Raw genomic sequence first — 81,738 nt, 5'->3', positions numbered from 1 at the left:
CAGGGCCCCGCCGGGAGCGGCGGGGACGCGAGCAGGAGCGGCGGCCGGCGCCGGAGCGGGCGCGGGCGCCGGGGCGAGCGCCGCCACCGGCGCCGCCAGCAGGGCCGTCAGGACGAGGGTCAGGGTCTTCATGCCCCCACCGTCCCGCGCCGGGGACACGCTCCGTCGGGGCCTGTGGACGGCCCGTCCGGTGTGGACATCGCCGTCACCCGGCACACCGCCGGGTCCCGTACACTTCTGGTGGCGATCCGGGTCACCGGGTCGACTTCGCACGCCCCAGCACCGGCCTCTCAGGCCGCGTGGCAGCGCCTCTCGGTCCCCTCTGCGGGGGCAGGGCGCGGTGGGGCGTCAGGAACCAAACCGAGAAAACAAGGAGATGGCCATGGCCGTCGTCACGATGCGGGAGCTGCTGGAAAGCGGCGTCCACTTCGGTCACCAGACCCGTCGTTGGAACCCGAAGATGAAGCGCTTCATCTTCACGGAGCGCAACGGCATCTACATCATCGACCTGCTGCAGTCGCTGTCGTACATCGACCGCGCCTACGAGTTCGTGAAGGAGACCGTCGCCCACGGCGGTTCCATCATGTTCGTCGGTACCAAGAAGCAGGCCCAGGAGGCCATCGCCGAGCAGGCGACGCGCGTTGGTATGCCGTACGTCAACCAGCGGTGGCTGGGTGGCATGCTCACCAACTTCTCCACCGTCTACAAGCGCCTCCAGCGTCTGAAGGAGCTTGAGGCGATCGACTTCGAGGACGTCGCGGCCTCGGGTCTCACCAAGAAGGAGCTCCTCGTGCTCTCGCGCGAGAAGGCCAAGCTGGAGAAGACCCTCGGCGGCATCCGCGAGATGTCGAAGGTTCCCAGCGCCGTCTGGATCGTCGACACCAAGAAGGAGCACATCGCCGTCGGTGAGGCGCGCAAGCTCCACATCCCGGTCGTCGCGATCCTCGACACCAACTGCGACCCCGACGAGGTCGACTACAAGATCCCGGGCAACGACGACGCGATCCGCTCCGTCACCCTGCTCACCCGCGTGATCGCCGACGCCGTCGCCGAGGGCCTCATCGCCCGTTCCGGTGCCGCCACCGGTGACTCGAAGCCGGGCGAGAAGGCCGCCGCCGAGCCGCTCGCCGAGTGGGAGCGCGACCTCCTCGAGGGCGACAAGAAGGCTGACGACGCTGCTGAGGCTCCGGCCGAGGCCGCAGTCGAGGCCGCTGTCGAGGCTCCGGCCGCCGAGGTCGTCGCCGAGCCCGTCGTCGAGGCCCCGGCCGCCGACGCCGAGCAGGCCTGACCCACTGAGAGCGCCCGGCGTTCACCCGCCGGGCACTCGCAGCACGGACGATGACGGCGGGGGAGCCGCGCCACGAGCGCGTCTCCCCCGCCATCTCCTCTACGACTTCGAGAGAGAATCACAGACTCATGGCGAACTACACCGCCGCTGACGTCAAGAAGCTCCGCGAGCTCACCGGCGTCGGCATGATGGACTGCAAGAACGCGCTGGTCGAGTCCGACGGCGACGTCGACAAGGCCATCGAGGCGCTCCGCATCAAGGGTCAGAAGGGCGTCGCCAAGCGCGAGGGCCGTTCTGCCGAGAACGGTGCCGTCGCCTCGCTCATCGCCGACGACAACACCTCCGGTGTCATCGTCGAGCTGAAGTGCGAGACGGACTTCGTCGCCAAGGGCGACAAGTTCCAGGCCGTCACCGACCAGCTGGCCGCCCACATCGCCAAGACCTCCCCGGCCGACCTCGAGGCGCTGCTCGCGTCCGAGATCGAGGCCGGCAAGACGGTCCAGGCGTTCGTGGACGAGGCCAACGCCAACCTCGGCGAGAAGATCGTCCTGGACCGCTTCGCGCAGTTCACCGGCGGTTACGTCTCGGCGTACATGCACCGCACCATGCCCGACCTGCCGTTCCAGATCGGTGTCCTGGTCGAGCTCGACAAGGCCGACGCCGAGGTCGCCCGCGGCGTCGCGCAGCACATCGCCGCGTTCGCGCCGAAGTGGCTCGCCGAGGACGAGATCCCGGCCGAGATCCTCGAGTCCGAGCGTCGCGTGGCCGAAGAGGTCACCCGCGCCGAGGGCAAGCCCGAGGCCGCTCTGCCGAAGATCGTCGAGGGTCGCGTCAAGGGCTTCGTCCGCGACAACACCCTGCTGGGGCAGTCCTACGCCCTGGACGCCAAGAAGTCCGTCCAGAAGGTTCTGGACGAGGCCGGTGTCACCCTGGTGCGCTTCGCGCGCATCAAGGTCGGCATCTGAGTCCGTCCGTACGCGACGGACACCGGACCCCGGTAGGGTCTGAAGCAGTCGTCCGCCTTCGCGCCGGACGACCGCAGATCTGACGAGGAGGCCATTGCCGTAGAGGGAACCGCGAGGACCCACCGGCAATGGCCTCCTTCGTATGTGCACGAGGAGATCTCCATGAATCAGGGCGTGGACCCCCACACCGCTTCCGACGACAAGAGCGACCAGGACAAGAAGGGTCGCCGCTTCATGCTGAAGCTGTCCGGCGAAGCCTTCTCCGGCGGCGGCGGCCTGGGCGTCGACCCCGACGTCGTGCACGCCATCGCCCGCGAGATCGCGGCCGTCGTCCGCGACGGCGCGGAGATCGCGGTCGTCATCGGCGGCGGCAACTTCTTCCGCGGCGCCGAGCTCCAGCAGCGCGGCATGGACCGGGCCCGGTCCGACTACATGGGCATGCTGGGCACGGTCATGAACTGCCTCGCCCTCCAGGACTTCCTGGAGAAGGAGGGCATCGACTCCCGCGTCCAGACCGCCATCACCATGGGTCAGGTCGCTGAGCCCTACATCCCGCTGCGCGCCGTGCGCCACCTGGAGAAGGGGCGCGTCGTCATCTTCGGCGCGGGCATGGGCATGCCCTACTTCTCCACCGACACCACGGCCGCCCAGCGCGCCCTGGAGATCGACGCCGAGGCCCTGCTGATGGGCAAGAACGGCGTGGACGGGGTCTACGACTCCGACCCGAAGAAGAACCCGGACGCGGTGAAGTTCGACGCCCTGGAGTACAGCGAGGTGCTGTCCCGCGACCTCAAGGTCGCCGACGCCACGGCCATCACGCTGTGCCGCGACAACAAGCTGCCGATCCTGGTCTTCGAACTGCTCGCCGAGGGCAATATCGCCCGCGCGGTCAAGGGTGAGAAGATCGGCACGCTCGTCAGCGATCAGGGCACCCGGGCCTGACACGGGCACCCGGCGCCCGGCCGGCCCCGCCAGCCTGAACCATCCATTCAAGACATGCAGGAGCACGTGGTGATCGAAGAAACCCTCCTCGAGGCCGAGGAGAAGATGGAGAAGGCCGTCGTCGTCGCCAAGGAAGACTTCGCGGCGATCCGGACCGGCCGTGCGCACCCGGCGATGTTCAACAAGATCGTGGCCGAGTACTACGGCGCGGTCACGCCGATCAACCAGCTCGCGTCCTTCGCGGTTCCCGAGCCGCGCATGGCCATCGTGACGCCGTTCGACGCGTCGGCCCTGCGCAACATCGAGCAGGCGATCCGCGACTCCGACCTCGGCGTCAACCCGAGCAACGACGGCCGGATCATCCGCGTCACCTTCCCCGAGCTGACGGGGGAGCGCCGCAAGGAGTACATCAAGGTCGCCAAGACCAAGGCCGAGGACTCCAAGATCTCCATCCGTTCCATCCGCCGCAAGGCGAAGGACACCCTCGACAAGATGGTGAAGGACAAGGAGGCCGGCGAGGACGAGGTGCGCCGCGCGGAGAAGGAGCTCGACGACGCCACCGCGAAGTACGTCGCGCAGGTCGACGAGCTGCTGAAGCACAAGGAAGCCGAGCTGCTCGAAGTCTGATGAACGACTCTCCCTGGCGGGCGGAGCCGGTTCCGGCGGGTCCCGCATACGATGCGCAGGTGGGCCCGCACACTCGGCCCATGCCCATCGTTCCCGATGCCGCCGGCCGTGACTTCGACGACCGGGAAGCACGCGATCCGGGGGCCGCCGATGCGGGCGGCCCCCAGTTCCGCGCCGAGACGCCGCCGCAGGAGCCCATGTCCACCCCACCTTCGCAGGCCCCGCAGGACGCCTCGCAGCCCCCGCAGAAGAAGCGGGCCGGGCGTGACCTGCGCGCCGCCATAGGGGTCGGCATCGGCCTCGGCGCGGTGATCTTCGCCTCGCTGTTCATCGTCAAGGCGGTGTTCGTCGGCGTCGTCGTCGTCGCGGTCGTCGTGGGGCTGTGGGAGCTGACCTCCCGCCTCCAGGAGCAGAAGGGCATCAAGGCCCCGCTGGTACCGCTCGCGGTCGGTGGCGCGGCCATGGTCATCGCCGGATACGTCCGGGGGGCCGAGGGCGCCTGGGTCGCGATGGCGCTCACCGCGCTCGCGGTGCTCGTGTGGCGGATGACCGAACCCCCCGAGGACTACCTCAAGGACGTCACGGCGGGGGTGTTCGCCGCCTTCTACGTGCCCTTCCTGGCCACGTTCGTCGCGATGCTCCTCACCGCGGACGACGGGCCGCAGCGGGTGGTCACCTTCCTGCTGCTGACGGTGGTCAGCGACACCGGGGCGTACGCGGTCGGCTGGCGCTTCGGCAAGCACAAGCTGGCCCCGCGCATCAGCCCCGGCAAGACCCGCGAGGGGCTCTTCGGAGCGGTGGCCTTCGCGATGGTCGCCGGCGCGCTGTGCATGGAGTTCCTGATCGACGGCGGCGCCTGGTGGCAGGGTCTGCTGCTGGGCCTGACGGTCGCGGTCAGCGCCACGCTGGGCGATCTCGGCGAGTCGATGATCAAGCGGGACCTCGGCATCAAGGACATGGGAACGCTGCTGCCGGGGCACGGCGGGATCATGGACCGGCTGGACTCGCTGCTGCCGACCGCGCCCGTGGTGTGGCTGCTGCTGGCGGCCTTCGTCGGCACGGGCTGACCCCCCGCGGGGACCGGGAGGAGTCCGTCCGAGAGGGGCGGAACCCCCCGGGCGGTTACCCTTGAAAGGCGCGCTGCTTCTTGCGGTGCGCCTTTCGTCTTTACCGAGGAGTACCTGCCATGGCCCGCCCTGTTCCGGGAGAGCTCACTTTCGTCGCCCCTCGCGGAGCCAAGAAGCCCCCGCGGCACCTGGCCGACCTCACCCCCGAGGAGCGGCGCGAGGCCGTGGCCGCGATCGGTGAGAAGCCGTTCCGGGCCAAGCAGCTGTCGCAGCACTACTTCGCCCGGTACAACCACGACCCGGCGCAGTGGACGGACATTCCGGCGGCCTCCCGCGAGAAGCTCCGCGAGGAGCTGCTCCCCGACCTGATGTCGGTCATCCGGCACATCTCGTGCGACGACGACACCACCCGCAAGACGCTGTGGAAGCTGCACGACGGCACGCTGGTCGAGTCCGTCCTGATGCGCTACCCCGAGCGGGTCACCATGTGCATCTCCTCGCAGGCGGGCTGCGGCATGAACTGCCCGTTCTGCGCCACCGGCCAGGCGGGGCTGGACCGCAACCTCTCCACCGCGGAGATCGTGCACCAGATCGTCGACGGCATGCGCGCCCTGCGCGACGGCGAGGTGCCCGGCGGCCCGGCGCGCCTGTCGAACATCGTCTTCATGGGCATGGGCGAGCCGCTGGCCAACTACAACCGCGTGGTCGGCGCGATCCGTCGGCTGACCGACCCGGAGCCCGACGGCCTCGGCCTGTCGCAGCGCGGCATCACGGTCTCCACGGTCGGCCTGGTTCCGGCCATGCTGCGCTTCGCCGACGAGGGCTTCAAGTGCCGTCTGGCCGTCTCGCTGCACGCGCCCGACGACGAGCTGCGCGACACCCTGGTGCCGGTGAACACCCGCTGGAACGTGCGCGAGGTGCTGGACGCGGCCTGGGAGTACGCCGACAAGTCCGGCCGCCGGATCTCCATCGAGTACGCGTTGATCCGTGACATCAACGACCAGGCCTGGCGCGGCGACCGGCTGGGCCGGCTGCTCAAGGGCAAGCGCGTGCACGTCAACCTGATCCCGCTGAACCCGACCCCGGGCTCCAAGTGGACCGCCTCGCGCCCCGAGGACGAGCGGGCCTTCGTCCAGGCCATCGCGAACCACGGCGTACCGGTGACCGTCCGGGACACGCGCGGCCAGGAGATCGACGGCGCCTGCGGCCAGCTCGCCGCTTCGGAGCGCTAGCGCCGGATTCCGGATTTCCTCCCGGAGCGGGGCCGCGGGGTACCCTGTGGCCGAAACCAACTGCATATTCCGACAGGGGAGCGCCACAGCGCTGAGAGTGCGGTAACCGTCACCGCAGACCCTCTGAACCTCGCCCGGGTCATTCCGGGTAGGAAGTTCGGTCACCACTCAAGCTGTTGCGCCCTGCCCGGCGACCGCTCTCGCGTCCACGTGGCGCGAGGCGCTGGGCAGGGCCGCGTCTTCTCCTGGACATCCCAGGAGGAAGCATTCAATGAGCACCACCAAGAAGATCGCGGGCAGCGCGCTCGTCGTCGCGCTGGGCGTGAGCACCCTCGCCGCCTGCGGCGGCGAGTCCAAGCCGGCGGCGGAGACGAAGACGATCACCCTCGTCAGCCACGACTCCTTCAACGTGACCCCGGCGGTCCTGAAGGAGTTCGAGCAGCAGAGCGGCTACACCGTCAAGGTGCTCAAGAGCGGCGACGCGGGCGCCGCCCTCAACCAGGAGATCCTGACGAAGGGCTCGCCGCGCGGCGACGTCTTCTTCGGCATCGACAACACCCTGCTCTCGCGCGGGCTCGACAGCGGCATCTTCACCCCGTACGAGGCCAAGGGCCTGGCCGGGGTCGGCGCCCAGTACCAGCTCGACAAGGAGCACCGGGTCACCCCGGTCGACTCCGGCGACATCTGCGTCAACTACGACAAGGCGTACTTCGCCGACAAGAAGCTCGCCCCGCCGCAGACGCTGGACGACCTGGTCAAGCCGGAGTACAAGAACCTGCTGGTCACCGAGAACGCGGCGACCTCCTCGCCCGGCCTCGGTTTCCTCCTGGCCTCCGTCGGCAAGTACGGCGACGACGGCTGGAAGGCCTACTGGACCAAGCTCAAGGCGAACGGCGTCGAGGTCGTCGACTCGTGGGAGGCGGCGTACAACGAGCGGTTCTCCGGCTCCGCCGGCGGCAAGAAGGCCAAGGGCGACCGCCCGCTGGTGGTCTCCTACGCGTCCAGCCCGCCGGTCGAGGTGCTGTACGCCGAGCCGCAGCCGGCCGAGGCTCCCACCGGGGTCGCCACCGGCACCTGCTTCCGGCAGGTCGAGTTCGCGGGCCTGCTCAAGGGCGCGAAGAACGAGGCGGGCGGCAAGGCCCTGATCGACTTCCTGGTGAGCAAGAAGTTCCAGGAGGACATGCCGCTCCAGATGTTCGTGAACCCGGTGGTCAAGGACGCGAAGCTGCCGGACCTCTTCACCAAGCACGGCGTGGTCGTCGAGAAGCCGGAGACGGTCGCGCCCGACGCCATCGCGAAGAACCGTGAGCAGTGGGTCAAGGCATGGTCCTCGCTCGTCGTGAAGTAAGCGGCGCGAAGGAGTCGGGCGGTCGTGGTGCGGCTCGCCCTGATGGCCCTGCCCCTCGCCTTCTTCGGCCTGTTCTTCGCCTACCCGGTCGCCGCGATCGTGGGCCGCGGTCTGCGGGGCGACGACGGCTGGCGGTTCGGCCGGATCGGCGAGGTCCTCGCCCGGCCCGACATCGCCGACGTGCTGTGGTTCACCACCTGGCAGGCGCTGGCCTCGACCGCGCTGACGCTGCTGGTCGCACTGCCCGGGGCCTACGTCTTCGCCCGCTTCGAGTTCCCCGGCAAACAGCTGCTGCGGGCGGTCGTCACCGTTCCCTTCGTGCTGCCCACCGTGGTCGTCGGCACCGCCTTCCTGGCCCTGGTCGGACGCGGCGGGATGCTGGACGAGCTGTGGGGCGTACGGCTGGACACCACCGTCTGGGCGATCCTGCTCGCCCACGTCTTCTTCAACTACGCCGTGGTCGTCCGCACGGTCGGCGGCCTGTGGGCGCAGCTCGACCCGCGCCAGGAGGAGGCGGCCCGGGTGCTCGGGGCGGGGCGGTTCGCCGCCTGGCGCCGGGTGACCCTGCCCGCGCTCGGCCCGGCCGTCGCCGCGGCCGCCCTGATGGTGTTCCTGTTCACCTTCACCTCCTTCGGCGTCGTGCAGATCCTCGGCGGACCGGCGTACTCCACCCTGGAGGTGGAGGTCTACCGGCAGACCGCGCAGCTCCTCGACCTGCCGACCGCCGCCGTCCTGACGATGGTGCAGTTCGTGGCCGTCGGCGCGATCCTCGGCGTGCACGCCTGGACCGTGCGCAAGCGGGAGACCGCGCTGCGTCTGGTCGATCCCGCCGGGACGGCGCGGCGGCCGAGCGGCGCCGGGCAGCGGCTGCTGCTCGGCGCGGTCCTGCTGACGGTCGCGCTGCTGATCGTGCTGCCGCTCGGGGTCCTGGTCGAACGGTCCTTCGACACGCCCGGGGGCTACGGCTTCCGCTACTACCGGGCCCTGCAAGAGGCGGGCGCCGGTGGCGGGACCTTCCTGGTGCCGCCGCTGGAGGCGATCTGGAACTCCCTCCAGTACGCCCTGGCCGCCACCGCCATCGCCCTGGTCGTCGGGGGGCTCGCGGCCGCGGCGCTCACCCGGCGCGGGGGCCGCTTCGTGCGCGGGTTCGACGCGCTGTTGATGGTTCCGCTGGGGGTGTCGGCCGTGACGGTCGGCTTCGGCTTCCTGATCACCCTGGACGAGCCGCCGCTGGACCTGCGCACCTCGTGGATCCTGGTGCCGCTCGCCCAGGCGCTGGTCGGCGTCCCCTTCGTCGTACGGACCATGCTGCCCGTACTGCGCGCCGTGGACGGCCGGCTGCGCGAGGCCGCGGCGGTGCTGGGGGCCTCGCCGCTGCGGGCCTGGCGGGAGGTGGACCTGCCGCTGGTGCGGCGGGCGCTGCTGATCGCCGCCGGATTCGCCTTCGCGGTCTCGCTCGGCGAGTTCGGGGCGACCGTCTTCATCGCCCGGCCCGACCACCCGACGCTGCCCGTGGCCGTGGCCCGGCTGCTGGGACGCGCGGGCGAGATGAACTACGGGCAGGCGATGGCCCTGAGCACGATCCTGATGCTGGTGTGCGCGGCGTCCCTGCTGGCGCTGGAACGGCTGCGCCCCGACAAGACCTCCGGAGAGTTCTGATGACCCTGCTGGAACTGAGCGAGGTCTCGGTGCGCTTCGGCGAGCGTGCGGTCGTGGACGCGGTGGACCTGGCGGTCGCCGAGCACGAGACCGTGTGCGTGCTCGGGCCGAGCGGCAGCGGGAAGTCCACGCTGCTGCGGGTGGTCGCCGGACTCCAGGCGACCGCGGCCGGGCTGGTGCGCCTCGGCGGGGCCGACCAGCGCGGGGTGCCGGTGCACCGGCGCGGGGTGGGCCTGATGTTCCAGGACCACCAGCTCTTCCCGCACCGCGACGTCGGCGGGAACGTGGCCTTCGGCCTGCGGATGCGGGGTGCGGCGCGGTCGTCGTACGAGGCCCGGGTGGCGGAGCTGCTGGAGCTGGTCGGTCTGCCGGGGGCGCAGCGCCGGGCCGTGGCCTCCCTGTCCGGCGGCGAACAGCAGCGGGTGGCGCTGGCCCGGGCGCTGGCGCCGTCGCCGCGGCTGCTGATGCTCGACGAGCCGTTGGGGCAGCTGGACCGGGGGCTGCGGGAGCGACTCGTCGTCGAGCTGCGGGAGCTGTTCTCCCGGCTCGGGACGACCGTGCTCGCCGTGACGCACGACCAGGGCGAGGCCTTCGCGCTCGCCGACCGGGTGGTGGTCATGCGGGAGGGACGGATCGCCCAGGTCGGGACCCCGCTGGAGGTCTGGCAGCGGCCCGCGTCCGAGTTCGTGGCGCGGTTCCTCGGCTTCGAGAACGTGGTTCCGGCGGAGGTCTCGGGGGGCGTGGCGCAGACCGTGTGGGGCCGGATCCCGGTGCCGGTGGGGTCCCCGGAGGGGGCGTGCCGGGTGCTGGTGCGGTCGGCGGGGGTCGTGCCGGGGCCCTCCGGGCTGGGGTGCGTGGTGGAGGCGCGGACGTTTCGGGGGACGCACGTGGCGCTGCGGCTGCGGGCGGAGGCGGGGCCGGTGCTGGAGGCCGAGTGCGGGTGGGCCGGGGCGCCGGGTCCGGGGGACCGGGTCGCGGTCACCTTCACCCCGTCCGAGGTGGTCGTCCTTCCCCCGGAGTAGCCGCCGTCCCCGGCGCGGCGATTCGCCTCAATCGCCGGCGGGGCCGGTGGCCCGGCGGCGATTGAGGCGCCGCCTGAGGTGCAAGCGGGCCGCGTGCGGACGGTCGGGTCAGTGGACCGGGACCGGGGGGTCCGATTTGGTGTTCGCCTCGGTTTCGGGGTCGGCGCCTTCGTGGTTGCCGAACCAGGCCACCGCCACCGCACCCGCCACGGCCAGGACGAAGCCGAGTACGGCCAACCACGCCAGCCCCGGCCGGGACGCGTCCCCGAGCCACAGGACGCCGATGGCCCCCGGCAGCACCGTCTCGCCCACGACCAGCGCCGCCGTCGCACCGTTCACCGAGCCGATCTGCAGGGCGACGGTGTGCAGGTACATGCCGCCGGTCCCGGCGAGGAAGATCGCGTACAGGGCCGGGTCCGCCAGCAGCGCACCGAGCGAGAACGGCTCGATGCCGTCCAGGATGCGCACGCCCACGCCCAGCGCACCGAACGCCAGGCCGGACAGCAGACCCGCCAGGATCGCCGCCCGCCCGCCGAGGAACCGCACGGCCACCGTGCCGCCGCCGATGATCAGCACGGTCACCGCCAGCAGCCACCAGTGCGTCGCGGCCGCGGCGTGGTGTCCGCCCTCGTGGCCCGCGGCCGTCGCCAGCAGCACCAGCGCGCCGCAGACGACACCGATCGAGGTCCACTCCTTGCGGGTCAGCCGGATGCCGAGCATCTTCACGCTCAGCACGGCGGTGATCACCAGGTTGGCGCTGATGACCGTCTGGGAAAGGAACAACGGCAGCAGCCGGGCGGCCAGCGCACCGAGCCCGAACCCCAGGAAGTCCAGGATGGTGCCGACGATGAACTCCCAGGTCATCGCCGCTTTGGCGGTGGAGGCGAGGTTCGGTCCCCCGTGCTGGGTGACCCCCGCCCCGGCCTCGGAACTCCGGGCCGCCTTGCGGGACCCCACGGCTTGTAGGACGGATCCCGTGCCGTAGCAGATGGAAGCCGCGACAGCGGTCAGCAGGCCTATGAGCACAGAGGGCTCCGTTCACGTCTGGCAGGTTTTTACGTATCTATTACCTATGCCAGACGGCCTATCGGCCCCGGAAGTTGCCTCGTACCCCTAAACGAATGACGCGAGTGTCGCCGGAACCTCGTCGACGGAGTCCACCAGTGCGATGCGGGACTCCATCGGCCGGCCCGCCGCCAGGGCCTGGAGCAGCGGCCACGCCGGGAGCCGCTCGGTCCAGTGCTCCCGGTCGACCAGGATCATCGGGGCTGGCTCGCCGCGCGATCCGTAGTAGTTCGGGGTGGCGTTGTCGAAGATCTCCTGCACGGTCCCCGCGGCGCCCGGCAGGAAGACCACGCCCGCGTTGGACCGCGCGAGGAGCCCGTCCTCGCGGACGGCGTTCGCGAAGTACTTCGCGATGTGCCCCGCGAAGGCGTTCGGCGGCTCGTGGCCGTAGAACCAGGTCGGGATGCCCACCGAGTCACCGCCGTCGGGCCAGCGCTCCCGCACGGCGAAGGCGGCCCGCGCCCACCGGGAGACCGACGGGGCGAAGGACGGCGCCTCGGCCAGCATCTTCAGGGCCTCCGTGAGCGCGTCGTCCGCGGCCGGGGCCAGGTACGCGCCGAGGTTCGCCGCCTCCATCGCGCCGGGTCCGCCACCGGTGGCCACGGTCAGCCCGGTCCGGGCCAGGCTCCGGCCCAGTCGGGCCGCGCCCGCGTAGGCCGGGCCGCCGCGGGCCATGGCGTGCCCGCCCATGACGCCCACCACCCGGGCGCCCGCGAGGTGCTCGTCCAGGGCGTCCGAGATGGCGTCGTCGTGGATGGACCGCAGCATGGAGGAGAAGACGTCGCCGTCGGCCTTCGTCTCCTGGAACCAGGCGTACGCCTCGGCGTCCGGGGTGGCCTCGTACCCGGCGGACAGCGAGGCGAAGAGCTCCTGCGGGGTGTAGAGCAGCCCCCGGTAGGGGTCGAACGGCAGGTCGGGCACCGGCGGGAAGACCAGCGCCCCGTCCGCGCGCACCTTCGCGGCCGCGTCGGGCTCCATGGGGCAGCCCAGGAAGACGGCCGCGGTGGTGTCGCTCGACAGCAGGGCGAGGGTGCGCTCCAGCAGGTTGACCGACTGGATGCGGTAGCCGCTCAGGTCCCCGCGGGCGACGACCTGGTCGAATTCGGCGAGGGTCTCGATCTCGATGTCCGGGTAAGCCATTTCGCCCACCCTAAGGGCTGTCCTCGTCAGTGGGTCAAGGCGGTCACCGTCAGCTGCGCCACACCCCAGCTGAGCGGAACGCAGACCGCGAGCAGGGCGACGGCCCGCAGCGCCACCGCGCCGCGCAGCACCCCGGCCGCGCCGCCCAGGTCGCGCAGCGCTTCGCGGGCCGGCGACCGGCCCTGGCGGATCTCGACGGCGGTGGTCAGCAGGGTCGCGGCGGCGCAGGCGCCGACCAGCGCGGCCGCCGGTCCGGTCAGCGGTCCCAGCGGTACGTGCAGTCCGCCCTGCTCGCGCAGGGCCAGGGCGGTCAGCGCCCCGGCCGCCACCGCGCACAGCACGCCGAGCGGGCGGCCGACCCGGGGCGCCTCCTCCTGGAGGATCCGGCCAGCGAGCAGCCGCGTCGCGCCGGGGCGCACCGCCTGGACGAGGGTGCCGCAGGCGTAGGCCAGGCCGGGCCCGGCCAGGGACAGCCCGACGGCGGTGAGCGCCCAGCCCGTGAGCATCCCTGGGCCGCCGCGGCCCGCGTAGGCCTCGACCGCCAGCCCGCAGGCGGTGAGTGAGATCCCCCACGGCAGTTCGGCCTGCGGGGTACGGCGCGCCCGCGCCCCGGGCCGCAGGGTGAGGGCCACGGTGGCCGAGGCGATGAGCGGCACCAGCGCGAGCAGGGTGAGGGCGGCGGCCACCGGCAGCGGCCGGTCGGCGTGCAGGAGCCGGGCCCCCGCTCCGTCGAAGGGCAGCCCGGAGACCTCCCCGCGCAGGTGCAGGAAGGCGGCGAGGGCGAGCGCGCTGCCCAGGGTGCAGGCGACGGCGGTGGAGATCGCCGCGACGAGCACCAGGCGTACGGGCCCCAGCCCGGCCGCGTCCATCCCCTCGCGGGGTCGGGTGGCCGGGTCGGTACGGGCCACCGCGACGGCGAAGTGCACGGTCACGGCGAGCGGGACGAGCGCCCACAGCAGCCGGGGGAACGATCCGGCGGGTCCGGCGAGCGCCCCCGCCAGCACGTACAGCAGCAGGAAACCGGTTCCGGCCGAGGCGGCCGCGACCAGCAGCCGACGCAGCTGGACGAGCGGCCGGGAGCCCCGGGTCAGGCGGAGAGCGAGCACGCGCCCTGACCCTCCGCTTCCGTCGCCGGTCCGGGAGCGGCCGCAGCGGTGTCCGCGACCCCGCCCGGGTCCGCGTCCCCGCTCGGCTCCGCGCCCGTGGTCGGCACCGGGCGGCCGTCGAGGAGGGCCAGGCGGCGGTCGGCGACCTCGGCGGTCCGCTCGTCGTGCGTGGCCAGGAGCACGGTGATCCCGTGCGAGCGGGCGGCGGTGGTCAGCGTCCGGAGCAGGGTGGCCTGCTCGGCGCGGTGCAAAGGGGCCGTCGGTTCGTCCGCGAAGATCACCGAGGGGTCGCCGACCAGGGCCCGGGCCAGGGCGACCCGCTGCGATTCGGCGCGGGTCAGGGCGCCGGGGCGCTTGCGGGCGAAGCCGCCGATGTCGAGCCGGTCCAGCCACTCGCAGGCGGCGTGTTTGGCGACGCGGTGCGGGGCGCCCGCGAGGAGCAGCGGCAGCGCGGCGTTCTCCCAGACCTTCAGCTCCGGCAGCAGCCCGGGCTCGGGGCCGATCCAGCCGAACCGGTCGCGGCGCAGCCGCTCCCGGGCCAGCGTTCCCATGGTGTGCACGGGGACGTCGTCGAACCAGACCTCGCCCTGCTCGGGCACGAGCTGCCCGGACAGGCAGTGCAGCAGCGTGGTCTTGCCGCTGCCGCGGGGGCCCGTGACGGCGAGGACCTCACCCCGGCGCACGCCGATCGAGACACCGATGAGGCCGGGCGATCCGCTGTGGGAGTAGTGCAGAGAGCGTGCCCAGAGCACGTCGTTGTCCGGTGGAGCAACCATGGCGTACACCTCCGTCCGGGGGAACGAAGCGGAGCCCGCTTGGTCACTGGCGCCGCAATGAGATGTAAAGAGATGAACGTCTTGGCTGGCTACAGCACACGGCCCGGACCCTCTCGTTCTCACTCGAACGGAGGATCCGGGCCGTGGGGACCGGCGGTGCCGGGGGCCGATCTAGAGCTTGGTCCACGCCTCGGTGAGCACCGAGCGCAGGATTCCCTCGATCTCGTCGAAGGTGCCCTGGTCGGCGATCAGCGGCGGGGCCAGCTGGATCACCGGGTCGCCACGGTCGTCGGCGCGGCAGTAGAGGCCGTTCTCGAAGAGCGCCTTGGAGAGGAAGCCGTAGAGCACGCGCTCCGTCTCCTCGTCCGTGAAGGACTCCTTGGTGTTCTTGTCCTTGACGAGTTCGATGCCGTAGAAGAAGCCGTTGCCGCGGACGTCACCGACGATCGGCAGGTCGTGCAGCTTCTTCAGCGTCGAGAAGAAGGCGTCCTCGTTGTCCAGCACGTGCTGGTTGAGGCCTTCCTTGTCGAAGATGTCGAGGTTGGCGAGGGCCACGGCGGAGGAGACCGGGTGGCCACCGAAGGTGTAGCCGTGCAGGAAGGTGTTGTCGCCCTTGTAGAACGGCTCGGCGAGCTTGTCCGAGATGATGCAGGCACCGATCGGGGAGTAGCCCGAGGTCATGCCCTTGGCGCAGGTGATCATGTCCGGCACGTAGCCGAACTTGTCACAGGCGAACATCGTGCCCAGGCGGCCGAAGGCGCAGATCGTCTCGTCGGAGACGAGCAGTACGTCGTACTGGTCGCAGATCTCGCGGACGCGCTGGAAGTAGCCGGGCGGCGGCGGGAAGCAGCCACCGGCGTTCTGCACCGGCTCCAGGAAGACGGCGGCGACGGTGTCCGCGCCCTCGAAGAGGATCTCCTGCTCGATCTGGTCGGCGCACCAGCGGCCGAAGGCCTCCGGGTCGTCGCCGTAGATCGGGGCGCGGTAGATGTTGGTGTTCGGCACCTTGTGCGCGCCGGGTACCAGCGGCTCGAAGGGGGCCTTGAGCGCCGGCAGGCCGGTGATGGACAGGGCGCCCTGCGGGGTGCCGTGGTAGGCCACCGCACGCGAGATGACCTTGTACTTGGTGTGCTTGCCCTGCAGCTTGAAGTACTGCTTGGCGAGCTTCCACGCGGTCTCGACGGCCTCGCCGCCACCCGTGGTGAAGAAGACCTTGTTCAGGTCGCCGGGCGCGTAGTGGGCGAGGCGCTCGGCCAGCTCGACGGCCTTGGGGTGCGCGTACGACCAGATGGGGAAGAACGCGAGTTCCTGCGCCTGCTTGTAGGCGACCTCGGCCAGTTCCTTGCGGCCGTGACCGGCGTTGACCACGAACAGTCCGGCGAGACCGTCCAGGTAGCGCTTGCCCTTGTCGTCCCAGATGTAGGTGCCCTCGCCCCGGACGATGGTGGGGACGGGCGCGTTCTCGTAGGACGACATGCGGGTGAAGTGCATCCACAGGTGGTCGTACGCGGTCTTGGAGAGGTCCTGGCTCACGGTTATCGGGTTCCCCACATGTAGGTCTGCTTCTTCAGCTTCAGGTAAACGAAGCTTTCGGTTGATCGCACGCCGGGGAGCGCGCGGATCTTCTTGTTGATCGTGTCGAGCAGGTGGTCGTCGTCCTCGCAGACGATCTCCACCATCAGGTCGAAGGAGCCCGCGGTCATCACCACGTACTCGCACTCGGCCATCGCGGTCAGCGCGTCGGCCACCGGGTCGAGGTCTCCCTCGACGTTGATGCCGACCATCGCCTGACGCCGCAGGCCCACGGTGAGCGGGTCGGTGACGGCCACGATCTGCATGACGCCCTGGTCGAGCAGCTTCTGCACGCGCTGGCGCACGGCGGCTTCGGAGAGGCCCACGGCCTTGCCGATCGCCGCGTAGGGACGGCGGCCGTCCTCTTGCAGTTGCTCGATGATCGCCAGGGACACAGCATCGACCGAAGGGGACGGTTGTCTGTTCCTGGAATCTGCGCTTCGACTGACCACGACCTCACTGTGCACGAGGAGTCGTCTGTTCCGCAAGCGGTAAACGATGTAATTCGTTGTTCAGGGTCTCGGATTACGCGGATTTCGTAGTTCGTGGCGTCCGGCTCTGTCGAAAGCGTCTCCGCAGCGGCTAGGCTGGGGTTTTGTCTCAACCATTGGACATGTGATCAGGAGAGTGGCCGTAGTGACCAGCGAACTGCGTCGTCTGCGCAACTACATCGGCGGGGAGTTCAAGGACGCCGCCGACGGGCGGACCACCGAGGTGGTCAACCCCGCCACCGGCGAGGTGTACGCGAGCGCCCCGCTGTCCGGGCAGGAAGACGTCGACGCCGCCATGGCCGCCGCCGCCGCGGCTTTCCCGGGCTGGCGCGACACCACCCCCGCCGAGCGCCAGAAGGCCCTCCTGAAGATCGCGGACGCCTTCGAGGCGCGCGCCGAGGAGCTGGTGGCCACCGAGTCCGAGAACACCGGCAAGCCGCTGGGCCTCACGGCCAGCGAGGAGCTGCCGCCGATGGTGGACCAGATCCGCTTCTTCGCGGGCGCCGCCCGTCTGCTCGAAGGCCGCTCGGCCGGCGAGTACATGGAGGGCATGACCTCCATCGTGCGCCGCGAGCCGGTCGGCGTCTGCGCGCAGGTCGCGCCGTGGAACTACCCGATGATGATGGCCGTGTGGAAGTTCGCCCCGGCCATCGCGGCGGGCAACACCGTGGTCCTCAAGCCCTCGGACACCACCCCGGCCTCCACGATCCTGATGGCCGAGATCATCGACTCGATCCTGCCCAACGGCGTCTTCAACGTCGTGTGCGGCGACCGCGAGACCGGCAAGGCGATGGTCGAGCACAGCACCCCGGCGATGGCCTCCATCACCGGCTCGGTGCGCGCGGGCATGCAGGTCGCCGAGAGCGCCGCCAAGGACGTCAAGCGCGTCCACCTGGAGCTGGGCGGCAAGGCCCCGGTCGTCGTCTTCGAGGACGCCGACATCGCCAAGGCCGCCGAGGACATCGCGGTCGCGGGCTTCTTCAACGCGGGCCAGGACTGTACCGCCGCGACCCGCGTGCTCGTCCACGAGTCGATCCACGACGAGTTCGTCGCGGCGCTCGCCAAGAACGCGGCCGACACCAAGACCGGTCAGCCGGACGATGAGGACGTGCTCTACGGCCCGCTGAACAACCCGAACCAGCTGAAGCAGGTCGCGGGCTTCATCGAGCGCCTCCCCGCGCACGCCAAGGTGGAGGCGGGTGGCCACCGGGTCGGCGAGAAGGGCTACTTCTACGCCCCGACCGTGGTCTCCGGCCTGAAGCAGGACGACGAGATCATCCAGAACGAGGTCTTCGGGCCCGTCATCACCGTCCAGTCCTTCACGGACGAGTCGCAGGCCCTGGAGTACGCGAACGGCGTCGAGTTCGCCCTCGCCTCCTCCGTGTGGACGAAGAACCACGGCCGCGCGATGCGCATGTCCAAGAACCTCGACTTCGGCTGCGTGTGGATCAACACCCACATCCCGCTGGTCGCCGAGATGCCGCACGGCGGGTACAAGAAGTCCGGCTACGGCAAGGACCTCTCGGCCTACGGCTTCGAGGACTACACCCGGATCAAGCACGTGATGACCTCGCTCGACGGCTGACCGGTCGCCGACCCGTCGGCGCATCGTTCACCGTCGTTCGCTCAAGGGGCGGGCAGTAGACAACATGTCTATTGCCCGCCCCTTCGCGTTCGCCCAGTCTGTGCGCATGCCTGAACTCGCTCTCTCCCGCCGCGCGGCCCTGCGCGGCCTCGGCGCCGCGGGCCTGCTGGCCGGCCTCGTCGGTTGTGGCGTGCCCGCCGCGTATGTCCCGGAGGACCGACGGGAAGGCACGGACCGCTCCGGTGCCGACCGGAGCCTGGCCTTCGCGAACTGGCCGCTCTACATCGACACCGACGAGGAGGACGAGACCCGGCGCCCGACGCTGGACGCCTTCTCGAAGCGGACCGGGATCGAGGTGAAGTACACCGAGGAGATCAACGACAACGACGAGTTCTTCGGCAAGGTCAGCCCGGCCCTGATGAACCACCAGGAGACCGGCCGGGATCTCGTGGTGGTCAGCGACTGGATGGCGGCCCGGTTCGTCCGGCTCGGCTGGGCCCAGACCATGAACCGCGCGACCCAGCCGAACGTGGCGAAGTACCTGGACCCGCAGCTGCGTTCCCCGGCCTTCGACCAGGGGCGCCTGCACACGGTCCCCTGGCAGTCGGGGATCACCGGCATCGCCTACAACCGCAAGGCGCTGGGCCGGGAGATCAAGTCCACCAAGGAGCTGTGGCACCCGGACCTCGCGGGCAAGGTGACGCTCTTCTCCGGGCTCGACGAGTCCTTCTCCCTGCTGATGCAGGGCAATGGCGTCGACGTCACGCGGTGGACCGAGTCGGACTTCCACCGGGTCTGCGACCAGGTGGAGGAGATGGTCCGCAAGAAGCACATCCGCCGCTTCACGGGGAACGACTACACCTCGGACCTCAGCAAGGGCGACGTGCTCGCCTGCCAGGCCTACTCCGGTGACGCCATCCAGCTCCAGGCGGACAACCCCGACATCCAGTTCGTGGTCCCGGAGGAGGGGGCCGAGCTGTGGGCCGAGAGCCTGCTCATCCCGAACCTGGCCCGCCACAAGGCCAGCGCCGAGGCCCTCGTCGACCACTACTACCAGCCCGAGATCGCCGCCGAGCTGGCCGCCTCCGTCAACTACGTCTGCCCGGTCCCCGCCGCCCGCGAGGTGCTGGCCGGATCCGATGACAAGGACACCGCCGAACTGGCCGCGAACCCGCTGATCTTCCCCGACGACGAGATGCGCAAGCGGCTCGTCGTGGCCCGGGACATCTCGGCGGCGGAGCGGCAGTCCTTCGCGAAGCGCTGGAACGCGATCGTCGGCCTCTGAGGCGAGGAGGGGCCGGGCCGGGGAACGGAACTGAACATGTTCAGAGATTTTGCTGAACGCGTTCAGAAATCGGCGTACTCTTCAGTCCATGATCGAACGAAGCGTTCTGCTGCGTCGGATCAGGGCCTGGCTGGCCCTGTTCATCGTGTGCCTGGTGCTCAGCGGCCTCACCGCCTTCCCGCTGGTCAGCGAGCTGCACTGGGCCAACTCCCTGATCTCCCACGCATGGCTGCGGCGCGTCGGTGAGGGGCTGGAGCGGGCCGACGCGGACTACCCCTTCCTCCTCTACGGAACCGACTGGCTCGCCTTCGCCCACTTGGTGATCGCGGTGTTCTTCTACGGGGTCCACCGGGACCCGGTCCGCAACATCTGGATCGTCGAGGCGGGGATGATCGCCTGTGCCGGGATCATCCCGCTGGCCCTGATCTGCGGACCGATCCGCGGGATCCCGTTCGGGTGGAGCCTCATCGACATGGCGTTCGGCGTCTTCGGGGTGATCCCCCTGCTGGTGCTCCGCCGGATGATCAAGCGGTTGGAGGCGCTGGCCGACGGGCCGACGGTGTCGGCGGCGGCCGCCGTCACTTCTTGAAGGCCGCCATCACCAGCTTCTCGGCTATCGGGTTCATCTCCCGCGCCTTGGCGTCCGTGGAGTTGAGCGAGTAGACCAGCGTCCGGGACAGGTCGCGGGTGCCGCCGATCACCGTGTTGTAACCGGGGCGGGCACCCGTCTTGCCCCAGGCCACCACCCCGCCCGGCAGTACGAAGCGCTTCATGCCCGCCGTCTGATCCGCGTCCTCGCCGGCCGTGTTCTTCACCGCGGGGACGGTGAACATCTCCTCCAACTGCGCCTTCGGCACGATCCGCCCGCTGAACAGGGCCACGGTGAACCGTTCCAGGTCGGCCGTGGTCGAGATCAGGTCGCCGGCGGCGAACTCGGAGGAGGCGTTCCAGTCGCTCACATCGACCAGCGTGCTGGTCCCGCCCGGCTGGGCCACCGCCTGGTAACCGTGGTTGTGCGGACCCTGGATCCGGACCCGCACCGGTCCGGGGGAGAAGGTGTCGCGCAGCCCCAGCGGCTTGGTGATCCGGGTCTCGACCGCCTTCGCGTACGAGGTGCCCGTCAGCTTCTCGATCAGGACGCCCAGGATCGTGTAGTCGATGTTGAGGTACTCCTGCTTGGTCCCCGGGTCGAAGCCGGGCCCCTTGGCCACCGCGTTGGCGATCATGGCGTGCGGGTCGCTGATGTCGAACCGGTGGAGGTACACGTCCTCGAACGCGTCGCCGGGACCGTCGGCCGCCTGGATGCCGCTCGTGTAGTTGAGCAGCTGGCGCACGGTCACGGGCTTGAAGGCGGACGGCAGCAGGCCCGGCAAGCAGTGCTGGACGGTCTCGTCCAGGCCCACCTTGCCCTCGGCCACCAGCTGGAGCACCACCGCCGCGGTGAAGGTCTTCGTCACCGACCCCACCCGGAAGCGGCCCTCGGCGATCGCCGCGCGGCCGGTGCGCACGTCCGCGACGCCCGAACTGCCCTGCCAGCTCCCGCTGGTGCCGCCCACGCGCACCAGGGCCGCGGTCGCGTCCTTGTTGTCGGCGCCGAGCCCCGCGATCGCCTGCGCCAGCGCCGCCGCGTTCGGCGGGGTCGGGACCGTGGGCGCGCCCGAGGTGATTGTCGAAGCGGGGGCCGGGGCCGGGGCCGCGTGGGCGGCGACCGGGCCCGAGGCGATCCCCAGGACCAGCGTGGCGGCGATCAGCGTGCGGGTACGAGCGTTCATGGTGTCCCCCTGTGAAGTGACTGCGGTCTCCGGCGGCCACCTCGGCCCCCGATGACTCAATGGTGCTGCTCACAGGGGTAGTCGCGGATCACCAACGAGAGGGGTCTTCAGCGGTGTGACAACTAGCCGGTGCGGGGGAGTCGACACGCCCACCCCTCACTCTCCAGAGGGAGAACCTCCAGAGGGAGCGGCGCCGGTGGGACTGATCAGCCCCGTCTCGTACGCGCAGATCACCGCCTGGATCCGGTCCCGCAGCCCGAGCTTCGCCAGCACGTTCCCCACGTGCGACTTGACCGTGTGCTCGCTCACCACCAGCGCGCTCGCGATCTCCGCGTTCGACAGCCCCCGCCCGAGGTGCAGCAGGGTCTCCCGCTCCCGGGCCGTCAGACCCGCCAACCGGCGCGCGGCCTCGGCGGCCGCGGTCGACTCCGCCGCCGACCCGAGCCGGTCCCGCGCCGTCGCCGCCGTGTACTCCTCGATCAGCCGCCGCGCCACCGAGGGCGCCAGCAGGGAATCGCCCGCCGCCACCACCCGTACCGCGTGCACCAGATCGTCCCGCCGCACGTCCTTGAGCAGGAAACCGCTGGCCCCCGCGTGCAGCGCCTCGTACACGTACTCGTCCGCGTCGAAGGTCGTCAGCATCACCGTCCGGCAGGCGCCGCGCCCCGTGATCGCCCGGCACGCCTCGATCCCGTCCATGACCGGCATCCGCACGTCCAACAGCGCCACGTCCGGGGCCAGCTCCCGCACCGCGGCCACCGCCGCCGCGCCGTCACCCACCTCCGCGACGACCTCGATGTCCTCCTGGGCGTCCAGGATCATCGCGAAGCCGGCGCGCACCAGCTCCTGGTCGTCCGCGACCACCACACGGATCGTCAATTCCCCACCTCCAGCGGCGAGGCTACAAGGCTGACCCGCACCTCGAAGCCCCGGCCGGTGGGACCCGGACCGCACCGGGCCGTGCCGCCGTGGGCGGCGGCCCGTTCCCGGATCCCGATCAGCCCGTGCCCGCCGCCCGCCCCCGCGCCCCGCCCGTCGCGGGCCGGGCCGCGCCCGTCGTCGACCACCGTCACCCCGAGCACCCGCGGCCCGTACTCCAGCGTGACCGTCACCCGCGCGGCCCCGGCGTGCTTCACCACGTTCGTCAGCGCCTCCTGCACCACCCGGTGCACGGTCGCCTCCAGCGCGGCGGGCAGCGCGCGGACCGTGCCGGTCCGCTCGTACGACACCGCCAACCCGCTGGCCCGGACCCGGTCCAGCACCTCCGACAGCTCCGCGATCCCCGGCTGCGGGCGCCGCGGCGAGGCGGAGGACGCGCCGTCGGTGCGCAGCACGCCCAGCATCGTGCGCAGCTGGGCCATCGCGTCCCGACCGGTCTCCGCGATGGCGTCGAAGGCCGCCTCGGCCCGCTCAGGGGCCCGCCGCACGGCCACCGGACCCGCCTCCGCCTGCACGATCATGATGCTGACGGCGTGCGAGAGCACGTCGTGCATCTCCCGGGCGATCCGGGCCCGTTCCCGGGCGGCCGCCTGCTCCGCCTCGATCCGGTTCGCCCGTTCCAGCTGGGCCGCGCGGTCCTCGACCGCGGCCGTGTAGGCCAGCCGGGTGTGCTGGAGGCGCCCCAGCGCGTAGGCCGCGCCCGAGACGAAGAGGGTGAAGAGCAGTTCGCGCGCGGACCCGGTGTTCCACCCCACGGACAGGGCGACCGTCACGACCGCGAGCGCGCCCACGGCCAGTCGGACCCGGGGCGGGCACAGCAGCGCGACCGTGTAGAAGGCGATCAGCCCGGCGTACGGGATCGGCTGCCCGGGCCCGTCGACCGCCAGGTTGTACACGCCGCCGACCGCCAGGATCGCGACCAGCACGCCCACCGGCGAGCGCCGCCGCCAGACCAGCGGCAGCACGCCGAGCGTGGTCACCGCGTACGACACCCAGGTCGCGGGCGGCAGACCGGCCGCGCGCGGGACCACGAACGGCATCGTCACGGCCAGTTGCACCAGCAGCGTCAGCCCGAGGTCCTGGGCGCGCGGATCGGCCCGCCGGACGGCTCCGGCGAGATCCCCCCACACGGCTGTCACCGCTCGGACTCGGCCCGTACGGCCGCGAGCACGTCCACCCGGTTCGTGGTGACCGAGTCCACCCCGGCCGCCAGCACCTTGCGCATCGACCGCTTGGTGTCCGGCGTCCACACCGACACCCGCAGCCCGTCCCCGTGCAGGGCGTCCACCAGCTCCCGCCGCACCAGCCCGAAGCGGTAGTTGAGCCAGGCGGGTGCCACCGCGTCGATCAGCACCCGGCGCGGCGGGCTCAGCGTGGTCCAGGTCAGCGCGATCTCGGCGCCCGGATCGGCGGCGCGGACGGCCAGCATCGTGTTCGCGCCCGCGCAGTAGTACGCGCGCTCGCGCGCCCCGCACTCGCGCACCTGGCCCACCACCGTCCTGACCGCCTCCGGGCTCGCGCCCGGCAGGTCGATCATCACGCGTCCCGCGCCGGTGGCCATCAGGGCCTCGCGCAGGGTCGGCACCCCGCCCCCGGTCAGCTCCCGCAACTGCGGGGCCGTCACGGCGTCGAGCCGCACGTCGTGGCCCCACAGCCGCTGGAGGGTCTCGTCGTGGAGCAGCACCGGGACGCCGTCCCGGGTGAGGCGTACGTCGATCTCGACGGCGTCCGCTCCGCGATCGAACGCGGAGCGCAGCGAGGGCAGGGTGTTCTCACGGACGCGGTAGGGATCACCGCGGTGGCCTACGGCGGTCACAGTCAGAGTGCGCATGATCCCCATTCTCCGCAGTGTCAGGGAGCCAGCCACGCCTCGGTGTACGTGTCGATCTCCGCCGTCAGCCTCGCCTTGCCGGCCGGGTCCAGGAAGGAGGCCTCGACGGCGTTCTTGGCGAGCTGCGCGAGCCCCCGCTCGTCCAGCTCCAGCAGGCGCGCGGCCACCGCGTACTCGTTGTTGAGGTCGGAGCCGAACATCGGCGGGTCGTCGCTGTTGATGGTGACGAGCACGCCCGCCGCGACCATCTCCTTGACGGGGTGCGCGTCGAGGTCCGTCACCGCGCGCGTGGCGATGTTGGAGGTCGGGCAGACCTCCAGCGCGATGCGGTGCTCGGCGAGGTAGGCGAGCAGCTCCGGGTCCTGCGTGGAGCTGGTGCCGTGGCCGATGCGCTCGGCGCCCAGGTCGCGGATCGCGTCCCAGACGGTCTGCGGACCCGTGGTCTCGCCGGCGTGCGGCACGCTGTGCAGACCGGCCGCGCGGGCCCGGTCGAAGTACGGCTTGAACTGCGGGCGCGGGACCCCGATCTCGGGACCGCCGAGGCCGAAGGAGACCAGGCCCTCGGGGCGCAGGTCCACCGCGAGCCGGGCGGTCTCGGCGGCGGCCTCCAGACCGGCCTCGCCGGGAATGTCGAAGCACCAGCGCAGGATGACGCCGAGCTCGCTCTCGGCGGCCCTGCGGGCGTCCTCGATGGCCTCCATGAAGGCCTTCTCCTCGATGCCGCGGCTGGTCGAGGAGTAGGGGGTGATGGTGAGTTCGGCGTACCGGATGTTCTGCCGGGCCATGTCACGGGCGACTTCGTACGTCAGCAGGCGGACGTCGTCCGGGGTGCGGATCAGGTCGACGACCGACAGGTACACGTCGATGAAGTGCGCGAAGTCGGTGAAGGTGAAGTAGTCGGCGAGCGCCTCGGGGTCGGTCGGGACCGCGGAGTCGGGGTGCCGGGCGGCCAGGTCGGCCACGATGCGCGGCGAGGCCGAACCGACGTGGTGGACGTGGAGTTCGGCTTTGGGCAGCCCCGCGATGAAGGGGTGCAGATCGGGCATGAGGAGTCTCCGTCGGGACGCGCGTGCGGGCAGGTCTGGGGTTCATCGTAGGCAGCCCGGGGCATGTCGGTGGCAGCCCGTAGCATGGCTGTACGAGAGGGGGGCGTCGCATGACCGAACACAGCCCCGAGCCCATCGACCCGTGGGCGCCGCCGGAGCGGCCCGCGGTGGACCTGGGCAAGCAGCAGGGCGCGCCGGGGGGCGCTCCCACGCCGGGCGCGCCGGATCCCTCGCGCGTGCACGACCAGCCGACGGTCGTCGGCATGCCGGGGGGCGAGAGCACGGGCGGGCCCTTCGGGCAGCCGGCGCCCGGATTCACCCCGATACCGGGGGCGGGCCACATACCGGGCCCGCCGCCGTCGGCCGCCTACGGATACCCGGCCCAGCCCACTCCGCCCGGGGCCGGTGGCTACGGGTACCCGACCCAGCCGGACCAGGGCGGCCCTCCGGGGTACACCGCCTACCAGGGCTATCAGGGGTACCAGGGATATCCCGGCTACCCGGGTTACCCGGGCGGTTACACGGTCCCGCGCAACGGATTCGGCATCACCGCCCTGGTGCTCGGCATCCTGTCCGTGGTCGCCTGCATCACCAGTGTGTTCGCCGTGGTCATGGGCGTCATCGCGGTGGTCTTCGGGGTCCTCGGCCGGCAACGGGCCACGCGGGGCGAGGCCAACAATGGGGGCATGGCGCTGGCCGGCATGATCCTCGGCATCGTCGGGATCGTGCTGGGCGGGCTCATGCTCGCGGCGGTCGTGACCGACTTCATGGACGACAACGCGCGCGACCCCTACGGCACGCGGCACGACTACCCGGCCACGGTCTCCGAGACACCCTTCGGCACCTGAGCCGCGCGGGGCGGTCCCGCCCCGGAATCCGCCCCACCGGCGCCTCGAACGCCGGCGGGGCCGGAAAGGGCGCCCCCGGAGGGTGGCACTAGGCCTCCCAGGGCCACCGGGCGTCGCGCCCGGCCTCCAGCAGGGTCACCATGCGGAACGCCGCATCGGTGAGGCCGCCGAAGACGTGCCGGTTGCCGCTGCCCGAGGGGCCGTGGCCCACCTGGTAGCCCGCCAGGTTCCAGGTGTAGACCGGAACCTCCGCCGGCACCTGCTCGGTCGGGCCCCCGGCGCGGTGGCGGGCGGCCTGCTCGTCGGTGACGATCAGCACCCGGTCGTGCCCGGCGTAGTGCCGTCGCACCGCCTCGGTGGTGTTGGTCCCGCCGAGGTCGCCGAACCGCTCCAGCACCCTCAGGACCGACTCGCCCGCCGCGTACGGCACCGGCGCGCTGCTCGTGCCGAACTCGACCAGGTCCGCGTCGGCCGCCCGGAGCGCCAACGCCGTCCCGAACACCGCCGCCGCGTCCGCCCGGTTGAGCTGCGAGCGGTCCGACAGCGGGGACCACATCGACCCCGAACGGTCGACCAGGACCAGCGTCCGGCCGGGCAGCGCCGGAACGGCGGCCAGCGAGTGCCCCAGGGCCCGCTCCAGCGGATGGGCCCAGCGCAGCGAGGGCGCGTGCCGGTAGGCGGCCAGGAAGCGGAAGGGGAACTGCCGGGAGCGGGCGACCGCCTCCGGGTCGCTGATCCGCTCCGCGACGCCGGCCGCCACCTCGTCGCCGACCCCCGCCCCGTCGAAGTTGCGCAGGTTGCGCAGCAGCGCCATCGTCCCCATCGAGGGGATGACCGCCTCCCAGACGGCCGCGTCCAGCGGTCCTTGCAGCCAGCCGGCCAGCGCCTCCCAGGTCATCCCCGCCGCGGCCAGCCGCTCGGCGCCGCCGGGTCCGGTGACCACGGCCCGCCGCTCGGCGACCGGCAGCTCCATGAGCGCCTGGTGGGCGGCCAGGGTACGGGCCCCCTCGGGCAGGACCGCGGACTCCGGGTGGTGGCGCCGGTCGAGTGCGTACCGGAACAGCTCGCCCTGCCAGGGCTTGGCGGGATCGGGCACGGCGTGCACGAGGTTGAGGACGTCGCCGAAGCGGAAGCCCTTCGTGGCGGTGTCGTACTTCAGCAGGGAGGAGGCGGAGTAGAGCCGGCGCACGGCGTCGGCGACGCCCCGCTTGACGGGCTTGGGCACATTGCGGCCGTGCACGGCCGTCCAGTACGCGAGCAGCTCGCCGGGCTCGTCGGCCCGCCGCAGCACCGAGTCGATGACCTGCCGGTTCGAGGGCCCCTCCGCGACGGCGGACGGAGCCCCCGGTGCGTCGAGCCGGGCCCTGACGTACTCGGCCGCGCCGACGAGGGCCGCGGTGCGCATGTTCCCCTCGCCGCGCAGCCAGCCGAGCAGCCCGGCGGTCCAGCACGGGTCCTCGACCGCCAGCTCGCGCACCAGCGCGGCGTAGCGGTCGTCGCGCCGCCCGGCGTCCTCGTGGAAGGTCCGCTGGGTCACGAAGTTGGAGACGGCCAGCAGGAAGAGTTCGGAGCGCGCGTCACGCGGACGGCCCACCGCGCCCAGAGCGGTCGCGGCGACCTGCTCGGTGGACCGTACGGGCGAGTGCGGGGCGCCCGACGCGGCGGGCGCGGGCGCGGGCGTGCGGCGGTTGAAACGAGACATGTGAATCCCCCCGAATTCATGGCGATGAGTGAACGACCGGGGGAGGCGCGCGTGGGGGATGCCCGAGATCAAGTCGGTGACGGTGTAGTCGCTTGCTCTACCGGACTGAGCTACCGGCCGGAGCCGGACGGGATTCGAACCCGCGGCACGTCGATCCAGAAGGAACCGTCGCCTGCGCACCGGGCATCCTCCACGCGCGCCTCCCGAGATCATATGGGCGGCGGCGTGCTGTCGTGGAAGAAGGAGCCGCAGCCCGCGCACCGGGAGGTGCGAAGCGTGTGCGTCCAGAGATCACGGCGGCGGAACCGCATGGTGCTCTATCCAACTGAGCTACACCGGCCCGGAGCCGGTGACGGGACTCGAACCCGCGACCGCCCCATTAAGAGTGGAAGTAGGTCCTGCCTGCGCACCTGGACACGCCCCCACAGTAGGAGGAGCCCCGCCCCGGCCGCCACGCCTTTTATCCGGGCGGCTCAGCCCCGCGCGGCCAGCTGCTCCCGGGCCGCCATCAGCGCGAAGCCCAGCAGGTTCAGCCCGCGCCAGCGCGCCGGATCCAGCGCCGCCGGGTCGTCCGCCGCCAGCCCGATCCCCCAGATCCGGTCCAGCGGGGAGGCTTCCACCAGGACCCGCTTCCCGGTGCCCAGCAGGTAGCCGCGCAGCTGCGGCGTGGAGGCGAACTTGGCCGCGCTGCCCGCCACCACGATCCCGAACCGCTCGCGCTCCCAGGTGTCCGCGTCGAAGCCGCGCACGAGCCGCCCCGCCTTCTTCGCCGCGGCGGGGCTGGTGGCGGTCAGCGCTGCGCGCTCCGCGTCCGCGTCCTCGAACAGGCGTGCCTTCTCGGCCATCATCCAGTGCTCGGCGGTGGCGTAGCGGACCTCACCCACAGTGAAGGGCGCGGGCCACCACTGGCTCAGGCAGCTCGGCCCGAGCGTCCCGTCGTGCCGGGGCGCGTGTCCCCAGAACGGCAGATACTTGACTCGTTCACCCCGGTTGACCTGCTCGATCAGTTCGTCGATCCGTTCCATGCACGCGAGTCTGGCAGCCGCCACTGACACTTCGTAAAGGATTTGAGGTCCGCCTCGACACATGGTCGACCGATTCCGTCGCGTAATCAAAAGGCAACAACGGAATCACTTGGCGGAGGGGAACCCCTCTGCCAGGATCGGCAGTCAATTCGAGCTGTAGCTACGGAGAGCGCGATGGGCAACCGCTTCCAGGTCAAAGACCGATTCGCAGACGGCGCGCAATACATCGACGGCCGGCTGAGAGCCGGTACCTCGGGCGCGTCACACACCGTCGTCGACCCGGCCACCGGCCAAGAGGTCCTCACTTACGAACTGGCGAGCACGACCGACGTCGACGAGGCCGTGGCCGCCGCCAAGCGGGCCTTCCCCGGCTGGTCCGGGGCCACCCCGGGCGAGCGCTCCGACGCCCTGCACCGGCTGGCCGGCGTACTGGCCGAAGAGGCCGAGGACTTCGCCCGGGCCGAGTCCCTGCAGTGCGGCAAGCCGATCAAGCTGTCCACGGAGTTCGACGTACCGGGGACCATCGACAACACCGCCTTCTTCGCGGGCGCCGCCCGCCACCTCCAGGGCCAGGCCGCCGCCGAGTACTCGGGCGACCACACCTCCTCCGTGCGCCGCGAGGCGATCGGCGTGGTCGGCTCCATCGCGCCCTGGAACTATCCGCTCCAGATGGCCGCCTGGAAGATCCTCCCGGCGATCGCCGCGGGCAACACGATCGTCCTGAAGCCGGCCGAGCTGACCCCCCTCACCTCGCTGATGTTCGCCCAGGCGGCCCAGCGGGCCGGGATCCCCGACGGGGTGATCAACATCGTCACCGGCGCGGGCCGGACCGCGGGCGAGCACCTGGTGGGCCACCCCGACGTGGTCATGACCTCCTTCACCGGCTCCACCGGGGTCGGCAAGCGGGTCGCCGAGATCGCCACCGCCACCGTCAAGCGGCTCCACCTGGAGCTCGGCGGCAAGGCCCCCTTCCTGGTCTTCGACGACGCCGACCTGGAGGCCGCGGCCCACGGCGCGGTGGCCGCCTCCCTGATCAACACCGGCCAGGACTGCACCGCGGCCACCCGCGCCTACGTCCAGCGCCCGCTGCACGACGCCTTCGTCGCCCGGGTGGCCGAACTGATGGAGACCGTCCGCCTGGGCGACCCCTTCGCCCCCACGACCGACCTGGGCCCGCTGGTCTCGCACGCGCAGCGCGACCGGGTCGCCGGTTTCGTCGAGCGAGCCCGCGGCTACGCCACCGTCGTCACCGGCGGCGCGATCCCGGGCGGGGACCTCGCGGAGGGCGCCTACTACCGGCCCACGCTGATCTCCGGCGCGGCCCAGGACAGCGAGGTCGTGCAGTCGGAGATCTTCGGCCCGGTGCTCGTCGTCCTGCCCTTCGACGACGACGACGAGGGCATCGCCCTGGCCAACGACACCCCCTACGGCCTCGCGGCCTCCGCCTGGAGCCGCGACGTCTACCGCACCGGTCGGGCCACCCGGGAGCTGAAGGCCGGCTGCGTCTGGGTCAACGACCACATTCCGATCATCAGCGAAATGCCCCACGGAGGCTACAAGGCGAGTGGCTTCGGAAAGGACATGAGCGCTTACTCCTTCGAGGAGTACACGCAGGTCAAGCACGTCATGTACGACATCACGGCGGTCGCCGAGAAGGACTGGCACCGCACGATCTTCGGGGACAGATAACCCACGCTGCCTGACCAGCGGCCCACACCTCCCGAAAGGGCACAGCTCATGGAGCAGTTCGAGCCCGACCGCCTCTCGGCGGCGCAGCTCGCCGCGATGCGGCGCAGTCTCACCAGCGGTCGCGGCGCCCTGACCCGCCGCTCGCTGCTGCGCGCCTCCGGAGTCGGAGCGCTCACCCTCGGCGGTCTCTCGACGCTGAGCGCCTGCGGCATCCCGCCCGCCAAGCGGGCCGGTACCGGCGAGCAGGCGGCCTCGGACGACCGCTCGGACCGGGAGAAGGAGATCAACTTCTCCAACTGGACCGAGTACATGGACACCAGCGACGACGAGAAGACCCGCCCCACGCTGGACGCCTTCACCAAGCGCACCGGCATCAAGGTCAAGTACACCGAGGACATCAACGACAACGTCGAGTTCTTCGGCAAGATCCGCCCCCAGCTCGCGGCCGGCCAGGACACCGGCCGCGACCTGATCGTCGTCACCGACTGGCTCGCCGCCCGCATCATCCGGCTCGGCTGGGCGCAGAAGCTCGACCCCGCGCTGCTCCCGCACGCCTTCGCGAACCTGTCACCGCAGTTCCGCAGCCCCGACTGGGACCCCGGCCGCTCCTACAGCTACCCCTGGACCGGAATCTCGACCGTCATCGCCTACAACTCCAAGGCCACCGACGGCAAGAAGGTCGACTCCGTCACCCAGCTCCTGGACGACCCCACGCTCAAGGGCCGGGTGGGCTTCCTCACCGAGATGCGCGACAGCGTCGGCATGACCCTCCTCGACCAGGGCAAGGACCCGGCGAGCTTCACCACCGCGGACTTCGACGGCGCCATCGGCCGGCTCCAGAAGGGCGTGGACAGCAAGCAGATCCGCCGCTTCACCGGCAACGACTACACCGCGGACCTCGACAAGGGCGACATCGCCGCCTGCCTCGCCTGGGCGGGCGACGTCATCCAGCTCCAGGCCGGCAACCCCGACATCAAGTACGCGATCCCCGCGGCCGGTTACATCACCTCCAGCGACAACATGCTGGTCCCGGCCCACGCCCGGCACAAGGCGAACGCCGAGAAGCTCATGGACTACTACTACGAGCTGCCCGTCGCCGCCCAGCTGGCCGCGTACATCAGTTACGTCTGCCCGGTCGAGGGCGTCAAGGAAGACCTCGCCAAGATCGACCCCGCGCTCGCGGACAACACGCTGATCGTCCCGGACAAGGCGATGACCGCCAAGTCCCACGCCTTCCGTTCCCTCACCGGTGAGGAAGAGACGGCGTACGAGGAGAAGTTCACCAAGCTCATCGGCGCCTAGGGCCCGTCACCCCCTGGCAGCCCCGTCTCCGGCCCCTTGACCGCATCCAACTCCGGGATCCCTCCATGACTGACAAGACCGAGGGCGGCGACGTCCGCCTCACCGGGATCAGCAAGCACTACGGCTCCTTCACCGCCGTGCACCCGCTCGATCTCACCATCCCCCAGGGCTCCTTCTTCGCCCTGCTCGGCGCCTCCGGCTGCGGGAAGACCACCACCCTGCGCATGATCGCCGGCCTGGAGGAGCCCTCGACCGGCACGGTCCACCTCGGCGACACCGCCGTCACGCACCTGCCGCCCTACAAGCGCCCGGTCAACACCGTCTTCCAGAGCTACGCGCTCTTCCCCCACCTCGACGTCAGCGAGAACATCGCCTTCGGCCTGCGTCGGCGCGGCATCAAGTCCGTCAAGAAGCAGGTCGACGACATGCTGGAACTGGTCCAGCTCGGCCAGTTCGCCCAGCGCAAGCCGCACCAGCTCTCCGGCGGCCAGCAGCAGCGCGTCGCCGTCGCCCGCGCCCTGATCAACCACCCCCAGGTGCTGCTCCTCGACGAGCCGCTCGGCGCCCTCGACCTCAAGCTGCGCCGCCAGATGCAGCTGGAGCTCAAGCGCATCCAGACCGAGGTGGGCATCACCTTCGTGCACGTCACGCACGACCAGGAAGAGGCCATGACCATGGCCGACACCGTCGCCGTGATGAACGGCGGCCGGGTCGAGCAGCTCGGCGCGCCCGCCGAGCTGTACGAGAACCCGCGCACCACCTTCGTCGCCAACTTCCTCGGCACCTCCAACCTCATCGAGGCCGAGGTCCTGGCGGCCGGAGCCGACGACATCACCGTCAGCTCGGCCGGCACGAAGCTCAGGCTGCCCGCGGCGCGATGTTCGACCACGCCCCGCACCGGCGGAAAGCTGCTGGTCGGAGTGCGTCCCGAGAAGATCTCCCTGGCCCACGCGGACGAGGAGCACACGATCGCGGACGGCCGCAACAAGGTGCCGGGCCGGATCGTCGACTCCTCCTTCATCGGGGTCTCCACCCAGTTCGTCATCGACAGCCCGGTCTGCCCCGAGCTGGAGGTCTACGCCCAGAACATCGAGCGGGACGCGCGCCTGACCCCCGGCGCCGAGGTGATCCTGCACTGGAACCCCGACCACACCTTCGGCCTCGACGCCGACCAGTCCATTTCTGCTGGGACGACTGGCGACGCGGGCGCGCTCACGGTGGAGGAGGGGGTATGACCGCCACCCAGGCCCCGCCCCGGGCGGCCGCCGAGCCGCCGGTCCACAAGCCCTCGGTGCGCAAGCGGCTCGTCCCGTACTGGCTGCTGCTCCCCGGCATCCTGTGGCTGCTCGTCTTCTTCGTCCTCCCGATGGTCTACCAGGCCTCCACCTCGGTGCAGACCGGGTCGCTGGAGGAGGGCTTCAAGGTCACCTGGCACTTCCAGACCTACTGGGACGCCTTCACCGAGTACTACCCGCAGTTCCTGCGCTCGCTGCTCTACGCCGGTACCGCGACCGCGCTGTGCCTGCTGCTCGGCTACCCGCTGGCCTACCTGATCGCCTTCCGGGCGGGCCGCTGGCGCAACCTGCTGCTCATCCTGGTCATCGCGCCGTTCTTCACCAGCTTCCTGATCCGCACCCTGGCCTGGAAGACGATCCTGGCCGACGGCGGGCCGGTGGTCGGCGTCCTGAACAAGATCGGCTTCCTCGACGTCACCAGCTGGCTCGGGATGACCGAGGGCGACCGGGTGCTCGCCACCCCGCTCGCCGTGGTCTGCGGACTGACGTACAACTTCCTCCCCTTCATGATCCTGCCGCTCTACTCCTCGCTGGAGCGGATCGACACCCGCCTGCACGAGGCGGCCGGGGACCTGTACGCCCGCCCCTTCACCACCTTCCGCAAGGTCACCTTCCCGCTGTCGATGCCGGGCGTGGTCTCCGGGACCCTGCTCACCTTCATCCCGGCGAGCGGCGACTACGTCAACGCGGAACTGCTCGGCTCCACCGACACCCGCATGATCGGCAACGTCATCCAGTCGCAGTACCTGCGGATCCTGGACTACCCGACCGCGGCCGCGCTGTCCTTCATCCTCATGGCCATCGTCCTGGTCATGGTCACCGTCTACATCCGCCGAGCGGGAACGGAGGACCTGGTCTGATGCGCACCCTCTTCACCCGGCTCCGGCGCGACCTCGTCGTCATCGCGGGCCTCGGCACGCTCGCCTACATGATCCTGCCGAACATCGTCGTCACGGTCTTCTCCTTCAACAACCCCACCGGGCGCTTCAACTACGCCTGGCAGGAGTTCTCGCTCGACGCCTGGAAGGACCCCTGCGGGGTCGCCGACATGTGCGGCTCGCTCTCGCTCTCGCTCCAGATCGCGGTGTGGGCCACCCTCGGCGCGACCGTCCTGGGCACGGCGATCGCCTTCGCCCTGGTCCGCTACCGCTTCCGGGCGCGCGGCGCGGTCAACTCGCTGATCTTCCTGCCGATGGCCATGCCCGAGATCGTGATGGCCGCCTCGCTGCTCGCCCTCTTCCTCAACATGGGCATCCAGCTGGGCTTCTGGACGATCCTGATCGCCCACATCATGTTCTGCCTCAGCTTCGTCGTCGCCGCCGTCAAGGCCCGCGTCCTGTCGATGGACCCGCGGCTGGAGGAGGCCGCCCGCGACCTCTACGCGGGCCCCGTCCAGACCTTCCTGCGGGTCACCCTGCCGATCGCCGCTCCCGGCATCGCGGCGGGCGCGCTGCTCTCCTTCGCGCTCTCCTTCGACGACTTCATCATCACCAACTTCAACTCGGGCAACACCGTCACCTTCCCCATGTTCGTGTGGGGTTCGGCGCAGCGCGGTACGCCCGTGCAGATCAACGTCATCGGTACGGCGATGTTCGTCATCGCGGTACTGGTGGTCCTCGCCGGCATGACGATCGGCAACCGCCGCAAGAAGGCGCAACCCAAGTAAAGCGCCACACAAGTAACCGTATTCCGTAGGGAGTTGGAAGACATGGCCCCAGTCGCCATGCGCACCGCTGCACGATCACTTTCTGAAGCACTGCCGGTCTCGTACTGGCTGGACGACCCCGGCAAGCCCGCCCCCGAGCCCGCCCTGACCGGCGACGAGCGCTGCGACCTGCTCGTCATCGGCGGCGGCTACAGCGGACTGTGGACCGCGCTCATCGCCAAGGAGCGCGACCCCGGCCGGGACGTCGTCCTGATCGAAGGGCACGAGGCGGGCTGGGCCGCCTCGGGCCGCAACGGCGGCTTCTGCGCCGCCTCCCTCACCCACGGCTTCGCCAACGGCCTCGCCCGCTGGCCGGGCGAACTGGCCAAGCTGGAGGAACTCGGCGCGCGCAACCTCGACGAGATCGAGGCCGCGGTCGCCCGCTACGGCATCGACTGCGACTTCGAGCGCACCGGTGAGATCGACGTCGCCACCGAGCCCCACCAGGTCGAGGAGCTGCTCGAACTCCACCAGGAGGCGCAGCGCCTCGGTCTCGCCGACGGCTCCGAATGGCTGGACCGCGACGCCCTGCGCGCCGAGGTCGACTCGCCGACCTTCCTCGGCGGCCTCTGGGACCGCGAGGGCGTGGCCATGTTGAATCCGGCCAAGCTCGCCTGGGGCCTCAAGCGGGCCTGCCTGGAGCGCGGGGTGCGGATCTACGAGCACACGCGCGGCCTGGACCTGGCCGCCTCCGGCGCCGGGATGGCCGTACGCACCCCCTACGGCCGGGTCTTCGCGCGCCGGGTCGCGCTCGGCACCAACATCTTCCCCAGCCTGGTCAAGCGGATCCGCCCGTTCACCGTGCCGGTCTACGACTACGCGCTGATGACCGAGCCGCTGAGCGCCGACCAACTGGCCGCCATCGGCTGGAAGAAGCGGCAGGGACTCGGCGACAGCGCCAACCAGTTCCACTACTTCCGGATCACCCCCGACCACCGGATCCTGTGGGGCGGCTACGACGCCATCTACCCCTACGGCGGCCGGCTCGACGCGGAGCGCGACCACCGCCCCGAGACCTACCTCAAGCTCGCGGAGCAGTTCTTCACCTGCTTCCCCCAGCTGGAAGGGGTGCGATTCAGCCACGCCTGGGGCGGGGCCATCGACACCTGCTCGCGGTTCTCGGCCTTCTTCGGCACCGCGCACGCGGGCAAGGTGGCCTACGCCGCCGGTTTCACCGGACTCGGCGTGGGCGCCACCCGCTTCGGCGCGGACGTCATGCTGGACCTGCTGGACGGCGTACGGGGGGAGCGCACCGGGCTGGAGATGGTGCGCAGCAAGCCGTTGCCCTTCCCGCCCGAGCCCTTCGCCTGGACCGGGATCGCGCTGACGAAGTGGTCCCTGGCGCGCTCCGACGCGCGGGGCGGGCACCGCAACCTGTGGCTCAAGACGCTGGACCGCTTCGGCCTCGGCTTCGACAGCTGACGGCCGGCGGCCGCCGGGGTCGGCCCGCCGCGCATGCGCCCGTGCGGTGACCCGATGAGCACATGACCCGATGACCTGGTGAAGCGCCCGGCGCACCACCGTCATCGCCGTGTGACCCGCTTCACTACCACGGAGTAACGAAACCCGCGTCATCATCGCCCCCGACCCCGCTCTCTCCGGACGAGGACCTTCCTCGACACGGAGTGATCGGAGGCCGGGCGATGACAGTCCCGGGGACGAAGACCGCGGTGGAGTGGCTGGTGTCGGTGGCGCCGGACCCCGAGGCGTGCCGGTGGGAGTGGGAGCGCAACCCCCTCGGGGTGGCCCTGCTGCCCGCCGGTCGGCGCTGGGACGTGCTGATCCTGCCCGGGGAGCTCGGGCAGGCCACCCTCGACGTCCTGCACCTGCTCATCGAGAAGCCCGGCCCGGTGCTCGCCGATTTCGGCGACGCCCGGCTGGGCTTCTTCGTGCCCGCGGGGACCGCCTCGCGCTGGCTCGGTACGGGCGTGCGCGGCGCCGGGCGCGGCACCTGGATCGTGGTGCCCTACCCCGGTCGGGCCACCGGTGGAGTGCGCTGGCTCGTGGTGCCCGACGGCCACGGCACGCTCACCGATCCGGTGGTGCTGGAGCTGGCGATGCACGAGGCGGCGGCGCAGGTGGCCGGGGCCGCGGCCGCGAAGGAGGACCGGAACTCTTGACAAGGGCATTGGTCTGGACCATCTTGAGCGCCGCTACCCCCCTCCATCCCCCCATGCACCGGAGGCAGTTGTGCGCAGAAGACTGTCCGTACTTACGGCCACCGCCCTGGCGGTGGCCGGTCTGCTGACCGCGGGCCCGCCGGCCGCGGCCGCCGACGCCGATCTCGCCCGCAACGGCGGCTTCGAAGCGGGCCTCGACGGTTGGAGCTGTTCGGCGGGCAGCGGAACCGTCGTCAGCAGCCCCGTCCACGGCGGGAGTTCCGCCCTCAAGGCCACCCCGGCGGGCCAGGACTACGCCCAGTGCGCCCAGAGCGTCACCGTCAAGCCGGACTCGACCTACACGCTCGGCGCCTGGGTGCAGGGCGGCTACGCCTACCTCGGCGCGACCGGCACCGGCACCACCGACGTGTCCACCTGGACCCAGTCCCCGGGCGCGTGGAAGCAGTTGACCACCACGTTCCGCACCGGCCCGGCCACCACCTCGGTCACCGTCTGGACCCACGGCTGGTACGGCCAGGGCCCCGTCCTCACCGACGACCTCACCCTGGTCGGCCCCGATCCCGGCGGCACCGGCCCCGGCCAGCCCCAGCCCCCGGCCGCCCCCACCGGCCTGACCGCCTCCGGCGCCACCGCGAGCGCGCTGACCCTGTCCTGGTCGGCCGTCGCCGGAGCCACCGGCTACACCGTCTACCGGGAGGGCGCGGCTCCCCTCCAGGTCACCGGGACCTCCGCGACCGTCACGGGTCTGGCCGCGTCCACGGCGTACGCCTTCCAGGTGAGCGCGAAGAACGCGGCGGGGGAGTCCCCGCGGAGCGCGACCCTCTCGGCGAGCACCACCGGCGGCGGCAACCCCGGCAACCCGGGCCTGCCCGCGCACGCCCTGGTCGGCTACCTCCACGCGAGCTTCGCCAACGGGTCCGGCTACCTCAAGATGGCCGACGTACCCGCCTCCTGGGACGTCATCAACCTCGCCTTCGGCGAACCGACCTCGGTGACCTCCGGCGACATCCGCTTCCAGCTCTGCCCGGTCAGCGAGTGCCCGGGCGTGGAGAGCCCCGCGGAGTTCAAGGCGGCCATCAAGGCCAAGCAGGCGGCGGGCAAGAAGGTGCTGATCTCCATCGGCGGACAGAACGGCCAGGTCCAACTGGCCACCACCGCCGCCCGGGACACCTTCGTCTCCTCGGTCAGCAAGATCATCGACGAGTACGGGCTCAACGGCCTCGACATCGACTTCGAGGGCCACTCGCTCTCGCTGGCCACCGGCGACACCGACTTCCGCAGCCCCACCACACCGGTGATCGTCAACCTGATCGCGGCGGTGAAGACCCTCAAGGCCAAGTACGGTCCGGACTTCGTCCTGACCATGGCCCCCGAGACCTTCTTCGTCCAACTGGGCTACCAGTACTACGGATCCGGCCCCTGGGGCGGCCAGGACCCGCGCGCCGGGGCCTACCTGCCGGTGATCCACGCCCTGCGCGACGACCTCACCCTGCTCCACGTCCAGGACTACAACTCGGGCTCGATCATGGGCCTCGACAACCAGTACCACTCGATGGGCGGCGCGGACTTCCACATCGCCATGACCGACATGCTGCTCACGGGCTTCCCGGTCGCGGGCAACACCGCGCGCGTCTTCCCGCCGCTGCGCGCCGACCAGGTGGCCATCGGCCTCCCGGCCACCACCAACGCGGGCAACGGGTACACGGCGCCCGCCGAGGTGAACAAGGCGCTCGACTGCCTGACGAAGAAGACGAACTGCGGGAGCTACCAGACCCACGGCAGCTGGCCCGCGCTGCGCGGCCTGATGACCTGGTCCGTCAACTGGGACCGGTTCGGAGGTTGGGAGTTCTCGAAGAACTTCCACGCGTACTTCGGCTGACCGCGCCCACGCCCAACAGGAGCGGCAGGCACAGCAGCCAACTGGCCAGCACGTCCAGCGGCCAGTGGAACCCCCGCAGCACCAGGCCGACGGCCGTGGCCCCCGCGAGCAGCAGGGCCACGGCCATCGGCCACGGGCGGCGGGCGAAGGGGCCGACGAGCAGGGCGGCGCCGAGGTAGGCGACGGTCGAGGTGGCGGTGTGGCCGGAGGGGAAGTACCCGGCGGCCCACGGCTCCAGCGGCCCCGGCCGGGCGGTCCACTCCTTGAGCGGCACGATCAGCGCCGGGACCAGGGCCATGGCGAGCCCCGCGGCCAGCGCGGGCCGCCACCGCCGGGCGCGGCGGCCGGCGTACACCATGGCGAGCAGGAGGACCGGTACGGCGACCTCGACGTTGCCGAGGTCGGCGAGGCGCTCGGTGATCGCGTCGGGAACGGCGCGCACCAGGGCGCGGCTGATCCGCGCGTCCGGGGCGAGCAGCGGGCCCGCGGCCAGCACCTGCCAGGTGATCAGCGCGAAGGCGGCCCAGGAGGCGGCGCCGAGCGCGAGCAGGGAGCGGGGCGAGCGGAGGGAGGAGGTGGCCGGCCGCCCCGGAACAGGGGGGGTGGTTCCGGGGCGGCCGCCCGGACCGGTTTGCCGCCCACCCCGGGGGGTTTGGGGCGAACGGCTGTCCGATCGGTGAGGAGTGTGCGCGAACGCATGCCCAGTACGGCGCTGGGGAAGCCCGTTACCAGGGTCGCCCGTGGAATTCCGCGGGCGGGCTGTTTCACTCATCTGCAGAAACCGTACGGCAGCGAAAGGGGGACCGACAGCGAGAACGCGCTCCCGCCATCGGCCCCCCACACCTTCTTCACAGCGCCCGACCGTTACCGGCGGTATCGATCGAGCAGGGGATCGAGCGCGGTGCGCGGGTGTTCGCCCGGGCCTCCACGGTGATCCCCCTGACCCGTCCTCAGATGCCCGCGAACGCGGCCTCGATGATGTCCAGGCCCTCGTTCAGCAGGTCCTCGCCGATCACGATCGGGGGCAGGAAGCGCAGCACGTTGCCGTAGGTGCCACAGGTGAGGACCATCAGGCCCTCGGCGTGGCACGCCTTGGCCAGGGCGCCCGCGGCGGCCGCGTTCGGCTCCTTGGTCGCGCGGTCGGTGACCAGCTCGACCGCGATCATCGCACCGCGACCGCGGATGTCGCCGATGATGTCGAACTTCTCCGCCATCGCCGTCAGGCGGGCCTTCATCACGGACTCGATCCGCTTGGCCTTGGCGTTGAGGTCGAGCTCCTTCATCGTCTCGATGGAGCCGAGCGCACCGGCGCAGGCCACCGGGTTGCCGCCGTAGGTGCCGCCCAGGCCGCCCGCGTGCGCGGCGTCCATGATCTCGGCGCGGCCCGTCACGGCGGCGAGCGGCAGACCGCCCGCGATGCCCTTGGCGGTGGTGATCAGGTCCGGGACGATGCCCTCGTCCTCGCACGCGAACCACTGGCCGGTGCGGCAGAAGCCGGACTGGATCTCGTCGGCGACGAAGACGATGCCGTTGTCGTTGGCGAACTTCACGATCGCGGGCAGGAAGCCCTTGGCCGGCTCGATGAAGCCACCCTCGCCGAGCACCGGCTCGATGATGATCGCGGCGACGTTCTCGGCGCCGACCTGCTTGACGATCTGGTCGATCGCCTGCGCGGCGGCCTCGGGGCCGCAGTTCTCGGCACCGGTCGGCCAGCGGTAGCCGTAGGCGACCGGGACGCGGTAGACCTCGGGGGCGAAGGGACCGAAGCCCTGCTTGTACGGCATGTTCTTCGCCGTCATGCCCATGGTCAGGTTGGTGCGGCCGTGGTAGCCGTGGTCGAAGACGACGACGGCCTGGCGCTTGGTGTACGAACGGGCGATCTTGACCGCGTTCTCGACGGCCTCGGCGCCCGAGTTGAACAGGGCCGACTTCTTGGCGTGGTCGCCCGGGGTCAGCTCGGCCAGCGCCTCGCAGACCTCGACGTAGCCCTCGTACGGCGTGACCATGAAACAGGTGTGCGTGAAGTTCGCGAGCTGCGCGGCGGCGCGGCGCACGACGGCCTCGGCGGAGGCGCCGACCGAGGTCACGGCGATGCCGGAACCGAAGTCGATCAGGCGGTTGCCGTCGACGTCCTCGATGATGCCGCCGCCCGCACGGGCCGTGAAGACGGGGAGCACGGAGCCCACGCCACCGGCCACCGTCTGGAGGCGGCGGGCCTGCAGCTCCTGCGACTTGGGGCCGGGGATCGCGGTGACGATGCGGCGCTCCTGCGGGACAGCGGTCATAGGGGGCTCCTGGGGGGTGTTTTCGGACGCACTTGTGTCTTTGTCCGCAGGCTAGGCCCGGGGGAGGGGGTACGGCATGCTCCGATAGGGAGTGGTGCCCGCGTGTCCTTGTCCGCGGCGGCCATAGGAGGGATCCGGCGCGCGCCGTGTGGATCATGGCGGGGTACGGGTCGCGGAGCCCTCCCGGCGACTAGATTGAGCCCGCGGCACGGCCGCGCGCAGCGCAGTGAACGGGCAGGGGGCTTGGGGTTCATGGACACCGACGGCACGCACGGCGCGCACGGTGCGTACGACACGCCGGACCCGGGCGCGGCCCGGGCCGTACCCGCCCGGGGCCAGGTCCCCCGCCCCGCGGGACCGCCCCCGCCCCCGCCCAAGGACCTCCCCGGGCCCACCGGCCCCCAGAGCCCGCTCTCCCCGCCCCGGCCGGCCCACGCGCCCGGCGGCGGCCCCACCCTCGCCGACTGGCTGCGCACCCCGCGCCGCCCCGGCGGCCCCGGCCTGTGGACGTACGGGCACGTCCCGCGCGCCGCCGCCGCACCCGAGCTGACCCCGCTGCGGCAGCTGATCAGCGGCGCCCTGATCTCGCTGCTGGCCGGGCTGCTGCTGTGGTCCCTGCTGTGGAACGGCTACCTCGGCGGCTTCTGGCTCTGGCCGCTGTACGCCTTCACCCCCGACGCCTGGAACCACGACTCCTTCTCCGTGGTCGCCGCCTACGTCTGGTACGGCCTGGTCGTCCTCGCCCTCGCCGTCGGCTTCGGCCGCCTGGGCCGCTGGCCCGAGCTGCTGCGCCGGATCGTGCGCAGCCCCGCCGCCCGCGCCGTGCACCCCGTCGCCCCGGCCCGGATCGAAGCGGGCAGCGCCGAGGACCCCGTCGGCTGGCAGCAGCTGCGCGCCGCCGGGCTCGGCGAGAGCGCCGAACGGCTCGCCGCCGACATCGGGGCCGGCCGGATGAACGACGTCGACTACACCCGGATCCGGCGGGCCTGGGAATCGGTCCGGGCCGACCCCTCCCGGCTGCGCGCCTTCGCCGAAGCCGTCCACGCCAAGGGCGCCGGGGCCTGCGTCCACCCCTCCGGCGCCCGCGACCTGCCCGCCCGGGCCGCCCGGCACGACCTGCTGGCCCGCCAGGTCCTGCTCGGCACCGTCGAGGACGGCGCGCGCAACCCCTACCCCCGGCGCGGCACCTCCCTCGCGCTCGACCCCGCCGTCCTCGGCACCTCGCTGCTCGCGGTCGGCCCCTCCGGCAGCGGGAAGACCCGCCGCCTGGTGCGACCCGTGGTCGAATCCCTCGCCCTCCAGGCCCTGGCCGGGCAGGCCGCCGTGATCGTCGTGGCCGCCGTCGGAGCGCAGCTCGGCCCCGACGCCGCCTACGACGTGGTCGTGCGCATCGGCGACCCCGCCTCCGCCTACGACCTCGACCTCTACGGCGGCACCACCGACCCCGACGAGGCCGCCACCTTGCTGGCCGACGCCTTCGTCGGTGACGTCGCGGGGCTCGACGTGCGCCGCGCCGCCACCGCCCTCGCCCAGCTGCTGGGCCCCTTCCGGGCGGCCCACGGCCGCTTCCCCGCCGTGCCCGAACTGCGCGAACTCCTCGACCAGATGCCCGCCCCCCTCGCGGCGCTGCGGGCCCGGCTGGAGAGCGCCGGGCACCACGCGATGCTCCGCGAACTCGACGCGCGCGAGCGCCAGCACGGGGTGCACGCCGACCCAGGCCCCGCGCTCGCCGACCGGGTGGCCCTCCTCGACCGGCCCGCCTTCGCCCCCTTCTTCGACGTCGGCGCGGGCGACACCACCGGGCGGCCCTTCTCGCTGCGCTCCCTGGAACACCCCGTCCGGGTCCGGATCGACCTGCCCGAACGCGGGCACGCCGACGCCTCCCGGATGCTGGCCCGACTGCTGCTCGCCCAGTTCACCGCCGCCGCGACGCAGCGCGTCGACCGTTCCCTCTTCGCCTTCCTCGCCTTCGACGACGCCTCCCACACGCTCACCCAGGAGACCGTGCGCGGGGTCCAGCGACTGCGCTCGGCCAACGCCGGGGTGCTGCTCACCCTGCGCACCCTGGACGACGTACCGGAACCGCTGCGCACCCCGCTGCTGGGGGCCGTCGGCTGCCGGATGGCCTTCTCCGGGGTCACCACCTGGGACGGCAAGCGCTTCGCCGAGGCCTGGGGCACCGAATGGGTGGAGACCCGGGACGTCACCAGCAGGACCGTCTTCGCCGACCAGCCGCTCACCCGGGCCATCCACGCCTTCCGCAAGCTGGTCACCGGCAAAGCGGTGACCACGGACGCGGTCACCGTCCGCCAGGTGGAACGGGAACGCTGGTCCGCCTCGGACCTGGCACACTCCGTGCCCCCCGGCCACGCCGTGCTCTCGTTGACCTCGGTGGACGGGGAGCGGGCGGCTCCGCTGCTCGTCTCGCTCCTCGGCTGAGCGGGGTTCGGCGACCCGTACGAGGTGGCAGAATCGAGGGGAGCCGTTCATACGACACGGCGAAATTCCCCCTCCGCCCTAAGGCCGCTGGTATCCGATGCCGCTCACCCTCGCCTCGCTCGTCCAGCACTCGGCGCTCAAGCTCAGCGTCCGGGCGGGGGAGAGCCGCCTGGACACCCCCGTCCGCTGGGCCCACGTCAGCGAGCTGGCCGATCCCGTCCCCTACATGGAGGGCGGCGAGCTCCTGCTGATCACCGCGATGAAGCTGGACGCGGAGGATCCCGAGGAGATGCTCCGCTACGTCCGCAGGCTCGCCGCCGCCGGCGTCGTCGGCCTCGGCTTCGCGGTCGGCGTCAACTACGAGGCGGTCCCCGAGGCGCTCGTCGAGGCGGCCCGCGCCGAGGACCTCCCCCTGTTGGAGGTACCGCGGCGCACCCCCTTCCTCGCCATCAGCAAGGCCGTCTCCGCGGCCCTGGCCGCCGACCAGTACCGGGCCGTCACAGCCGGCTTCGAGGCCCAGCGCGAACTGACCCGGGCCGCCCTCTCCGCCGACGGCCCCGCCGAACTCCTGGCCAAGCTCGCCGCGCACGTGCACGGCTGGGCCGCCCTCTACGACACCTCCGGCGCGGTCGTCGCCGCCGCCCCCGACTGGGCCGCCCGGCGGGCCGCCCGGCTCACCCCCGACGTCGAGCGGCTGCGCGAGCGGCCCGCCCCCGCCAGCGCCGTCGTCGGCGGCTCCGAGGACCGGGTCGAGCTCCAGTCCCTGGGCACGGGCCGGCGCGCCCGCGGCGCCCTCGCCGTCGGGACGGGAGCCCCGCTGGGCACCGCCGAGCGGTACGCCGTGCACTCCGCGGTCGCCCTCCTCACCCTCACCACCGAACGCTCCCGCTCCCTGCACGACGCCGAATCCCGGCTCGGCTCGGCCGTGCTGCGGCTGCTGCTGGACGGGGAGACCGCGCACGCCCGGGCCGTCGCCGGCGACCTGTACGGCGTACTCCTCGACGCGCCCTTCCGCCTCGTCCTCGCCGAACCCGCCCTGGCGGGCACGGCGCAGCCCGAGGGGCTCGCGCTGCTCGCCGACGCCGTGGAGTCCGCGGCGGCCCGCAGCGGCGAGGCCCTGCTGGTGGTCAACGAGCCCGGCCGGCTGGTCGTGCTCGCCGCGGACGGGGGAGCGGCCGCCGCGGCCGTGGCGGACCACGCCGAAGCCCTCGAATCGCGGCGCGGGCGCGAGACGACGGGACCGGAGCCGGACGAACTCGTCGTCGGCCTGTCCGCGCCCGCGGGCTCCGCGAGCGCGGCCGCCGCCTACAAACAGGCCGACCAGGCCCTCGTCGTCGCCCGGCGGCGCGGCCGCCCGCTGGTCGAGCACGACGACCTGGCGGCGGGGTCCGTGCTGCCGCTGCTCGCCGACGAGGCGGTACGGGCCTTCGCGGACGGGACGCTGCGCGCCCTGATCGACCACGACGCCATCGGCCGCGGCGACCTGGTCGCCTCCCTGCGGGCCTGGCTCTCCCGGCACGGACAGTGGGACGCGGCCGCCGCCGACCTCGGGGTGCACCGGCACACGCTGCGCTACCGGATGCGCCGGGTCGAGGAGATCCTGGGCCGCTCCCTGGACGATCCGGACGTCCGGATGGAGCTGTGGCTCGCGCTGAAGGTCGCCGGCGCCGACGCCCCGTCCTGACCCCGCACCCCCGCGCCCCTGGGCGGGCGGGGGTACGGGCGGGGCCGCGCCGTCCCCTGACAAACCGGCGCACCGCGCCCGGGCCCCACTCCACGCCGGACAAGCGCCGAATCCCCGGCGGAGTCCTACGGTGGGAGGGACAAGGACTCCGCACCACACTCCGAAGGGCCGGGATTCGCCATGACTTCCACCCACGCCTTCTGGCTCGCCGGTCGCCAGGCCACCGGCGAGGACAGCTTCGACGTCACGTCCCCCTGGGACGGCCGCGTCGTGGGCACCGTCAGCGTGCCCACCGACGCGCAGGTCGAGGAGGCCGTGGCGGCCGCCCACGCCGTGACCGCGGAGTTCTCGGCGACCCCCGCGCACGTACGGGCCGCCGCCCTGGACCACGTGTCCAAGCGGCTCACCGAGCGCACCGAGGAGATCGCCCAGCTGATCTCCGCCGAGAACGGCAAGCCCATCAAGTGGGCCCGCGGCGAGGTCGGCCGCGCCGTCTCGGTGTTCCGCTTCGCCGCCGAAGAGGCCCGCCGCTTCAACGGCGGCGACGCCCAGCGCCTGGACACCGACGCCGGTGGCGTCGGTCGCCTCGCCCTGACCCGCCGCTTCGTCAAGGGCCCGGTCCTCGGCATCGCGCCGTTCAACTTCCCGCTGAACCTGTGCGCCCACAAGGTGGCCCCGGCCATCGCCGTCGGCGCGCCGATCATCCTGAAGCCGGCCCCGGCCACCCCGCTCTCCGGCCTGATCCTGGGCGAGCTGCTCGCCGAGACCGACCTCCCGGCCGGTTCCTGGTCCGTGCTCACCGTCGCCAACGACAAGATGCCGGCCCTGGTCAAGGACGAGCGGCTGCCCGTCATCTCCTTCACCGGTTCCGACACCGTCGGCTACGCCATCCAGCAGTCGGTGCCCCACAAGCACTGCACCCTGGAGCTGGGCGGCAACGCCGCGGCCGTCGTCCTGGACGACTGGTCCTCCGACGCCGACCTCGAATGGGCCGCGACCCGCATCGCGACCTTCTCGAACTACCAGGCCGGCCAGTCCTGCATCTCCGTGCAGCGCGTGATCGCCGACGCCACCGTCTACGACCGCCTGGTCGAGAAGGTCGTCGCCAAGGTCCGGGCCCAGGTCACCGGCGACCCGTCCGACGCGGGCACCGACGTCGGCCCGCTGGTCTCCGAGGACGCCGCCAAGCGCGTCGAGTCCTGGGTGGACGAGGCCGTCGCCGCCGGCGCCAAGCTGCTGACCGGTGGCAAGCGCGAGGGGGCCTCGTACGAGCCCACCGTGGTCGCCGACCTGCCCGCGGGCGTCAAGCTGGCCTGCGAGGAGGTCTTCGGACCGGTCCTGACCCTGCAGAAGGTCGAGGGCACCGACGAGGCCTTCGCCGCCGTCAACGACTCGAAGTTCGGCCTGCAGACCGGCGTCTTCACGCGGAACATCCAGACCGCCTTCCGCGCCCACCGCGAGCTGGAGGTCGGCGGCGTGATCGTGGGCGACGCCCCCTCCTACCGCGCCGACCAGATGCCGTACGGCGGGGTCAAGCAGTCCGGCGTGGGCCGCGAGGGCGTCCGCTACGCGATGGACGACTACACCTACGAGCGCGTCCTGGTCCTCACCGGCCTCGACATCTGAGCCGACCCACGGGGCGATGAGCCGACGGTCCGAACCCACTGTGCGGGGGTTCGGACCGTCCCCCTTTTGGCCGTCCCCCTTTTCCCCGGCGCCCGGAGCGGGTACGACTCACTGGTAGCACCGACCGGTAATCACCTGATCATCCGATTCGGCGGCGAGGTGAGCTGCGCATGTCCGCAACACAGCCCAAGGTGACCGAGCGCGAGGCCCGACAGGTCGCGGAGGCGGCCCGGGAACAGGACTGGCGCAAGCCCAGCTTCGCCAAGGAACTCTTCCTGGGACGGTTCCGGCTCGACCTGATCCATCCCCACCCGCTCCCCGCCGACGAGGACGTCCGGCGCGGCGAGGCCTTCCTGGAGCGGCTGCGCGCCTTCTGCGAGAACGAGATCGACGGCGCCCGCATCGAGCGCGAGGCGAAGATCCCCGACGAGACCGTGCGCGGGCTCAAGGAGCTCGGCGCCCTCGGGATGAAGATCGACACCAAGTACGGGGGCCTCGGCCTCACCCAGGTGTACTACAACAAGGCGCTGGCCCTCGTCGGCTCCGTCAGTCCGGCCATCGGCGCCCTGCTCTCCGCACACCAGTCGATCGGCGTGCCGCAGCCGCTCAAGCTCTTCGGCACCCAGGAACAGCGCGACCTCTTCCTGCCGCGCTGCGCCCGCACCGACATCAGCGCCTTCCTGCTCACCGAACCGGACGTCGGATCCGACCCGGCCCGGCTCGCCACCACGGCCGTGCCCGACGGCGACGACGCCTACGTCCTGGACGGCGTGAAGCTCTGGACCACCAACGGCGTGGTCGCCGACCTGCTCGTCGTCATGGCCCGGGTGCCGAAGTCCGACGGGCACAAGGGCGGCATCACCGCCTTCGTCGTCGAAGCGGACTCGCCGGGGGTCACCGTCGAGCACCGCAACGCCTTCATGGGCCTGCGCGGGCTGGAGAACGGCGTCACCCGGCTGCACCGGGTGCGGGTCCCGGCCGCCCACCGGATCGGCCCCGAGGGCGCCGGTCTCAAGATCGCCCTGACCACCCTCAACACCGGCCGGCTGTCGCTGCCCGCGATGTGCGTCGGCGCGGGCAAGTGGTGCCTGAAGATCGCCCGGGAATGGTCCGGGGTGCGCGAGCAGTGGGGCCGCCCCGTCGCCCGGCACGAGGCCGTCGGCGCCAAGATCTCCTTCATCGCCGCCACCACCTTCGCGCTGGAGGCGATGGTCGACCTCGCCTCCCAGATGGCCGACGAGGACCGCAACGACATCCGCATCGAAGCCGCGCTGGCCAAGCTGTACGGCAGCGAGATGGCCTGTCTGATGGCCGACGAACTGGTCCAGATCCGCGGCGGCCGAGGCTTCGAGACCGCGGAGTCCCTCGCCGCCCGCGGCGAACGCGCGGTCCCCGCCGAACAGATGCTCCGCGACCTGCGCATCAACCGGATCTTCGAGGGATCCACCGAGATCATGCACCTCCTGATCGCCCGGGAAGCCGTCGACGCCCACCTCTCCGTCGCGGGCGACCTGATCGACCCCGACAAGGCGCTCGGCGACAAGGCCAGGGCGGGCGCCCGGGCCGCCGGCTTCTACGCCCGCTGGCTGCCCAAACTGGCCACCGGCGCCGGCCAGGTCCCCGGCACCTACCGCGCCTTCCACCCGAGCGGCCACCCCGACCTGGCCACCCACCTGCGGTACGTCGAGCGCGGCGCCCGCAAACTCGCCCGCTCGACCTTCTACGCCATGTCCCGCTGGCAGGGCCGGATGGAGACCAAACAGGGCTTCCTCGGGCGGATCGTGGACATCGGGGCCGAACTCTTCGCGATGAGCGCGGCCTGCGTGCGCGCCGAGCACCTGCGCGCCACCGGCGACCACGGGCGCGAGGCCTACCAACTGGCCGACGCCTTCTGCCGGCAGTCCCGGCTGCGGGTCGAGGAGCTCTTCGGCCGCCTCTGGGACAACACCGACGACCTCGACCGCACCGTGGTCGAAGGCGTCCTCGGCGGCGTCTACACCTGGTTGGAGGAGGGCGTCCTGGACCCCTCGGGCGACGGCCCGTGGATCGCCGACGCCGCCCCCGGACCCTCCGCGCACAAGAACGTGCACCGACCCATCCGCTGACCTGCACGACAATCGTCTCCTCAGACATGATCCGAAGGGGACGGGGACACGATGCACAGGGTGGGGAACACGACGGTCCGGCGCGCGGCGGGGGCCGCCCTCGGAGCGCTCCTCCTGGTCGGAGCCACCGCCTGCGGCGGCTCCGACCAGGAGGACAAGGAGACGGGCGTGCCCGCGCCCCGCACGGGCGCCCCGAGCGCGCAGGGCGCGCCGACCCCGGTGCCCCCCGCGACCCCGGGCCCCGGCGCGGAGCGCCTGGGGGCCCTCGTCCTGGCCGCGGGCGAGACGGCGGGCCGCTACCAGGCGGGCGAACCGGTCCTGGACGAGCCGATCAACGAGTCGTACGAGGTCACCCCCGCGGTGTGCGCGCCGCTGACCAGCCTCGGCAAGGCGGGCCACACCGCCCAGGCGTACGCGCACACGGGCGTGCCCGGTGAGATCACCGGCGTCGGTACCGACATCCTGCTGCGCTCGTACAAGGACGGGACCGCCGCCGACGCCGCCCTGAAGTCCCTGGCCGCCGCGGGCAAGAGCTGCGCGGGCGGCTACACCGAGGACCGGATGCTGGCCGAGGGCAAGGTCCTCAAGGTGGAGGCGGTCCAGCCGCCGAAGCTCGGGGACGAGGCGCTGGCGTACCGGATCGTGGTCCAGGACGTGAAGGAGAAGAACCTCTCGCTGTACAAGTACCTGACGGTGGTCCGCTCCGGCGCGGTCACGCTCTCGTTCCGCTCCGACATTCTCGACATCAAGGACTTCGGCGCCGTGCCGCCGGAGGTCGTCACGGCGCAGTGGGAGAAGTTCGCCAAGGGATCGGGCGCCTCCTCCTAGGGAGACGGTGTCCGAGCGGCCCGGCGATGGGGCAACAATAGGGGGATGAGCGACAGCCCATCCCCCCTCGCCGACCCGCACCTCCTCTTCGACGCCGCGGCCGGCCGCCGGGACATCGTCGTCCTCGGGTCGACCGGATCCATCGGCACCCAGGCCATCGACCTCGTCCTGCGCAACCCGGACCGGTTCCGGGTGACCGCGCTGTCCGCCGCGGGCGGCCGCGTCGGGCTGCTCGCTGAGCAGGCGCGGTTGCTGCGGGTGAAGACGGTGTCGGTCTCCCGCGAGGACGTCGTGCCGGCCCTGAAGGAGGCGCTGGGCGACCAGTACGGCGCCGAGCGGATGCCCGAGATCCTGGCCGGGCCGGACGCCGCGGCCGAACTCGCCGCCTCCGACTGCCACACCGTCCTCAACGGCATCACCGGTTCCATCGGCCTCGCGCCCACCCTCGCCGCGCTCCGCGCCGGGCGCACCCTCGCGCTCGCCAACAAGGAGTCGCTGATCGTCGGCGGCCCGCTGGTCAAGGAGCTGGCCAAGCCCGGCCAGATCATCCCGGTGGACTCCGAGCACGCGGCGCTCTTCCAGGCCCTCGCGGCCGGCACCCGCGCCGACGTGCGCAAGCTGGTCGTCACCGCCTCCGGCGGTCCCTTCCGCGGCCGCACCCGCGCCGAGCTGGCCGACGTCCGGGTCGAGGACGCCCTCGCGCACCCCACCTGGGCCATGGGCCCCGTCATCACGGTGAACTCAGCGACCCTGGTCAACAAGGGGCTGGAGGTCATCGAGGCGCACCTGCTCTACGACATCCCCTTCGACCGCATCGAGGTCGTGGTCCACCCGCAGTCCTACGTGCACTCGATGGTCGAGTTCACCGACGGCTCCACCCTCGCCCAGGCCACCCCGCCCGACATGCGCGGCCCCATCGCGATCGGCCTCGGCTGGCCCCAGCGGGTCCCCGACGCGGCCCCCGCCTTCGACTGGACCAAGGCGTCCACCTGGGAGTTCTTCCCGCTCGACACCGAGGCCTTCCCGTCCGTGGGCCTGGCCCGGCACGTCGGCACCCTCGGCGGCACCGCCCCGGCCGTCTTCAATGCGGCGAACGAGGAGTGCGTCGAGGCCTTCCTGGCCGGGCGGCTTCCGTTCACAGCAATCATGGATACCGTCGCAGCCGTGGTCGACGAGCACGGAACCCCGGGCTCGGGAACCTCTCTGACCGTCCAGGACGTCCTGGAAGCGGAAGCCTGGGCACGGGCCCGGGCCCGGGAGACGGCGGCACAGGCCGCAGTGGAGGCGCGCGCATGACGATTGTGATGACCGTGATCGGCATGCTCATCTTCGTGATCGGGCTGCTGATCTCGATCGCCTGGCACGAGCTGGGCCACCTGTCGACGGCCAAGATGTTCGGCATCCGCGTGCCCCAGTACATGGTCGGCTTCGGCCGCACCATCTGGTCGCGGAAGAAGGGCGACACGGAGTACGGCCTCAAGGCCATCCCGATGGGCGGCTACATCCGCATGATCGGGATGTTCCCGCCCGGCGAGGACGGCAAGGTCACCGCCCGCTCGACCTCGCCCTTCCGGTCGATGATCGAGGACGCGCGCTCGGCCGCGTACGAGGAGCTCGAACCCGGCGACGAGAAGCGGCTCTTCTACACGCGCAAGCCCTGGAAGCGCGTCATCGTGATGTTCGCGGGCCCCTTCATGAACCTGGTGCTCGCCCTCGCGGTCTTCTTCGGCGTCTGGATGACCTTCGGAGTCACCCAGCAGACGACCAAGGTCTCCTCCGTCTCGGACTGCGTCCTGAAGCAGAGCGACAAGCGCACCACCTGCCAACCCGGTGACCCGGTGGCACCGGCCAAGGCCGCCGGGCTCCGGGCCGGCGACCGCATCGTCGGCTTCGACGGGCGCAAGGTCGACGACTGGTCCGTGCTCCAGGACCGGATCCGCGCCACCGTCGGGCCGGCCACCATCACCGTGCTGCGCGACGGCAAGGAACTGACCCTCAACGCCAACCTGATCGAGAACACCGTCGGCAAGACCGACGGCCAGGGCGGCTACGTCAAGGGACAGTTCGTCACGGCCGGCTTCCTCGGCTTCGGCCCCGCGCGGGAGACCGAGACGCTCGGCTTCGGCCAGTCGGTGAGCCACATGGGCGACGTCGTGGACCAGAGCGTCACCGGCCTGCTCAAGCTCCCGTCCAAGATCCCCCCGCTGTGGAACGCGGCCTTCGGCAACGGCGAGCGCGAGCCGGACTCCCCGATCGGCATCGTCGGCGCGGCCCGCATCGGCGGCGAGATCGCCAACCTCGACATCCCGGTCACCGATCAGCTCGTGATGTACCTGAACCTCGTCGGGATGTTCAACCTGGCGCTGTTCCTCTTCAACATGCTGCCGCTGCTCCCGCTCGACGGCGGGCACATCGCCGGCGCCCTGTGGGAGTCGCTCCGACGCAATGTGGCGCGGGTCTTCCGGCGCCCCGACCCGGGTCCCTTCGACGTCGCGAAGCTGATGCCCGCCGCCTACCTGGTGGCCGGGGTCTTCGTCTGCTTCACGCTGCTGGTGATGGTGGCGGACGTGGTGAACCCGATCAAGATCAGCTGATCCTCGTTCAGGATCCGCAGATTGTCGTACCGCACTCCAGGGGGAGTCGGCCACGAATCGTGTCCGACTCCCTACGTTCGGGTGGTACGGCCCCTCGGATGCGCGGGGCGCGCGCTGATTGGCGTAATCTCGAACGCTGGAGCCCGCCGATCTCGGGACCTCGATCCACACCTTGATCCACACCTTGGGGTTGCTCAGCAGATGACTGCCATCTCTCTCGGAATGCCGTCCGTGCCGACCAAGCTTGCCGACCGCCGGGTCAGCCGCAAGATCCAGGTCGGTTCGGTCGCCGTCGGCGGCGACGCACCCATCTCGGTGCAGTCCATGACCACGACCCGGACCTCCGACATCGGCGCCACGCTGCAGCAGATCGCCGAGCTGACGGCTTCGGGCTGCCAGATCGTGCGCGTGGCCTGCCCGACCCAGGACGACGCCGACGCCCTCGCGACCATCGCGAAGAAGTCGCAGATCCCGGTGATCGCCGACATCCACTTCCAGCCCAAGTACGTCTTCGCGGCGATCGACGCGGGCTGCGCCGCGGTCCGCGTGAACCCGGGCAACATCAAGCAGTTCGACGACAAGGTCAAGGAGATCGCGCGCGCCGCCAGCGACGCGGGCACCCCGATCCGGATCGGCGTCAACGCGGGCTCCCTCGACGCGCGGCTGCTGAAGAAGTACGGCAAGGCCACCCCCGAGGCGCTGGTCGAGTCCGCGCTGTGGGAGGCCTCCCTCTTCGAGGAGCACGGCTTCGGCGACATCAAGATCTCGGTCAAGCACAACGACCCGGTCGTCATGGTCAACGCCTACCGCCAGCTCGCCGCCGCCTGCGACTACCCGCTGCACCTCGGCGTCACCGAGGCCGGCCCCGCCTTCCAGGGCACCATCAAGTCCGCGGTTGCCTTCGGCGCCCTGCTCTCCGAGGGCATCGGCGACACCATCCGCGTCTCCCTCTCGGCCCCGCCCGTCGAGGAGATCAAGGTCGGCCTCCAGATCCTGGAGTCGCTGAACCTCAAGCAGCGCCGCCTGGAGATCGTCTCCTGCCCCTCCTGCGGCCGCGCCCAGGTCGACGTCTACAAGCTCGCCGAAGAGGTCAGCGCGGGCCTGGACGGCATGGAGGTGCCGCTGCGCGTCGCCGTCATGGGCTGCGTCGTCAACGGCCCCGGCGAGGCCCGCGAGGCCGACCTCGGCGTCGCCTCCGGCAACGGCAAGGGCCAGATCTTCGTCAAGGGCGAGATCATCAAGACCGTGCCCGAATCGAAGATCGTCGAGACCCTCATCGAAGAGGCCTTGAAGATCGCCGAGCAGATGGAGAAGGACGGCGTGACCTCCGGCGAGCCGCAGATCTCCGTCGCGGGCTGAGACCGCTCCGGTCCGGCCGCCGCCGCGCCCCGCACGGCCGCTCGCCGCACCCCGCCCGCCTTGGCCCGGGCCCCGTTCCCGCAGCTCGCGGGCGGGGCCCGGGCTTTTTCGCGCCGCCACGGGCGGCATCCCACAGGTCCTGCGGGTACAGTGCGGAGATCAGCGGACGTGCACGGTGAGGCCCCCTACAGTGTTGACGCAGACCACCACCCGGGTCCTGGAACCCAGTGATCTCGACGCCGCGCTCGCGGTGCTCGGCCGCGAGCCCGTCGCGAACGCCTTCGTCACGTCCCGGGTCCAGGTCGCGGGCCTCGACCCCTGGCGCCTCGGCGGCGAGATGTGGGGCTGGTACACCGACGGCGAGCTGCGCTCCCTGTGCTACGCGGGAGCCAACCTGGTCCCGGCCTGCGCCACCCCCGAGGCCGTACGGGCCTTCGCCGACCGCGCCCGGCGCACCGGCCGCCGCTGCTCCTCCATCGTGGGCCCCGTCGAGGCCGCCGGACTGCTCTGGCGGCTGCTGGAGCCGCACTGGGGCCCCGCCCGGGACGTCCGCTCCCACCAGCCCCTGATGACCACCGAGCAGCCCTCCGCCGAGATCGCCGCGGACCCGCTGGTGCGCCGGGTCCGCAAGGAGGAGATGGACGTGATCATGCCCGCCTGCGTGGCCATGTTCACCGAGGAGGTCGGCGTCTCCCCGCTCGCCGGGGACGGCGGACTGCTCTACCAGGCCCGGGTGGCCGAGCTGGTCGCGGCGGGCCGCTCCTTCGCCCGGATCGAGGGCGGCAAGGTCGTCTTCAAGGCGGAGATCGGCGCGGCCACCGCGCGCGCCTGCCAGATCCAGGGCGTCTGGGTCGACCCCGACCACCGCGGCCTCGGCCACTCCGAGACGGGGATGGCCGCCGTGGTCGAGTACGCCCTGCGGGACGTGGCCCCCGTCGTCAGCCTCTACGTGAACGACTTCAACACCGCCGCGCGGGCCTCGTACCGGCGCGTGGGCTTCCGCGAGGTCGGCGCGTTCATGAGCGTCCTGTTCTGATCCCGGGCGGCGCGGCTCCGGACGCGCCCCGACCCCCGCACCGGCCGCGGCGTCGTATGCCGGGGGCCGCTGCCGCCGTCCCGTGCCCGCGACCTGTGCCGAAGGCGTATCCGGGCGCGGGCGGCGCGAAGTAAGGTCGGCCGCATGCTGCCTACCTCCGGGGGCGACCCCCGTCACCCCGCCGGCGTCACCCTCGGTCCGCTCGACCTCGCCGCCCGCGTGGACGAGGCCCTGCGGGTCCAGGCCGTCGCCTTCGGCCTGAGCGAGGACGAGGTCGCCATCCGGCGCTACATCGTGCAGCGCCACATGACCTCACCCGGAGCCCGCGCGCTCGGTGCCTTCGAGGACGGCGGCGCCCTGGTCGGCTTCGTCTACGGGATGCCCAACGACCGTGCGCACTGGTGGTCCACGGTCGTCGAGCCGCACCTGCGCGCGGGCGGCCACGACGGGTGGCTCGACGGCTCCTTCGTCATCACCGAACTCCACGTCCACCCCGCCTTCCAGGGCCGCGGCGTCGGCCGCGCCCTGATCACCCGGATCACCGACACCGCCGCCGAGCCGCGCTCGATCCTCTCCGCGATCGACACCGACAGCCCGGCCCGCGCGCTCTACCGGAAGCTGGGCTACACCGACCTCGCCCGCCTGGTGCGCTTCCCGAGCGCCCGGCTGCCGTACGCGGTGATGGGCGCCCCCCTGCCGCTGTGCCGCCCCTGACCGGATCCCCAAATGGATTTTCCGGGGTGCCGGAGCCCCCGGTAGCCTCGCGACATGTCAACGCAACACGTGCAGCGCATGTCCCGACTGATGGCCAAGACCCTCCGCGAGGACCCCGCCGACGCGGAGACCCTCAGCCACAAGCTCCTCGTCCGCGCGGGCTACGTGCGCCGCAGCTCGGCCGGAGTGTGGAGCTGGCTGCCCCTGGGCAAGCGGGTCCTGGAGAACGTCTCGCGCGTCGTCCGCGAGGAGATGGACGCGATCGGCGCCCAGGAGGTGCTGCTGCCCGCGCTGTTGCCGCGCGAGCCGTACGAGGTCAGCGGGCGCTGGTCGGAGTACGGCGACCTGCTCTTCCGGCTCAAGGACCGCAAGGGCGCCGACTACCTGCTCGGCCCCACCCACGAGGAGATCTTCACCCTCGTGGTGAAGGACCAGTGCACGTCCTACAAGGACCTGCCGGTGATGCTCTATCAGATCCAGACCAAGTACCGCGACGAGGCCCGGCCCCGCTCGGGCGTGCTGCGCGGCCGCGAGTTCCAGATGAAGGACTCCTACTCCTTCGACGTCAGCGACGAGGGCCTCGCCGAGTCCTACGCGCTCCACCGCGCCGCCTACCAGCGGATCTTCACCCGGCTCGGGCTCGACCACCGCATCGTCTCGGCCGTCTCGGGCGCCATGGGCGGCTCCGCCTCCGAGGAGTTCCTGGCCCCCGCGGGCGCGGGCGAGGACACCTTCGTCGACTGCCCCTCCTGCGACTACGCGGCCAACACCGAGGCCGTCACCTTCGCACTGGCGCCGGTCGCCGGGGAACACGGCCCGGTCGAGGACATCGCCACCCCCGACACCCCCACCATCGAATCGCTGGCCGCGCACCTGGGCGTACCGGCCTCGGCCACGCTGAAGAACCTGCTGGTCAAGGTGGACGGCGAGATCGTGGCCGTCGGCGTGCCGGGGGACCGCGAGGTGGACCTGGGCAAGCTCGGCGAGCACCTGGCCCCGGCCGTGGTCGAGTTGGTGACGGCCGAGGACTTCACCGGTCGGCCCGACCTGGTCCGCGGCTACGTCGGCCCGCAGGGCCTGGAAAAGGTCCGCTACCTGGCCGACCCCCGCGTCGCGCCCGGCACTTCGTGGGTCACCGGTGCCAACCGGGTCGACACCCACGCCCGCAACGTGGTCTGCGGGCGGGACTTCGAGGTCGACCAGTACCTCGACGTGGTCGTCGTCGAGCCCGGCGACCCCTGCCCCTCCTGCGGGGCGGGGCTGCGGCTGGACCGTGCCATCGAGATCGGGCACATCTTCCAGCTCGGCCGCAAGTACGCGGACGCCTTCGGGCTCGACGTCCTCGGCAAGGAGGGCAAGCCGGTCCGGGTCACCATGGGTTCCTACGGCATCGGGGTCTCGCGCGCGGTCGCGGCGCTGGCGGAGCAGAGCGCCGACGACCGCGGCCTGTGCTGGCCCGCGGAGGTCGCCCCCGCCGACGTCCACGTGGTGGCGGCGGGCAAGGCGGTGCCGCTCGCGCTGGCCGAGCGGGCGGCCGAGGCCCTCGCGGGGGCCGGTCGGCGGGTCCTGCTGGACGACCGGCCGGGGCTCTCGCCCGGGGTGAAGCTGACCGACGCCGAGCTGATGGGCGTGCCGTGGATCCTGGTCGCGGGGCGCCGCTCCGCCGACGAGGTGGTCGAGCTCCAGAACCGGTCCACCGGCGTCCGCGAAGAACTCCCCCTGACCGAAGCCCTGTCCCGCCTCCTCTGACCATCTCAATCGCCGGCGGGGCCGGAGCCATCCCCAGCCCCGCCGGCGAGGCTGGATTCGGCCTGCCTCGTCGGAGCCCGTCCAGCCTCGCCCGCAGGGCTGGATTCGGACTGCCTCGTCGGCGGGGTGATCGCGGCTGGGCCGGGAGCTATTCGGCCTCGCCGGGGGTCGGGGGCACGGTCGGCTCCGGAGCCGCGGTCGGGGTCGGGGCCGCAGGGGTCGCGCGTTCCAGGAAGCGCAGCAGTTCCACCGGGAACGGCAGGACCAGCGTGGAGTTCTTCTCCGCGGCCACCGCCACCACCGTCTGCAGCAGCCGCAACTGGAGCGCCGCCGGCTGCTCCGACATCACCTCGGCCGCCTCGGCCAGCTTCTTCGACGCCTGGAGCTCCGCGTCCGCGTTGATCACCCGGGCCCGCCGCTCGCGGTCCGCCTCCGCCTGCCGGGCCATCGACCGCTTCATCGTCTCCGGCAGCGAGACGTCCTTGATCTCGACCCGGTCGATCTGCACGCCCCACCCGATCGCCGGACTGTCGATCATCAGCTCCAGGCCCTGGTTCAGCTGCTCGCGGTTCGACAGCAGGTCGTCGAGGTCCGACTTGCCGATGATGGACCGCAGCGAGGTCTGCGCCATCTGCGAGACCGCGAAGCGGTAGTCCTCCACCTCGATGATCGCGCTCGCCGCGTCGACCACCTTGAAGTAGACGACCGCGTCCACCCGGACCGTGACGTTGTCCCGCGTGATGCCCTCCTGGGCCGGGATCGGCATGGTCACGATCTGCATGTTGACCTTCCGCAGCCGGTCCATCCCCGGGACGACCAGCGTGAACCCCGGTCCCCGGATCCCCTCCCGCAACCGGCCGAAGCGGAAGACCACACCGCGTTCGTACTGCTTGACCACCCGGGAGGCGGCGCCCATGAGGACCGCGACACCGGTTCCCGCGGCGATTCCCGCCGTCAGCAGTTCTTCGACCATGACGGCCTCCTGCCGGACTGACACACCTACCTTGGGTATGCCCGGAGCAGGGCCCGACAACCGGGTCCTAGAGCCAGCCCGCGAACTCCAGCAGCAGTTCGCCGTCCCGGCGGCGCCCCGCCGCCATGGCCCGGACCCCGGACTCCACCGCCCGGAAGAGGGTCCAGCCGCGCAGCCGGTCCCGGTCCACCTCCAGCGAGTCCGCCAGCCGGTTCACCCGGCGCCGCGCTCCGGACGCCCCCGCCGAGGTGGCGACCTGGTCCTCCAACCGGTCCCGGCACAGCCGGGCGAGGTCGTACTCCCGGTCGCCGACCAGCGGCTCCGGGCCGACCGTCAGCCACGGCGCCCGCTCGCCCGCCAGCACCTTGCCCTGGCGGAAGTTGCCGTGCAGCAGCACCGGTTCGCCCGCCGCCGCGGTCAGTTCCGTGCGCGCCGCGAGCGCCGCCGCGACCAGCGGGGCCGCCTGCGCGGGCGCCGTGGCGAAGGCAGCGCACTGGTGCCCCGTACGCTCCGCCACCGTCTCGAAGGGGTGGTCCGCCGCGGGCGGCACCCACAGCCGCCGGATCGTCCCGGCCGCCTCCAGCAGCGCCTTCGCCTCCGGCAGCGAGCGCAGCGAGACCTCCGGCTGGAGCCGCTCCAGGAGCAGCGCGCCGTCCTCGTCCGCCCCGTCCGGCGCGGCGAGGACCCGTACGGCGCCGAAACCGGCCCAGTGCTCCAGCGCGGCCCGCTCCCGGTCGGGCCGGGCCCCCGGCGGCGCGATCTTCAGCGCGGCCGGGGTGCCGTCGGCGTACCGGACCAGGATGACCAGACTGCTGCGCCCGCCCGGTGCCTGCACCCGCTGGGCCTGCACCCCACGCCGGTCCAGAGCCTTCCCGGCCAGCTCGGGCAGGCGCCCCAGCCACTCCGTGGTCTGCGACGATCCCGGCGTCTCGCCGAGCGCCCGTACAAGCCGCTCCGGCGGTTCGAAAGCCATGCGTGCGTGGTCCCTTTCAGCTCTTGCGGGCCGGCTCTGCGCGTTCCGCGAGCCCAGGGAAGGCTACGCCGCCGCCGCGCCAGCGTGCCGCGCGGACCGCCGCCGCGCTCAGCGCGTCGGCCGCCTCGCGGCGCAGCGGACCGTCGGCCGCGCGCACCAGATCGGAGTACGCGCCCGCCACCCGCTCCTCGATGTCGGCGGCGAGCCGCTCCGCGTCGCCCGGGGTGCGCACGGGGAACGGCAGCGTGTACGCCGCCTCCGCCGGCTGCGGGGATCCGCCCAGCTCACGCACGGTGCGGGCGAGCGAATCCCGGCGGGCCACGTGGCCCCCGTACGCGTCCCGGGCCTCGTTCGCGCGCTCCGGAGCGACCCGGGCGCCGATCAGCCCGTAGCCGTAGGCCGCCGCGTGCTCGGCGGCCAGCGCGGCCTGCGCGGCGGTCAGGGAGCGGCCGCCGCCGCGGGTGGGCTCGGGCGCGCCCGACGCTCGTGTCACGGGCCTCGTCACGCCTTGCCTCCGGGGTTCTGGCTGAGCAGGTAGGTGTGCACGGCGCCGCAGGCGGCCACCGACGCGAGCAGCCGGGCCAGCTCGCCGGACGCCCCGGCCAGGGCGATCGTGCGGGCCTCGGCCAGGTCCCGCTCGGCGGTCGCGAGCGCGGTGACCGCCTCCGCGGGCTGCGCGGGCACCGGTTCGGCGCCCTTGCCCGGGGTCTTCCCGGGCGGGTTCCCGGCCGCTCCCGTCCCCGGACCCGGCCCGGTCGGGGCGGCCGCGGAGGGCGACGCGGACGCCTTGCCGCGGCCGTCGTCGGGAGCCAGCGCCCCGACGTGCGCGGCCACCGCGGCGCGCAGCGGCGCCAGGCGCGGGGCCAGCGACGGATGCGCGGCGACGGTGGCGTCGTAACGTTCCAGCAGCGCCTCGCTGTCCCGCACGGCCCCCTCCCGCAAGGGCCGTTCGGGTGGAACCTCGGCCGCTTCGGGGGCGTCGGCGCCACCCGAACAGCCGGTGAGCAGCGCGGCCGTGGCCGCGCCCGCGGCTCCGGCCAACAGGCTCCTTCGCGAAGGCATGGTCCAGGGCACGGCGACGTCCTAGGTGGTCACGGCGGGCAGGGGCGGGGGACAGGCAATGATCACGGTACCCGGGGCCCTGTCCACAGGGCGGACGGCAACACCCCCCGCGACCGGATACCCTGTGGATCTGACACGCGACACACGCGACGGAACCACAACAGCACACGCGGCCGAGGAGTCACCCGGATGAGCACCACCCAGAGCGACAGGCTGCGCGCATTGCTGGAGCCGCTCGTCGCCGCCCAGGACCTGGACCTCGAGGACATCGAGATCTCCAAGGCGGGCAAGCGCCGCATGCTGCGCATCATCGTGGATTCCGACGAGGGCGTGGAACTGGACACCTGTGCCGAGCTGAGCCGGGTGGTCTCCGAGGCACTGGACGCGAGCGACGTCATGGGCGAGGACGAGTACGTCCTCGAAGTGAGTTCGCCCGGCGCCGACCGCCCGCTGACCGAGCACCGCCACTACGTGCGCGCCATCGGCCGCCTCGCCAAGTTCCAGCTGGCCGGCGGGGACGACAAGGGGGCCGGCGAACTCGTCGCCCGCATCCTCGACGTGGACGACGAGGGCATGGACCTCGAAGTGCCGGGCGTGAAGGGCCGCAAGGCGACCGCCCGCCGCATCGCGTTCGCCGACATCGCCAAGGCGCGTGTCGAAATCGAGTTCAACCGCAAGGACAAGAAGGAAGAGGAGGCGTAGTCGTGGACATCGACATGAGTGCCCTGCGGGGTCTGGTCCGGGAGAAGGAGATCTCCTTCGACCTGCTGGTCGAGGCGATCGAATCCGCTCTCCTCATCGCCTACCACCGCACCGAGGGGAGCTTCCGCCGCGCACGCGTCGAGCTGGACCGCACCAACGGTCACGTGGTCGTGTGGGCGAAGGAGGACCCGCGGGATCTGGAGGAGGGCCAGGAGCCCAAGGAGTTCGACGACACCCCGTCGGACTTCGGCCGGATCGCCGCCACCACCGCCAAGCAGGTGATCCTGCAGCGTCTGCGCGACGCGCAGGACGACCAGACCTTCGGCGAGTTCCTCGGCCGTGAGGGCGACGTCATCACCGGCGTCGTCCAGCAGGGCAAGGACCCGAAGAACGTCCTGGTCGACATCGGCAAGCTGGAAGCCATCCTGCCGGTGCAGGAGCAGGTGCCGGGCGAGGAGTACACCCACGGCCTGCGTCTTCGCACGTACGTCGTGCGGGTGGCCAAGGGCGTCCGCGGCCCGTCCGTGACCCTCTCGCGCACCCACCCCAACCTGGTGAAGAAGCTCTTCGCCCTGGAGGTCCCGGAGATCGCCGACGGCAGCGTCGAGATCTGCGCGATCGCCCGTGAGGCCGGTCACCGCACCAAGATCGCCGTGCGGTCCACCCGTTCGGGCCTGAACCCGAAGGGCGCCTGCATCGGCCCGATGGGCAGCCGCGTGCGCAACGTGATGGCCGAGCTGCACGGCGAGAAGATCGACATCGTCGACTGGTCGGACGACCCGGCGGAGATGGTCGCGAACGCGCTGTCACCCGCCCGGGTGAGCGAGGTCGAGGTCGTGGACTGGGACACGCGTTCCGCCCGGGTGACCGTGCCCGACTACCAGCTGTCGCTGGCCATCGGCAAGGAGGGCCAGAACGCCCGCCTCGCCGCGCGGCTCACCGGCTGGCGCATCGACATCCGCCCCGACACGGAGCAGGGCTCCGAAGAGGGTGCCGGAAACGACCGCGACCAGCGGTCGGACCGTCCGGTCCGCTAGTCCACCAGGACAGCGACCGGGAATAAACCGCTACCGGCCGGAGGTTCCCGGCCGGTAGACAGGTGATTACACGACGACGTCCGTTCGATTTTTCGCCCGTAGGGGTGAGGTCGGTGCGGGGAGGTAGACTTAAGCGTGTCTGGCCGGACGCATGTCGGCGCATGCCCTGAACGCACCTGTGTGGGGTGCCGGGAGCGAGCGGCCAAGAACGACCTGCTGCGCATCGTGGTGGCAGGGGACGCGTGCGTCCCCGATCCTCGCGGTACGCTGCCCGGCCGGGGTGCATATGTGCACCCCGCTGTGGTCTGCCTCGACCAGGCGGTACGCCGACGCGCGTTCTCCAGGGCCTTCAAGTCCTCGGGACCGTTCGACACGGCGGAGCTGCGCAAGGCCGTAGAAGGGCCGTAGAGGCACAGCGCAAGAACGAAGCAGTACGGCACGGATACCTCCGTGCGGTCAGGTACCTCGCGAGTTGGAAGTAGGTCGAGATTGCGATGAGCACTCGATGAGTACGCGATGAGTACGCCCATGAAGTAGCGACGGTCCGGCGTAACCCGGACCTAAAAGGAGCGAAGTGGCTAAGGTCCGGGTATACGAACTCGCCAAGGAGTTCGGAGTGGAGAGCAAGGTCGTCATGGCCAAGCTCCAAGAACTCGGTGAGTTTGTGCGTTCGGCGTCCTCGACAATCGAGGCCCCGGTCGTACGCAAGTTGACTGACGCACTGCAGGGCCCCGGCGGCAACGCCGGCAAGTCCGCTGCGAAGCCCGGCGCGCCCCGCAAGGCCGCGCCTGCCAAGCCCGGGGCTCCCACCCCGGGTCCCGTTGCACGTCCCGCGGCTCCCAAGCCCGGCGCCCCGGCCCCCAAGCCGGTCGTCGCCGAGGCTCCGGCCGCAGCCGCGCCCAGCGCCCCCGCCCCGGTGACTCCGGCCGCTTCCGGCCCGCGTCCCGGTCCGAAGGCACCGGCCGCCCCGAAGCCCGCCGCCCAGGCGCCGGCTCCGGTCGCGACCGAGTTCACCGCGCCGCCGTCGGCCCCCGCTGCCCCGCAGCGCGCCGAGCGTCCCGCCGGTGCGACCCCCGGCCCGCGTCCCGCGCAGCAGCGTCCGGCCGCCGCCCCGGGTCAGACCGGTGCCCGTCCCGGCGCCCCGCGTCCGGCCGGTCAGGGTGGCCAGGAGCGTCCGGCCCAGGGCCAGCGCCCCGCCGCCGGTGGTCAGGCCCCCCGTCCGGGTGGTGCCCGTCCCGCGGGTCCCCGTCCCGGCAACAACCCCTTCACCTCCGGTGGCTCCACCGGCATGGCGCGCCCGCAGGCTCCCCGCCCGCAGGGTGCTCCGCGTCCCGGTGCCCCCGGCGCCGGTGGTCAGGGTGCTCCCCGTCCGCAGGGTGGTCCCGGCGGCGCTCCGCGTCCGCAGGGTCCCGGCGGCGCCCGTCCGACCCCGGGCGGCATGCCCCGCCCGCAGGGCGGCGCTCCGCGTCCGGGTGGTGCCCCCAGTGGTAACCGTCCCAACCCCGGCATGATGCCGCAGCGTCCCGCTGCCGGTCCCCGTCCCGGTGGCGGCCCCGGCGGCGCCGGTCGCGGTCCCGGTGCAGGCGGTCGCGGTCCCGGCACCGGTGGTGCCGGTCGTCCCGCCGGTGGCGGCGGCTTCGCCGGCCGTCCGGCCGGTCCCGGCTCGCGTCCCGGTGGCGGCGGCGGCTTCGGCGGCCCCCGTCCCGGTGGTGGCGGCGGCTTCGGCGGCGGTCCCGGTGCGGGTGGCGGTGGCCGTCCCGGCTTCGCCGGTCGTCCCGGCGGCCCCGGTGGCCGTGGCGGCACGCAGGGTGCCTTCGGCCGTCCCGGCGGGCCCGCCCGTCGTGGTCGCAAGTCGAAGCGCCAGAGGCGCCAGGAGTACGAGGCCATGCAGGCCCCGTCGGTCGGCGGCGTCATGCTGCCGCGTGGTCACGGCGAGACCGTTCGCCTGTCGCGCGGTGCGTCCCTCACCGACTTCGCGGAGAAGATCAACGCCAACCCGGCGTCGCTCGTCGCCGTGATGATGAACCTCGGCGAGATGGTCACGGCGACGCAGTCCGTCTCCGACGAGACCCTCGAGATGCTGGCCGGCGAGATGAACTACGTCGTTCAGATCGTCAGCCCCGAGGAAGAAGACCGCGAGCTGCTCGAGGGCTTCGACATCGAGTTCGGCGAGGACGAGGGCGGCGAGGAATACCTCATGCCGCGTCCGCCGGTCGTGACCGTCATGGGTCACGTCGACCACGGTAAGACCCGACTCCTCGACGCCATCCGCAAGACGAACGTCGTCGCGGGCGAGGCCGGCGGCATCACGCAGGGCATCGGCGCCTACCAGGTGGGCACCGAGGTCAACGGTGAAGACCGCAAGATCACCTTCATCGACACCCCCGGTCACGAGGCGTTCACCGCCATGCGTGCCCGTGGTGCCAAGTCGACCGACATCGCGATCCTCGTGGTCGCGGCCAACGACGGCGTCATGCCGCAGACGATCGAGGCGCTCAACCACGCCAAGGCCGCCGGCGTCCCGATCGTCGTCGCGGTCAACAAGATCGACGTCGAGGGTGCCGACCCGGTCAAGGTGCGCGGTCAGCTCACCGAGTTCGGTCTGGTCGCCGAGGAGTACGGCGGCGACACGATGTTCGTCGACATCTCCGCCAAGCAGGGTCTGCACATCGACTCCCTGCTGGAGGCCGTCGTCCTCACCGCCGACGCCTCGCTCGACCTGCGCGCCAACCCGGAGCAGGACGCTCAGGGTATTGCGATCGAGTCCCACCTCGACCGTGGCCGCGGTGCCGTCGCCACCGTCCTCGTCCAGCGCGGTACCCTCCGCGTCGGCGACACGATGGTCGTGGGCGACGCCTACGGCCGCGTGCGCGCCATGCTCGACGACAAGGGCAACAACATCGAGGAAGCGGGTCCCGCGACCCCCGTCCTGGTCCTGGGTCTCACCAACGTCCCCGGCGCCGGCGACAACTTCCTCGTCGTCGACGAGGACCGCACCGCCCGTCAGATCGCCGAGAAGCGTGCTGCGCGTGAGCGCAACGCCAACTTCGCCAAGCGCGTCCGCCGGGTGTCCCTGGAAGACCTCGACTCGGTCCTCAAGGCCGGTCTCGTCCAGGAACTCAACCTCATCATCAAGGGCGACTCGTCCGGTGCGGTCGAGGCCCTCGAGTCCTCGCTGCTCCAGCTCGACGTCGGCGAAGAGGTCGACATCCGCGTCCTGCACCGTGGTGTGGGTGCGGTCACCGAGTCGGACATCTCGCTGGCGATGGGCTCCGACGCCATCGTCATCGGTTACAACGTCCGTGCGGTCGGTCGCGCCGCGCAGATGGCGGACCGCGAGGGCGTCGACGTCCGCTACTACTCGGTGATCTACCAGGCCATCGAGGAGATCGAGGCGGCCCTGAAGGGTCTCCTCAAGCCGGAGTACGAAGAGGTCGAGCTCGGTACGGCGGAGGTCCGCGAGGTCTTCCGCTCGTCCAAGCTGGGCAACATCGCGGGTGTTCTCATCCGCTCCGGCGAGGTCAAGCGCAACACCAAGGCGCGGCTCCTGCGCGATGGCAAGGTCATCGCCGAGAGCCTCACCATCTCCGGTCTGCGCCGCTTCAAGGACGACGTCACCGAGATCCGTGAAGGCTTCGAGGGCGGTATCAACCTCGGTAGCTACAACGACATCAAGATCGACGACGTCATCGCGACGTACGAGATGCGCGAGAAGCCGCGCGCGTAAGCACGCGGCGGTTCGCACCCTCTCGGTTCGTACCGTGTCGTAACCCCGGGGCCGGTCGGCGGAATATCCGTCGATCGGCCCCGGCCGTTGCGTGTACGGTTCTGGTGTCCCTGCCGGGCGATGGCCCGGCAGGTCACCGAACCCGAACCGGCGGGACATCCGGCCACCGCATGTACGTGGGGACTCTGTCCTTCGATTTGCTCCTCGGCGATGTTCATTCGTTGAAGGAGAAACGCTCCGTCGTCCGGCCCATCGTCGCCGAGCTCCAGCGCAAGTTCTCTGTGAGCGCGGCCGAGGTGGGCGATCAGGACCTGCACCGCAGGGCCGAGATAGGGGTCGCTCTGGTGACCGGGGACACGAGCTTTTTGTCGGACGTACTGGACCGCTGTGAGCGGCTGGTCGCGGCACGTCCGGAAGTGGAGCTGCTGTCGGTACGACGGCGGATCCACGGTGATGACGACTGACTGCAAGAAAATGAAGGAGACGGACCAGTGGCCGACAACGCGCGCGCGAAGAAGCTGGCAGACCTCATCCGGGAGGTGGTCGCCCAGAAGCTCCAGCGTGGGGTCAAGGACCCGCGTCTCGGTACGCACGTGACGATCACGGACACCCGGGTCACCGGTGACCTGCGGGAGGCCACGGTCTTCTACACGGTGTACGGCGACGACGAGGACCGTGCCAGTGCGGCAGCCGGGCTGGAGAGCGCCAAGGGCGTCCTGCGCTCGGCGGTCGGCCAGGCGGCCGGCACCAAGTTCACCCCCACGCTGACCTTCGTGGCGGACGCCCTCCCGGAGAACGCGAAGACCATCGAGGACCTCCTCGACAAGGTCCGCGCCTCCGACGCCCAGGTGCGCGAGGCGTCCTCGGGCGCCACGTTCGCGGGCGAGGCCGACCCGTACAAGAAGCCGGGCGAGGACGAGGACGCAGCCGCGGAATGAGCACTGACCGCACCCCGCCGCCGGACGGCCTTGTCATCGTCGACAAGCCGTCCGGCTTCACTTCGCACGACGTGGTCGCCAAGATGCGCGGGATCGCCAGGACCCGCCGCGTCGGCCACGCCGGCACGCTCGACCCGATGGCCACGGGCGTCCTCGTCCTCGGCGTGGAGAAGGCCACCAAGCTGCTCGGCCACCTCGCGCTGACCGAGAAGGAGTACCTCGGTACGATCCGCCTCGGGCAGAACACCCTGACCGACGACGCCGAGGGCGACCTCACCTCCTCCACCGACGCCTCCGGGGTGACCCGCGAGGCCGTGGACGAGGGCATCGCCAAGCTTTCCGGCGAGATCATGCAGGTCCCGTCGAAGGTCAGCGCCATCAAGATCAACGGCGTACGGTCCTACAAGCGCGCCCGTGACGGCGAGGACTTCGAGATCCCGGCCCGCCCGGTCACCATCTCCTCGTTCCAGGTCTACGACATGCGCGAGGCCGAGGCCGAGGACGGCACCAAGGTCGTCGACCTCGTCGTCTCCGTCGTCTGCTCCAGCGGTACGTACATCCGCGCCCTCGCGCGCGACCTGGGCGCCGACCTCGGCGTCGGCGGCCACCTCACGGCGCTCCGGCGCACCCGGGTGGGCCCGTACAAGCTGGACAAGGCGCGCACCCTGGACCAGCACCAGGAGGAGCTCACCGTCATGCCGATCGCCGAGGCGGCGGCCGCGGCGTTCCCGCGCTGGGACCTCGACGCCCGGCGCGCCGCACTGCTCGGCAACGGCGTGCGGCTGGAGATGCCGGAGGAGTACCCCGTGGGCAGGACCGTCGCGGTCTACGGGCCGCAGGGCACGCTCCTCGGGCTGGTCGAGAACAAGGGCGGCAAGGCGAAGTCCCTGGCGGTCTTCGTCTGACGCGCCGGCCGCCGGGTCGTGCCCGGCGGCGCGCGACGTCGTTCGACGTGGAGCGGTGAGCGCTCGAAGACCGCTGCTCACCGCTCCACGACCCCCCTCGGGTAGGTCTCTATCCACCCGGACCCCCGTATTCACCCGTCCGAGCAGGCGCTCGGAGTGAATGGAGGGAGCGAAGGGGGGCGCTTTCGCGACGCGTGCTTTTCGCGCTGATCTTCACCGACCTACCGTCGTGAGCACGGGCGTGGCGGGGAGCGGGTGCGGCGATGGCGTTCACGGGCGGTACGGGCGGTACGGCTGGTTCGGGCGGTGACGGTGCCGAGGGCGCCGGGGGCGCCGCATGCGGCGCGGCCGACCCGGAGCGCGAGGTGGGACTGGTCGGGATCTTCGATCCGGCCGGGCATCCGCGGGGGAGCGGCTTCGTCGCCGACGACCGCGGGACGGTGCTGACCGCCCACGAAGCGGTGGCGGGCCTCGACCGGGTCCTGCTGCGCGGGGCCGGGGAACGCGCCCGGCTCACCGCGGCCGACCAGGTGACCCTGCTGCCGGGGACCGCGCTGGCGCTCGTACGGACCGACGGACTCGGGGTGCGGCCGCTGCCGGTGGCCGCGCGGGAGGCGGTGGAGCCGGGGGCGTACGTCCGGCTGGCCGCGCGGGGCTGGCGGCAGGCGCGGGTGCTCGGGGGCGCGCAGGTCACCTACCGGGCGGTCGCGGACCGGGCGGGGGACGGCGGGCCGTGGCCCGTCGCCGCGGCGGTGGAACTGGCCATCGGCACCGACGGCCGGGACGCCCTCCGGCTGGGCGGGGAGGTCTGCGGAGGTCCCGTGCTGGACGCCGGGACCGGGTCGGTGCTCGCGGTCGTGAGCACCGCACTCCAAGCGGACCGGCGCTCCGGAACCTTCGTGGTCCCCCTGCACGCGGCGGCCGCCGCCGACCCGCGCGGCCCCCTCGCCGAACTCCTGGCCCGCAACGCCGCGACCGTCCCCGGCTACGGGAACGACCTGAACCTCGCCGGAGCCCTCCAGCTGACCGGGATGACGGTGGGACCCGCCGTCCCCGCGCCCGCCGTGGAGGCGGTGGAACGGGCGGGCACCGTCCGGGAGTTCGAGGAGTTCCTCGCCTCCGGACGACCGGTGCTGGGCCTGGTCGGCGAGCCGGGCACGGGCCGCACCACGGAGCTGGCCGCCCTGGCCGCCCGCCGGGCCCGGGGCCGCGAACCGGCCCCGACGGTGTGGCTGCGCGGCGCCGACCTGCTGGCCGCCGACGGCTCCCTCGGCGAAGCGGTGGGGCGGGCGCTGTCGGAAGCGGCCCGGATCGTGGCCGCACCCCGGACCCCGACCGTCGATCCGGAGCTCGGGGAACGGGTGGCGGCGCTGGCCGTACGCGCCCGGCGGCCGCTGCTGGTCCTGCTGGACGCGCCGGAGGAGATGCCGCCGCACCTGGCCCACCGGCTGGCGGACTGGACCACCGGCACGGCGGCCTGGCTGAGCCGGACCGGCGCGCGGCTGATCGTGGCGGGGCGGCCGGAACACTGGGAGCGGGCCGGGGCGCTCTATCCGCCCGAGGCCCTGCACACCCCCGGCCGCCCGGCCCGCCGCCTCCCCCCGGCGCTGCGGCTCGGCGACCTGACCCCGCAGGAGGCGGCGCTGGCCCGGTCCCGCTACGGCGTCCCGGACGACGGCGTCCACCCGCTGGCCGCCCGCCACCCGCTGGCGCTGCGGCTGCTGTCGGACGTCCGCGCGGCCGGGGTCACCTCGGGCCGGCCCTCCCGGAACGAGACCTTCGCGGCCCACCTGGACCTGATGTGCCTGCGCGTCGCGGTCCGCGTATCGGCCGCCCCGCCGACCGCGGACCCCGAGCCGGACCCGGGGGAGCGCGACGGTCCGTACGGGATCTCCGACACGCCGGGCCCGGAGCCGGAGCCGGAGCCGGAGCCGGCGGGGCCGTCCGCGTCCGGGTCCGGGGCCGCGTTCGAGGGCGAGGGCGAGGGCGAGGCGCACGACGCTCCCGGCTGGTGGCTGCCGCCCGACCCGCGGGCGCCCCGCGAAGGCGACGGCACGGACTCCGGCCCGGATCCGGAGCCGGATGCGGATGCGGATCCGGGGGCCGGGCGCGGGCCCGCGGGAGGGGCCGGGTCCGGGGTGCACGGGCCCGGGGTCCGGCGGTTGGCGGCCCGCGTCGCCGGGCGCGTGCACGAGGCGGCGCGGCGGTGCCTGGGGCCCGGGCAGGGGCAGTTGGACCGGGCCTCCTTCGAGGAGCTCTTCCCCTGGCGCACCGGCTGGGCCTCGGCCGTGCTCGCCGAGGGGCTGCTCGTGCCCGCCGGGCCCGGCGGCTACCGGCTCGCCCACGAGGAGCTGTCCGACTGGCTCCAGGCCGCCCACCTCGACGTGCCGAGCGCCCTCGACACCCTGGTCCACCACCCCGACGCCGCCCTGGGGCTCCCGGTCCCGCGCCACCGGATCGGACCGGTGCTGGAGGCCCTCCTGCTGCTGCCCGACCCGGCCCTGACCGGGGTCCTCACCCGGCTCGTGGAGGCCTTGAACCTGCTGGCCGAGCGCGCGGACGCGGCGAGCGCGGAGAACGACGGGGACCGGGGCTGGTGGGCGGGGCGGCTCGTGCGCGGGGCCCTGCTGCGCCGCGCCGACGCCCTGCCCCACCTCCCCGTCCTGCACGCCCTCGCCGAGCACGTCTCGCGCGCCGGTCCCGGGGAGTTCGGCGGCTGGTTCTGGAACCGGCTGCGGTTGCCCGAAGCCGACCGCCTCGACCTGCTGCGCCGCCTGCTCCCGGCGGACCCGGCGCCGGATCCGGCCGCCCCCGACGGGGACCGCTTCCTCGACGCCGCGGCCCGCCGCCTCGCCCGCGACGCCCGCTCCGTCCAGCCGCTGCTCTGCGCCTGGTTCGGCGACGAGCGCCGCCTGCACGGCCGTCCCGGGGCCACCGTCGCCACCGCCGCCCAGGCCCTGCTGCACACGCACCGCCGCTTCGCGGTGGACGACCTCGCCGAGGCGCTCGTCACCGCCGCGCACCCCCGCGCCGACGAGCTGCTCTCCGTACTCGCCGAGGAGGAGCCCTCCGCCGTCAGCCGCGCCGTGGACCGCTGGGCCCACGACGAGCGCCCGGAACGCCGGGTCGCGGCCGCCGCGTACGGACTGGCGGCCGCCCCGCACGTGCGCACCCCCGCGGACCGGGAGCTGCTCCGCTTCGCCGCCCGGGCGCTCCTCGCCCGCCCGGCCGACGCCTCGCTGCACGGCACCGCCCTCGCGATCCTGCTGCGCGACCCGCAGGAGCGGGCCCGATACCTGCCGGACGCGCTCGCCTGCTTCCGCACGCGCGGCTCCCGGCTGCCCGCCGCCGAGCTGGTGGCCGCGCTGCCCGTCCTGCCCGACCAGGACGCCGTCTTCGACGCGCTCGCCGACCGGGCCGACGGCGAGGTGCTGCGGGCGCTGGCCGTGCTGACCACGCCCGCGCTGGCCCGTCGGGCCGCCGAGCTGGTCCGGGCCCACCTCGCCCGGCACCCCGAGGACGCCCCGCACGCGGCCGCCTTCGTGCACCACCGCCTGGGGCAGGGTCCCTGTGCCGGGCCGGTGCTGCGCCCCCTGGTGCTGCACCTGCTGGACGGGCCCGTCGGCGTGCGGACCGCGCTCGCCGAGGTGCTCGCGGCGCCGGGCGGGGACGACGCGTACGCGCTGCGGGACGAGCTGGTCGACGTACTCCTCGACACGGAGAACGACGTGCGGGTGCTGGACGCCCTGCTCGGCGCCGTGGCGCTCGGCGCGGGCGCGCGGCCCGCCGAGCGGAGCCGGGAGCTGCTGCGGCGCACCGGGCGCGGGCTGCTGCGCGCGCCGGGCGGTGCGGCCGTCTTCGACCGGCGCGCGGTCGAGCTGGCGCGCGCCGTCCCCGCCTTCGGGGCGCTGGCGGCCCGCTGGTTGGCGCAGGACGCGGCGGAGGCGGCCGCGCTCCTCGGGCCCAGCGCGCGGCGGATGATCGAGACGCTGCGCCCGGACTCGAGGGCGCCTTGACGTGCCCCTGACCTGAGGCAGATGCCGATGCGGGCCCCGGAGCACCGGCATGGCAGTCTTAGACCTGCAATCTCTACAGGTACGACACGGGTTCGGGCGAGGAGCGGTCACAGTGCAGCGCTGGCGTGGCTTGGAGGACATCCCCCAGGACTGGGGACGCAGCGTCGTCACCATCGGCTCGTACGACGGTGTGCACCGGGGTCATCAGCTGATCATCGGACGGACGGTGGAGCGGGCGCGCGAGCTGGGCGTACCGTCCGTCGTCGTCACCTTCGACCCGCACCCCAGCGAGGTCGTGCGCCCCGGCAGCCACCCGCCGCTGCTGGCCCCGCACCACCGGCGCGGCGAACTGATGGCCGAGCTGGGCGTCGACGCGCTGCTGATCCTGCCGTTCACGGCGGAGTTCTCGCAGCTCTCCCCGGCCGACTTCATCGTGAAGGTCCTGGTCGACAAGCTGCACGCGCGCACCGTCATCGAGGGCCCGAACTTCCGCTTCGGCCACCGGGCCGCCGGGAACGTCGCCTTCCTCGCGGAGCTGGGCGCCACCTACGACTACGAGGTCGAGGTCATCGACCTGGTCGTGCGCGGCACGGCGGGCGGCGGCGAGGCCTTCTCCTCCACGCTCGTGCGCCGACTGGTCGCCGAGGGCGACATGGAGGGCGCGGCCGAGATCCTCGGACGGCCGCACCGGGTCGAGGGCGTCGTGGTGCGCGGTGCGCAGCGCGGCCGCGAGCTGGGCTACCCGACGGCGAACGTCGAGACCCTGCCGCACACGGCGATCCCGGCGGACGGCGTCTACGCGGGCTGGCTGACGGCCGACGGCGAGCGGATGCCCGCGGCGATCTCGGTCGGCACGAACCTGCAGTTCGACGCCACCGAGCGGACGGTCGAGGCGTACGCGATCGACCGCGTGGGGCTGGACCTCTACGGGCTGCACGTGACGGTCGACTTCCTGGCGTACGTGCGCGGGATGGCGAAGTTCGAGTCGCTGGACGGCCTGCTGGAGGCGATCGCGGACGACGTGAAGCGGGCGCGGGTGCTGACCGACGTCTACGACGCGGAGCGCTGACCGGCGACCTCGACGCGCAGCGCCGGCCGAGCGGTCGGCGCCACGGGGAACGGGCGAGGGCCCGTACCGTCCACCGGACGGTACGGGCCCTCGCTGTTCGCCGGTGGCGCTACTGGCGCGGGTCCTGCGGCGGGGCCGGAGGCTGCTGCGGCCAGCCCTGGCCGGGCTGGGGCTGCTGCGGCGGGTACGGCTGGCCGTAGGGCTGCGGGGGCTGCTGCTGGGGATGGGGCTGCGCGGGCGGCTGCTGCTGCGGCTGCTGGGGGGCGTAGGGCTGCTGCGGCTGCGGCTGGCCGTACGGGGAGTGCGGGGGGTAGGGGTACGGCTGCGCGGGCTGCGGCGGTTGGGGCTGCTGCGGTGCCTGTGCCGGTGCCTGTGCGGCGTGGGGCGGGCCCTGCTGCCAGTGCGGCTGCGGCTGGGACTGCTGCGCGCGGACGAAGTCCTCGGCGACCAGGGCGGAGAGGTTGAAGTACGCCTCGCGCGTCTTGGGCCGCATCATGTCGAGGTCCACTTCGGCGCCGGCGGACAGGTGCTCGTCGAACGGCACCACGACCACCCCCCGGCAGCGGGTCTCGAAGTGCTGGACGATGTCCTCGACCTTGATCATCTTGCCGGTCTCGCGGACCCCCGAGATCACGGTGATCGAGCGCGAGACGAGGTCGGCGTACCCGTGGGCGGAGAGCCAGTCGAGCGTGGTGCTGGCGCTGCTCGCACCGTCCACGGACGGGGTCGAGATGATGATCAGCTGATCGGCCAGGTCCAGGACCCCGCGCATCGCGGAGTAGAGGAGCCCGGTGCCCGAGTCCGTGAGGATGATCGGGTACTGGCGGCCCAGCGTGTCGATCGCGCGCCGGTAGTCCTCGTCGTTGAAGGTCGTCGAGACGGCCGGGTCCACGTCGTTGGCGATGATCTCCAGCCCGGAGGGGGCCTGCGAGGTGAACCGCCGGATGTCCATGTACGAGTTCAGGTACGGGATGGCCTGGACGAGGTCGCGGATCGTCGCCCCCGTCTCGCGGCGCACGCGGCGCCCGAGGGTGCCGGCGTCCGGGTTCGCGTCGATCGCCAGGATCTTGTCCTGGCGCTCGGTGGCCAGCGTCGCGCCGAGGGCGGTGGTGGTCGTGGTCTTGCCGACGCCGCCCTTGAGACTGATGACGGCGATGCGGTAGCAGGACATGACCGGGGTGCGGATCAGGTCCAGCTTGCGCTGGCGCTCCGCCTCGGCGGCCTTGCCGCCGAAGCGGAAGAGGCCCGCCGCGCCGCCGGAGCCGCCCGCGCGGTTGCTCTTCGGCTTCTGCTTGTTGCGCAGGAGGCGGTCGGAGGACAGCTCCACGGCGGCCGTGTAGCCGAGCGGGGCGCCGCCCGTGGGGGAGCCCGCGGGGTAGCGGGGGTCCTGCGGGCCGGGCGCGCCGGGGCCGCCGGGCTGCGGCCACTGCTGGCCGAGCCGGGGGTCGCCCTGCGGCGGTGCCTGCGGGGTCTGAGGGGGCTGGGGTGCGTGCGGGGGCTGTTGCGCCTGCGGCTGGCCCCAAGGGGTGCCGCTCTGGGGCGGGTTGGGCGCGGCCGGGTAGCCGTAGCCGGGTGGTGCGGTGGGCGCCGGGGCGGGTACGGGCGCCGGTACCGGTACCGGTACCGGTGCGGGGGCCGGGGGGTACCCGTACCCCTGCTGCGGATCGGCGGCGGGCTCGTCCACGGGGTGCGAGGGGAACGCGGGCGGCAGCGGCGGCAGTTCGGTCGGCGCCGCGGGAGCGGGCCAGGGCGGCCCGGGAACGGCGTCCTGCGGCTCGTCGGCGGCCGCGGCGGGGGCCGGTGCGGGCGCGTACGGAGCCGGGAAGGGCGCCGGGAACGGCGAACTCCCCTCGCCCGCGGGCGCGTCGGCCGCGCCGCGGTACGGGTCCGGCGCACCGCTCTGCGGCGCGGACGCGGGGGCGGCTTCCTGCGGGGCGTCGACGCCGGCCGCCGGGGTCGGCCCGGCGGCGCCGGACAGCGGTACGGGCGAGCCGTCGGCCGGGGTCGCTCCCGGGCCGGTCGAGGCGGCGGAGCCCTCCGGGAACGCGGTCACCGCGTCACCCGCGGGGGTGAACCCGGAACCACCGCTCCCACCCGTCGCCGCACCCGCGTCGGCGGAGCGGGGCGCGAGGTCGTCCGCGACCGGGGCCGCGGCGGCCGCGCCGGGGTACGACGCGTCCGCCGGGGTGCCCGCACCCGGAAGCGCGGAGTGGGGGCCACCACCGGGCGCCTGCGCACCGGCGTCGGGCGTGCCCGGGTCCGTGCCGGACGCCCCCGGGAACGGCGTCACCGCAGCGGCGCCCGCGGGAGCGGCGGGGTAGGGCGCGAGGCCGTCCCCGACCGGTCCGGCGTCAGGAGCGCCCAGGGGCGCAGCACCCGCACCCGGGTACGGCGCGACGTCACCGGCGGCCGGTGCACCGGGGTACGGCGAGGCGTCGATTGCGGCCGGTGCGCCCGGCAGCGGCGGGACGTCACCCCCGGCCGGTGCGCCCGGCAGCGGCGAGGTGCCACCCGCGGCCGGTGCGCCCAGGTGTGCCGAGGCGTCGACCCCGGCCGGTGTGCCGGGGTACGGCGAGGCGTCGATTGCCGCCGGTGCGCCCGGGTACGGCGAGGTGCCACCGGCGGCCGGTGCGTCCGGGTGCGGGGAGACGTCACCCGCGGCCGGTGCGCCGGGGTGCGAAGTGGCGCCCGTGGGTGTGCCGGGGTACGGCGCGGTGCCACCCGGGGCCGGGTACGGCGCCGGGGTCCCGGGTGCGGGCGCGTCGGCCGCGGCGGGGTGCGGCGCGCCCGTGGGGGCGGCGCCGGTCGGGGCCGCGTCCGCGCCCGGAACGCGCGCCGGCGGGAACGGGGAGCCGCCCGTCGGCTCGGCGGGGCCGGGGGCCGCGGGCTGCGCCGGGACCGGCGCGATCCGCATCGTCGACGGGGAGGTGATGTCCCCCGGCCGGTGCGGCTCGAACCCGCTGCCCGCCGGGAGGTCCGGCGGGGTCGGGCCCGCCGGCGCGTCCTGTGTGTACCAGGCCGGCGGGGTGTAGTCGATGGTGAACTCGCCCGTCAGCTCGGGCTCCGCGTCGGACTGATCGTCCGTCGGGACGTTCCACGTCCCGCCGCGGCTCTCGTTCCGATCGCCGTTCACTGGTCCTCCTGGTCTGGTCGAACACCGGGCCGGCGCCCCCATCGGCACCGCGCCCACGGTCAGCCTAATCGCGCCCGGCGATGGCCCGCGGCCCCGACCCGTCACCGGCGCGGACGCCCCACGGGTCGGTCCGGTTCCGGTCGCGTGCCGTCGGCCCGCCCGCGCGCCCGGCCCCGCGGCCGGGACGGATGCGCGACGGGCGCGTACGAAGACGCCTGCCCGCCCGGCGCCCGGCGCAAGCCGGGCGGACCCGACGGGCTGCGCACACCCCCGCCCACGACGCCCACGACGCCCACGAGACCCCCCCGTCCCCGGGGACACCCCCGCCACCGGCAACCACCGAGTCCACGACCATCCGGCCGAGGGCGCCGCGCGGATCCCGTCGACCGGTCCGCTCAGTCGATCCGTCGGGCTGCCCCCAGCAGCCCCGTCTCCGCGTCCGTGCCCTGCGTCATCACGAACTGCCGGTCCCGCGGCGTGCACCAGAGCGTCACGCCGTCGCCGAGCGTGGGCAGCGACTCCACCGCGCCGCGCGGCAGGTTCATCAGGCGGCCGAGCTGGTCCGCCTCGTCGGGGGACACCCGCTGCACCCCCACCAGGGAGGACTGCTGGAGCAACCTCGGCGCGGTCGGGCTCAGATACGGCAGCAGGGTCAGCACGGACTGCCAGGGCCCGGCCACCACCCGGCCGCGCGGCGGGCGCATCCCGCAGTCGCGGATCACCAGCACCGGGCTACCGGCCGAAGCGCCCTGCGGGGGCACCCGGCCCACCTCGTGCAGGGTCACGCACTGCTGGCCGCCGCCCGCGGCCTGCGCCAGCCCCGACCAGACCTGCGCGCGTCCGGTCTCCACGGCCACCCGGGCCCCGGTCGCCGCCGCGCGCAGCGCGAGCACCTGGGCCGTCCACAGGCCGCCGATGAGGGTGACCTCGTACGGCGCGGGGCGGTTGATGCCGAGCACCGCGGGTCGGCCGTCGGCGTCCACGCCGATGACCACGCCGTCGTCCCCGATCGGCAGGGCCAGCGCGTCCAGGTCCGCGGCGGGCATCGCGTGCCGCTCCCGGCGCGGGCCGACCAGCCCGTATCCCACTCTCATCGTGATCCCACCGTCATCGTGCGCCGCCGAGGGGCAGCGAGGCCAGTACGCCCGGCAGCTGTTCGCGGTCCAGTCGGACCAGCGCGGTCTTCACCCCGCGCGCGGTGGTCTCCAACGCCCGCCGCGCGGCGACCAGTTCCTCGTCGCTGCGCCCGGTGATGCGGACGTGTCCCGTCAGGGTGACCCCGTGCCGCTCGGCCGGGGCGAGGGTCAGGCTGAAGTTGGTGGCCAGCGCGGGCAGCGAGGTGAGCAGCGCGACGAACTGCGGCAGCGGCGCCGCGCCGCCGCCCAGCTGCGGCCAGCGGGAGATCCAGTACGTCGTGTGCCGCCGGTCGTCGCAGCGCCAGGTCCGCGGGGTCTCCTCGGTGCGCCGCCCGGGCGTGCCCGCGCGGCCCGCCGCGCGGCCCGCCTGGGTGATCGCCATCGGGTTCGCGCACGAGGAGGTCGCCAGCGCGGCCGTCAGCTCCTGCTCGGTCAGGACCGTGGCCCGGAAACCGGCTCCGGCGAGGCGGCTCGCCAGCTGGTCGGCGGCCCGCACCACGCAGCGCTGCGCTCCGGCCAGGCCGCCGCCGCGCGCGGCGACCGCCTCCGGGCACAGCTCGGGGTCGAGCTTGAGCGCGATCCAGGTGAGGCGGACGGCCGGGGTGCCGGTCAGGGCCTGGAGGGGCGCGTAGTTGCGGGTGGCCATCGACTGGGCGGGCAGGTGCGGGGCGGGCGCGGGCTGGGTGTGCTGCACCAGCTGCGCCGACTCCAGCCGGATGCCGTCCACTTCGAGGACGTCCCGGACGATGCCGAGCGGCAGCGGCCGCGCGGAGCGGTCCGGGCGCAGCGCCGTCGCGTCCATGTCGACCTGGACGACCGCGGTCAGGAAGGTCCCGTCGCCGATCATGCCGACCGGGCGGCGGTCGCGGTCGCTGAACGTGCAGGTCCGCAGCGCCGGATCGGCCTCGACGAGCGGGGCCAGCCCCGGCTCGGTGCCCGTGGGCACGGGGGAGGAGGCGGCCCGGCGGCGGCGCGCGCGCAGCGCGAGCGCGGTGCCGATCCACTCGGGCAGCGAGCGTTGGTGGCGACGGACGACCGCCAGCAGGAGGAGCACGGCCGCCAGCACACCGGCCGGCACCAGCAGCAGCGGGTCCACCACCCAGGCGACGAGCAGCACCGCGGCCGCGACCTGGACCAGGACGAGCTGTTGCAATCGGAACGGTCCGAACCGCCCCGGGGTCGACCGGGGGTGTGGTGTCACACCCGACGCGGTACTCGAATTCCCCGTGCGTTCCCGGGCGGACGGTGTGCCGCGCTCCGGTGCGGCCTCGGCCGCACGCCGCTGCCTCGCGGTCGTCCTCACTCGCGGACCTCCCCTTCCCGGGGCCGCGCCCCGTGAGTTCCGACGGTGCGGCACCTGCCCGCGTGACCCCGGAATCTCCCCTAACCACCCCAACAAGCCCTGATTACCCCGGTACGGGAGGCACGGAGCGGCGCCCTCACCCTACCCGGCCCCTGCACACCCTCCGTCAACAGGCATAGTAGGTGCCCGGTCCGACAATCGAGGCTCGGGGACCGGACCCACCGACCGGGCCGTGCGGGGAGAAGCAGGCGGTCATGGCATCACGACGCGATGAGCTGAACGCGTACACCTTTGCGAAGCGGCGCACCGTCGCCGCGTTCCTCCAGCCGTCCGCCACCGGCACCGAGGAGGGCGCGCCGCGCCCCCTGCGCGCGGCCGTGCCGGGACTGGTGGTCGGAGCGCTGATCCTCGCCGCGTTCGGCGCGTGGGGCATGTTCAAGTCCCAGGCCCCCAAGGGATGGGCCGACCCGGGCGCCAAGGTCATCGTCGGCAAGAACTCGACGACCCGGTACGTGGTCCTCACCACGAAGGACGGCGGCAAGACGCAGACCCGACTGCACCCCGTCCTCAACCTGGCGTCCGCCCGGCTGCTCCTGGACCCGGACAAGTTCCAGGTCATCCAGGTCGACGACAAGCTCCTCGACGGGGGCAAGCCCCCGCGCGGCCCGATCATCGGCATCCCCTACGCCCCCGACCGGCTGCCCGCCCCCGCCGACGCGGGCAAGGCCAAGCGCTGGGCCGTCTGCCAGCAGCCGGGCGGCAACGGGCACGGGGTGCAGACCGCCGCCTTCGTCCTCGCCGACCGCGAGGCCCCCCTGCTGGACGACTCCCGCCGGGTCGCCGACGGCCAGGTGCTGTACGTCCAGAGCTCCGGCCCGACCAAGGAACGCTTCCTGGTCGACGCCACGGGCACCAAGTACAAGTTCCCCGAGGGCGCCGCCGGCAGCCCGGCTGCCTCCGACGCCCAGAAGCTCACCAACGCCCTGGTCGGCAGCGGCACTCCGCAGCAGGTCACCGACCAGTGGCTGGCCACCCTGAAGCCCGGCGAGGACCTCGGCTTCCCCCAACTGCCCGGCGCCGTGGGCGCGGACGCGGGCGTGTCCGGGCTGAGCACCGCCGACAACCGGGTCGGCATGGTGCTGCGCGCGGTCACCGGCTCCGGCCCGCAGCACTACGTGGTGCTGCCCGGCGGCAAGGTCTCCCCGGTCACCGAGTTCGTCGCCTGGCTGCTCATCAACGCCCCGGCGACCGACAAGCTCAACATGACGGGCAAGCCGCGCGAGGTGGACCTGCAGTCCCTCAGCCCGGACCCCGTCCCCTTCCGGGGCGACGCCCGCTGGCCCGCGAAGAAGTCCGCGCAGATCAACCGGACCCCCGCGGCCGGCGCCCCCGCCCCCGCCGCGGGCTCCGGTCAGAGCCCCGACCGCGACACCGTCTGCAACGTCCTGCGCGGCGTCGACGGCCAGGGCAACCAGACGATGAGCACCTGGGCGGGCACCGGCTTCCCCGTCGACATCACCGCGAGCGGCACCAGCGCGTACGTCACCCCCGGCTCGGGGCTCCTCTACACCCAGACCCAGGGCAACCAGGGCACCGCCGGCGGCACCCTCTTCCTCGTGACCGACACCGGCCTGCGCTACGCCGTCCAGGCCAACGGGGACAGCGACGCCGAGCACTCGAAGATCGGCGCGGCCGACCCCAAGGCGAAGGGTTCCGACGGCCGCCCCGAAGCCAGCCAGGCGCAGATCCGGCTGGGCTACGGCAACGTCGTACCGTCCCTGGTGCCGATCGCGTGGTCCGAGTTCCTCTCGAAGGGCCCCCGGCTGGACACCAACGCCGCGCGCCAGCCCCAGGGTTCGTGAGGACGCCGATGCCGACCCAGAAGCCGAAGGCGGCGCGCCGCCGGGTCGCGCTCCGCGCCACGGCCCTCGCCCTGACTACCGCGGCGACCCTGACGTCCGCCGCCGCGGCCGCGACGACGGCCCGGACCACCGGGGCGGCCCCGACCGTCCGGCTCGCCGGTGCGGGCGAGTGCACCTTCCCCATGAAGAAGCAGATCGCCGACCGGCCCTGGGCCCTGCAGCGCCTGCTGCTGGACGCGCTGTGGGCCAAGACCAAGGGCAAGGGCGTCCGGGTCGCCGTCATCGACACCGGCGTGGACCGGGCCAACCCGCAGCTGGCCTCCGCCGTGGACATCGGGGCCGGCAAGGACTACATCGACCCCAAGGGCGGCGACGGCACGACCGACACCGTCGGCCACGGCACCAAGGTGGCCGGTCTGATCGCGGCCCGCCCCCAGGAGGGCACCGGCTTCGTCGGGCTGGCCCCCGAGGCCACGATCATCCCGATCCGGCAGAACGACGACAAGGAAACCGGCAAGGCCGACACCCTGGCCGCCGCCATCCGGCACGCGATCGCCCAGAAGGCCCAGATCATCAACATCTCGCAGGACACCACCCTGCCGATGGCCGAGGACTCCGACCTCGGCAGGGCCGTCAAGGAGGCCGTGGCCGCCGACATCGTCGTGGTCGCCTCCGCGGGCAACGACGGCATGGACGGCCAGAAGCGCAAGACCTACCCGGCCGCCTTCCCCGGCGTGCTCGCCGTCGCCTCCGTGGACCGCAACAACGAGCGCGCCGCCTTCTCCCAGCCGGGACCCTTCGTCGGCGTCGCGGCGCCCGGCGTGGACATGGTCTCGACCGTTCCCGGCTTCGGCCAGTGCGTGGACAACGGCACCAGCTTCTCCGCGCCGTACGTCGCCGGCCTCGCGGCCCTGCTGCGCGCCCAGAACCCCCAGTGGACCGCCCCGCAGATCATCTGGCAGATCGAGCAGTCCGCCGAGCGCGCCGTCAACGGCCGCGACGACTACGTCGGTTGGGGCGTCGTCGACCCGGTCCGCGCGGTGGCCGCCGACAGCGCCGCGCCGCCGTCCGGGCCGCCGAGCGCCGACCCGGGACCGCCGCCTGCGGCCGCGCCCGAAGCCGCGCCGCTCGTTCTCGACGAGACCGCGCAGGAGCGCCAGACGCGCGTGGGGACGTACGCTCTGGGGATCGGATCCGTCCTGATCACCGTCATCGCCGGAGCGGCGGCGGTGGCCCGGGAGAGGCGCCGCAGAAGGCGCCGAACCGGACCAAGCACCCCTGCGTAGAACGGAACACGGGTTTGCACTCCGGGAACCGAACTCCTGCCCGGGCATACTTGTTGGGCCTGTCCTATGAAGTGGCTACAGTGTCAGTGGACTTCACAAGTGTGATGACGGGAGAGAACCGACATGGCGATGAACCTTCAAGTCGATGACGAAAAGAAGGTCAAGCTCGCGGATGAGATCAACACGTACCACTCTGATCTCTCGGGCCGCATCAACCGCCTGAACGACGTCGTCGACCGCATCCAGGCCGGCTGGCAGGGTGCCGCCAGCAAGGAGTACGACGTACTCCAGCGCGGCGTCAACGACAACATGAACAAGATCAAGCAGCGCCTGATCGAGCTGGAAGACGCCATGCGCATGAGCGTCAAGGGCTTCACCGCCCAGGAGCAGGAGCGCATCGCCGAGATCCGCAAGGTCGGCGGCAACACCAGCTCCATCCTCGGCGTCTGACGCACGCCCGCACGGCTGTAACGAACCACAACGGGAGGGAAGACAGCGATGTCACTCGCAGTCAATTACGACACCGTCGCGACCGCCGCGTCCGACGTGCGCACCACCAGCTCTCAGCTCAGCCAGGGGCTCGAGAACCTGATGAACAAGGTGAAGACCGTCGCCGAGAGCTGGGAGGGTGAGGCCAAGACCGCCTACCTCGAGATCCAGCGCGACGTCACCACCAACATGGACCAGATGAACGCGAAGCTGGGCAACATCGCGAACCTGCTCGACAGCTCGCTCGTCGGCTACCAGGACACCGACAAGGGCAACGCGACGCGTTTCCGGATGGTCTGACCGGTAGCACCCCGCCCGCACGAGAGGGGCCCGCGCACCCCCGGGGGGGGGGGGGTGGCCCGTCAGCGCATTGTGGCGTGCCCAT

General features: G+C 72.5%; 67 protein-coding genes and 1 riboswitch. Of the genes, 45 read left to right on the top strand and 22 right to left on the bottom strand.

The window, feature by feature from the left end; all coding sequences use genetic code 11:
* Positions 1–382 precede the first annotated feature (382 nt).
* From rpsB to ACFWAR_RS22680, 9 genes are all read left to right on the top strand, one after another.
* Positions 383–1,288 (top strand): 30S ribosomal protein S2, encoded by a 906-nt coding sequence (rpsB, locus tag ACFWAR_RS22720; RefSeq protein ID WP_385779964.1) that lies wholly within the window; start codon positions 383–385, stop codon positions 1,286–1,288.
* Between the two features lie 128 nt (positions 1,289–1,416).
* Positions 1,417–2,253 carry a translation elongation factor Ts gene (gene tsf, locus ACFWAR_RS22715; protein WP_385779961.1) on the top strand — a complete coding sequence of 279 codons (837 nt, stop codon included), beginning with the start codon at positions 1,417–1,419 and terminating at the stop codon, positions 2,251–2,253.
* Between the two features lie 162 nt (positions 2,254–2,415).
* On the top strand, positions 2,416–3,195 hold the full coding sequence (gene pyrH / locus ACFWAR_RS22710) for a UMP kinase (protein WP_385779958.1): 780 nt from the start codon (positions 2,416–2,418) through the stop codon (positions 3,193–3,195).
* 69 nt (positions 3,196–3,264) lie between these two features.
* Entirely contained in the window at positions 3,265–3,822 is a 558-nt protein-coding gene (gene frr / locus ACFWAR_RS22705) for a ribosome recycling factor (protein ID WP_351040105.1), read from the top strand.
* Entirely contained in the window at positions 3,822–4,889 is a 1,068-nt protein-coding gene (locus ACFWAR_RS22700) for a phosphatidate cytidylyltransferase (RefSeq protein ID WP_385779953.1), read from the top strand. Before frr ends, ACFWAR_RS22700 begins: the two co-directional genes overlap by 1 nt.
* Before the next feature lie 119 nt (positions 4,890–5,008).
* Positions 5,009–6,121 carry a 23S rRNA (adenine(2503)-C(2))-methyltransferase RlmN gene (gene rlmN / locus ACFWAR_RS22695; protein ID WP_385779950.1) on the top strand — a complete coding sequence of 371 codons (1,113 nt, stop codon included), beginning with the start codon at positions 5,009–5,011 and terminating at the stop codon, positions 6,119–6,121.
* 64 nt (positions 6,122–6,185) lie between these two features.
* Positions 6,186–6,294: riboswitch (TPP riboswitch) on the top strand.
* Positions 6,295–6,392: 98 nt separating this feature from the next.
* Positions 6,393–7,469 carry a thiamine ABC transporter substrate binding subunit gene (locus tag ACFWAR_RS22690; RefSeq protein WP_385779947.1) on the top strand — a complete coding sequence of 359 codons (1,077 nt, stop codon included), beginning with the start codon at positions 6,393–6,395 and terminating at the stop codon, positions 7,467–7,469.
* Positions 7,470–7,511: 42 nt separating this feature from the next.
* A complete protein-coding gene (locus ACFWAR_RS22685) occupies positions 7,512–9,128 on the top strand; it encodes an ABC transporter permease (protein ID WP_385779969.1) in 1,617 nt (538 codons plus the stop codon).
* A complete protein-coding gene (locus ACFWAR_RS22680; protein ID WP_385779944.1) occupies positions 9,128–10,150 on the top strand; it encodes an ABC transporter ATP-binding protein in 1,023 nt (340 codons plus the stop codon). The genes ACFWAR_RS22685 and ACFWAR_RS22680 overlap by 1 nt, the downstream gene beginning before the upstream one ends.
* A 108-nt stretch (positions 10,151–10,258) precedes the next feature.
* Here the strand turns inward: ACFWAR_RS22680 and ACFWAR_RS22675 are convergent, their stop codons facing one another.
* The 6 genes from ACFWAR_RS22675 to ACFWAR_RS22650 form a co-directional block, all read right to left on the bottom strand.
* Positions 10,259–11,176 (bottom strand): hypothetical protein, encoded by a 918-nt coding sequence (locus ACFWAR_RS22675; protein WP_385779941.1) that lies wholly within the window; start codon positions 11,174–11,176, stop codon positions 10,259–10,261.
* An 87-nt stretch (positions 11,177–11,263) separates the two neighbouring features.
* Positions 11,264–12,355, bottom strand: a complete 1,092-nt coding sequence (locus tag ACFWAR_RS22670; RefSeq protein ID WP_385779939.1) for an LOG family protein — start codon at positions 12,353–12,355, stop codon at positions 11,264–11,266.
* A gap of 26 nt (positions 12,356–12,381) precedes the next feature.
* Positions 12,382–13,461 (bottom strand): hypothetical protein, encoded by a 1,080-nt coding sequence (locus ACFWAR_RS22665; RefSeq protein WP_385779936.1) that lies wholly within the window; start codon positions 13,459–13,461, stop codon positions 12,382–12,384.
* On the bottom strand, positions 13,443–14,237 hold the full coding sequence (locus ACFWAR_RS22660) for an ABC transporter ATP-binding protein (RefSeq protein ID WP_385779934.1): 795 nt from the start codon (positions 14,235–14,237) through the stop codon (positions 13,443–13,445). The genes ACFWAR_RS22665 and ACFWAR_RS22660 overlap by 19 nt, the downstream gene beginning before the upstream one ends.
* Positions 14,238–14,408: 171 nt before the next feature.
* Positions 14,409–15,788, bottom strand: a complete 1,380-nt coding sequence (locus ACFWAR_RS22655; RefSeq protein ID WP_385779930.1) for an aspartate aminotransferase family protein — start codon at positions 15,786–15,788, stop codon at positions 14,409–14,411.
* Complete coding sequence (locus tag ACFWAR_RS22650) at positions 15,773–16,276, bottom strand: Lrp/AsnC family transcriptional regulator (RefSeq protein WP_037791052.1); 504 nt, start codon at positions 16,274–16,276, stop codon at positions 15,773–15,775. Before ACFWAR_RS22650 ends, ACFWAR_RS22655 begins: the two co-directional genes overlap by 16 nt.
* A gap of 169 nt (positions 16,277–16,445) precedes the next feature.
* On the opposite strand from ACFWAR_RS22650, the gene ACFWAR_RS22645 reads away from it, so the two are divergent.
* The 3 genes from ACFWAR_RS22645 (at position 16,446) to ACFWAR_RS22635 (ending at position 19,759) form a co-directional block, all read left to right on the top strand.
* On the top strand, positions 16,446–17,885 hold the full coding sequence (locus ACFWAR_RS22645; protein WP_385779927.1) for a gamma-aminobutyraldehyde dehydrogenase: 1,440 nt from the start codon (positions 16,446–16,448) through the stop codon (positions 17,883–17,885).
* Positions 17,886–17,991: 106 nt separating this feature from the next.
* Positions 17,992–19,170 (top strand): spermidine/putrescine ABC transporter substrate-binding protein, encoded by a 1,179-nt coding sequence (locus tag ACFWAR_RS22640; protein WP_385779924.1) that lies wholly within the window; start codon positions 17,992–17,994, stop codon positions 19,168–19,170.
* An 88-nt stretch (positions 19,171–19,258) separates the two neighbouring features.
* Entirely contained in the window at positions 19,259–19,759 is a 501-nt protein-coding gene (locus ACFWAR_RS22635; RefSeq protein ID WP_385779922.1) for a hypothetical protein, read from the top strand.
* Here ACFWAR_RS22635 and ACFWAR_RS22630 read toward each other — a convergent pair.
* From ACFWAR_RS22630 to ACFWAR_RS22610, 5 genes are all read right to left on the bottom strand, one after another.
* Complete coding sequence (locus ACFWAR_RS22630; protein ID WP_385779919.1) at positions 19,749–20,942, bottom strand: serine hydrolase domain-containing protein; 1,194 nt, start codon at positions 20,940–20,942, stop codon at positions 19,749–19,751. The two genes, ACFWAR_RS22635 and ACFWAR_RS22630, sit on opposite strands and share 11 nt — an antisense overlap.
* A gap of 156 nt (positions 20,943–21,098) precedes the next feature.
* Positions 21,099–21,821, bottom strand: coding sequence for a response regulator (locus ACFWAR_RS22625; protein WP_385779916.1), 723 nt, complete (start codon positions 21,819–21,821; stop codon positions 21,099–21,101).
* Positions 21,818–22,921, bottom strand: a complete 1,104-nt coding sequence (locus tag ACFWAR_RS22620; protein WP_385779966.1) for a sensor histidine kinase — start codon at positions 22,919–22,921, stop codon at positions 21,818–21,820. Before ACFWAR_RS22620 ends, ACFWAR_RS22625 begins: the two co-directional genes overlap by 4 nt.
* Positions 22,922–23,016: 95 nt before the next feature.
* Positions 23,017–23,721 carry a glycerophosphodiester phosphodiesterase gene (locus ACFWAR_RS22615; protein ID WP_385779913.1) on the bottom strand — a complete coding sequence of 235 codons (705 nt, stop codon included), beginning with the start codon at positions 23,719–23,721 and terminating at the stop codon, positions 23,017–23,019.
* Between the two features lie 11 nt (positions 23,722–23,732).
* Positions 23,733–24,758, bottom strand: a complete 1,026-nt coding sequence (locus ACFWAR_RS22610) for an adenosine deaminase (RefSeq protein WP_385779910.1) — start codon at positions 24,756–24,758, stop codon at positions 23,733–23,735.
* Positions 24,759–24,868: 110 nt separating this feature from the next.
* Between ACFWAR_RS22610 and ACFWAR_RS22605 the strand changes: the two genes are divergently transcribed.
* Entirely contained in the window at positions 24,869–25,606 is a 738-nt protein-coding gene (locus ACFWAR_RS22605; protein ID WP_385779907.1) for a DUF4190 domain-containing protein, read from the top strand.
* An 88-nt stretch (positions 25,607–25,694) separates the two neighbouring features.
* Here the strand turns inward: ACFWAR_RS22605 and ACFWAR_RS22600 are convergent, their stop codons facing one another.
* Both ACFWAR_RS22600 and ACFWAR_RS22595 read right to left on the bottom strand, forming a co-directional pair.
* The gene (locus ACFWAR_RS22600) at positions 25,695–27,308 is read right to left on the bottom strand and encodes a TROVE domain-containing protein (protein ID WP_385779905.1); all 1,614 of its coding nucleotides are present in this window, start codon (positions 27,306–27,308) and stop codon (positions 25,695–25,697) included.
* A gap of 473 nt (positions 27,309–27,781) precedes the next feature.
* Positions 27,782–28,333, bottom strand: coding sequence for an NADAR family protein (locus ACFWAR_RS22595; protein WP_385779902.1), 552 nt, complete (start codon positions 28,331–28,333; stop codon positions 27,782–27,784).
* A gap of 174 nt (positions 28,334–28,507) precedes the next feature.
* Between ACFWAR_RS22595 and ACFWAR_RS22590 the strand changes: the two genes are divergently transcribed.
* The 8 genes from ACFWAR_RS22590 (at position 28,508) to ACFWAR_RS22555 (ending at position 38,323) form a co-directional block, all read left to right on the top strand.
* Positions 28,508–30,022, top strand: coding sequence for a gamma-aminobutyraldehyde dehydrogenase (locus tag ACFWAR_RS22590; protein ID WP_385779899.1), 1,515 nt, complete (start codon positions 28,508–28,510; stop codon positions 30,020–30,022).
* Positions 30,023–30,070: 48 nt separating this feature from the next.
* Positions 30,071–31,324, top strand: a complete 1,254-nt coding sequence (locus ACFWAR_RS22585) for a spermidine/putrescine ABC transporter substrate-binding protein (protein ID WP_385779895.1) — start codon at positions 30,071–30,073, stop codon at positions 31,322–31,324.
* Positions 31,325–31,389: 65 nt separating this feature from the next.
* A complete protein-coding gene (locus ACFWAR_RS22580; protein ID WP_385779893.1) occupies positions 31,390–32,559 on the top strand; it encodes an ABC transporter ATP-binding protein in 1,170 nt (389 codons plus the stop codon).
* The gene (locus ACFWAR_RS22575) at positions 32,556–33,479 is read left to right on the top strand and encodes an ABC transporter permease (RefSeq protein WP_385779890.1); all 924 of its coding nucleotides are present in this window, start codon (positions 32,556–32,558) and stop codon (positions 33,477–33,479) included. The genes ACFWAR_RS22580 and ACFWAR_RS22575 overlap by 4 nt, the downstream gene beginning before the upstream one ends.
* A complete protein-coding gene (locus ACFWAR_RS22570; protein WP_385779888.1) occupies positions 33,479–34,285 on the top strand; it encodes an ABC transporter permease in 807 nt (268 codons plus the stop codon). The genes ACFWAR_RS22575 and ACFWAR_RS22570 overlap by 1 nt, the downstream gene beginning before the upstream one ends.
* A 42-nt stretch (positions 34,286–34,327) precedes the next feature.
* Positions 34,328–35,746, top strand: coding sequence for an NAD(P)/FAD-dependent oxidoreductase (locus ACFWAR_RS22565; protein WP_385779886.1), 1,419 nt, complete (start codon positions 34,328–34,330; stop codon positions 35,744–35,746).
* A 221-nt stretch (positions 35,747–35,967) separates the two neighbouring features.
* Positions 35,968–36,444, top strand: coding sequence for a hypothetical protein (locus tag ACFWAR_RS22560; RefSeq protein ID WP_385779883.1), 477 nt, complete (start codon positions 35,968–35,970; stop codon positions 36,442–36,444).
* 70 nt (positions 36,445–36,514) lie between these two features.
* A complete protein-coding gene (locus ACFWAR_RS22555) occupies positions 36,515–38,323 on the top strand; it encodes a chitinase (RefSeq protein ID WP_385779880.1) in 1,809 nt (602 codons plus the stop codon).
* Here the strand turns inward: ACFWAR_RS22555 and ACFWAR_RS22550 are convergent.
* Both ACFWAR_RS22550 and gabT read right to left on the bottom strand, forming a co-directional pair.
* Positions 38,262–38,819 carry a phosphatase PAP2 family protein gene (locus ACFWAR_RS22550; protein ID WP_385779876.1) on the bottom strand — a complete coding sequence of 186 codons (558 nt, stop codon included), beginning with the start codon at positions 38,817–38,819 and terminating at the stop codon, positions 38,262–38,264. The two genes, ACFWAR_RS22555 and ACFWAR_RS22550, sit on opposite strands and share 62 nt — an antisense overlap.
* Before the next feature lie 454 nt (positions 38,820–39,273).
* On the bottom strand, positions 39,274–40,608 hold the full coding sequence (gene gabT, locus ACFWAR_RS22545; RefSeq protein WP_354383764.1) for a 4-aminobutyrate--2-oxoglutarate transaminase: 1,335 nt from the start codon (positions 40,606–40,608) through the stop codon (positions 39,274–39,276).
* Positions 40,609–40,860: 252 nt separating this feature from the next.
* On the opposite strand from gabT, the gene ACFWAR_RS22540 reads away from it, so the two are divergent.
* The 11 genes from ACFWAR_RS22540 to ACFWAR_RS22490 all read left to right on the top strand — a co-directional run bounded on the left by ACFWAR_RS22540 (position 40,861) and on the right by ACFWAR_RS22490 (position 56,742).
* Positions 40,861–43,047, top strand: a complete 2,187-nt coding sequence (locus tag ACFWAR_RS22540; protein WP_385779872.1) for an ATP-binding protein — start codon at positions 40,861–40,863, stop codon at positions 43,045–43,047.
* Positions 43,048–43,144: 97 nt separating this feature from the next.
* Positions 43,145–44,731, top strand: a complete 1,587-nt coding sequence (locus ACFWAR_RS22535; RefSeq protein WP_385779868.1) for a PucR family transcriptional regulator — start codon at positions 43,145–43,147, stop codon at positions 44,729–44,731.
* A gap of 180 nt (positions 44,732–44,911) precedes the next feature.
* Entirely contained in the window at positions 44,912–46,357 is a 1,446-nt protein-coding gene (locus tag ACFWAR_RS22530; protein ID WP_385779864.1) for an aldehyde dehydrogenase family protein, read from the top strand.
* Between the two features lie 170 nt (positions 46,358–46,527).
* Positions 46,528–48,462 carry an acyl-CoA dehydrogenase family protein gene (locus ACFWAR_RS22525; RefSeq protein ID WP_385779862.1) on the top strand — a complete coding sequence of 645 codons (1,935 nt, stop codon included), beginning with the start codon at positions 46,528–46,530 and terminating at the stop codon, positions 48,460–48,462.
* A 60-nt stretch (positions 48,463–48,522) separates the two neighbouring features.
* The gene (locus ACFWAR_RS22520) at positions 48,523–49,290 is read left to right on the top strand and encodes a hypothetical protein (protein ID WP_385779859.1); all 768 of its coding nucleotides are present in this window, start codon (positions 48,523–48,525) and stop codon (positions 49,288–49,290) included.
* 45 nt (positions 49,291–49,335) lie between these two features.
* Entirely contained in the window at positions 49,336–50,586 is a 1,251-nt protein-coding gene (gene dxr / locus ACFWAR_RS22515) for a 1-deoxy-D-xylulose-5-phosphate reductoisomerase (RefSeq protein ID WP_385779856.1), read from the top strand.
* Positions 50,583–51,884, top strand: coding sequence for a M50 family metallopeptidase (locus ACFWAR_RS22510; RefSeq protein ID WP_385779853.1), 1,302 nt, complete (start codon positions 50,583–50,585; stop codon positions 51,882–51,884). Before dxr ends, ACFWAR_RS22510 begins: the two co-directional genes overlap by 4 nt.
* A 201-nt stretch (positions 51,885–52,085) precedes the next feature.
* Positions 52,086–53,243 carry a flavodoxin-dependent (E)-4-hydroxy-3-methylbut-2-enyl-diphosphate synthase gene (ispG, locus tag ACFWAR_RS22505; RefSeq protein WP_385779850.1) on the top strand — a complete coding sequence of 386 codons (1,158 nt, stop codon included), beginning with the start codon at positions 52,086–52,088 and terminating at the stop codon, positions 53,241–53,243.
* 190 nt (positions 53,244–53,433) lie between these two features.
* Positions 53,434–54,279: a GNAT family N-acetyltransferase gene (locus ACFWAR_RS22500; protein WP_385779847.1), complete on the top strand. Its 846-nt coding sequence runs from the start codon at positions 53,434–53,436 to the stop codon at positions 54,277–54,279.
* A gap of 144 nt (positions 54,280–54,423) precedes the next feature.
* Entirely contained in the window at positions 54,424–54,993 is a 570-nt protein-coding gene (locus ACFWAR_RS22495; RefSeq protein WP_385779844.1) for a GNAT family N-acetyltransferase, read from the top strand.
* Positions 54,994–55,047: 54 nt separating this feature from the next.
* Entirely contained in the window at positions 55,048–56,742 is a 1,695-nt protein-coding gene (locus tag ACFWAR_RS22490) for a proline--tRNA ligase (protein ID WP_385779842.1), read from the top strand.
* A 148-nt stretch (positions 56,743–56,890) separates the two neighbouring features.
* On the opposite strand, the gene ACFWAR_RS22485 is transcribed toward ACFWAR_RS22490, so the two are convergent.
* The 4 genes from ACFWAR_RS22485 to ACFWAR_RS22470 form a co-directional block, all read right to left on the bottom strand.
* Entirely contained in the window at positions 56,891–57,715 is an 825-nt protein-coding gene (locus tag ACFWAR_RS22485; protein WP_385779840.1) for a slipin family protein, read from the bottom strand.
* A 67-nt stretch (positions 57,716–57,782) separates the two neighbouring features.
* A complete protein-coding gene (locus tag ACFWAR_RS22480) occupies positions 57,783–58,688 on the bottom strand; it encodes an aminoglycoside phosphotransferase family protein (RefSeq protein ID WP_385779837.1) in 906 nt (301 codons plus the stop codon).
* Positions 58,689–58,704: 16 nt separating this feature from the next.
* Positions 58,705–59,181, bottom strand: a complete 477-nt coding sequence (locus tag ACFWAR_RS22475; protein ID WP_385779834.1) for a ferritin-like domain-containing protein — start codon at positions 59,179–59,181, stop codon at positions 58,705–58,707.
* A gap of 8 nt (positions 59,182–59,189) precedes the next feature.
* Positions 59,190–59,729, bottom strand: coding sequence for a hypothetical protein (locus ACFWAR_RS22470; RefSeq protein ID WP_385779830.1), 540 nt, complete (start codon positions 59,727–59,729; stop codon positions 59,190–59,192).
* 210 nt (positions 59,730–59,939) lie between these two features.
* Between ACFWAR_RS22470 and rimP the strand changes: the two genes are divergently transcribed.
* The 9 genes from rimP (at position 59,940) to ACFWAR_RS22425 (ending at position 72,144) form a co-directional block, all read left to right on the top strand.
* The gene (gene rimP / locus ACFWAR_RS22465; protein ID WP_385779827.1) at positions 59,940–60,452 is read left to right on the top strand and encodes a ribosome maturation factor RimP; all 513 of its coding nucleotides are present in this window, start codon (positions 59,940–59,942) and stop codon (positions 60,450–60,452) included.
* 2 nt (positions 60,453–60,454) lie between these two features.
* Positions 60,455–61,489: a transcription termination factor NusA gene (gene nusA, locus ACFWAR_RS22460; RefSeq protein WP_354383780.1), complete on the top strand. Its 1,035-nt coding sequence runs from the start codon at positions 60,455–60,457 to the stop codon at positions 61,487–61,489.
* Between the two features lie 135 nt (positions 61,490–61,624).
* Entirely contained in the window at positions 61,625–61,897 is a 273-nt protein-coding gene (locus ACFWAR_RS22455) for a YlxR family protein (protein WP_385779823.1), read from the top strand.
* Positions 61,898–62,063: 166 nt separating this feature from the next.
* Entirely contained in the window at positions 62,064–65,216 is a 3,153-nt protein-coding gene (gene infB, locus ACFWAR_RS22450; protein ID WP_385779820.1) for a translation initiation factor IF-2, read from the top strand.
* A 170-nt stretch (positions 65,217–65,386) separates the two neighbouring features.
* Positions 65,387–65,680, top strand: coding sequence for a DUF503 domain-containing protein (locus ACFWAR_RS22445; protein WP_354383783.1), 294 nt, complete (start codon positions 65,387–65,389; stop codon positions 65,678–65,680).
* Positions 65,681–65,707: 27 nt separating this feature from the next.
* The gene (rbfA, locus tag ACFWAR_RS22440) at positions 65,708–66,154 is read left to right on the top strand and encodes a 30S ribosome-binding factor RbfA (protein ID WP_330332934.1); all 447 of its coding nucleotides are present in this window, start codon (positions 65,708–65,710) and stop codon (positions 66,152–66,154) included.
* Complete coding sequence (gene truB, locus ACFWAR_RS22435; protein ID WP_385779814.1) at positions 66,151–67,059, top strand: tRNA pseudouridine(55) synthase TruB; 909 nt, start codon at positions 66,151–66,153, stop codon at positions 67,057–67,059. Before rbfA ends, truB begins: the two co-directional genes overlap by 4 nt.
* Positions 67,060–67,322: 263 nt before the next feature.
* Positions 67,323–71,075, top strand: coding sequence for a serine protease (locus ACFWAR_RS22430; protein WP_385779810.1), 3,753 nt, complete (start codon positions 67,323–67,325; stop codon positions 71,073–71,075).
* Positions 71,076–71,187: 112 nt separating this feature from the next.
* A complete protein-coding gene (locus tag ACFWAR_RS22425) occupies positions 71,188–72,144 on the top strand; it encodes a bifunctional riboflavin kinase/FAD synthetase (RefSeq protein ID WP_385779807.1) in 957 nt (318 codons plus the stop codon).
* A gap of 109 nt (positions 72,145–72,253) precedes the next feature.
* Here ACFWAR_RS22425 and ACFWAR_RS22420 read toward each other — a convergent pair whose 3' ends face one another.
* From ACFWAR_RS22420 to eccE, 3 genes are all read right to left on the bottom strand, one after another.
* Positions 72,254–75,277 carry an SCO5717 family growth-regulating ATPase gene (locus ACFWAR_RS22420; RefSeq protein WP_385779804.1) on the bottom strand — a complete coding sequence of 1,008 codons (3,024 nt, stop codon included), beginning with the start codon at positions 75,275–75,277 and terminating at the stop codon, positions 72,254–72,256.
* A gap of 395 nt (positions 75,278–75,672) precedes the next feature.
* Positions 75,673–76,371, bottom strand: coding sequence for a hypothetical protein (locus ACFWAR_RS22415; RefSeq protein WP_385779802.1), 699 nt, complete (start codon positions 76,369–76,371; stop codon positions 75,673–75,675).
* A gap of 13 nt (positions 76,372–76,384) precedes the next feature.
* A complete protein-coding gene (eccE, locus tag ACFWAR_RS22410) occupies positions 76,385–77,716 on the bottom strand; it encodes a type VII secretion protein EccE (protein WP_385779799.1) in 1,332 nt (443 codons plus the stop codon).
* Positions 77,717–77,970: 254 nt separating this feature from the next.
* On the opposite strand from eccE, the gene eccB reads away from it, so the two are divergent.
* The 4 genes from eccB to ACFWAR_RS22390 all read left to right on the top strand — a co-directional run bounded on the left by eccB (position 77,971) and on the right by ACFWAR_RS22390 (position 81,653).
* The gene (gene eccB / locus ACFWAR_RS22405) at positions 77,971–79,578 is read left to right on the top strand and encodes a type VII secretion protein EccB (RefSeq protein ID WP_385779796.1); all 1,608 of its coding nucleotides are present in this window, start codon (positions 77,971–77,973) and stop codon (positions 79,576–79,578) included.
* 8 nt (positions 79,579–79,586) lie between these two features.
* Positions 79,587–80,864, top strand: coding sequence for a type VII secretion-associated serine protease mycosin (gene mycP, locus ACFWAR_RS22400; protein ID WP_385779793.1), 1,278 nt, complete (start codon positions 79,587–79,589; stop codon positions 80,862–80,864).
* Positions 80,865–80,987: 123 nt separating this feature from the next.
* Positions 80,988–81,314 carry a WXG100 family type VII secretion target gene (locus ACFWAR_RS22395; RefSeq protein ID WP_385779790.1) on the top strand — a complete coding sequence of 109 codons (327 nt, stop codon included), beginning with the start codon at positions 80,988–80,990 and terminating at the stop codon, positions 81,312–81,314.
* Positions 81,315–81,362: 48 nt separating this feature from the next.
* A complete protein-coding gene (locus tag ACFWAR_RS22390) occupies positions 81,363–81,653 on the top strand; it encodes a WXG100 family type VII secretion target (RefSeq protein ID WP_385779787.1) in 291 nt (96 codons plus the stop codon).
* The last annotated feature ends 85 nt before the right edge of the window (positions 81,654–81,738 follow it).

The organism is Streptomyces sp. NPDC059917, assembly GCF_042730635.1.
In the GTDB taxonomy this organism is placed as follows: Bacteria; Actinomycetota; Actinomycetes; order Streptomycetales; family Streptomycetaceae; genus Streptomyces.
The sequence above is the reverse complement of the archived record's forward strand: the minus strand, read 5'-3'. Positions and strand labels throughout refer to the sequence as shown.

What these genes read in the sequence shown, in the direction of transcription:
- rpsB (WP_385779964.1), top strand. Translation starts at nt 383, where the DNA reads ATGGCCGTCGTCACGATGCGGGAGCTGCTGGAAAGCGGCGTCCACTTC.
- tsf (WP_385779961.1), top strand. Translation starts at nt 1,417, where the DNA reads ATGGCGAACTACACCGCCGCTGACGTCAAGAAGCTCCGCGAGCTCACC.
- pyrH (WP_385779958.1), top strand. Translation starts at nt 2,416, where the DNA reads ATGAATCAGGGCGTGGACCCCCACACCGCTTCCGACGACAAGAGCGAC.
- ACFWAR_RS22700 (WP_385779953.1), top strand. Translation starts at nt 3,822, where the DNA reads ATGAACGACTCTCCCTGGCGGGCGGAGCCGGTTCCGGCGGGTCCCGCA.
- rlmN (WP_385779950.1), top strand. Translation starts at nt 5,009, where the DNA reads ATGGCCCGCCCTGTTCCGGGAGAGCTCACTTTCGTCGCCCCTCGCGGA.
- ACFWAR_RS22690 (WP_385779947.1), top strand. Translation starts at nt 6,393, where the DNA reads ATGAGCACCACCAAGAAGATCGCGGGCAGCGCGCTCGTCGTCGCGCTG.
- ACFWAR_RS22685 (WP_385779969.1), top strand. Translation starts at nt 7,512, where the DNA reads ATGGCCCTGCCCCTCGCCTTCTTCGGCCTGTTCTTCGCCTACCCGGTC.
- ACFWAR_RS22680 (WP_385779944.1), top strand. Translation starts at nt 9,128, where the DNA reads ATGACCCTGCTGGAACTGAGCGAGGTCTCGGTGCGCTTCGGCGAGCGT.
- ACFWAR_RS22670 (WP_385779939.1), bottom strand. Translation starts at nt 12,355, where the DNA reads ATGGCTTACCCGGACATCGAGATCGAGACCCTCGCCGAATTCGACCAG.
- ACFWAR_RS22660 (WP_385779934.1), bottom strand. Translation starts at nt 14,237, where the DNA reads ATGGTTGCTCCACCGGACAACGACGTGCTCTGGGCACGCTCTCTGCAC.
- ACFWAR_RS22640 (WP_385779924.1), top strand. Translation starts at nt 17,992, where the DNA reads ATGCCTGAACTCGCTCTCTCCCGCCGCGCGGCCCTGCGCGGCCTCGGC.
- ACFWAR_RS22635 (WP_385779922.1), top strand. Translation starts at nt 19,259, where the DNA reads ATGATCGAACGAAGCGTTCTGCTGCGTCGGATCAGGGCCTGGCTGGCC.
- ACFWAR_RS22630 (WP_385779919.1), bottom strand. Translation starts at nt 20,942, where the DNA reads ATGAACGCTCGTACCCGCACGCTGATCGCCGCCACGCTGGTCCTGGGG.
- ACFWAR_RS22620 (WP_385779966.1), bottom strand. Translation starts at nt 22,921, where the DNA reads ATGCCGTTCGTGGTCCCGCGCGCGGCCGGTCTGCCGCCCGCGACCTGG.
- ACFWAR_RS22615 (WP_385779913.1), bottom strand. Translation starts at nt 23,721, where the DNA reads ATGGGGATCATGCGCACTCTGACTGTGACCGCCGTAGGCCACCGCGGT.
- ACFWAR_RS22610 (WP_385779910.1), bottom strand. Translation starts at nt 24,758, where the DNA reads ATGCCCGATCTGCACCCCTTCATCGCGGGGCTGCCCAAAGCCGAACTC.
- ACFWAR_RS22605 (WP_385779907.1), top strand. Translation starts at nt 24,869, where the DNA reads ATGACCGAACACAGCCCCGAGCCCATCGACCCGTGGGCGCCGCCGGAG.
- ACFWAR_RS22600 (WP_385779905.1), bottom strand. Translation starts at nt 27,308, where the DNA reads ATGTCTCGTTTCAACCGCCGCACGCCCGCGCCCGCGCCCGCCGCGTCG.
- ACFWAR_RS22595 (WP_385779902.1), bottom strand. Translation starts at nt 28,333, where the DNA reads ATGGAACGGATCGACGAACTGATCGAGCAGGTCAACCGGGGTGAACGA.
- ACFWAR_RS22590 (WP_385779899.1), top strand. Translation starts at nt 28,508, where the DNA reads ATGGGCAACCGCTTCCAGGTCAAAGACCGATTCGCAGACGGCGCGCAA.
- ACFWAR_RS22585 (WP_385779895.1), top strand. Translation starts at nt 30,071, where the DNA reads ATGGAGCAGTTCGAGCCCGACCGCCTCTCGGCGGCGCAGCTCGCCGCG.
- ACFWAR_RS22580 (WP_385779893.1), top strand. Translation starts at nt 31,390, where the DNA reads ATGACTGACAAGACCGAGGGCGGCGACGTCCGCCTCACCGGGATCAGC.
- ACFWAR_RS22575 (WP_385779890.1), top strand. Translation starts at nt 32,556, where the DNA reads ATGACCGCCACCCAGGCCCCGCCCCGGGCGGCCGCCGAGCCGCCGGTC.
- ACFWAR_RS22570 (WP_385779888.1), top strand. Translation starts at nt 33,479, where the DNA reads ATGCGCACCCTCTTCACCCGGCTCCGGCGCGACCTCGTCGTCATCGCG.
- ACFWAR_RS22565 (WP_385779886.1), top strand. Translation starts at nt 34,328, where the DNA reads ATGGCCCCAGTCGCCATGCGCACCGCTGCACGATCACTTTCTGAAGCA.
- ACFWAR_RS22560 (WP_385779883.1), top strand. Translation starts at nt 35,968, where the DNA reads ATGACAGTCCCGGGGACGAAGACCGCGGTGGAGTGGCTGGTGTCGGTG.
- gabT (WP_354383764.1), bottom strand. Translation starts at nt 40,608, where the DNA reads ATGACCGCTGTCCCGCAGGAGCGCCGCATCGTCACCGCGATCCCCGGC.
- ACFWAR_RS22540 (WP_385779872.1), top strand. Translation starts at nt 40,861, where the DNA reads ATGGACACCGACGGCACGCACGGCGCGCACGGTGCGTACGACACGCCG.
- ACFWAR_RS22535 (WP_385779868.1), top strand. Translation starts at nt 43,145, where the DNA reads ATGCCGCTCACCCTCGCCTCGCTCGTCCAGCACTCGGCGCTCAAGCTC.
- ACFWAR_RS22530 (WP_385779864.1), top strand. Translation starts at nt 44,912, where the DNA reads ATGACTTCCACCCACGCCTTCTGGCTCGCCGGTCGCCAGGCCACCGGC.
- ACFWAR_RS22525 (WP_385779862.1), top strand. Translation starts at nt 46,528, where the DNA reads ATGTCCGCAACACAGCCCAAGGTGACCGAGCGCGAGGCCCGACAGGTC.
- dxr (WP_385779856.1), top strand. Translation starts at nt 49,336, where the DNA reads ATGAGCGACAGCCCATCCCCCCTCGCCGACCCGCACCTCCTCTTCGAC.
- ACFWAR_RS22510 (WP_385779853.1), top strand. Translation starts at nt 50,583, where the DNA reads ATGACGATTGTGATGACCGTGATCGGCATGCTCATCTTCGTGATCGGG.
- ispG (WP_385779850.1), top strand. Translation starts at nt 52,086, where the DNA reads ATGACTGCCATCTCTCTCGGAATGCCGTCCGTGCCGACCAAGCTTGCC.
- ACFWAR_RS22495 (WP_385779844.1), top strand. Translation starts at nt 54,424, where the DNA reads ATGCTGCCTACCTCCGGGGGCGACCCCCGTCACCCCGCCGGCGTCACC.
- ACFWAR_RS22490 (WP_385779842.1), top strand. Translation starts at nt 55,048, where the DNA reads ATGTCAACGCAACACGTGCAGCGCATGTCCCGACTGATGGCCAAGACC.
- ACFWAR_RS22485 (WP_385779840.1), bottom strand. Translation starts at nt 57,715, where the DNA reads ATGGTCGAAGAACTGCTGACGGCGGGAATCGCCGCGGGAACCGGTGTC.
- ACFWAR_RS22480 (WP_385779837.1), bottom strand. Translation starts at nt 58,688, where the DNA reads ATGGCTTTCGAACCGCCGGAGCGGCTTGTACGGGCGCTCGGCGAGACG.
- rimP (WP_385779827.1), top strand. Translation starts at nt 59,940, where the DNA reads ATGAGCACCACCCAGAGCGACAGGCTGCGCGCATTGCTGGAGCCGCTC.
- ACFWAR_RS22445 (WP_354383783.1), top strand. Translation starts at nt 65,387, where the DNA reads ATGTACGTGGGGACTCTGTCCTTCGATTTGCTCCTCGGCGATGTTCAT.
- truB (WP_385779814.1), top strand. Translation starts at nt 66,151, where the DNA reads ATGAGCACTGACCGCACCCCGCCGCCGGACGGCCTTGTCATCGTCGAC.
- ACFWAR_RS22430 (WP_385779810.1), top strand. Translation starts at nt 67,323, where the DNA reads ATGGCGTTCACGGGCGGTACGGGCGGTACGGCTGGTTCGGGCGGTGAC.
- ACFWAR_RS22415 (WP_385779802.1), bottom strand. Translation starts at nt 76,371, where the DNA reads ATGAGAGTGGGATACGGGCTGGTCGGCCCGCGCCGGGAGCGGCACGCG.
- eccB (WP_385779796.1), top strand. Translation starts at nt 77,971, where the DNA reads ATGGCATCACGACGCGATGAGCTGAACGCGTACACCTTTGCGAAGCGG.
- mycP (WP_385779793.1), top strand. Translation starts at nt 79,587, where the DNA reads ATGCCGACCCAGAAGCCGAAGGCGGCGCGCCGCCGGGTCGCGCTCCGC.
- ACFWAR_RS22395 (WP_385779790.1), top strand. Translation starts at nt 80,988, where the DNA reads ATGGCGATGAACCTTCAAGTCGATGACGAAAAGAAGGTCAAGCTCGCG.
- ACFWAR_RS22390 (WP_385779787.1), top strand. Translation starts at nt 81,363, where the DNA reads ATGTCACTCGCAGTCAATTACGACACCGTCGCGACCGCCGCGTCCGAC.